The 115,343-nt window shown below is 69.4% G+C and carries 94 protein-coding genes and 1 pseudogene (2 of these 95 only partly in view); 42 read left to right on the top strand and 53 right to left on the bottom strand.

Annotated elements, in window-relative coordinates; translation table 11 throughout:
- Both sufB and ABNF93_RS05965 read right to left on the bottom strand, forming a co-directional pair.
- On the bottom strand, window positions 1–459 hold the 5' portion of the coding sequence (gene sufB / locus ABNF93_RS05970; RefSeq protein ID WP_349326563.1) for a Fe-S cluster assembly protein SufB. It extends 954 nt beyond the left edge of the window; the window shows 459 of its 1,413 coding nt (coding positions 1–459); it begins with the start codon at window positions 457–459; its stop codon lies off the left edge, out of view.
- Window positions 456–1,154, bottom strand: a complete 699-nt coding sequence (locus ABNF93_RS05965) for a helix-turn-helix transcriptional regulator (RefSeq protein WP_349326648.1) — start codon at window positions 1,152–1,154, stop codon at window positions 456–458. Before ABNF93_RS05965 ends, sufB begins: the two co-directional genes overlap by 4 nt.
- Before the next feature lie 258 nt (window positions 1,155–1,412).
- Between ABNF93_RS05965 and ABNF93_RS05960 the strand changes: the two genes are divergently transcribed.
- The 4 genes from ABNF93_RS05960 (at window position 1,413) to ABNF93_RS05945 (ending at window position 6,560) form a co-directional block, all read left to right on the top strand.
- The gene (locus ABNF93_RS05960) at window positions 1,413–3,557 is read left to right on the top strand and encodes an endo-1,4-beta-xylanase (RefSeq protein WP_349326562.1); all 2,145 of its coding nucleotides are present in this window, start codon (window positions 1,413–1,415) and stop codon (window positions 3,555–3,557) included.
- Window positions 3,558–3,588: 31 nt separating this feature from the next.
- The gene (locus ABNF93_RS05955; RefSeq protein ID WP_349326560.1) at window positions 3,589–4,524 is read left to right on the top strand and encodes an ABC transporter ATP-binding protein; all 936 of its coding nucleotides are present in this window, start codon (window positions 3,589–3,591) and stop codon (window positions 4,522–4,524) included.
- Complete coding sequence (locus tag ABNF93_RS05950; RefSeq protein WP_349326558.1) at window positions 4,521–5,351, top strand: ABC transporter permease; 831 nt, start codon at window positions 4,521–4,523, stop codon at window positions 5,349–5,351. Before ABNF93_RS05955 ends, ABNF93_RS05950 begins: the two co-directional genes overlap by 4 nt.
- A 276-nt stretch (window positions 5,352–5,627) precedes the next feature.
- Window positions 5,628–6,560: a COX15/CtaA family protein gene (locus tag ABNF93_RS05945; RefSeq protein WP_349326557.1), complete on the top strand. Its 933-nt coding sequence runs from the start codon at window positions 5,628–5,630 to the stop codon at window positions 6,558–6,560.
- Window positions 6,561–6,601: 41 nt separating this feature from the next.
- Here the strand turns inward: ABNF93_RS05945 and ABNF93_RS05940 are convergent, their stop codons facing one another.
- A complete protein-coding gene (locus ABNF93_RS05940; protein WP_349326555.1) occupies window positions 6,602–7,183 on the bottom strand; it encodes a LysR substrate-binding domain-containing protein in 582 nt (193 codons plus the stop codon).
- A gap of 194 nt (window positions 7,184–7,377) precedes the next feature.
- A pseudogene (locus ABNF93_RS05935) lies at window positions 7,378–7,506 on the bottom strand (helix-turn-helix domain-containing protein); the annotation flags it as partial.
- A gap of 84 nt (window positions 7,507–7,590) precedes the next feature.
- Between ABNF93_RS05935 and ABNF93_RS05930 the strand changes: the two are divergent.
- Entirely contained in the window at window positions 7,591–8,547 is a 957-nt protein-coding gene (locus ABNF93_RS05930; protein ID WP_349326554.1) for a threonine ammonia-lyase, read from the top strand.
- On the opposite strand, the gene ABNF93_RS05925 is transcribed toward ABNF93_RS05930, so the two are convergent.
- On the bottom strand, window positions 8,524–10,197 hold the full coding sequence (locus tag ABNF93_RS05925; RefSeq protein ID WP_349326553.1) for a DEAD/DEAH box helicase: 1,674 nt from the start codon (window positions 10,195–10,197) through the stop codon (window positions 8,524–8,526). The two genes, ABNF93_RS05930 and ABNF93_RS05925, sit on opposite strands and share 24 nt — an antisense overlap.
- Before the next feature lie 267 nt (window positions 10,198–10,464).
- Between ABNF93_RS05925 and ABNF93_RS05920 the strand changes: the two genes are divergently transcribed.
- Together ABNF93_RS05920 and ABNF93_RS05915 are read left to right on the top strand one after the other, a co-directional pair.
- Window positions 10,465–11,976, top strand: a complete 1,512-nt coding sequence (locus ABNF93_RS05920) for an MFS transporter (protein ID WP_349326552.1) — start codon at window positions 10,465–10,467, stop codon at window positions 11,974–11,976.
- A 162-nt stretch (window positions 11,977–12,138) separates the two neighbouring features.
- Entirely contained in the window at window positions 12,139–13,188 is a 1,050-nt protein-coding gene (locus ABNF93_RS05915; protein ID WP_349326550.1) for an aldo/keto reductase, read from the top strand.
- A gap of 262 nt (window positions 13,189–13,450) precedes the next feature.
- Here ABNF93_RS05915 and ABNF93_RS05910 read toward each other — a convergent pair whose 3' ends face one another.
- Window positions 13,451–14,203 (bottom strand): tyrosine-protein phosphatase, encoded by a 753-nt coding sequence (locus ABNF93_RS05910; protein WP_349326549.1) that lies wholly within the window; start codon window positions 14,201–14,203, stop codon window positions 13,451–13,453.
- Window positions 14,204–14,219: 16 nt separating this feature from the next.
- The gene (locus ABNF93_RS05905) at window positions 14,220–15,158 is read right to left on the bottom strand and encodes a heme o synthase (protein ID WP_502877546.1); all 939 of its coding nucleotides are present in this window, start codon (window positions 15,156–15,158) and stop codon (window positions 14,220–14,222) included.
- Between the two features lie 287 nt (window positions 15,159–15,445).
- On the opposite strand from ABNF93_RS05905, the gene tkt reads away from it, so the two are divergent.
- The 6 genes from tkt to pgl all read left to right on the top strand — a co-directional run bounded on the left by tkt (window position 15,446) and on the right by pgl (window position 23,788).
- Window positions 15,446–17,551 (top strand): transketolase, encoded by a 2,106-nt coding sequence (gene tkt, locus ABNF93_RS05900; protein WP_349326548.1) that lies wholly within the window; start codon window positions 15,446–15,448, stop codon window positions 17,549–17,551.
- Between the two features lie 71 nt (window positions 17,552–17,622).
- Entirely contained in the window at window positions 17,623–18,729 is a 1,107-nt protein-coding gene (gene tal, locus ABNF93_RS05895; RefSeq protein WP_349326547.1) for a transaldolase, read from the top strand.
- On the top strand, window positions 18,726–20,339 hold the full coding sequence (locus ABNF93_RS05890; RefSeq protein ID WP_349326546.1) for a phosphoglucose isomerase-related protein: 1,614 nt from the start codon (window positions 18,726–18,728) through the stop codon (window positions 20,337–20,339). Before tal ends, ABNF93_RS05890 begins: the two co-directional genes overlap by 4 nt.
- A 55-nt stretch (window positions 20,340–20,394) precedes the next feature.
- On the top strand, window positions 20,395–21,951 hold the full coding sequence (gene zwf, locus ABNF93_RS05885) for a glucose-6-phosphate dehydrogenase (RefSeq protein WP_349326545.1): 1,557 nt from the start codon (window positions 20,395–20,397) through the stop codon (window positions 21,949–21,951).
- A 98-nt stretch (window positions 21,952–22,049) separates the two neighbouring features.
- Window positions 22,050–23,012 (top strand): glucose-6-phosphate dehydrogenase assembly protein OpcA, encoded by a 963-nt coding sequence (locus ABNF93_RS05880; protein WP_349326543.1) that lies wholly within the window; start codon window positions 22,050–22,052, stop codon window positions 23,010–23,012.
- Window positions 23,009–23,788 carry a 6-phosphogluconolactonase gene (gene pgl / locus ABNF93_RS05875; protein ID WP_349326542.1) on the top strand — a complete coding sequence of 260 codons (780 nt, stop codon included), beginning with the start codon at window positions 23,009–23,011 and terminating at the stop codon, window positions 23,786–23,788. The genes ABNF93_RS05880 and pgl overlap by 4 nt, the downstream gene beginning before the upstream one ends.
- 68 nt (window positions 23,789–23,856) lie before the next feature.
- Here pgl and ABNF93_RS05870 read toward each other — a convergent pair whose 3' ends face one another.
- Window positions 23,857–25,233: an MFS transporter gene (locus tag ABNF93_RS05870; protein ID WP_349326540.1), complete on the bottom strand. Its 1,377-nt coding sequence runs from the start codon at window positions 25,231–25,233 to the stop codon at window positions 23,857–23,859.
- Between the two features lie 175 nt (window positions 25,234–25,408).
- On the opposite strand from ABNF93_RS05870, the gene ABNF93_RS05865 reads away from it, so the two are divergent.
- On the top strand, window positions 25,409–26,152 hold the full coding sequence (locus tag ABNF93_RS05865) for a glucosamine-6-phosphate deaminase (RefSeq protein ID WP_349326538.1): 744 nt from the start codon (window positions 25,409–25,411) through the stop codon (window positions 26,150–26,152).
- Entirely contained in the window at window positions 26,139–27,344 is a 1,206-nt protein-coding gene (locus tag ABNF93_RS05860; RefSeq protein WP_349326536.1) for an N-acetylglucosamine-6-phosphate deacetylase, read from the top strand. The genes ABNF93_RS05865 and ABNF93_RS05860 overlap by 14 nt, the downstream gene beginning before the upstream one ends.
- 245 nt (window positions 27,345–27,589) lie before the next feature.
- Here ABNF93_RS05860 and ABNF93_RS05855 read toward each other — a convergent pair whose 3' ends face one another.
- Both ABNF93_RS05855 and ABNF93_RS05850 read right to left on the bottom strand, forming a co-directional pair.
- A complete protein-coding gene (locus ABNF93_RS05855; protein WP_349326534.1) occupies window positions 27,590–27,727 on the bottom strand; it encodes a hypothetical protein in 138 nt (45 codons plus the stop codon).
- Window positions 27,728–27,792: 65 nt separating this feature from the next.
- Complete coding sequence (locus ABNF93_RS05850; RefSeq protein ID WP_349326532.1) at window positions 27,793–29,415, bottom strand: GxGYxYP domain-containing protein; 1,623 nt, start codon at window positions 29,413–29,415, stop codon at window positions 27,793–27,795.
- 173 nt (window positions 29,416–29,588) lie between these two features.
- Here ABNF93_RS05850 and ABNF93_RS05845 point away from each other — a divergent pair, with 173 nt between their 5' ends.
- On the top strand, window positions 29,589–30,809 hold the full coding sequence (locus ABNF93_RS05845) for a GntR family transcriptional regulator (protein ID WP_349326530.1): 1,221 nt from the start codon (window positions 29,589–29,591) through the stop codon (window positions 30,807–30,809).
- Between the two features lie 42 nt (window positions 30,810–30,851).
- Here ABNF93_RS05845 and ABNF93_RS05840 read toward each other — a convergent pair whose 3' ends face one another.
- Window positions 30,852–31,223, bottom strand: coding sequence for a GntR family transcriptional regulator (locus ABNF93_RS05840; RefSeq protein ID WP_349326528.1), 372 nt, complete (start codon window positions 31,221–31,223; stop codon window positions 30,852–30,854).
- A gap of 392 nt (window positions 31,224–31,615) precedes the next feature.
- Here ABNF93_RS05840 and ABNF93_RS05835 point away from each other — a divergent pair, with 392 nt between their 5' ends.
- Window positions 31,616–32,356, top strand: a complete 741-nt coding sequence (locus tag ABNF93_RS05835; protein ID WP_349326526.1) for a formylglycine-generating enzyme family protein — start codon at window positions 31,616–31,618, stop codon at window positions 32,354–32,356.
- Window positions 32,357–32,470: 114 nt separating this feature from the next.
- On the opposite strand, the gene ABNF93_RS05830 is transcribed toward ABNF93_RS05835, so the two are convergent.
- From ABNF93_RS05830 to nadA, 4 genes are all read right to left on the bottom strand, one after another.
- Entirely contained in the window at window positions 32,471–33,802 is a 1,332-nt protein-coding gene (locus tag ABNF93_RS05830; RefSeq protein ID WP_349326524.1) for a dicarboxylate/amino acid:cation symporter, read from the bottom strand.
- A gap of 420 nt (window positions 33,803–34,222) precedes the next feature.
- Window positions 34,223–35,182 carry a carboxylating nicotinate-nucleotide diphosphorylase gene (gene nadC / locus ABNF93_RS05825; RefSeq protein ID WP_349326522.1) on the bottom strand — a complete coding sequence of 320 codons (960 nt, stop codon included), beginning with the start codon at window positions 35,180–35,182 and terminating at the stop codon, window positions 34,223–34,225.
- Window positions 35,179–36,777, bottom strand: a complete 1,599-nt coding sequence (locus tag ABNF93_RS05820; RefSeq protein ID WP_349326520.1) for an L-aspartate oxidase — start codon at window positions 36,775–36,777, stop codon at window positions 35,179–35,181. Before ABNF93_RS05820 ends, nadC begins: the two co-directional genes overlap by 4 nt.
- A 26-nt stretch (window positions 36,778–36,803) precedes the next feature.
- Complete coding sequence (gene nadA, locus ABNF93_RS05815) at window positions 36,804–37,805, bottom strand: quinolinate synthase NadA (RefSeq protein WP_349326646.1); 1,002 nt, start codon at window positions 37,803–37,805, stop codon at window positions 36,804–36,806.
- A gap of 156 nt (window positions 37,806–37,961) precedes the next feature.
- On the opposite strand from nadA, the gene ABNF93_RS05810 reads away from it, so the two are divergent.
- On the top strand, window positions 37,962–38,657 hold the full coding sequence (locus tag ABNF93_RS05810) for an NUDIX hydrolase (protein ID WP_349326519.1): 696 nt from the start codon (window positions 37,962–37,964) through the stop codon (window positions 38,655–38,657).
- A 27-nt stretch (window positions 38,658–38,684) separates the two neighbouring features.
- Here the strand turns inward: ABNF93_RS05810 and ABNF93_RS05805 are convergent, their stop codons facing one another.
- On the bottom strand, window positions 38,685–39,977 hold the full coding sequence (locus ABNF93_RS05805) for an alpha/beta fold hydrolase (protein ID WP_349326517.1): 1,293 nt from the start codon (window positions 39,975–39,977) through the stop codon (window positions 38,685–38,687).
- Between the two features lie 26 nt (window positions 39,978–40,003).
- On the bottom strand, window positions 40,004–40,492 hold the full coding sequence (locus tag ABNF93_RS05800) for a DinB family protein (protein WP_349326515.1): 489 nt from the start codon (window positions 40,490–40,492) through the stop codon (window positions 40,004–40,006).
- A 196-nt stretch (window positions 40,493–40,688) separates the two neighbouring features.
- On the opposite strand from ABNF93_RS05800, the gene ABNF93_RS05795 reads away from it, so the two are divergent.
- Entirely contained in the window at window positions 40,689–41,483 is a 795-nt protein-coding gene (locus tag ABNF93_RS05795) for an alpha/beta fold hydrolase (protein ID WP_349326514.1), read from the top strand.
- A 74-nt stretch (window positions 41,484–41,557) separates the two neighbouring features.
- Here ABNF93_RS05795 and ABNF93_RS05790 read toward each other — a convergent pair whose 3' ends face one another.
- On the bottom strand, window positions 41,558–42,109 hold the full coding sequence (locus ABNF93_RS05790; RefSeq protein WP_349326512.1) for a hypothetical protein: 552 nt from the start codon (window positions 42,107–42,109) through the stop codon (window positions 41,558–41,560).
- 77 nt (window positions 42,110–42,186) lie between these two features.
- Window positions 42,187–43,461: a hypothetical protein gene (locus ABNF93_RS05785; RefSeq protein ID WP_349326510.1), complete on the bottom strand. Its 1,275-nt coding sequence runs from the start codon at window positions 43,459–43,461 to the stop codon at window positions 42,187–42,189.
- A gap of 174 nt (window positions 43,462–43,635) precedes the next feature.
- On the opposite strand from ABNF93_RS05785, the gene ABNF93_RS05780 reads away from it, so the two are divergent.
- The 4 genes from ABNF93_RS05780 (at window position 43,636) to ABNF93_RS05765 (ending at window position 46,476) form a co-directional block, all read left to right on the top strand.
- On the top strand, window positions 43,636–44,085 hold the full coding sequence (locus ABNF93_RS05780) for a hypothetical protein (protein ID WP_349326509.1): 450 nt from the start codon (window positions 43,636–43,638) through the stop codon (window positions 44,083–44,085).
- 161 nt (window positions 44,086–44,246) lie between these two features.
- Entirely contained in the window at window positions 44,247–44,864 is a 618-nt protein-coding gene (locus tag ABNF93_RS05775; RefSeq protein ID WP_349326507.1) for an excalibur calcium-binding domain-containing protein, read from the top strand.
- Between the two features lie 52 nt (window positions 44,865–44,916).
- Complete coding sequence (locus tag ABNF93_RS05770) at window positions 44,917–45,873, top strand: phosphotransferase family protein (protein ID WP_349326506.1); 957 nt, start codon at window positions 44,917–44,919, stop codon at window positions 45,871–45,873.
- A gap of 84 nt (window positions 45,874–45,957) precedes the next feature.
- Entirely contained in the window at window positions 45,958–46,476 is a 519-nt protein-coding gene (locus ABNF93_RS05765; RefSeq protein ID WP_349326504.1) for a pyridoxamine 5'-phosphate oxidase family protein, read from the top strand.
- A gap of 10 nt (window positions 46,477–46,486) precedes the next feature.
- Here ABNF93_RS05765 and ABNF93_RS05760 read toward each other — a convergent pair whose 3' ends face one another.
- The 3 genes from ABNF93_RS05760 to ABNF93_RS05750 form a co-directional block, all read right to left on the bottom strand.
- Complete coding sequence (locus tag ABNF93_RS05760; protein WP_349326503.1) at window positions 46,487–47,518, bottom strand: DNA polymerase IV; 1,032 nt, start codon at window positions 47,516–47,518, stop codon at window positions 46,487–46,489.
- Between the two features lie 43 nt (window positions 47,519–47,561).
- On the bottom strand, window positions 47,562–48,848 hold the full coding sequence (locus tag ABNF93_RS05755; protein ID WP_349326502.1) for a multidrug effflux MFS transporter: 1,287 nt from the start codon (window positions 48,846–48,848) through the stop codon (window positions 47,562–47,564).
- A 396-nt stretch (window positions 48,849–49,244) separates the two neighbouring features.
- A complete protein-coding gene (locus tag ABNF93_RS05750) occupies window positions 49,245–49,919 on the bottom strand; it encodes an NAD(P)H-binding protein (protein ID WP_349326500.1) in 675 nt (224 codons plus the stop codon).
- 158 nt (window positions 49,920–50,077) lie between these two features.
- On the opposite strand from ABNF93_RS05750, the gene ABNF93_RS05745 reads away from it, so the two are divergent.
- Window positions 50,078–50,566, top strand: coding sequence for a DUF6319 family protein (locus ABNF93_RS05745; protein WP_349326498.1), 489 nt, complete (start codon window positions 50,078–50,080; stop codon window positions 50,564–50,566).
- Between the two features lie 90 nt (window positions 50,567–50,656).
- On the opposite strand, the gene ABNF93_RS05740 is transcribed toward ABNF93_RS05745, so the two are convergent.
- The 5 genes from ABNF93_RS05740 to ABNF93_RS05720 all read right to left on the bottom strand — a co-directional run bounded on the left by ABNF93_RS05740 (window position 50,657) and on the right by ABNF93_RS05720 (window position 59,401).
- Window positions 50,657–53,311 carry a polynucleotide kinase-phosphatase gene (locus ABNF93_RS05740; protein ID WP_349326496.1) on the bottom strand — a complete coding sequence of 885 codons (2,655 nt, stop codon included), beginning with the start codon at window positions 53,309–53,311 and terminating at the stop codon, window positions 50,657–50,659.
- Window positions 53,308–54,828 carry a 3' terminal RNA ribose 2'-O-methyltransferase Hen1 gene (locus tag ABNF93_RS05735; protein WP_349326494.1) on the bottom strand — a complete coding sequence of 507 codons (1,521 nt, stop codon included), beginning with the start codon at window positions 54,826–54,828 and terminating at the stop codon, window positions 53,308–53,310. The genes ABNF93_RS05740 and ABNF93_RS05735 overlap by 4 nt, the downstream gene beginning before the upstream one ends.
- Window positions 54,829–54,990: 162 nt before the next feature.
- Window positions 54,991–57,882 carry a vitamin B12-dependent ribonucleotide reductase gene (locus tag ABNF93_RS05730; RefSeq protein WP_349326493.1) on the bottom strand — a complete coding sequence of 964 codons (2,892 nt, stop codon included), beginning with the start codon at window positions 57,880–57,882 and terminating at the stop codon, window positions 54,991–54,993.
- 129 nt (window positions 57,883–58,011) lie between these two features.
- Window positions 58,012–58,506, bottom strand: coding sequence for a transcriptional regulator NrdR (nrdR, locus tag ABNF93_RS05725; protein ID WP_349326492.1), 495 nt, complete (start codon window positions 58,504–58,506; stop codon window positions 58,012–58,014).
- A 346-nt stretch (window positions 58,507–58,852) separates the two neighbouring features.
- Window positions 58,853–59,401, bottom strand: a complete 549-nt coding sequence (locus tag ABNF93_RS05720; protein WP_349326490.1) for a LysM peptidoglycan-binding domain-containing protein — start codon at window positions 59,399–59,401, stop codon at window positions 58,853–58,855.
- Window positions 59,402–59,767: 366 nt separating this feature from the next.
- On the opposite strand from ABNF93_RS05720, the gene lexA reads away from it, so the two are divergent.
- Window positions 59,768–60,505 (top strand): transcriptional repressor LexA, encoded by a 738-nt coding sequence (gene lexA / locus ABNF93_RS05715; protein ID WP_349326488.1) that lies wholly within the window; start codon window positions 59,768–59,770, stop codon window positions 60,503–60,505.
- Window positions 60,506–60,548: 43 nt separating this feature from the next.
- Complete coding sequence (locus ABNF93_RS05710) at window positions 60,549–61,403, top strand: hypothetical protein (RefSeq protein WP_349326486.1); 855 nt, start codon at window positions 60,549–60,551, stop codon at window positions 61,401–61,403.
- Here ABNF93_RS05710 and ABNF93_RS05705 read toward each other — a convergent pair whose 3' ends face one another.
- The gene (locus ABNF93_RS05705) at window positions 61,404–63,680 is read right to left on the bottom strand and encodes an ATP-dependent DNA helicase (RefSeq protein WP_349326485.1); all 2,277 of its coding nucleotides are present in this window, start codon (window positions 63,678–63,680) and stop codon (window positions 61,404–61,406) included. It abuts the gene before it with no gap.
- A 61-nt stretch (window positions 63,681–63,741) separates the two neighbouring features.
- Here ABNF93_RS05705 and ABNF93_RS05700 point away from each other — a divergent pair, with 61 nt between their 5' ends.
- A complete protein-coding gene (locus ABNF93_RS05700; protein WP_349326484.1) occupies window positions 63,742–65,589 on the top strand; it encodes a S9 family peptidase in 1,848 nt (615 codons plus the stop codon).
- 330 nt (window positions 65,590–65,919) lie between these two features.
- Window positions 65,920–66,564, top strand: coding sequence for a rhomboid family intramembrane serine protease (locus ABNF93_RS05695; RefSeq protein ID WP_349326483.1), 645 nt, complete (start codon window positions 65,920–65,922; stop codon window positions 66,562–66,564).
- Between the two features lie 102 nt (window positions 66,565–66,666).
- Here ABNF93_RS05695 and hflX read toward each other — a convergent pair whose 3' ends face one another.
- Window positions 66,667–68,061, bottom strand: coding sequence for a GTPase HflX (gene hflX, locus ABNF93_RS05690; RefSeq protein ID WP_349326645.1), 1,395 nt, complete (start codon window positions 68,059–68,061; stop codon window positions 66,667–66,669).
- A 450-nt stretch (window positions 68,062–68,511) separates the two neighbouring features.
- Between hflX and ABNF93_RS05685 the strand changes: the two genes are divergently transcribed.
- Window positions 68,512–69,834, top strand: a complete 1,323-nt coding sequence (locus ABNF93_RS05685) for an enolase C-terminal domain-like protein (RefSeq protein WP_349326482.1) — start codon at window positions 68,512–68,514, stop codon at window positions 69,832–69,834.
- A gap of 22 nt (window positions 69,835–69,856) precedes the next feature.
- On the opposite strand, the gene ABNF93_RS05680 is transcribed toward ABNF93_RS05685, so the two are convergent.
- The 10 genes from ABNF93_RS05680 to ABNF93_RS05635 form a co-directional block, all read right to left on the bottom strand.
- Window positions 69,857–70,030 carry a hypothetical protein gene (locus ABNF93_RS05680; RefSeq protein ID WP_349326481.1) on the bottom strand — a complete coding sequence of 58 codons (174 nt, stop codon included), beginning with the start codon at window positions 70,028–70,030 and terminating at the stop codon, window positions 69,857–69,859.
- A 176-nt stretch (window positions 70,031–70,206) separates the two neighbouring features.
- Entirely contained in the window at window positions 70,207–71,109 is a 903-nt protein-coding gene (gene dapF / locus ABNF93_RS05675) for a diaminopimelate epimerase (RefSeq protein ID WP_349326480.1), read from the bottom strand.
- A 114-nt stretch (window positions 71,110–71,223) separates the two neighbouring features.
- Window positions 71,224–73,092, bottom strand: coding sequence for a gamma-glutamyltransferase (gene ggt, locus ABNF93_RS05670; protein ID WP_349326479.1), 1,869 nt, complete (start codon window positions 73,090–73,092; stop codon window positions 71,224–71,226).
- Window positions 73,093–73,244: 152 nt separating this feature from the next.
- Entirely contained in the window at window positions 73,245–74,180 is a 936-nt protein-coding gene (miaA, locus tag ABNF93_RS05665) for a tRNA (adenosine(37)-N6)-dimethylallyltransferase MiaA (RefSeq protein WP_349326478.1), read from the bottom strand.
- Between the two features lie 406 nt (window positions 74,181–74,586).
- Entirely contained in the window at window positions 74,587–75,153 is a 567-nt protein-coding gene (locus ABNF93_RS05660) for a G protein-coupled receptor family protein (RefSeq protein WP_349326477.1), read from the bottom strand.
- 106 nt (window positions 75,154–75,259) lie between these two features.
- The gene (locus ABNF93_RS05655; protein WP_349326476.1) at window positions 75,260–76,516 is read right to left on the bottom strand and encodes an alpha-hydroxy acid oxidase; all 1,257 of its coding nucleotides are present in this window, start codon (window positions 76,514–76,516) and stop codon (window positions 75,260–75,262) included.
- Complete coding sequence (locus tag ABNF93_RS05650) at window positions 76,516–77,418, bottom strand: GntR family transcriptional regulator (protein WP_349326474.1); 903 nt, start codon at window positions 77,416–77,418, stop codon at window positions 76,516–76,518. The genes ABNF93_RS05655 and ABNF93_RS05650 overlap by 1 nt, the downstream gene beginning before the upstream one ends.
- A gap of 22 nt (window positions 77,419–77,440) precedes the next feature.
- Window positions 77,441–80,494 carry an alpha-mannosidase gene (locus ABNF93_RS05645; RefSeq protein ID WP_349326472.1) on the bottom strand — a complete coding sequence of 1,018 codons (3,054 nt, stop codon included), beginning with the start codon at window positions 80,492–80,494 and terminating at the stop codon, window positions 77,441–77,443.
- 110 nt (window positions 80,495–80,604) lie between these two features.
- Entirely contained in the window at window positions 80,605–81,627 is a 1,023-nt protein-coding gene (locus ABNF93_RS05640) for a LacI family DNA-binding transcriptional regulator (RefSeq protein WP_349326471.1), read from the bottom strand.
- A 34-nt stretch (window positions 81,628–81,661) separates the two neighbouring features.
- Entirely contained in the window at window positions 81,662–82,861 is a 1,200-nt protein-coding gene (locus tag ABNF93_RS05635; RefSeq protein WP_349326469.1) for a glycosyltransferase family 4 protein, read from the bottom strand.
- 386 nt (window positions 82,862–83,247) lie between these two features.
- Between ABNF93_RS05635 and ABNF93_RS05630 the strand changes: the two genes are divergently transcribed.
- From ABNF93_RS05630 to ABNF93_RS05615, 4 genes are all read left to right on the top strand, one after another.
- Window positions 83,248–84,093 carry a PIG-L deacetylase family protein gene (locus ABNF93_RS05630; protein WP_349326467.1) on the top strand — a complete coding sequence of 282 codons (846 nt, stop codon included), beginning with the start codon at window positions 83,248–83,250 and terminating at the stop codon, window positions 84,091–84,093.
- 53 nt (window positions 84,094–84,146) lie between these two features.
- A complete protein-coding gene (locus ABNF93_RS05625; protein ID WP_349326466.1) occupies window positions 84,147–85,175 on the top strand; it encodes a lysylphosphatidylglycerol synthase transmembrane domain-containing protein in 1,029 nt (342 codons plus the stop codon).
- Between the two features lie 137 nt (window positions 85,176–85,312).
- Window positions 85,313–86,557 carry a Gfo/Idh/MocA family protein gene (locus ABNF93_RS05620; RefSeq protein ID WP_349326464.1) on the top strand — a complete coding sequence of 415 codons (1,245 nt, stop codon included), beginning with the start codon at window positions 85,313–85,315 and terminating at the stop codon, window positions 86,555–86,557.
- 2 nt (window positions 86,558–86,559) lie between these two features.
- Complete coding sequence (locus ABNF93_RS05615; protein WP_349326462.1) at window positions 86,560–88,623, top strand: hypothetical protein; 2,064 nt, start codon at window positions 86,560–86,562, stop codon at window positions 88,621–88,623.
- 97 nt (window positions 88,624–88,720) lie between these two features.
- Here ABNF93_RS05615 and miaB read toward each other — a convergent pair whose 3' ends face one another.
- Window positions 88,721–90,193: a tRNA (N6-isopentenyl adenosine(37)-C2)-methylthiotransferase MiaB gene (gene miaB, locus ABNF93_RS05610; RefSeq protein ID WP_502877545.1), complete on the bottom strand. Its 1,473-nt coding sequence runs from the start codon at window positions 90,191–90,193 to the stop codon at window positions 88,721–88,723.
- A gap of 344 nt (window positions 90,194–90,537) precedes the next feature.
- Between miaB and ABNF93_RS05605 the strand changes: the two genes are divergently transcribed.
- From ABNF93_RS05605 to ABNF93_RS05580, 6 genes are all read left to right on the top strand, one after another.
- A complete protein-coding gene (locus ABNF93_RS05605; RefSeq protein WP_502877544.1) occupies window positions 90,538–91,299 on the top strand; it encodes an amino acid ABC transporter ATP-binding protein in 762 nt (253 codons plus the stop codon).
- Between the two features lie 106 nt (window positions 91,300–91,405).
- Entirely contained in the window at window positions 91,406–92,278 is an 873-nt protein-coding gene (locus ABNF93_RS05600) for a glutamate ABC transporter substrate-binding protein (RefSeq protein ID WP_349326460.1), read from the top strand.
- A gap of 78 nt (window positions 92,279–92,356) precedes the next feature.
- Window positions 92,357–93,022 (top strand): amino acid ABC transporter permease, encoded by a 666-nt coding sequence (locus ABNF93_RS05595; protein ID WP_349326459.1) that lies wholly within the window; start codon window positions 92,357–92,359, stop codon window positions 93,020–93,022.
- Window positions 93,019–93,879: an amino acid ABC transporter permease gene (locus ABNF93_RS05590; RefSeq protein WP_349326457.1), complete on the top strand. Its 861-nt coding sequence runs from the start codon at window positions 93,019–93,021 to the stop codon at window positions 93,877–93,879. The genes ABNF93_RS05595 and ABNF93_RS05590 overlap by 4 nt, the downstream gene beginning before the upstream one ends.
- A gap of 211 nt (window positions 93,880–94,090) precedes the next feature.
- Entirely contained in the window at window positions 94,091–95,341 is a 1,251-nt protein-coding gene (locus tag ABNF93_RS05585) for a glycoside hydrolase family 76 protein (protein WP_349326455.1), read from the top strand.
- A 90-nt stretch (window positions 95,342–95,431) separates the two neighbouring features.
- Complete coding sequence (locus ABNF93_RS05580; protein WP_349326454.1) at window positions 95,432–95,647, top strand: SAM-dependent methyltransferase; 216 nt, start codon at window positions 95,432–95,434, stop codon at window positions 95,645–95,647.
- 120 nt (window positions 95,648–95,767) lie between these two features.
- On the opposite strand, the gene ABNF93_RS05575 is transcribed toward ABNF93_RS05580, so the two are convergent.
- The 5 genes from ABNF93_RS05575 to ABNF93_RS05555 form a co-directional block, all read right to left on the bottom strand.
- Window positions 95,768–96,190: a VOC family protein gene (locus ABNF93_RS05575; protein ID WP_349326452.1), complete on the bottom strand. Its 423-nt coding sequence runs from the start codon at window positions 96,188–96,190 to the stop codon at window positions 95,768–95,770.
- A 179-nt stretch (window positions 96,191–96,369) separates the two neighbouring features.
- Window positions 96,370–97,557 carry a GNAT family N-acetyltransferase gene (locus ABNF93_RS05570; protein WP_349326450.1) on the bottom strand — a complete coding sequence of 396 codons (1,188 nt, stop codon included), beginning with the start codon at window positions 97,555–97,557 and terminating at the stop codon, window positions 96,370–96,372.
- 107 nt (window positions 97,558–97,664) lie between these two features.
- Window positions 97,665–98,288 (bottom strand): regulatory protein RecX, encoded by a 624-nt coding sequence (locus ABNF93_RS05565; RefSeq protein ID WP_349326449.1) that lies wholly within the window; start codon window positions 98,286–98,288, stop codon window positions 97,665–97,667.
- Window positions 98,269–99,300: a recombinase RecA gene (gene recA / locus ABNF93_RS05560; RefSeq protein WP_349326448.1), complete on the bottom strand. Its 1,032-nt coding sequence runs from the start codon at window positions 99,298–99,300 to the stop codon at window positions 98,269–98,271. The genes ABNF93_RS05565 and recA overlap by 20 nt, the downstream gene beginning before the upstream one ends.
- Window positions 99,301–99,580: 280 nt before the next feature.
- Window positions 99,581–99,775: a DUF3046 domain-containing protein gene (locus ABNF93_RS05555; RefSeq protein ID WP_349326446.1), complete on the bottom strand. Its 195-nt coding sequence runs from the start codon at window positions 99,773–99,775 to the stop codon at window positions 99,581–99,583.
- Window positions 99,776–99,989: 214 nt separating this feature from the next.
- Here ABNF93_RS05555 and thiI point away from each other — a divergent pair, with 214 nt between their 5' ends.
- Window positions 99,990–101,249: a tRNA uracil 4-sulfurtransferase ThiI gene (gene thiI / locus ABNF93_RS05550; protein ID WP_349326444.1), complete on the top strand. Its 1,260-nt coding sequence runs from the start codon at window positions 99,990–99,992 to the stop codon at window positions 101,247–101,249.
- Between the two features lie 151 nt (window positions 101,250–101,400).
- Here thiI and ABNF93_RS05545 read toward each other — a convergent pair whose 3' ends face one another.
- The 8 genes from ABNF93_RS05545 to ABNF93_RS05510 form a co-directional block, all read right to left on the bottom strand.
- Entirely contained in the window at window positions 101,401–102,201 is an 801-nt protein-coding gene (locus ABNF93_RS05545; RefSeq protein ID WP_349326442.1) for an ABC transporter permease, read from the bottom strand.
- An 18-nt stretch (window positions 102,202–102,219) separates the two neighbouring features.
- A complete protein-coding gene (locus tag ABNF93_RS05540; protein ID WP_349326440.1) occupies window positions 102,220–103,023 on the bottom strand; it encodes an ABC transporter permease in 804 nt (267 codons plus the stop codon).
- Between the two features lie 12 nt (window positions 103,024–103,035).
- Entirely contained in the window at window positions 103,036–103,959 is a 924-nt protein-coding gene (locus ABNF93_RS05535) for an ABC transporter ATP-binding protein (RefSeq protein WP_349326439.1), read from the bottom strand.
- Between the two features lie 225 nt (window positions 103,960–104,184).
- Window positions 104,185–106,227: a glycosyltransferase gene (locus tag ABNF93_RS05530; RefSeq protein WP_349326438.1), complete on the bottom strand. Its 2,043-nt coding sequence runs from the start codon at window positions 106,225–106,227 to the stop codon at window positions 104,185–104,187.
- Between the two features lie 187 nt (window positions 106,228–106,414).
- Window positions 106,415–108,562 (bottom strand): CDP-glycerol glycerophosphotransferase family protein, encoded by a 2,148-nt coding sequence (locus tag ABNF93_RS05525; RefSeq protein ID WP_349326437.1) that lies wholly within the window; start codon window positions 108,560–108,562, stop codon window positions 106,415–106,417.
- A gap of 91 nt (window positions 108,563–108,653) precedes the next feature.
- Window positions 108,654–110,603, bottom strand: a complete 1,950-nt coding sequence (locus ABNF93_RS05520; RefSeq protein ID WP_349326436.1) for a hypothetical protein — start codon at window positions 110,601–110,603, stop codon at window positions 108,654–108,656.
- Window positions 110,604–110,622: 19 nt separating this feature from the next.
- Window positions 110,623–112,188: an SDR family NAD(P)-dependent oxidoreductase gene (locus ABNF93_RS05515; RefSeq protein ID WP_349326435.1), complete on the bottom strand. Its 1,566-nt coding sequence runs from the start codon at window positions 112,186–112,188 to the stop codon at window positions 110,623–110,625.
- Between the two features lie 118 nt (window positions 112,189–112,306).
- A complete protein-coding gene (locus tag ABNF93_RS05510; RefSeq protein WP_349326434.1) occupies window positions 112,307–113,341 on the bottom strand; it encodes a class I SAM-dependent methyltransferase in 1,035 nt (344 codons plus the stop codon).
- Window positions 113,342–113,558: 217 nt separating this feature from the next.
- On the opposite strand from ABNF93_RS05510, the gene ABNF93_RS05505 reads away from it, so the two are divergent.
- Both ABNF93_RS05505 and ABNF93_RS05500 read left to right on the top strand, forming a co-directional pair.
- Complete coding sequence (locus ABNF93_RS05505; protein ID WP_349326432.1) at window positions 113,559–114,149, top strand: dTDP-4-dehydrorhamnose 3,5-epimerase family protein; 591 nt, start codon at window positions 113,559–113,561, stop codon at window positions 114,147–114,149.
- Window positions 114,150–114,291: 142 nt separating this feature from the next.
- On the top strand, window positions 114,292–115,343 hold the 5' end (the start) of the coding sequence (locus tag ABNF93_RS05500) for a glycosyltransferase family 2 protein (protein ID WP_349326431.1). 1,183 nt of this gene lie beyond the right edge of the window; only the first 1,052 of its 2,235 coding nucleotides appear in the window; the start codon lies at window positions 114,292–114,294; the stop codon falls past the right edge of the window.

The raw sequence follows: 115,343 nt of genomic DNA, 5'->3' as shown, positions 1-115,343 counted from the left end.
CGTGTCGGTGTCGAGGAAGATGACGCCCTGCTCCTCGAGGTCCTCACGGATCTTGTGGTAGACGACCTCCGACTCGTACTGCGCCGCGACGCCCGCGATCAAACGCTGCTTCTCGGCCTCGGGGATGCCGAGCTTGTCGTAGGTGTTCTTGATCTCCGCCGGCAGGTCGTCCCAGGTCGCGGCCTGCTTCTCGGTGGAGCGTACGAAGTACTTGATGTTCTCGAAGTCGATCGTCGACAGGTCGGCGCCCCACGTGGGCATCGGCTTGCGGTAGAAGAACTTCAGACCCCGCAGCCGCATGTCGAGCATCCACTCGGGCTCGTTCTTGAGCGCAGAGATCTCGCGGACGACGGCCTCGGACAGGCCCCGTTTGGCCGTGGCACCCGCGACGTCGGAGTCGGCCCAGCCGTACTTGTAGCGGCCCAGACCCTCGAGTTCTGGATGCGCGGTCGTGGTCATGAAGAATTCCTCCCAGTCCGGTCGAGCCGGGTCGTGGGTTGGCTTCGGTCCTGCTCCGTCCGGGGTTCTGCGGCCCGGAGTTCGTGCGTGCGGTGTTCCTGCGGTTGGTGGGGCACGTGCGTCGTGCACACGCCGTCACCGTGGGCGATGGTCGCGAGGCGCTGAACGTGTCGCCCGAGGAGCCGGGAGAACGCTTCGGTCTCGGCCTCGCACAGTTGTGGGAACTGCTCGGCCACGTGGGCGACCGGGCAGTGGTGCTGGCACAGCTGCTCGCCCAGCCGGGCCGGCTCGACCGAGGCAGCGTACCCATCCTCGGACAGCGCCTCGGCCAGCGCGGATGTTCCCTCCGCGCCCGGCGAGGACGCCGCGACGGAGCGGTACCGCTCCTCCAGCCGGCCGACCATGCGGCGCGCGAACTCCTCGACGGCGTGCTCCCCGCCGGTCTCCCTGATGTAGCGGAGCGCGCTCACCGCGAGATCGTCGTACGCCTGGTAGAACGCACCACGGCCCGCGTCGGTCAACGCGAACACCTTCGCCGGCCGGCCACGCCCCCGGTGTCCGTAGACGCGCTGCTGCCGCCCCACGACGACACCCTCGGCCAGCATGGCGTCGAGATGGCGCCGGATGGCCGCCGGTGTGACGCCGAGCCGCTCGGCGAGGGCGGCGGCCGTCTGTGGCCCGGACTCGAGGATCACCCGCGCGACACGTTCCCGGGTCGACCCGTGCTGGTGGGCCGATTCGGGCGTGACGTCCCGCTGCGTGTCTGTGGGCGTGGAATGCCCACCGGACACACCATGTCCCGCTGCCGCGGGAGCCGCGACAGGCGGCCGGGCGTTTTTCACAACTTCATTGTGCTGTTATTCGGCGGCGCCGGCTAGTGAGGCGCACCTAAGTCGCCGGCGTGGGTCGCATGCGGGCAGGTGCGACCTTCGTCACATCCGTTCCCTTCTGTCGTGGCATCGAACCGCCAGGAAACGTACGCGTGTCGGCCGGAGGCGACCGTCGGACGATGGTGGAGGCTGGTCCGCGTGTGGGCTCCGATGCGTACGTCCGGGCGGTGGGCGCTCCTCGGCGCCGTCGCGGTCTTGTGCGCCAGTGCTCTCGTCCCCCTCGCCCCGCCGGTACGCGCCGGAGCCGCAGCGCCGCAGACAGGCACGGCAGGCACGGCAGGCACGGCGCCACAGGCTGACATGTCAGCCGCCCCCCGCGACGTGCTCGGCCCCGATCCACTTCGCGCCCTCGCCGACTCCGCGAGGACCGGCGACATCCGTCGGCCCCGGATCGTTCCCGTCCGACCGGGCACGATCCCCGACGGACCGGGACTGAAGCGGGCACTCCAGCTCACCGTCGCCTCACCGCCCACCAGCCCGTACGCCGACGGCGAACGGGAGATCCGGATGGCGGCCCGCACCGCCATACCGTTGCGGGACGGCCACGCCGTCGTGGTGCGGTTCTGGGGCCGGTCGCTGCGGCAGGCCGACGCCCACGCCCGGTTCAACGTCGAGCAGGCCGGCGGCGACCACCGCAAGTCGGTGTCGGTCGCGCTCGAGTTCGGACCTGAGTGGCGGGAGTACGAGTACCCCTTCCGGGTCGCGGGCAGCTACCCGGCGGGTGGTGCCCAGGCGTCGTTCTGGCTGGGTCACGGGCCGCAGACGCTGCAGATCGCGGGCTTCTCGCTCCGCGACCTCGGCCCGGGCGACCCGCCGGGGTTCCCGTCCTCGACCTACGAGGGGCGGGGCGAGGACGCCACCTGGCGCGCAGAGGCACGGGCCCGCATCGACGCCTACCGCAAGGGCAACCTCGAGGTCCGCGTGCGCGACGCGGCCGGCCGGCCGGTACGCGGGGCCGAGGTGGAGGTGGCCATGCGTGCGCATGCGTTCAGGTTCGGTACGGCCGTCGACGCCGCAACCCTCGGCTCCCACGCCCAGTACCAACAGGTGCTGCGGTCCACGTTCAACCACGGCACGCTTGGCAACGACCTCAAATGGTCGGCGTGGGAGAACACCCGACATCGCCGGCAGGCCACCCTGCCCGCCCTCGACTGGATGCGTACGGCGGGAATGACCACCACCGGGCACGCCCTGCTGTGGCCGGGCTGGCGGCGGATGCCCGAGGACGTCCGGAAGCTGAGGGACCGACCGGCGCTCCTGCGGGAACGGGTCAACAGGCACATCGGCGACGAGGTGGGCGCCCTGCGCGGCACGATCGACGTCTGGGATGTCGTGAACGAGCCGTACGCCATGCACGACCTGCAGGACGTCCTCGGACCGGACGAGGTGGCGTCGTGGTTCCGGCTGGCTGACCGGGCCGACCCCTCCGCGCGGCTGTTCGTCAACGACTACGACATTCTGGACGACCACGGCTGGAACCGCCGCCACCAGGACTATCTCTTCACGCTCGTCGAGAAGCTTCGGGACGAGGACGCACCCGTCGAGGGCGTCGGATTCCAGGCCCACTTCGCCACACCACAGCTGACCCCACCCGCCGATCTCGTCCCCATCCTCGACCGGTACGCCCGCCTCGGCGTTCCACTGGAGGTCAGCGAGTTCGACGTGACGACCACCGACGAGGCACTCCAGGCGGACTACACCCGCGACTTCCTCACCGTGGCGTTCAGCCATCCGGCCGTCACCCGGATCACCACGTGGGGGTTCTGGGAGCCGATCCACTGGAGTCCGTCGGCGGCGATGTACCGGGCAGACTTCACGCCCAAGCCGAACGCGGCCGCGTGGCGGAACCTCATCTACCACGACTGGTGGACCCGGGCTGGCGGTCGTACGAACGGCGGTGGCGCGTACACGACCCGGGGCTTTCTCGGCGACTACGACGTCAGCGTCAAGGTCGGCCAGGCGGTCGAGCGCCGCCGGGTGTCGATGCCGAACCGGGCCGGGACGTTGGTGACCGTCCTGGTCGACCCGCCGGCGACGTCGCCTCCAGACACCCGTGAGACCTCCGGTGGCGGCTGGTGGCCGTGGCCCGACGTCAGGTCGGCCGGGAGCGTCCGGGCAGCCCTCCTGCTCGCACCGGCGGTCGCCTTGGCCGTGGCGGTCGCGGCCATGGCGTACGCCCGGAAGCACGGCAGGAGGCGGGTCACGTGACGCGAGGGGACCGCCTCTTAGACTCGCCTTCGTGGGTGAGCTCGTCGTCGAGGTCGAGGACCTCGTGGTGCGGTACGGGCGGGGAAGCGGCGCCGTCACCGCTGTCGACGGGCTGAGCCTCACGGTCGGCCAGGCCACCGTGACGGCGATTCTCGGGCCCAACGGCGCCGGCAAGACGACGACGATCGAGACCTGCGAGGGCTACCGGAGACCGAGCGGCGGACGGGTTCGCGTGCTCGGCCTCGATCCGGTGCGCGACCGGCGACAGCTTGTGCCCCGGCTCGGCGTCATGCTCCAGGACGGCGGCGCCTGGTCCGGCGTACGCGCCGTGGAGATGCTGCGGCATATCGCCCGTTTGCACGCCCATCCGCTCGATGTGGACATGCTGGTACGCCGGCTCGACCTGGGCTCCTGCGGCGCCACCACCTACCGCCGGCTCTCCGGCGGCGAACGCCAACGCCTCGCCCTCGCGATGGCGATCGTCGGGCGGCCGGAACTCGTGTTCCTCGACGAACCCACGGCGGGCCTCGACCCGCTGGCCAGGCGTACGACCTGGGAGCTCATCGAGGACCTCCGCACCGACGGGGTGGCGGTGGTGTTGACCACCCACCACATGGACGAGGCCGAACGACTTGCCGACCAGGTCCACGTCATCGACCACGGAACCGTGATCGCGTCCGGGTCCCCTGCCGAGCTCACCTCGCGGGGAGCGGCGAACACGCTGCGGTTCCGCGGTCCCGCAGGGCTCGACGTGCGCTCGCTGCGCGCGGCACTGCCCGAAGGCTGCGAGGTACGCGAACCCCTGCCCGGTAGCTACGTGATCCAGGGGACGGTCGACCCGCACCTGCTGGCGACGGTGACGGCGTGGTGTGCCTCCAACGGCGTACTCCCTGACGACCTCGCCGTCGAGCGGCACAGCCTCGAGGACGTGTTCCTCGAGCTCACCGGGCGGGAGCTGCACCGGTGACCCCGCGGTCCGCGGCGTCGGAGCCCGGGACGTCGGCGGCGGGACGGACGTTCGCGCCCGCGCCGGGCCGCGCGCCCTGGCCCCGGATGGTCCTCGCGCAGGGCCTGATGGAGGCGCGCCTGCTGCTCCGCAACGGCGAACAACTGGTGCTCGCGCTCGTCATTCCGCTGCTGCTGCTGGTGATCGGCGCGCTCGCGCCCGGGCTCGACCTCGGATCGGCGGCCGGCGGCGCGCGACGGATCGACCTCCTGGTGCCCGGCGTGATCGCGCTCGCCGTCATGTCGACGGCCTTCACCAGCGTGGCCATCGCGACCGCGTTCGAACGCAGGTACGGCGTCCTCAAGCGGCTCGGCACGTCACCGCTGTCACGGACCGGGCTGCTGGCCGGCAAGCTGCTGGCGGTCGTCCTGGTCGAGATGCTGCAACTCGTCCTGGTGGTGGGCGCCGGCTGGTTGCTGGGTTGGCGACCCGGCGTGGGTGTAGGCGGTGCCGCGGCGGCGTTGGTGCTGCTGGTGGTGGGGACCTGCGCGTTTTCCTCGCTCGGCCTGTTGATGGCGGGGACCGTCCGTGCGGAGGCGACCCTCGCGGCGGCCAACCTCGTCTACATCCTCCTGCTCGTGGGTGGAGCGACCCTGGTGCCTGTGGAGGCGTACCCCGTGCTCCTGCAGCCGGTGATCGGCTGGCTGCCATCTGGGGCGCTCGCGGAGGGACTGCGTCATGCGTTCTCCAGTCCCTCCTGGGGCGGTGTGGGCGGGTTCGTGGGCGTCCTCCTCGGCTGGGCAGTCCTGGGCGGGATCGCCACGGCCCGCACCTTCCGCTGGGAGTAGTCGCCCGCCCTCTCGTCACGACTTCCATCGGGGCGCGCACCCCCATGCTCCTTGGCGTGGCCGCACTCCCATTTCCCCTTGGCGTGGCGCCCTCCCACTTCTCCTTGGCGCGTGGCGCCCTCCCCTGATCATGAAGACTTTTCGGCGTATACACGACTTTCGTTCAGGCCACTATCATGATCACGGGAAGAACGGGTTGGTGTGGAGGTGGACCCCCGCAGGGGCGCCGGACACCCGAGGGGGGCGCGGGTGGCGGTGGTACCTACGCTTTACCGCGTGTCACTCCCCCGCCCCACCGCGGCACTGATGCGCAGGCTCGCCGTGGCCGCCCTCGTCGCCAATGTCGGGATCGTCGTCACCGGTGGCGCGGTCCGGCTCACCGGGTCCGGCCTCGGCTGCCCGACCTGGCCGCGGTGCAGCGCGGAGTCGCTCACCGCCCATCCCGAGCTGGGTATTCACGGCACGATCGAGTTCGGCAACCGGCTGCTCACCTTCGCGGTCGCGATCGCCGTCGGCCTGGCGTGGCTCGCCGCCCTGCGCCTCCGGCCGCGCCGGCCCGACCTCGTACGGCTGTCCACCGTTCTCCTGCTCGGCGTGCCCTTCCAGGCCGTGATGGGCGGCGTCACCGTCCTCACCGAGCTCAATCCGTGGGTCGTGTCCGCGCACTTCATGGTGTCGCCGGCCCTCATCGCGGTCGCCGTGGTGCTCGTCCGACGTACCCGGGAGGGTGGCGGCGCTCCCGTGCCGACCGTCCCGTCCGCCGTCCGCCGGCTGGCGCAGGTGGCGCTCGCGGCCACGTTCGCCGTGATGTACGCGGGCACCGTCGTCACCGGGAGCGGCCCCCACGCCGGTGACGATCGCGCTCCGCGCAACGGTCTCGACTCCGCGATGCTCAGCCAACTCCACGCCGATCTGGTGTTCCTACTCGTCGGACTCACTGTCGGCCTCCTGCTGGCCCTCCACGCGACCGGCGCACCCGCGCGGGCCCGCCGGGCGGCCACGTGGCTGCTAGCCGTCGAGCTGGCCCAGGGAGGGGTGGGCTTCGTGCAGTACGCCACCGACCTGCCGGTCGTGCTCGTTGGCCTCCACCTGCTCGGCGCGGCGGTGACCGTGGCGATGGCGGCCTGGGTGGTCGTCGGTACGCAGGAACGCGCCGACGACCCAACGGGTTCGGCGGACGAGGACCAGGCCCGGCTCGCGACCGTCTGAGGGCTTCCGCCGCTCGAGGCCGGCTGACCCTGACGCTTCGCTCAGAACGCCGGGGCGAAATCCCGGCATACCTCCTGGAGCGCGGAGACCAGCGCGGCCGCCGCGGGTGGGTCGGGTGGATGCCCGTACGTCGCGGCGGCGACATGGCGCACCGAGCCGTGCAACCGATCGATCCGTACGCCTGGATGCCGGGATGCGGTGAGCGCCAGGGCTGGGAGGGTCGTCACTCCCACGCCCGCGGCCACGAGGGCCTGCACAGCAACGTAGTCGTCGGTCGTGTAGGCGATCCGCGGGGCGAACCCGGCCTCGCCGCAGCGCCGCACGAGGTCGGCACGGCAGCGTTCGCACCCCGCGACCCACGACTCGTCGGCGAAGGTGGCGACGTCGGTCCGCGGGCCGTCGCTGCGGCTGCCCTTCCTGGTGACGACGTAGATGGCCTCGTCGAGCAGGTGCGCCAGCCGGAGGTCGCTGTCGCTGCCCTCGTCGGGATCGTCGCCGTGCCGGAACACCAGAGCCACGTCGACCTCGCCGGACCGCAGCATCGCGAGACCTTCCGGTGGCTCCGCCTCGGCCAGGGAGAGCTCGACGCCCGGTGCCACTTCCTCGAGCCGACGTACCGCCACGGGGACCACGGTGCCGAGGGCCGAGGGAAACGCGGCCAGCCGAACCCGCCCCCGCCGCAACCCACATGCGCGGCCAGCTCCGCCTCCGCCGCGTCGAGCCGCCCCAGGATCTCCTCCGCCCGGGCCGCGAGCATCCGGCCGGCTTCGGTGAGCCGGATCCCGCGTCCGGCCCGCTGCACCAGGCGGGCGCCGGTCTCCGCCTCCAACCGGGCAAGGTGATGACTCACCGAGGGTTGGGCGTAGTGCAGCTCACGCGCCGCGGCGGTGACCGAGCCGTGCTTGGCGACCGCGGCGAGGACCCGGAGCCGGGCGACGTCGAGCATGCAGTGCATCGTATCGATGCGATCTATGGAACATCGAGACAAGTGGCATTGGACGAATACGAAACGGTGCCGGAGCCTGGAGCCATGCGCCTACCTTGCTTCACCGACGTCCTCCGCGCCGGTCAGACGCTCCGGCCGCACCTGCCGCCCACACCGGCCTGGTCCTATCCCGCCCTGGACGCGGCGTGCGGGGCTCATGTGGTGGTCAAGCACGAGAACGTCCAGCCCACCGGTGCGTTCAAGGTCCGCGGCGGGCTGACACTGCTCGCCACCATGCCGGCCGCCGAGCGCGACCGTGGTGTGGTGACCTACTCGACCGGCAACCATGCCCAGTCGATCGCCTACGCGGCCCGGGAGTTCCGCGCGCCCTGCACGGTCGTCATGCCCGAAGGGGCGAACGAGTCCAAGCACCGAGCGGTCGAGGCGTTGGGCGCCACCGTAGTGCTGCGTGGCACGACGCTCGAGGAGTCCGCGACCGCCGCCACGCTGCTCGCCAGCCGGTGTGGTGCTCGGTTCGTCAGCCCTGCCGACGAACCCGCGCTGATCGCCGGCGTCGGTACGGCCTACCTCGAACTGCTCACGGCGGCACCTGATCTCGACGTCATCGTCGTACCGGTGGGAGGTGGGAGCAACGCCGCCGCGGCCAGCCTGGTGGTGCGTACCCTCGCGCCGCACATCGAGGTGATCGGAGTCCAGTCCGACGCCGCGCCGGCCGCGCACGACTCCTGGCATGCGGGGCACCTGGTCGAGCGCCCCAACCGTACGGAGGTCGAAGGGCTGTCGACCGGCCGCGGCTTCGCGCTGACGCAGCAACTGATGCGGGACGGTCTCGCCGGCTTCGTCCTCGTCAGCGACAACGACATCCGTGCCGCCCAGCGGTTGTTACTCAGCCACGCCCACACCCTCGCCGAGGGTGCGGGCGCGGCCGGGCTGGCGGTCGTTCTGGGCGATCCGCCGAGGTTCGCCGGGCGTCAGGTCGGCATCGCGTGTACCGGCGCGAACGCCTCGCTCGACCAGCTACGAAGCCTGCTGGCCGCGTGAGACCTGGCCCTTGGGGCGTCCGCGGCGAAAACCGTCCGCGGTCTGGTGGTCGTGCGGACGCCAGGAGTTCTTGGATGAGCTCCGCCGGTTGCCGCTCGGGCGCCCCCGCCCGTTGGTGGGGCGACCGCTGCGGGCTGGCCGGCCGGAGGCGGTCGCCTGCGGTCGTACGACGATCGGCGTGCCGGAGGTGGCGACGTCACGCACCGCGGTGTGACCGGGCTCGACGTCGACTGCCGTCGCACTCACCTTGGCCTGCTTGTGCATCCGGTCGACCTCACGCCGCTGGTCGTGGTGGACGAGCGACACGACCGTCCCGGTGGCACCGGCCCGCGCCGTCCGCCCTGAGCGGTGGAGGTAGTCCTTGTGGTCGGCCGACGGGTCGAAGTGCACCACGAGGTCCACGTCGTCGACGTGGATGCCCCGGGCTGCGACGTCGGTCGCGATGAGCACCCTGGGCGAGCCCGCCGAGAACCCGGCCAACGCCTTGCGCCTGGCACCCTGCTTGAGGTTGCCGTGGATGGCGACGGACTCGACGCCGGACTGGCGCAACTGGCGGACCAGGCGGTCGGCGCCATGCTTGGTGCGTACGAAGAAGAGCGAACGCCCGGGTCGGGACGCGATCTCGGCCGCGACCTCGACCTTGTCCTCTGGGCGCAGGGTGAAGACCCGGTGCTCCACCGACTCGATCGGTGCGGCTGCCGCGGCGACGGCATGGAATGCCGGGTCACTGAGGTACCGGCCGACCAACCGGCTCACGCCGCGGTCGAGGGTCGCCGAGAACAGCATCCGCTGCCCGCCGGCCGGCGTCAGGTCGAGGATGCGGGTCACCGCCGGGAGGAATCCGAGGTCGGCCATGTAGTCGGCCTCGTCCAGAACGCTGATCCTGACGTCGCTGAGACGGCATTCGCCCTGCTCGATCAGGTCGATGAGACGACCCGGCGTGGCGACCACGATGTCGACACCATCACGGAGGGCGAAGACCTGACGGCGCATCGAGGAACCGCCGTAGACCGTCGTCAGCTCGATGCCGAGCCGCCGGCCCAACGGCGCGAGTGCGTCCGCGACCTGCTGGGCCAGCTCACGGGTGGGGACGAGGACGAGTCCGCGAGGGTTGCCGGGCGTCCGCTCCCGCACTGTTTCGGCGAGCGCGGCGAGCATCGGCAGCCCGAACGCCAGTGTCTTGCCCGAGCCGGTCTGCGCCCGGCCGAGCACATCTCGTCCTGCGAGCGCGTCGGGCAGGGTCCTCGCCTGGATCGGGAAGGGCCGGCGGATGCCGCGGCGGCTGAGCGCTTCGGCCAGTCGCTCGGGCAGGTCGGTGTCGGAGAAGCTCTCCGGGAGATCGGCCGGCTCGACCTGCGCGGCCGCGTCGAGGGCGGCGTCGAGCTCCCGCTCACGGGCCCGATCGGCGTCGGCCGGGCGAGGCTGGGTCGCGGGTCGTGCGGACTGACGTCGGGCGAACCGGCCACGGTCGTTGGACCTTCCGCCACGGCGCTCACCAGACGACTGGTTGCCATACGTACGACGACCGCCCTGGGAACCGGAGTTCGCGGAGCGGGCGGAGTTCGGGTTGTCGCGGCGCTGGCCCTTGCCGGACCGCGAGGACGAGCTGGTTCGGGCACGGGGCGTGGACGTGTTAGGGCTTTGTGGCATGAAGAAGGAATGCTCCGTCGTGTTGGACAAGCGGCCGCGACTTCCGGTCGAAGGCTCGCACGACATCCGGCGACTGAGGCACCGGACCGAACGGAACACTCGGAAAGCGACCACGCGGGCGGCTCGCCCGCAGGAGAGACGGCGGAGGCCGTCGGGTGGAAGTGTACCCGGACCAGGACTCGTTCAGTCGATCCGGTCCGTCCTCCCGCTTTCGCCGCCGTCGATCGCGCACGATGGTGGGGCCAGGAACGATCCCGGGGGACGCCGATGAACCAGCCATCGCAGGGACCGAACGCCCCTGCCGCGCGGCTGTCCTTGCCGCTCGACTCCAGCCGCGGCCGGTGGGTGATCGTGGGGACCGTGCTCGGCTCGGGTATCGCGTTCCTCGACAGCACAGTGGTCACGATCGCCCTTCCGGCGATCAGCCGGGACCTTGGCGGCGGACTCGTGGTCCAGCAGTGGGTCGTCGACGGCTATCTCCTCACGCTCAGTGCGTTGCTCCTCCTCGGTGGGGTCCTGGGCGACCGTTACGGCCGGCGGAAGGTGTTCACGCTGGGTCTTGTGGCGTTCACCATCGCCTCGTTGGCCTGCGGTCTCGCTCCGACCGGTCCGGTCCTCGTGGCCGCGCGCCTGGTCCAGGGCGTCGGCGGCGCACTCCTGGTTCCGGGAAGCCTCTCCCTCATCGACGCCAGCATCCGGGGAGAGGACCGGGGGGCCGCGGTCGGGCTCTGGGCCGGGCTGACCGGCGTCTCGTCGGCCATCGGTCCCTTCCTCGGCGGGTGGCTGGTCGACGCCGCGTCGTGGCGGTGGGTGTTCCTCCTGAGCCTGCCGTTCACGGCAGCGGCACTCTGGGTGACGCTGCGTCACGTACCGGAGAGCCGGGATCCCGCAGCCCCGCGCCGGCTCGACGTCCTCGGCGCCGCCTGCATCACCCTAGGGCTCGGCGGCGTGACGTACGCCTTCATCGAGGTTCCAGCCCGCGGCTGGGAGCCGGTCAGCGTGGTGGCGGCGGTGCTCGGCGTCGTCGGACTCGTCGCGTTCCCGCTGGTGGAGACCTGGCAGCGCGATCCGCTGCTGAGGCTCGACATCTTCCGTTCGTCGCAGTTCACCGGAGCCAACCTCACGACGTTCGCGGTCTACGCCGCACTCAGCGGCGCGCTCTTCCTGCTCGCCCTACAACTGCAGCAGTCGCTGGGCTACACGGCACTCGCGGCGGGCGTCGCCACGCTCCCGATCACGGTGCTCATGCTCCTGTTGTCCTCGCGGATGGGCGCCCTCGCCCAACGCGTCGGGCCGAGGGTGCCGATGACGCTGGGGCCGATCGTGGCCGGCGCCGGGCTGGCGTTGATGGCGCGGATAGTGCCGGGCAGCTCGTACTGGACCCACGCCCTCCCCGCGATCGTCGTCTTCGGCCTCGGTCTGGCGATCACGGTCGCGCCGCTGACCTCCACCGTGCTGGCATCGGTCTCGGATGAGCGGGCCGGTGCCGCCTCTGGCGTCAACAACGCTGTGGCCCGGACGGCCGGCCTGCTCGCGGTCGCGGTCCTCCCCCCGGTCGCTGGCGTCAGCGCGGGGACCGACAGCCCACTGGGCCCCGGTTTCGGGCGCGCCATGCTCATCAGCGCCGTGCTGTGTGGGGTGGGTGGGTTGGTGGCATTCGCGACGGTACGCAGGGGCCAGCCGGTACACGTGAACCCGTTGCCAGGCGTTCACCATGCCTGCCAGGCTCCGTGCACCAGCCAGCAGCCGCTCGAGGACACCCGAGGGACCAGGTCGTAGGCCATCCGCACCTTGCCCGTGCGTCATCCGTACCTCGCCTGCCGTCCGTCCGCACCCCCGGTCCTGGGCGACCGGTGTGGGAAAGCGCCTTCCGAAGCGCGTGCCGGTTCGGGCATCATCGTCGGCGTACTCCCCCTGCGCCACGCCTGCCGAGAGGACCGCATGGACCACCTGACTCCCCGCCCTGATCTCTACGACGTCCCCTTCATGGCCGAGGAGTACCACGGGATGCCGTACCGTCTCGTCGGCGCCTCGGGCCTACGGGCATCGATGATCGGGCTCGGCACCTGGAAGTTCGGCTACCCGGACACCGGCGACGCCGCGCGGGTCGACGAACGCGCGGCCTTCCCGATCTTCGACCGGGCCATCGAGCTCGGCGTGACCTTCTGGGACACCGCCAACCGCTACAACGCAGGCTCCGGCAACTCCGAACGCCTGATCGGACGGTGGTTCCGCGCCAACCCCGACCAGCGACGCAACGTCGTTCTCGCGACCAAGATCCACGGCGGCATGGACGGCGCGACACCCAACCACAGCGGGCTGTCCCGCGGCAACATCCTCGACGCTCTCCACGCGTCGCTCGCGCGACTGCAGCTGGACCATGTAGACGTGCTCTACTTCCACCGCCCCGATGACACGGTGCCGGTCGAGGAGAGTCTCGAGGCCGTCGAGGACGTCGTACGCCAGGGCCTCGTCCGGTATTTCGCCGTGTCGAACTTCAGTCGTGACCAGCTCGCGACGTACCTCGACGTGGCGTCGGGTCTGTCGCGGCGGTGCCGACCGGTCGCCGTGCAGAACCAGTACGACCCGCTCGGCCGGGAGACGGAGCCACACCGCGGCGTGCTCGACTTCTGTGCGGCGAACGGCGTCGCCTACATCCCGTACAGCCCGCTCGCCGGCGGGCTGTTGACGAGCCGCTACCTCGACCCCGCCCGGGCGGGTGCCGGTGACCGGCTGCACGACGAGGGCAAGCTCGCCGCGGTCGCGACGCCGGAACGGCTGGCATCGGTACGCAAGCTGGTGAAGCTGGCGGAGTCCTGGGACATCGAAGTGAACCAGCTGGCTCTCGCGTACCTCCTGACGCTGCCCGGCATGGGACCGCAGATTCCCAGCAGTTCGACGCTCGCCCAGCTCGAGTCCAACGCGGGAGCCGGCGCGATCACCCTGACCACCGAGCAACTCGGCGAAATCGAGTCCGCCCTGTCCGGCTGATCACCTCGGCGAGAGCCGCAAATGACCACGCTGGGTAGGCCCGCCGACGGTGGTGAATGACCACGCTGGGTAGGCCCGCCGACGGTGGTGAATGACCACGCTGGGCATGCCTGTGGTAGCCGGGACATGCATCCATGCCTTTCCGGGGACCACTGGCATGCTCAGCGTGGTCATTTGCAGGCACCAGGCATGCTCAGCGTGGTCATTCACCGTCAGCTTCGTCGGGGCCAAGAGGTGTCCAGCCCGCACCCGCCGGACTGGCTCAGGCGCGCAGACGATCCCGTAGCGCGCCCACCTGCGCGGTGCTCATGCCGCCGGCTTCGAGATAGCCCGGGACTCCGCCATAGCGCTGGTCCAGGTGACCGAGGACCTTCAGCATGTTCGACGGCGGCGTGGGCTGGAGACGGCGGTAGGCCTCGCGCAACTCCTGGTCCTCGACCGCCGCGAGGAAAGCCGCGCTTTCCTCGACCAGTTGCGCCTCGGTCAGTGCGTAGTCGGCCGCGATCGTCTCCTCGTCGACGCCGGCCACGTGCAGAGCCATCGCGACCACGACACCGGTCCGGTCCTTGCCGCCTGCGCAGTGCACGACGACCGCTCCGGGCGGGGCGTCGGCGATCGCCGCGACGGCGGCCGTGAAGAGCGTCGGCCGCAGGTCGAGCATCGTGAGGTAGATGTCGGCGAGGTCGAGCGCCTGGTGGTCCGGATCGGCTGGGTTCTGGACCTCGAGGTTGCGGTAGAGCGGGTCGGCCGCGAAGGGGCTGGGCGCCGCCTCGCACTCCCGGTTCCGTCGCAGGTCGATGATCCGGCTCACGCCGTAGGCATGGACGGCGGCGATTCCCTCCGGTGTGAGCTTGGAGTGGCTGTCGGTACGCACCAGCGCCCGCTCCCGGATCCGACCACCGTCGGTCGTGGGGAGCCCGCCGACGTCGCGGGCGTTGAGGCAGTTGGGCCAGTCGAGGTGGAGTGGCGAGTGCTGTGGTTCGTTCCGATCGGTGGGGGCTGCCGGCACAGTCATCGACGGTCGGACCTCCTCAGGTCAACAGCGGATCAAGGGCGACGGCGACGAACAGCAGCGCGAGATAGAGGTTGGACCAGTGGAAGAACCGCATGGGACGCAGGTCGAGCCCGCTGCGGCCGCGCGCCACCCGCCGGATCAGGGCGTACGCCTCCACCAGGACGACCAGGCCAAGCACCGAGGCGGCTACCGGGTAGAACCACCCGGTGGGGGCGATCGGCCACAGGGCGAGGGAGGCCGCGACGGTCGCGAGAGAGTACGCCATGACCTGCCAGGCGACGGCGCGTTCGGTCGCGACGACCGGCAGCATCGGCACACCGGCCGCGGCGTAGTCGTCGCGATAGCGCATCGCGAGCGTCCAGGTGTGCGGCGGCGTCCAGAAGAACACCACGAGGACCAGCGCCAACGGTGCCCAGTCGAGCGACCCCCGCACGGCGGTCCACCCGATGGCGACCGGGAAGCAGCCGGCGATGCCGCCCCACACGATGTTCTGGGGCGTACGCCGTTTGAGGATCAGGGTGTAGACGCAGATGTAGAACGCGTTGGCCGCCAGGGCGAGGACCGCCGACAGCCAGTTGACCGCCAGCCCGAGGACCAGGGTCGAGACGACACCCAGCGCGAGACCGAACCACAGCGCGTCGCGAGGGCTTACGGCGTGCCTGGGCAGCGGCCGGCGCCGGGTGCGGCGCATCCGCTCGTCGATGTCGCGGTCGAGGACGCAGTTGAGGGTGTTGGCGCTTCCGGCCGCGAGGATCCCGCCCGCCACCGTGACAAGCACCAGCCCGAGCGGTGGCACTCCCCCGGCGGCGAGGAACATCACCGGAATCGTGGTGACGAGCAGGAGCTCGATGATCCGCGGCTTGGTGAGGGCGACGTAGGCGCCGACGACGTCGCGCCACGTCGCCGGACCAACGCCAGCCGGTTCGGTCACCAGGGTGCCGGATTCGCTCGGCAAACGCCCGGTTTCGCCCAGCGAGGACCCTGCTTCGCCCAGCGAGGACTCGGAGCCGACAGCTGTCACGTACACCTCGGGAGCGAAACCAGCAACGCCGGCAACCGGGCCGGCCGGACAGAAAGCAGCCGTCAGTCTAGAAGCGGGAGGTCGCCCATCCGTGCACAGGGTGCGACCAGAGACCCGATGGTCATGCGGCGGCCACCGCTGCGGCACGGAGCATGGGTAGGCTCCGAATCGGTGATGTTCAACAGAGTTTTCCATCCGCGAGCAGGAGCCGATCGACGCACATGAGCGCCAACGACAGAAGTAACCGCCTCGAGTGGACCGATCTCGACCAGCGCGCCGTCGACACCGTTCGGGTGCTGGCCATGGACGCGGTCGAGACACCGGCAATGGGCCACCCTGGAACGGCCATGAGCCTCGCCCCCGCGGCGTACCTCCTGTACCAACGTCTGCTCCGCTACGACCCGGCCGACCCGGACTGGATGGGTCGTGACCGGTTTGTCCTGTCCTGTGGCCACTCGAGCCTCACGCTCTACGTCCAGCTCTTCTTCGCCGGCCTGCTCGACCTGGATGACCTGAAGCACCTCCGCCAGTGGGGCAGCCGCACCCCCGGCCACCCCGAGCACGGCCACACCGCGGGCGTCGAGACCACGACCGGCCCGCTCGGCCAGGGCCTCGCCAACGCGGTCGGGATGGCGATGGCGGCCCGCCGCGAGCGTGGCCTGCTCGACCCTGACGCCGCGCCGGGGGCCAGCCCGTTCGACCACCGGATCTTCGTGTTCGCAAGCGACGGCGACATCGAGGAGGGCATCACCCACGAGGCCAGCGCGATCGCCGGGCACCAGAAGCTCGGCAATCTGATCGCGCTCTACGACGCCAACCAGATCTCGATCGAGGACGACACCGACATCGCCTTGTCCGAGGACGTCGCCAAGCGGTACGAGGCCTACGGCTGGCACGTCCAGACGGTCGAGTGGCGCCGCGCCGATGGCTACGTCGAGGACGTCCAGGCGTTGTGGGACGCGTACCAGGAGGCGATCGCCGAGACCGCCCGACCGTCGCTCATCATCGTGAAGACGATCATCGCCTGGCCGGCACCCAACGCCCAGAACACCGGCAAGGCGCACGGTTCGGCCCTCGGGCCCACTGAAGTTGCCGCCACCAAGCGCGTTCTCGGTTTCGACCCCGACCGAAGCTTCCAGGTCGACGAGGAGGTGCTCGCCCACGTCCGCCAACTGCGCGAGCGCGGCGCGAAGGTGCACGAGGAATGGCAGGAGACCTTCCAGGCCTGGCGCGACGATCACCCCGACCAGGCCCTGCTGTTGGATCGGATGCGTTCGCGCCGGCTGCCCGAGGGTTGGTCCGACCGGATTCCGTCGTTCGAGCCGGGCAAGGACGTCGCGACCCGCAAGGCGTCCGGTGAGGTTCTGACCGCGCTGGCTCCGGTGTTGCCGGAGCTGTGGGGTGGCTCGGCGGACCTGGCCGGCTCCAACAACACCACGCCGGCTGGCGAGCCGTCGTTCATCCCGCCGGAATACTCCACGAAGGAGTTCACCGGTGACTGGTACGGCCGGGTCCTGCACTTCGGCGTCCGCGAGCACGCCATGGGCGCGGTCCTCAACGGCATCGCCCTGCACGGCGGCACCCGTCCGTACGGCGGCACCTTCCTCGTGTTCAGCGACTACATGCGCCCCGCCGTGCGCTTGGCCGCGCTGATGAAGCTGCCGGTGATCTACGTCTGGACCCACGACTCGATCGGCCTGGGTGAGGACGGTCCGACACACCAGCCGGTCGAGCATCTCGCGGCACTGCGCGGGATTCCCGGCCTCGAGGTCGTCCGCCCGGCCGACGCCAACGAGACGGCGGCCGCCTGGCAGCACGTCATGGCTCACTCCGACGCGCCCAAGGCACTCGCCCTCACCAGGCAGAACGTCCCGACGTTCGACCGTTCGGCAGGCACCGGGTTCGCACCGGCGAGCGAGGTGGCGCGGGGTGGCTACGTCCTCGTCGACGCTCCAGGAAACCAGGTGCCCGACGTCGTCCTGATCGCGACCGGCTCGGAGATCCAGCTGGCCGTCGCCGCCCGGGAGCAGCTCGAGGCCGAGGGCGTCGCGGCCCGGGTCGTGTCGATGCCGTGCGTCGAGTGGTTCGACGCGCAGGACCAGGCCTACCGCGACACCGTCATCCCGCCCGGCGTCAAGGCGCGGGTCTGTGTCGAGGCGGGCATCGCCCAGCCGTGGTACCGCTTCGCCGGCGACTCCGGCCGGATCGTCTCACTCGAACATTTCGGCGCCTCAGCGGATTACAAGACGTTGTTCACCGAGTTCGGACTGACAGGGGAAACGGTCGCGCAGGCGGCCCGCGAGAGCATCGCCGCCGCTCGCGGGTAGGGACGGGCCAGCCCGCCAGGGCTGTTGCGCCAACCTGCGCCGCCATCGCAGACGATGAGAAGGGGACCCAGATGAACGACCGACTCAAGGCCCTCGCCGACGAGGGCGTGGCGATCTGGATCGACGACGTGTCCCGGCAGCGACTCGGTTCGGGCAACCTCGCCGAGCTGGTTCGCGACAAGCACGTCGTCGGCGTGACGAGCAACCCGACCATCTTCGCGAAAGCGCTGTCCGACGCGAAGGTCTACTCCGACCAGACCCGGGACCTCGCCGTCCGCGGCGTCGACGTCGAGGAGGCCGTCCGCGCGATCACGACGTACGACATCCGTTGGGCCTGCGACGTCCTCCGTCCGGCGTACGACGCGAGCGGGGGCGTCGACGGCCGGGTGTCCATCGAGGTCGACCCCCGGCTGGCGCGCGAGACCGAGAAGACGATCGCCGAGGCGCGCGCGCTCTGGTGGCTCGTGGATCGGCCGAACCTCTTCATCAAGATCCCGGCGACGCGCGAAGGACTCCCGGCCATCACGACGGCGTTGGCCGAGGGCATCAGCGTCAACGTCACCCTGATCTTCGGCCTGCAGCGCTACCGCGAGGTGATGGAGGCGTTCCTCACCGGCATGGAGCAGGCAAAGGCGTCCGGCCATGAGCTGTCGAGCATTGGCAGCGTGGCGTCGTTCTTCGTCAGCCGGGTCGACACCGAGGTCGACAAGCGGCTGGACAAGATCGGATCGACCGAGGCCAGGGCTCTGCGCGGCAAGGCCGCGATCGCCAACGCCCGCCTCGCGTTCCAGGCGTACGAAGAGGTCTTCGAGGGTGCCCGTTGGCAGGCGCTGAAGTCCGCCGGTGCGCACCCGCAGCGGCCGCTGTGGGCGTCGACGTCGACGAAGGACCCGAGCCTGCCCGACACGATCTACGTCACCGAGCTGGTGACCCGCGGCGTCGTCAACACAATGCCCGAGGCGACGATCGAGGCGTACGCCGACCACGGCGAGACGCGCGGCGACACGGTGCTCGACACCTACGCCGAGTCCCGCAAGGTCATCGACGATCTCGAGGCGCTCGGCATCAGCTACGCCGACGTGGTGGGCGTCCTGGAGGACGAGGGCGTCGAGAAGTTCGCGGCCAGCTGGAAGGAACTGCTGGAGTCGGTGAGCAGGGAGCTGGGGGCCCACCGGTGACCGACGCCGTCCGGGTCGAGGTCGACCAGCCCACCTGTGGGGCGGTCCTGCGGGCACTCGTGGACGACGACGTCGCGCCGGCACTGGCCCGCGGCGACTCCCTGCTGTGGGGTACGGCGGCGCAGGAGGAGGCCTCGATCCGGCTGGGCTGGGTCGACTCCCCGCGCACGTCGCGGCCACTGCTCGCCGAGATCGACGCCCTGTCCGCAGAGCTGCGCCAGGAAGGACTCGACCACATCGCCCTTGCCGGAATGGGCGGCTCGTCGCTGGCGCCCGAGGTGATCACGGCGACCGCCGGCGTCGCGCTGACGGTCCTCGACTCCACCGACCCCGCCGTCGTCCGACGGGCGCTCGCGGACCGGCTCGACCGGACCGTGCTGGTCGTGTCCAGCAAGTCCGGCTCCACCGTCGAGACCGACAGTCAGCGCCGCGCCTACCTCCGGGCGTTCGCCGATGGGGGTATCGACGGCCCGAGCCGGATCGTCGTCGTCACCGACCCGGGCTCTCCGCTCGCCGAGCTGGCCGAGAGCGAGGGCTACCGCAAGGTGTTCCTCGCCGACCCCAAGGTGGGCGGGCGCTACTCCGCGTTGACCGCGTTCGGTCTGGTGCCGGCCGGACTGGCGGGAGCCGACGTCGCCGAGCTTCTCGACGAGGCGGAGGCGATCCTTCCCGCGCTCGCCGAGTCCACCCCGGACAACCCCGCCCTGACGTTGGCCGCCGCCCTCGCCGCGGCTCACGAGCAGGGCCTCGAGAAGGTCGTGCTGGGCGACGGTGCCACGCCCATCAGGGGCTTCCCCGCCTGGGTCGAACAGCTCGTCGCCGAGTCCACCGGCAAGGACGGGCGAGGGTTGCTGCCCGTCGACGTCGGACGCACGTCGGCCACGACACCCGGCTGGAACGGTGCCGGTGCCGGCACCAGGATCTCCATCGGCACGCCTGAACACCAGGTCCCTGGCCAGGTCCTCACCAGCGGACCCCTCGGCGCGATGTTCCAGCTCTGGGAGGCCGCCGTCGCGATCGCCGGCCGGGTCATCGGGATCAACCCCTTCGACCAGCCGAACGTCGAGGAGGCGAAGAAGCAGGCGCGGGCGCTGCTCGATGCGCCAGAGGCCGGAGACGGGATGCCGCTCGCCTGGACCGAGGGAGCGGTCGAGGTCTACGGCGACCCCTCGACGCTGCGCGGCGAGCAGTCGCTCGCCGCGCTCCTCGCGTCCCTGCACCTTCTCGTCCCAGAGACGGGTTATCTCGCGCTGCAGGCCTACCTCGACCGCGACGGCGAGGCCGATGCGGCTGAGCTCCGCCCTCTTGTCGCGGCCACGAGCGGCGTCCAGACGACGTTCGGATGGGGCCCACGGTTCCTGCACTCGACCGGGCAGTACCACAAGGGCGGGCACCGCAACGGCGGCTTCGTCCAGATCACCGGTGAGGTGGCCGAGGACCTCGCCGTACCGGACCGTCCGTACACCTTCGGCCAGCTCCAGCGGGCCCAGGCCGCGGGCGACGCCCGGGTGCTGATCGCCACCAGACAACCCGTCGTACGCCTGCATCTCACCGATCGTCGAGCTGGCCTTGCCCAGCTCATCGCCGCCGTCAAGACGGTGCGCCCATGACCGAACGACGTGCGGTCGTCACGAGGGCACAGCGCCGACCAAGGAGAGGTCGTCCATGACCGATGAGGCCGTGCTGGTGAAGAACCGCCCCGCACCCTCCAACCCGCTCCGCGATCCGCAGGACCGCCGGCTCCCCCGCATCGCCGGTCCGTGCGGCCTCATCATCTTCGGGGTCACCGGCGATCTGGCGCGTACCAAGCTCATGCCGGCCGTCTACGACCTCGCCAACCGCGGGCTCCTTCCGCCCGGCTTCGCGTTGGTCGGCTTCGCCCGCCGCGAGTGGGCCAACGAGGACTTTGAAAAGGTCGTCCACGACGCGGTGAAGGAACACGCGCGCACGCCGTTCCGCGAGGAGGTCTGGAAGCAGCTGCGGGAGGGCTGCCGGTTCGTTCAGGGCGAGCTCGGTGACGACCCGTCGTTCGAACGCCTGCGCACCACGATCGACGAGCTCGACCGCGAGCGCGGCACCAACGGCAACCACGCCTTCTATCTCTCGGTGCCGCCGAAGCTGTTTCCCGTGACCGTACGCCAGCTCAAGGAACACGGCCTGGCCGACCAGGGGACGGAGCACTGGCGCCGGGTCGTGGTCGAGAAGCCGTTCGGTCACAACCTGGAGAGCGCCCGCGAGCTCAACCAGATCGTGTCGGAGGTCTTCCCGCCCGAGGCCGTCTTCAGGATCGACCACTACCTCGGCAAGGAGACGGTCCAGAACATCTTCGCGCTGCGGTTCGCCAACCAGATGTTCGAACCGGTGTGGAACGCCAACTACGTCGACCATGTGCAGATCACCATGGCCGAGGACATCGGTATCGGCGGGCGCGCCGGCTACTACGACGGCATCGGCGCGGCCCGCGACGTGATCCAGAACCACCTGCTGCAGCTGCTCGCGCTCAACGCGATGGAGGAGCCGGTCAGCTTCGACGCCCGGGCGTTGCGGATCGAGAAGCAGAAGGTCCTCGCGTCCGTGCAGCTGCCGCGTCGGCTCGATCTGCACACGGCGCACGGACAGTACGCCGACGGGTGGGCCGGTGGCAGGAAGGTCGGCGCCTACCTCGACGAGGAGGGCATCCCGAAGGACTCCCGCACCGAGACCTACGCCGCGATCAAGCTGGAGGTCGACACGCGGCGCTGGGCCGGGGTGCCGTTCTACCTACGTACCGGCAAACGCCTACCGAAGCGGGTCACCGAGGTCGCGGTGGTGTTCAAGCGGGCACCGCACCTGCCGTTCGCGGCGACAGCGACCGAGGAGCTCGGCCACAACACGCTCGTGATGCGGATCCAACCTGACGAGGGCATCACCATCCGGTTCGGCTCGAAGGTGCCTGGAACGCAGCTGGAGATCCGCGACGTGACGATGGACTTCGCCTACGGCGGTGCGTTCACCGAGTCCTCGCCGGAGGCGTACGAACGGCTGATCCTCGACGTGCTTCTCGGCGATCCGCCGCTGTTTCCCCAGCACGAGGAGGTCGAGCTGTCCTGGCAGATCCTCGACCCGATCGTCGACTTCTGGGCCGAACACGCCAAGCTCGAGCAGTACCCGTCCGGCACCTGGGGGCCGTCCAGCGCTGACGAGATGCTCGCCCGGGACGGCCGCACCTGGAGACGACCGTGAGCGACGTGCGCGAGGCTTTTTCAGCCACCCGTACGACAACCACACCCGTACGACAAGGGGATCCGGGTGCCGATCGTGCGGAGTGAAGGAGCAGCGCTGTGATCATCGATCTTTCCGACACGAGTGCGAGCGAGATCGCGTCGGCCCTGGTCAAGGCGCGTCGCAATGCCGGGAGCCCGGCGATGGGCATGGTGCTCACGCTCATCGTGGTGGCCGACGAGAGCGGACACTACGACGCGCTGAAGGCCGCGATGCTGGCGGCGAAGGAGCATCCGTCCCGCATCATCGGCGTGATCCCGCGCAACGGCGAAGGCCCGGCGAGACTCGACGCCGAGGTGCGGGTGGGCGGCGAGAGCGGTCCGGGTGAGAGCCTGCTGCTCCGCCTCTACGGAGAGCTCTCCCAGCACCCGGACTCGGTGGCGATGCCGTTGCTGCTGCCCGAGTCGCCGGTCGTCACGTGGTGGCCCGGGAGGGCGCCCGCGATCCCCTCAGCCGATCCGCTCGGCCAGCTGGCCCGTCGCCGGGTCACCGATGCGGCGGCCGCCGAACGACCGATCGAGGCGCTGCACGAACACTGCCGGGGCTACGCGCCGGGTGACACGGACCTGGCGTGGACGCGTACGACCCCGTGGCGGGCCCTGCTGGCCGCGGCACTGGACCAGAAGCACGCCAGGGTCGTCGGCGCGACCATCGAGGCCGAACGGTCCAACGCCAGCGCCGACCTGATAGCCGCCTGGCTGGCCCTGCGGCTGCGGATCCCGACGTCGGTGACGACGAGCGAGGGCCCCGGCATCACGGCGGCCCGTCTCCACACCGACGACGGCGACATCGCCATCACCCGAGGCGACGGTCTGTTGGCGCGGTACTCGATTCCCGATCAGCCCGAACGCCACGTCGCACTGAAACGCCGCGAGACCTCCGAACTGCTCGCGGAGGAACTGCGCCGGCTGGATCCGGACGACGTCTATGCGCTGACGGTCGAGGAACTGCTGCGCATGCGGGCCCACGACATCGATCCGCGCAAGTCCACGCGCGAGGCGGAGGTCCAGGGTTCGCGATGAGTACCCCCGAGATCGTCGTCCATGCCACCAAGGACCTGCTCGCCGAAGCCATCGCGGCCCGGCTCGTCACCGCGCTGGTCGACGTCCAGGCGAGCCGGACCAGGGCGTCGGTCGTCCTCACCGGCGGTGGGATCGGGACCGGCAGCCTTGCCGCCCTCGCCAACTCGCCGGCCCGCGACGCGATCGACTGGCGACGGCTGGACGTGTGGTGGGGCGACGAACGCTACCTGCCCACCGGCGATCCCGAACGCAACGAGACCGGCGCCCGTGCGGCACTCCTCGACCACGTGCCGGTGGATCCGGCCCGGATCCACCCCATGCCGTCCGCGGACGAGCATGACGCCGCCAGGGTCGAGGCGGCCGCGGAGCGCTATGCGTCCGAGCTGGCCGCCGCGGTGCGTCCCGAGGACCACGGCCCGGTTCCGGCGTTCGACATCTGCATGCTCGGGGTCGGGCCGGACGGTCATGTGGCGTCGCTGTTCCCCGAACGTCCCGCCGTCTACGACGAACGTCCGGTGGTCGGGGTCCACGGAGCGCCGAAGCCGCCGCCCACAAGGATCTCCCTGACCTTCCCGGCGCTCAACGCCGCGCGCGAGGTGTGGTTCCTGGTCTCGGGAGCGGAGAAGGCGGGGGCTGTACGCCTGGCTCTGTCCGGGGCGGGTCCCGTACAGATCCCGGCGGCCGGCGTACGCGGTCGGCAGCGCACGCTGTGGCTGCTCGACCGGGCCGCCGCCAAGGAGCTGCCGGCCGACCTGCACCGCCCGACGACTCCCTGACCCCGACCGGCGGGCGACGAGCGGTACCCGGCGGCCGATCCGGCGGCGTCCCGCCGAGACCGGAAACGTCAGGTGCACACGGGCACGGGCTCGACCGGGGGGACCGCTTCGTTCCTGGGCTCGTCGTCCGTTCCGGCGGATCCGTCCTCGTCGTCTCCGCGGTCGTCGAGCGGGTGCGCGAGTTCGTCCTTCGGCATCTTCGCCAGCACGATCGCCAGCACCGCGATCACGGCGGGGATCAGGCCGGCGGCGAGGAACGTCGTACCCGACCCGACCGCGGCGCTCACCGGCCCGGCCGCCGCCATCGACAACGGCATGAACACCAGCGAGACGAAGAAGTCGAGGCTCGAGACCCGGCCCAGCATGTGCGGGGGCACCCGACGCTGCAACAGGGTTCCCCAGATCACCATCGGCGCGGAGAAGCAGATCCCGACGACGAACACCGCGACCGCGATCTGCGCGACGTGGGTGGCGAAGCCGACGAAGACGAGGGGCGCGCAACCGAGGCCCCAGAACAGGTTCATGACCGTGAGGTATCGCCGTGGCATCCGGAACGAGGCCATCGCCATCGACCCGACCGCGCCACCGATTCCGAACGCCGCCATCACGATCGCGTGGTCGCCGGGTCCGCCGCCGGCCCGGTCCTTGATCACGAACGGTACAAGGACGTCGATCGGCCCCATGATCAGCAGGATCAGTACCGACGCGAACAGCAACGTCGCCAACAGCCATGGCGTACGCACCATGTAGACGAAGCCGTCCCTGAGGTCGGTCACGGCGGATCGCACGGGATGCTCAGGGCCTGCCGGACGCTCCTGCCGGAGTGGCACCGGGCGCATCGCCAGCAGCAGGGCGACGCCGGCCGCCTCGCACACGCAGACCACCACCAGGGCCGCGCCCGGGGACCAGGCCGCGATCACCGCACTCGCCACGGCCGGACCGGCCGCCTGCATGATCATCGGGCGCAGCATGCCCTCGACACCGTTCGCGGCCATCAGGTCCCGGCCGGGAAGGATCGACGGCAGCAGCGCGGAGTACGCGGGATAGGTGAACCCACTGCCGAGCCCGATCGCCAGTGCCACGAGCACCAGGTGCCACACCTCGAGCCAGCTTGCGACGGCCAGTGCCGCCACCACGCCGACCGCGAGGGTGCGTACGACGGCGACGGCACGCAGGATCCGGAGCTGCGGGATGCGGTCGGCCATGACCCCGCCGAGCAGAGCGGTGGCGAGCATTCCGCCGGCAGAGGCGGCCGACACCATCGACACGGCGCCAGGCCCACCACCCAGCGCGATGACCTGCCACACGAGCGCGATCAACCATCCGCCGGCACCGAACAGCGACAGCGTGACCGACGCGGCCAACAGCCGGTACTGCCCGAACCGGAACGGCCGCAACGGTCCGCGCAACCAGCCCGGGCTGGTCGCACTCGTCGAGTCGTTCATGGCCCTTCCCCTCCACCGATGGTCGTGTCGTCGCCCGCTGCTGAGTCTGACCGGCGGTACCCCTGCAAATCATCGCCGATGTCCGATCACGTCCGACTCCCTGCCACACCAGAACATCTCGATGTGGCCTCTGCTATTGGTAGGTGTCGGGCATTTCGCACCGAGAGGACCCACTGTGACCGAACCGATCGTCCGCGTGTTCCCAGACCGCGCCAGCCTCGGGCATGCGGCGGCCAGCGACATCGCGGCGGAGATCCGCGAACGGCTCGGCCTCCAGGACGCCGTACGCATGATCTTCGCGGCCGCACCCAGCCAGCAGGAGACCCTCGACGCACTCACCGCCGAGGCGGGAATCGACTGGGAACGCGTGACGGCGTTCCAGATGGATGACTATCTCGGGCTTCCCGACGAGGCACCACAACGGTTCGGTCAGTGGCTGCGGGCAGCGATCTTCGACAGGTTGCCGTTCAAGGACGTGCACCTGATGCGGACCGACGGGGATGCCGAGCTCCGGGCGGCGGAATATGCCACACTGCTCGACGAGGCGCCGATCGACATCTGCTGTCTCGGCATCGGCGTCAACGGCCACATCGCGTTCAACGACCCGCCGGTGGCCGACTTCGCCGATCCATTGGCCGTGAAGGTGGTCGAGCTCGATTCCACCTGCCGCCAGCAACAGGTGGACGACGGCTGCTTCCCCACCTTCGACGACGTACCCACGAGGGCTCTGACCCTGACCGTGCCGCGCCTGCTCGACGTGGGGCGGATGTTCTGCATGGTTCCCGGGCCGGCGAAGGCGCCCGCGGTTCGCGACGCGTTGCAGGGTCCGATCGCGGAGTCGTGTCCGGCCAGTGCCTTGCGTACCCACCACGGCTGCACCGTCTATCTCGACCAGGACTCCGCCCATGACCTCGACTGAGCCTTTGCCCGGTTCTCCCGGCGTGACCGAGTTGGCCGGCCGCGACCCCGCTACCGGCCTGTTGACGGTCGTACGCATCGAGGACGGCCTCATCGCGAAGGTGACCAGGAGTCCGGCGGGCTCAGCGGGCTCAGCGGAGGACGCGGAGGTATGGATAGCGCCCGGATTCGTCGACCTGCAGGTCAACGGGTTCGGCGGATTCGACGCCAATGCCGCCGAGGACGATGCCGGGCCGGAGGTGGTGGTCGGTCTCGTCCACGCGCTGTTCGCGGTCGGCGTCACGACCGTCGTTCCCACCATCGTGACGGCGGCCGAGTCCCACATCATCGCGTGCCTGCGCCGGATCGTCCGGGCCCGGGAGCGCGACCCGTTGGTGCGGCACGCGATCCCCTTCGTCCATGTGGAGGGGCCGCACCTGTCCGGCGAGGACGGGCCACGCGGGGTGCATCCGGCCGCGCACGTACGCCCGCCCGACGTGGCGGAGTTCGCGCGCTGGCAGGCGGCCTGCGACGGGCTGGTGGGAATGGTGACGCTGTCGCCGCACTTCGCTGGGAGTCCTGCCTACATCTCAGATCTCGTCACCCGCGGGATCCGCGTCTCCGTAGGCCACACGCACGCCGAACCCGAGCAGATCAGGGCGGCGGCGGAGGCGGGTGCGTCGTTGTCGACGCATCTCGGCAACGGCGCCCATGCGGTCCTGGCCCGGCATCCCAACTACGTGTGGGCGCAGCTCGCCGATGACCGCCTGGCCGCGGGCTTCATCGCCGACGGCCATCATCTGCCGGCGGACACACTCATCGCGATGCTGCGGGCCAAGGGACTGTCGCGGTCGTTCCTCGTGTCGGACGCCACGACACTCGCGGGATCGCCGCCCGGCACCTACCGCACGCCGGTCGGTGGCGAGGTGGAGCTGTCCGCCGAGGGGCGGTTGTCGCATGTGGGTACGCCGTACCTTGCCGGTGCCGCGCGTTCGATCGGCGACGGCGTGGCACACGTGGCGGGGCTGGGGCCGTTCTCGCTCGGCGAGGCGGTGGCGCTGGCGACGACGACGCCAGGTGCCATCGCGGGCGGCCGCGGGACTCTCGACATCGGCGCGCCGGCGGACCTGGTCCGGTTCCGTCGGAGCGCCGGCAAGGCGGAGTTGACAGTGGAGGACGTCGTGGTCGCTGGCACTCCGCGCCCCCGAGTCTGAATGGAATTGCTCTCGAACCTGAATGGAATTGCCCTCGAGCCTGAATCGATTGCGGAGAAATGGTTGACCCTGACCCGTTTCGGTATGCCACTTCTCCGCATTGAACGCGTCGGACCGCATCTCCCGTGCGGTCCGAGCGCTCAGACTTCTCCGACGTGGGCGGTCGATCGACTGCCGTTGAGCAACTTCGCCACGCTGGTCGGTCCGGTGCTTTTGCAGGGAGAGTCGGGACCGGGTTGGCAGCCTCACGAGGGAAACGCCTCGACGTTGTTGATCCGGTGCTCGAGCCTGCTGCGGGCGCGGCACTGTTGGCCTTGCGGCGAGCTGGCGTAGACACAACCGAGTTGGTGGTCAGGCGACTCGCGGCGGGTCCGAAGTGACATCTGACCGCCGACCCACACAGACATCGGGTCGGCGGTCAGATGCCGAAGCACGGCCGTCGTACGGGTCAGTCCATCGGGGGAAGTCCGAGCGCCTCACGCGCGAGGTCGAGGAAGTGGTCGCCGCGGACCACCGTGTAGTCATCGCTCAGTGAGTTGGCCACTTCCGCCAGGTCCGCGGGATTCATGCTCCACGCGATCGGAGCGATTGACACGAACAACGGTGACGTGCCGTCCCAGTCCGCGGCCGACTCGGCGATGGCGTTCTTGGTCTGCTCGACGCTGTTGACGAGATATCCGGTCGCCTGCGGCACGCCCGCGACGACCTGCATCTCGGTGTGGTCGGTGTGGTGGATGAACCAACCCCTGGGCCGTACGTCCGTGGCGAACTGGTGAGCCTTCTCGTCGCTGAGGTCCACGTCCTCGTGGTCGACCCGGTTGAGGATCTGGATCGAGTCCATGCCGGTGCGCTTCATGTACGCACCCGTCGTCGCTGTGTAGGTGGAGAAGGTGGCGTCCGGCCACGCGGTCGGGTAGATGTAGCCCGCGCCAGAGGGTCCAGCGACGAGGTAGTCGTTCTCGGTCGCGGTCTGCTGGTAGTGGGCCAGGATCGCCGGTGCGCCATCGGCGAGCAGCGGGTTGGTGGTCCAGTTGATCGGAACACTGCCGCGCGCGTCGTTCTCCCACAGGTTGCGCATGTGGTGCTGGTTGTAGGCAAAGTTGTCGCCCTCGCCCAGGGTGAACGTCACATAGATCCGGTTCTCCAGCCGCGGAGTGGGCGGTGACTGCTGCTGGTCACTGACCGGCGGCCGGGCACCCGCGAACACCGTGCCGTTCGCAAACCAGTCCGCGGGGACGACGTAGGCGGCGTGCTGGGACACCAGCTCAGTGCCGGCGAACTCGCCGGCGATGTCGGACGCAAACCACCCCATGTACGGCGTGTACGGGTCAACCGCGGACAGCATGTCCTCCAGTAGCGCGCGTTCCTCGGCTGCGTTGACTTCAAGCCAGAACACCATCGCGCGGTTGGCGACGGCGTAGTCCCGGAAAAATCCGAGGTGGACCTCCGGATTGAGAGCTACCACCATCCGGTGGGTGGTCTTGTCCCACAACTCCTCGAACTGCCATCTGTAGGCGTCGAGGCCGCTGTCGAAGCGATCGCGCAGGTCGACCAGTGTGGTCAGTCGGTAGGGAGCCTCGGAAAGCCGGGCCGCGAGTTGCGGACTGACGGCCAGCGCGTCGTGGATTCCCGCCAGTGTGGTGGCGACGTTGACTGTGTCGGGGATGCTGGGATCCCAGACCACCATTCCCTTGGCTTCCGTCTGATACTTCGACAACATCTCCCAGCGGTCCTGCTCGTCCCACGGCAGGCCGAGGTCCTCCAGCCAGGTGTATGCACCCTCTTCCTCGGTGTGGAGCAGGTAGAGGCGTGGCCGGGAGCGATTGACCAGACCCTGAAGCGTGGTGAACATGACCTTCTCGTCGTTGGGGACCGGCGAGAGAAGGTTGACGACATCGAGGTGGCGGGGCCGCGCGAAGTGCGGAAGAGCCTGACCTTCCGGCCACGAGATACCCGACGTCGGCGGGGCCGCGTTCGCAGGGGAGGCAGAACCCAGGACGGACAGCCCGATCGGCAGAGTCGAGGCGAGCAGGAACCGGCGACGCGAGACGTTCGACGGGGTTCGGTCCATGGCGGGGTCTCCCTACAGGGCTCAGGACGGTGGGCGATGGCGGTAAAGGTACTGCGAGGATTGCATGTGTCAATGTGGTAGCAGCGTCCCTAAGCAACGGCCTCTGGACGCATTTGACGGGAGGGTTAACCTGAGCAGTCGCGGTCGGATGAGAATGAACCAGTGGGTGTGCGATGAGCGTGGACAACAAGACGGACAGGGCTCCGCTCTACGAGCAGGTGCGGCGCGCGCTGCGTGCCGCGATCGAGCAGAGTGGCCACGCCCCCGGAACACCGTTCGTCACCGAGCGCGAGGTATGCCGCCGGTTCGGCGTGAGTTCGACAACCGCCGTCCGTGCCCTCAACGAGCTTGTTGCCGAGGGGGTCCTCGTCCGCCGTCAGGGAGTCGGAACGTTCATCGCCGAACGGCCTGCTGAGAAGGCAAATGCCGAGGCGCCGACGCCCGCCGGAGCGCACCGCAAGCCCACCGTGGCGTGCATCCTGCAGAACCACAGCTCCTACATCAGTCAGCTTCTGATGGGTCTGGAAACCACCTGCACCGAGCACGGCTACCGCTTGTTCCTCACGCACTGCAACGACCGTCCCGAGCGGGAGCGGACGGCACTTCAGGAGGCACTCAACGCGAACGTCAGCGGCATCGTGCTCTACCCGGCCGAAGGCGGTGCCAACGCCGACGCACTGGCCGAGGTACGCCGGCGCGGCGTTCCTCTGGTCATGATCGACCGGTACCGGCCGGACCTTGCCGCGGACGCAGTCGTCGCAGACAACGTCGCGGTCGGCTACGAGGTGACGCAGGAACTGATCCGCATGGGGCACCGACGCATCGCCACTCTGTGGAGCGAGACCGAATGCACCAGCGTGCGCGACCGGTTGACAGGGCACCTGCAGGCGCTGCGGAACAACGACATCCCCATCCACCCCGAACTCACGGTGCTCCGCAGATACGTCGGGCTGACCGAGCCCGGACAGTCCGGGACGCTCGAGACGCTGCTTGCAGACCCCGATCCTCCGAGCGTCCTTCTCTGCGCGAACGGCTTTACCCTCGCGCACGCCGTCGCCGACCTTGCGGCCATGGGCGTCGACGTACCAGGACAGGTCGACCTGGCCGGCATGGATGACGCCGGCCCGTTCGACATCCTTCCGCTGACCGTGGTCGCCGCGTCCCTTCCCGCCACGGACATCGGCCGTGAGGCGGCACTCTTGCTTCATCACCGCGTCACCAGCGGCGAGCCGTACAAGGGTGTCAAGCACCTCGTCCTTCCGATCAAGATCCGAACGAGGCACGCGGATTCCAGGCACCTTGGTGTGGTGCCGGCTACCTCGACTCCCGAGCCCGACGCGGTACCCCAGCCCGCCGGCACTTCTCTGCGCGACACCGAGCCCGTGCGACATTGACGGGGCGACCGACCAAGATCAACAGAGGTTCAGGAACAGGCTCTAAGCAGGGCGGATGACCACCTGGTCCGCCGGGAACGTTTCGGTCGTTCCGTCCTTGCGACTGACCACCACCTGCGGCATGCCGCCAGCCAGGCTCACGGACGCCTCGTCGCCCCGTCGCAGCCTCACCATTTTGGGCTCACCGCGATCCCGAACAAAATGCCCGGTCCCCAGCTCGGACTCGATTAACCCTTCGAACCTCAACGCGGCAAGAGTCTTCCTGATGGTCGGGCGCGACACGTCGTATGTCTGGGACAAATCAGACTCGGATGGCAGGCGGTCACCCGGCGCGAGATCGCCCGACGAGATCCGCTTCCTGAGAAGGTCGGCCAGCTGAACGTGTAGTGGCACATGGCTGCGTCGGTCCAACACACCCTCGACGGTAGGTAATCCGGGTAGCCGGGGTACTTATGTTTACCGGGAACCCCGGTTTACAGTCGAGATTCCGGCGCGGCGGCTGGTCGACCGGACCCGGCCCCCATTCCCGCCGGTCCCGGCCGCCGCGTCCTACCACAGCGACGTACCGACATGTGGTCGCGTCGAGCGAAGGCCAAGCGGGTCAACGGGTGGCGTCGAACCAGAGGGGAGGAGACGGCGTGCGATGGAAGGTCCTGACGTTCCTGGCGTTCGCCCTCGTCGGCTGCCTCCTGGCGATGGCGGTCCCGCGCTGACCGTCGGCTCAGCCTCGACTCAGGCCATGGTCGGAGGAAGGCTCGGTCGGTGGACCGATGCCTGCCGTCGGTCACCACTGCGAGTCTTCCCGCATGACAACGCGCTCGACGGATCCCCTGTACGCCGACTGGGTGGTGGTGCCCGGTGGCTTCCTTCACCGAGGTACGCCGACGGAGGAGGTGGCAGCTGTCTTCGACCGACACCGTGACCTTCAGGTCGATGTCGAATGGTTCCGCAAGGAGGCGCCCCGGACCGACGTGTACGTCCCCACGTTCCGCATCGCCCGAACGGCCGTCACCCACGCACAGTGGTCGCACTTCACCGCCGACACGGGTCGCAGATCGCCCACAGGCGAGCCAGACCATCCGGTCACCGGTGTCCCGTGGGCCGAAGCTACTGCGTACTGCGCCTGGCTCGGTCACCAACTCGACCGGCCCGTCCGGCTGCCCACCGAGAACGAGTGGGAACGCGCGGCCCGAGGCGACGACACGCGGGAGTACCCCTGGGGTGACGAGTTCGACCCACGCTTGGCGAACCTGCGGGAGCATGGAGCGGGTGGCCCCCTGCCGGTGGGATCCTTCCCAGCGGGAGCAAGCCCGTTCGGGGTCCTCGACCTGGCCGGGAACTGCGACGAGTGGACCTCGACCGAATATGCACGCTATCCGGGAGCGCCTGCGGGCGTCCCCGTCACCGACACCTATGCGACCGATCCTCATGTCACCCGTGGCGGTGCGTGGTTCCACTGCCGAGACCTCGCCCGGTGCGCTCGCCGGCATGGCGCGTACGACCCAGATCTCGTCGGCATCGGCTTCCGCCTGGCGAGCTCCGTCTGAGACCAGCCATGCGACCCTGCCACGGCAGTAGTTTCGACCGCCACGGACCTGTCCGAAGATGCCGCCCACGGTGGGCGTCTGATCCGTCGGACAGGTCCGCGACACTCAAGCTCGCTAGGCCGTTGCGGTGACCGGACTGGCGGCTGGCTCAGGCTCAGGCTCCGGCGCCAGTGCAGACCGCGGGCCGTTGTAGACCTGCAGGTCGAGCAGACCCTCCCGCTTCGCCACGATGGTCGGCACCAGCGCCTGGCCCGCGACGTTGGTGGCGGTACGCATCATGTCCAGAATCGGGTCGATGGCGATGAGCAGACCCACTCCCTCGAGTGGGAGCCCGAGGGTCGAGAGCGTCAGCGTCAGCATGACGATCGCACCGGTGAGCCCCGCCGTCGCCGCCGAACCGACGACCGAGACGAACGCGATCAGCAGATACTCTGTCAAGCCAAGGTTGACACCGAAGATCTGCGCCACCGTGATCGCCGCCAGCGCTGGATAGATGGCCGCGCAGCCGTCCATCTTCGTGGTGGCACCGAAGGGCACGGCGAATGAGGCGTACTCCTGTGGCACACCGAGGTTCCGCGTCACGACGCGCTGGGTCAGTGGCATGGTGCCCACCGACGACCGGGACACGAACGCCAACTCGATCGCCGGCCACGCGCCGGAGAAGAACTTCAACGGACTCAGGCCGTGCAGGCGGGCGAGGATGCTGTAGACACCGAAGAGGACGAGTGCGCATCCGACATACACGTCGACGGTGAAGGTCGCGAGCGGGCCCAGGAGGCCCCAACCGTACGTCGCGACCGCCTTGCCGATCAGGCCGAGCGTCCCGATCGGCGCTAGCCGGATGATCCACCAGAGCACCTTCTGCACAAGGGCAAGCGCTGAACGGTTGAACGCCAGGAACGGTTCGGCCTTCTCCCCCGCCGCCAGCGCCGCTGCTCCGACGACCGCCGCCACCACGACGATCTGCAGGACGTTGAACGACAGGGCCGTCGTCACCGAGACCACGCCATCCGCTTGCTCCGTTGAGGTTTCGGCGGACACGCCGAGCACGTTGGCGGGAATGATGCCGGTGAGGAAGTCGAGCCAGGACCCGCTGGTTCCGTCATAGGCCTCCGCGTTGTCCTGCGAGAGCGACGTGTTGAGGCCCGGGTTGGTGAGCAGACCGAGGACAAGCCCGATCGTCACGGCGAGGAGCGAGGTGATCATGAACCAGAGCAGGGTCTGGCCCGCGAGTCGTGCCGCACCGGTCACCTGGCGCAGGCTGGCGATGCTCACGACGATAGCGGTGAAGATCAACGGGGGTACGGCGACCCGCAGCAGCTGGACGAAGATGCTGCCGATCTGGGTGAGGGTCTCGGCGAGCCAGCTCAGCTCGAGGCCGCGGGCGAGCAGGCCGAGGATGATGCCGAGGGTCAGACCCGCGAGGATCTGGACCCAGAACGGCAAGCGGGGTTGACGAGTCTGCCGCGCTGACGCGGCGGAGGTAGCCGACACGATTTTCCTCCCGTACGAAGGCGTACGACGGTGGTCTTGTGGCGAAAGGGATCAGAGCTGGAGACCGTCATCTTTGTCAGGTCCGGCTCCGGCGAAGGCGCACCGGCCAATCGGCGCAGCGCTCAGGTGTCTCGAATCGGCAGGGCGCCCGCGTCCTGGAAATCAAGGGAGCTCAGGCGTCTGCGGACCGCCCCAGATCTGCGGCGTTCGACTTACTGACAGGCGGAGCTGGCCTGTAGCCGAAGGTCGACGTACAGGCGTACCCAGAGCAGGATGCGAACGTTCATCGCCTTCTCGAACATCCCTTGTGGATCCACTTATTCCGGCGGAGCTGTCTCACTCCGGACAGCACATCCGTGGGGAACCGTCGGGTCAGCGCAGGTCGAGGCCGAGGTCCAGCGCGGGAGCGGAATGGGTCAGCGCCCCGACGGCGAGAAAGTCGACACCGGTCCCGGCATAGGCGCGCGCCTCGTCGAGCACGAGCCCGCCCGAAGCCTCCAACCGCGTCCCAGGTGCCGACGCACGAGTGCGCCGGACCGCCTCCGCGCACTGCTCGACCGTGAAATTGTCCAGCAGGACGAACTCCGCCGCGGCTGCCAACGCCTCGTCCAACTCCGAAAGCGAACCCACCTCGACCTCGCACGGAAGATCGGGCACCTCTGCACGCACCGCAGCGAGCGCCGCGGCCACACTGCCGGCAGCTACGACATGGTTGTCCTTGATGAGGACCGCGTCCCCCAGCCCCAACCGGTGGTTGGCCCCGCCACCGCAACGGACGGCGTACTTCTCCAACATCCGCAGCCCGGGCAAGGTTTTCCGCGTGTCGCGGATCGTGCATCCGGTACCCGCGACCGCAGCGACCCACGCGGCCGACGTGGTGGCGACACCGGACAGGTGGCAGACCAGGTTGAGCGCAGTGCGTTCGGCGGTGAGGAGGCCCCGTACCGGCGCGCGCACCACCAGCGCCGGTTGGTGTGGCGCGAGCACCGCACCGTCGGCCTCGCGCGCCAGCACCTCCACCTCCCCCGGCATCAGCAGGTCGAACACCACCAGCGCCACCGCGCCGCCGGCAAGGACGCCTTGACACCGGGGCGTCATCTCTGCCCGGACGAGCACCTGCTCGGGTGTCGTCGCCACCGTCGTCGCGTCCGGGCCGTACCGGAGGTCCTCTGTCAAGCCGGTCTTGACGACCCTCAGGACGTCATCGGCGTCGAGCCCGGACTCGGCCAGCGCAGCGGCCACGCCCGGCGAAAGCGTGTCCAGCGAACGCTCCGCCCAGGCCCCCACCCGGACCTCCGCCGACCCGTCCGTCACCACTGTGCCCCGCGTCATGCCACACCATCCAATGCCAATGTCCTGGCCGGGACGAGCTGACCCTCAGCGTCGAGGCGTACAGCCAGACTGACCCGCCAACGTTCGTCGTCAGTGTCGGTGAAGTCGTGGCGCACGTGGCAACCACGCGACTCGTGGCGCTCCTGCGCGGCGACGATGACCGCGCGCGCCGCCAGGGCGAGGGCGGCGTCCTCGACCCCTTCACGCGTATCCACCAGAGTCGTCGTACCGGTCGCGTCGAGCGCCTCTTCCGCCACCGCCAGCCCGCAGGCGTCCCGCCCGATCGCGACGTGTCGGCTCATGACCCGCTGCAGGGTGGAACGCCGGGCGACCGAAAGCACCGGCAACGGCTCCTCGACCATCTGGTCCACGTCCGCGAGTGCGCCCGTCGCCAGGTCGGACACCGCCGCCCGGGCGGCGCGGGTGCCCACGACCAAACCCTCCAGCAGGCTGTTGGAGGCCAGCCGGTTGGCGCCGTGCAGGCCGGTGCGCGCGACCTCGCCAGCGGCGTAGAGACCGGTCACCTCGGTGCGCCCGTCGATCGTCGTCGCGACGCCACCGCACCCGAAGTGCGCCGCCGGGGCGACCGGGATCGGCTCCACGGACGGGTCGATCGACGCCGCCGTGCAGGCGGCGTAGACCGTCGGGAACCGCGCTCGGAACGCCGCCGCCGAGAGGTGCGTGGCGTCGAGATACACGTGGTCGTCCACACCGCCCGGCGCCTCCGCGAGCCGCCGGATGATCGCCGCCGACACGACGTCTCGTGGTGCCAGGTCACCCAACGGATGGACGCCCGCCATCACCGCCGCGCCGGACGCGTCCACCAGGACCGCACCCTCGCCGCGGACCGCCTCCGTCACCAGTGGCCGCCGGCCGGTCGAACCCCGCCCGGTGTAGAGCACCGTCGGATGGAACTGCACGAACTCCATGTCCGCCACGGACGCACCCGCCCGCAACGCCAACGCGATCCCGTCGGCGGTCGCGACGTCGGGGTTCGTCGTCGACTGGTACAGCTGGCCGAGCCCGCCGGTGGCGAGCAGGACAGCGGGTGCGCGCACGACGCCCGCCACACCGTCGGCGCCGAGCAGGAGTACACCGGCCGCCGCCCCTTCGGGAGTACGCAGGACCTGGACGGCGACCTGGCTCTCGAGCACTGTCAACGCGCGCTTGCGTACACCGGTCAGCAGGGCCCGCTGCACTTCGGCTCCGGTCGCGTCACCACCGGCATGGACCACGCGGTAGGCGGTGTGGCCGCCCTCCCGGGTGCGTGCGAGCAGTCCCGACGCGGCGTCGACGTCGAACGCCGCGCCGTACCGCCGCAACGACGCCACGGCCGCCGGACCGTCCCCGATGATGGCCGCGACCGCGTCGGCGTCGCACAGACCCACACCGGCCCGCAGCGTGTCGTCCACGTGCCGGTCGACAGTGTCGCCCTCGTCGTGCTCGTCGGCGCGGACGACGGCGACCCCGCCCTGCGCCCAGCGGGTGTTTCCCTCGTGGGCGTACGTCTTGGTGACCACGAGAGTTCGCAGACCGAGTCGGGACGCCTCGAGTGCGGCGGTGAGCCCGGCCACGCCGGAACCGATCACCACCACGTCGGCGGATGCTTCCCAGCGGCTCCTCATTCGCCGCCGCCGGGTTGGCCGATCTCCACCATCCGCTGCACGGCGCCGCGGGCACGCTCGGCCAGGACCGGATCGACGTGGACCTCGTCGACGCCGTCGCGCAGCGAACGCAGCAACGCGGCCGGGGTGATCATCTTCATGTATTTGCAGGACGCGCGGTCGTTGACCGCCTGGAAGTCCGTACCCGGTGCGGCCTTGCGGAGTTGGTGCAGCATGCCGATCTCGGTGGCGACCAGCACGGATCGCGACCGGGTCTCGCGGGCCGCGTCGAGCATCCCACCGGTGGACAGGATCTTCACCCGGTCGGGCGGCACCGCACCCTCGCCCGCGAGGTAGAGCGCGGAGGTCGCGCAACCACACTCGGGGTGGATGAACAGCTCGGCGTCAGGGTGCGCGGCCGCCCGCTCGGTGAGTTCCGAGCCGTTGATGCCCGCGTGGACGTGACACTCGCCCGCCCAGACGTGGAGGTTCTCCCGCCCGGTCTCACGCTTGACGTGAGCGCCCAGGAACATGTCAGGCAGGAACAGCACCTCGCGGTCGGCGGGGATCGACGCGACGACCTCGACCGCGTTGGACGACGTGCAGCAGATGTCGGTCTCCGCCTTCACCTCCGCGGTCGTGTTGACGTACGACACGACGACGGCGCCTGGGTGCTCGGCCTTCCACGACCGCAACTGGTCGGCGGTGATCGAGTCGGCCAGGGAGCACCCGGCCCGCGCGTCCGGGATCAGGACGGTCTTGTCCGGACTCAGGATCTTCGCGGTCTCGGCCATGAAGTGGACGCCACAGAAGACGATGGTCGACGCGTCACTGGCGGCGGCGATGCGGCTCAACGCGAGCGAGTCACCGGTGTGGTCGGCAATGTCCTGGATCGCAGGAACCTGGTAGTTGTGCGCCAGGAGGACGGCGTCGCGCTCGGTGGCGAGCCGGCGTACCTCCTCCTGCCATGCCTGGTCCGGCTCCACTCCGTCGTAGGCGCCGGTCCCGCTCTCTGACATGTCGCTCTCAGATGATTCGGTGTCCGAGCGGGGCTCCGCTGAGGTGACAGCGGTCATGGGCCCTCCCTGCACTTCTCCTCTGGGGCTTTCCCTTTGGGGCTTTCGACTTCCGGTTTTCGCCTTTGAATCGAAAACTTCTAGAGATACTATCACCGCGTGAACAAACTGGGGCATGAGGTGCTTGCGGCAGTGCTCCAGGTCCGGTCCCGGTCACCCGACCAGCTGTCCCTCGAGGTGCTGCTGTGGCAGCGGGCGCGCGAGCCGCAGGCCGGTCGATGGTCGCTTCCGGGCGGACGGCTCCAGGCCGACGAGGACATCGAGAGATCCGTACGCCGGCAGCTGGCCGAAAAGGTCGATGTGCGGCAACTGTCCCATGTCGAACAGCTCGCGACGTTCAGCGCACCCGACCGGGTACCCGGCCCTCGCGTCATCGCCACCGCGTTCCTCGGCCTCGTCGCGAGCGACAACGACCCGGAGCTTCCTGACGACACACAGTGGCATCGAGTCGATGCGCTCCCCCGCACGGCGTTCGACCACGAGGCGATCATCCTCCGCGCGCGCGACCGACTCCGCTCCAAGCTCTCCTACACCAACCTGGGATTCGCCTTGGCGCCGCCGACGTTCACCATCTCCGAGCTGCGCGAGCTCTACTCCGCCGCCCTCGGACACCGGGTCTCCGCGACCAACCTGCAGCGGGTCCTCTCCCGACGTGGGCAGCTCACGACGACCGGCGAAACGGCCTCGCCCGGACCGTCGGGCGGGCGGCCGGCGGCGTTGTTCCGCTTCACCTGCCGCGACATCCAGGTGACCGATCCGGTCGCCGTGCTGCGTCCACCGAGCGGGCGCCGGTAGCTGCCACCGGACCAGGAGCCTGCCGGCTCAGGGCGTTTCCTTTGCCAGCGCGAACAGGTGGTCGAGAACCTTGCCCGTACGCAGCCCGTCGTGTTCGTAGCTGTTGGTGATCCACGGTGTCACGCGTCCTACGGAGGCGGCGGTCGCGAGGGAGAACTCCCGGGCGACGTAGAGGTCGTCGAAGTAGACCGCGGCGAAGACCGGTACGTCGTTGGCGCCGAGCCGGTCGACGTCGTAGAGCGCCGGCCAGTCGTCCTTGTCCGCCAGCACGTGCGCGACCTCGCGTAGCGGCACGAGCGCGGGGTCCTCGTCGAACAGGAACGGGTAGATCATCTCGCCGGTGAACAGGAACGGCGTGTCGGGATCGAGGGCGAACTCCGGCCGCAGTGCATAGACCCGTTCGGCAGACCACGCCGACGCCGCACGCTGGGTGTAGCACGCTTCGTGCAGGACGGCGTACAACGGACCGGAGGCGAAGCTCGCTCCCTGCCCGACGGCCGCCAGGAACGTGTCGGAGAGGTCAGGTCCCGCCACCCCGTCGACCCACGCCTCCTCGAGCAGGTAGTGCAACGCGTCGAAGTCGTTCCGCATACCCAGGCGCATGCCGACACCCTGGAAGCGGCGCGGGCTCAGCCGCTCGCCGGTCGGCAGGCGTACGTCGTGGTCGCGGATATGGTCGACGATGCGGGCGCACAGGTCGCGGTCGTCTGGGTGGCGGGCGAAGTACGCGGTGTTCTTCTCGACCGCGCGCGAGTAGGTGACCTGGTAGATCTCGTCCGGCGTCGCCGAAAGCGGCGGAAGCCCACCGGTGACGAAGACCTCGCGCAACCCCTCCGGTGCGTACGACAGATAGGACAGCGCGCAGAAGCCACCGAAGCTCTGACCGAGGGCCGTCCACGGTTCGTCACCCTGGAGCGCACGGCGCAGGAGTTCGGCGTCGCGGACGATCGCATCAGCGCGGAAATGGCTGAGGTAGTCCGCCTGGTCCGCCGGCGTCCCCCGCCGCGGCAGAGTCTGCCGGTTGGCCGGCGTGGACAGTCCAGTTCCGCGCTGGTCCAGCAACACGACGCGGTAGTCCTTCAACGCCCGCTCGAGCCACCCCGCACGGCTGACCGGGCGCGGCCCCTTCCCACCCGGACCGCCCTGGAGGAACACGAGACGCGGAAGCGACTCGGCATTGGGCTGAGTGGTGTCGACGACTTCGCGCGCATAGACCTGGATCTGTTCCCCGCCGGGGCGGTCGTGGTCGAGCGGCACGTCGATCACGTACTCCGTGCACTCGAGGCCGCGCTGGCGATAGGACCGCGTCGTCGTATTCATGTCATCTCCCTCGCTGAGGTCGCCGTTCACCAGAACTTGGTGCCGTCGAGCATCTCCCGGGTCGAGTCCGCGTGCCCACAGTGGTGGGCCGTCTCCTCGATGAGATGGAGAAGCACCCACCGGAGGTCGAGGCCGGGTATGGGTTCCCGACCACCGAGGCATGGAGCGTCGAGACTCGGTGCGCCACGGACGGTCGCGTCGGTGCGGATGGCCCGCTCCTCGTACGCAGCGACAACCTCCGCCAGCGTGTGGTCTGCCGTCGGCACGAACTCCTCCTCCGACCGGGACACCTCCTGGCAGAGATAGCGACCGTCGATCCAGCGCCACTCGACATGGGTGAGGTGGTTGAGCACACCTGTGACGGGGATGAGCTTGCCGGCGGGCGTCCAGCGCGCTTGTTCCTCCGTCAATCCCTCGGCGGTCTTGAGCACCTTGGCACGCTCCCCGCGCAAGAACCCGAGCAGCACCTCGCGCTCGCCGGAGCGGGGATCAGGGTCAAGGGTCAGGTTGCTCATCGGCGGCCTCCCGGTTCTCGGCTCAGGCCACGGCCTCTCCCGGCGAGTGTCGCCGGGCGGCGTGTCCTGCGCTCCGGTTATATCTCCCGACTCCCCCAGCGCTCTACCGGCCCGCGCGCCTGCCGGCGACGTGCGTACGGAAAAGATCCGCTCCGCGTGTCGTCAACAGGCGGTCCCGTCCGCTTTGATGTCCGACATGACTCTTCGGTGGGAGCCACTGGGTCCGGCGCGCGGCCGGGTGGTGCTCCTGCACGGCGAGATGTCACACGCGGCGACCTGGTGGCGGATCGGACCGGCGCTCGCCGGGCTCGGCTGGGACGTCACCGCGCTCGACCTCCCCGGCCACGGCAAGCGACCACTCGTCAACCGGCCGTTGCACATGCCGGCCATCGTCCAGGGAACCTCCGAACGGTTCCCCGGCAAGGTCGACGTCCTCGTCGGCCACGGGCTCGGCGCCATCGTCGCGCTCGTGCTGGCCAGCCGGTACGTCGATCTCACCGAGGCGCTGGTGCTGGAGGAGCCGCCGGGCGCCCGGACCGAGGACCGCGAAGCGTTGGCCGACTCGATCGCCACGGACTCCGCGCTCGTCCACTCCGGCCGCGACCAGCTCATGCGGCGGCTGCGCCTCGCCAACCCACGCTGGTCCCCCGAAGACGTCGAACACGCCGTCGCCGGCATGGCCGCGGCCGATGTTCCTGCGATCCTCGCCGGGTTTCGCGCACCCCGCCCGTGGGACCTGCCGACGTTGGTCGCGACTCTGCGCGCCCAGGCACTCGTGTTGGCCGCACCGGACGAACCCGACCCGCTCGGCAGTGGTCGGCTGAGCGCGCTGCGCGGTATCGATCGGCTCGCCGTCGAACGCGCCCTCCCCACCGAACGCTTCACGGTCCTGCCAGGCGGCCATCACCTTCACCGCGATGTGCCCGACCTGTGGGTCAAGACGTTCAGGGAGTTCGTCGACACCGTGCACCCGCTCCGTGACACGCCCTGAGCCGCAATCTTGAAGCGCCGCAGGCTTTCTGGTCGGTATCTTGCTCACCTCGGGCGAGCTGGCGGCGCTCGTTGCTAGTACAGCGAGGTCGACAGGTCACTGACGATCGCTTCGACCGTTTCCTTGGGCGTCTGACCACTCGAGTCGAGCCAGAGACCTCGACGAGGCGTTTCCTGGAGGGCGCGTTGCATCGAGGCGACCGCCGCTTCGAGAGTCATGCCAGGCTTCTGCCAGTCTCGGTAGGAGTTCTTGCCCCTTCCGATCTCGCGCTCCACGATGGCGTCGACCGAAGGGTTGAGGACGACCAGGTGACGCTCGGCGTTCCTGATCGAGTCCATCCACCTGTGCACGTCGGCACCCAGGATGATGTCGGTGTAGACGAAGTCGAACCCCGACTCGACGTAGTGCTGTGCGACGAGCGCCGCCGCGTCGTACCGCAGCCCCACCTGGCGGACTGCTTCAGGGTGCCGCGCTGGTGTCATGTCCACGTTGCCCGCGACGACCATCCGATAGAAGACGTCGCCGTCGAACGCGGCCGCGAGTGGCCCGAGGCCGGCAGCGAGCAATGGCCCGATCGTCGTCTTTCCCGCCGCCTGCATCCCGGTCACCATCACGACTTTTCCCACGGTGACGAGCCTGCCACACACCAGGTGCCCGATCGTGAGCGTGGTTTGGGCGCTGACCTCGTGACCAACCCAGCGTGTCAGCTCACCGCGCTGTGTGCCCGGGCGCGCAGCGCCGTGAGCGCCGCCGGCCTGCCCACCTCACTCAAGCTCCTCTCCAGGCCGCCAACCCGACCATCGGCGAAGCCGAGCGCGACTGCGCGACGGAACCATCCGACAACGACCTCATAGGCCGCGCCCTCGGGTATCAACCGGCCGTGCCGATCGCGGAACTCGGGCGCGACCGCCTCGTGGGCGAGCGCGCTGAGGTCGTCGAGCGTGCACGATCCACGGAGCATGACCGCGCACGCGATCTCGCCCACCCGGATCTCGAAGGGGGTCGTGCCGAGCCACGCGACCGCCGACACCTCCCAGAACCGTCCCGGTGCTTCCCGTAGTGCCCGGCACCGGGCGGACGGTCGGAGCTGGTCGCGACGCTTGGTGAGCAGCCGGTGTTCACGCAGGAGTTCGTGCAGTTCGAGCAGCGGCGCCAGGTCGGCCTCCCTCGTCGCCCGGAACGGCGGCGGGCTCCATCCGAAACGCTCGTCGGCGGCCTTGACGATCGACGGCGGCAGATAGCCGCGTTGGGTGAGGCGTACGCCTTGTCCGATCTGGTCCAGGAGCCACACCAGAGGTGCCGGCTCCCCCTCGGGCACCGGCAGCGGTTCCCGTAGGAGTGGCTCGATCTCCCCAAGGATCACGCAGCGGGCCGGTGTGCCCGTCGTGCTCCACCGCTCACGGCGAAAGCCGTGGATCACATCGACGGGACGCTGCGCGTCGAACAACCGGGTCGGCGTGGTGAGCCACCGGTCGGTCAGGGCCTGCTGCCGCTGGCGCCAACCGGCCGTTCCCGGAACATAGTCGCCGGCCACCACGGCAGCCTCGAGGACACGCCTCAGCTCGTCGTGGGCGTGCGTCTCCGGTCCGTTGTGCCTGGATCCCCACACGAGCAGATCGGTGTCGGGCGGCATGGTGCCGGTCTTTACATACGCCGCCTCGGCCGCGCGGGCACCGTCATCGCCCGAGCGGGCATGGGCGGCGAGGATCTCCCGGGTCTCATCCGATCGGGCCAGGACGGCGAGCGTCGGTCGCCCAGCCAGATCGAGGACCTGCGCAGTCGCCTCGGCCACCTGCGGCCACTGGGCGGGGGAAACCGTCCACCTGGTGGGGAGGTCGAGCCAGAGCAGCCGTTGGACCTCTGCCTGCCCAAGCTCACTGAACTCCATCGCGTCGCCGACCAGCCACTCGACCACCAGGCGGGCATGGCCCGCCAGCTCCGCTGGCACGCGCGCCAAAAGCAAGTCGTGCCGACCCATGACCTGAGTGCGCTCCCTTCTCGTCCGGATGACGTACGACGCTCACCAAGGATCACACAGAGCCCCATGGACCCGTCCAATCCCGGTACGCCGCGACGTGATCGGTCGTCACGACAAGGCCCGGTTGTGGAAAAAGCTCACCAAGCCGACCGGAAAAGGCGCACCATCAAAGACATGCGAACTCAACGGGGGGAGTTGCGCGACCCGGCCGCCGCGCTCGCGGGCATCGCCCGGCGTCACCGGCTTCGCGCCGGCATGGTCATCATCGGTCTCGTCGAACTTCCCGACACGATCCAACATCTCCTCGACACGGCCGTGCTCGCCCTGACAGACAGAACCACGGACGAGATCCGACACTGCGCGGCGGCCGTCCGCGACACGGCCGAGCAACTGTTCGGCCCGCGGGTCAGTGTCGGCCCGCCAAGGCATTCGTTCCTGACGGTGATCGTCCGGAGCGGGCCGCTCGAGATCACCGCCGCCGACCGCCGATGGCTCGAGGGATGGCGTCAGTCCGGGCACGACGTACCAGCCTTCGACGGTCAGGTGATCCTGCTCACCGAGCAGGGGTGGCGCACCGCTGACGACAGGCAGCGTGGCTATCACCCGACCCTCGCCGTCGGCTGACCACGAGCGGCGCAGGCGTCGACGCTCGCCTCGTACGGCCGCGGACCGCCGTTGGATCACACACTGCGCGGCTGACCGGACTTGCCACGATGTGAGCAAGGGCCTGCGGAGAGGAACCGTGACGCCTAAGATCACCACGGTCCTCGTCCGGGGAGACAGCCATGGCCGATCGCTACAACCCGCCACCGAACTGGCCACGCCCACCCGCTGACTGGACCCCTCCACCCGGCTGGAAACCCGACCCGTCCTGGGGTCCTCCGCCGTACGGATGGCAGCTGTGGATCGACGACTCCCCGCCCCGCGCCACGTTCGGCCGACGACCGCTCGGCGTCGCCCTCGGGTTCGTCGTGGGCGTCACCATCCTGCTGGCATACGTCTTCGTCTTCTCCGCACCCGGCGAGACGAGCGTCGTCACTCTCGATCCGGATGACCAGCCGGCTCGGCGCACGCCGAAGGCTGACCGCGACGCCGATCGTGGTCCCGTGCCCACCGCGCGCCAGGCGCCGGCGCCCTACTCCGCCGAGCCGCACCCTCCTGCGACCTCACCGAAGGAGCCACACCGGGACTCCTCGGCGGGCCTGTCGACGCCCTCGGAACCGTCCGATTCCGGAAACGACTCGCGCCACGACCGGTCCCGGAACTGGCCACACCACGTCGACCCGTGGTTCGTGAACTGCCGGCGGGCCAGGGAGAGCGGCTACGGGCCGTACTACTTCGGCAGGGACATCGAGTACTTCTGGTACCACGACCGGGACCGCGACGGCCTGGCGTGCGAGTGACGGCGTAGCCCGAGCGTGAGCCCTGCAAGGAAAACCCACTGCGGGTGTACGCATGAAACTGGCAGGATCGGCCGGCGTGATGGGCGCTCCCCCGCCGCCGGACTTCTCCCGCGGTGACTACGGCGATCGACTGGGCGACGTCGGGTTCTGGGCGCCGTACGTACGGGAGGTACTCCGCCGCCACGGCCATGCGGACGGTGATCTGCAGGCCGGTTTCGTCGGTACCTATCCGACGTTTCTCGCCGGACCGGTCGTGGTGAAGCTGTTCGGCTGGTTCCGAACCTGGCGCGCCGACCACGACGCCGAGCTGGCCGTGCAGCAACTCCTCAGGGGGCACCCGAACATCCCCGCTCCGGCGCTGGTCGCCCACGGCCAGCTCTACGACCACGCCGACCCCTGGCCGTACCTCGTCACCACCCGGCTCGCCGGCATCGCCTGGCGCGACCTTCGCCCGTCGGCCGTCACCGGAACCAAGCTGGCCGGGACGGTCGGCGAGATCATCCGGCAGGTTCACGACCTGCGGGTACCCGAGGCGGCTGGTCTCCAACGGGACTGGCTCGGCGACCACCGGCCCGGCACCGCCGAGCGGCAGCGCGCATGGGGCACGCTCCCGGAGCACCTGATCGACCAGATCCCCGACTTTCTCTCTGCACCGTCGCCCCACCGCCGGCTGGTCCACGCCGACCTGACCGAGGACCACCTCTTCGTCGACGGCGGCCAACTGGTCGGCATCATCGACTGGGGCGACGCCTTCGTCACCGACCCCTACTACGAACTGCCAGCCCTCCACCTCGGTGCGTTCGGAGGCGACAAGAGACTCCTCGGCGCCTTCCTGGCGGGCTACGGGTGGCCGGTCGACGACGCCTTCTGCCGCCGGGCCATGAGTATGGCGCTCATGCACCGGTTCGACGTGCTCCCCGGCGTGAGGGACATCGCACGAGGGCGCGACGTCGCGACGCTCGACGACCTCGCCGTCCTCCTGTGGGACGTCAGCGCGGACCCTGGGTAGGACCCAGGGGGCGCCCGGACCGATGAGTTTCCGGCTCTGGACGCGTCTACGTCACAGGACGTACCCACGAGGAACGGAGAAACGATGGCCGCCAAGGCGCCGACGACCGACCTGGATGCGAGATTCAGCAGCGAGGATGCGACGCCGACCGGGTGGGCGGAGGCATGCGGGCAGTTGGAGACGGCGGGCGTGTACTGGCTGACGACGGTACGCCCGGACGGACGCCCCCACGTCACGCCCCTGATCGGGCTCTGGTTGGACGACGCGTTGTACTTTTGCACCGGCTCGGAGGAACGCAAGGCGAAGAACCTCGCCAGCAACCCGCACTGCATCCTCACGACCGGCCGCAACGACCTCGACGAGGGCTGCGACATCGTGGTGGAAGGCGACGCCCGTACTGTCGAGGACAAGGCTCTGCTGGACCGGATCGCCACCGGCTACGAGTCGAAGTACCGGCACCACTTCACCGCGCCGGACGGAACGTTCCACGGCCTCGCCGACGCGATCCGGCGCGGCGACGCGCTCATCTACGAAGTGGCGCCCTCGAAGGCCTTCGGGTTCGCCAAGGGTCGGCCGTTCAGCCAGACCCGCTGGCGCTTCTGAGGGTTCCCCTTCACCTGGTCTCGAACTCGGCCCGTACGCCGAGCAGCCGGACCGCCCTGCCCGGTTCGAACTTCGCCAACGCGGCGAGCGCCCCCGCCTCGATGTCGGCGGCGTCACTCGTCGGCGCCGCCAGGGTGACGCTTCGCGTGTGGGTCTGGAACGGTGCCCATCGGACCTTGACGGCGACCCGCGCGGCCGGTCGGCCCTCGGCGACCACGTCGTCGGCGACCCGGTGCGCGAGCGTCACGACCTCCGTGCGTACGGCCGCCCAGTCGGTGAGGTTGGTCTGGAACGTCGTCTCCCGGCTTCGCGACCGCGGGACGTACGGCGTGCCGACGACGGGTGACCTGTCCTCGCCCCGGGCGATCCGGCGGTACCACGGGCCCATGGTCGGCCCGAGCCGCTCCGCCAGCACGGCCGCGTCCGTCCCGGCGAGCTCGGCGACGGTGTGGGCACCGAGGTCGGCGAGCTTGCGGGCCGTCTTCCGGCCGATCCCCCACAGGGCGTCCGTCGGGCGTTCGGCCATGACCTGCCACCAGTTGGCCTCGGTGAGCCGGAAGACGCCGGCGGGCTTGGCGAAACCCGTCGCCAGCTTGGCGCGCAGCTTGTTGTCGCCGATACCGACCGAGCACGCGAGCTGGGTGTTCGTGCGTACGGCGTCGGCGATCTCGGCGGCCATCGCCTCCGGGTCAGGAGTGTGCACCTCGAGGAACGCCTCGTCCCAGCCCATGACCTCGACGACGGCCGGGAACTCCCGCAGGGTGTCCATGACCTTCTCCGACGCCGCGTCATAGGCCGGCGGGTCCGACGGGAGGAACACCGCGTCGGGGCACCTTCGCGCCGCCGTACGCAACGGGATGCCCGACTGGACGCCGAACTCGCGGGCTTCGTACGACGCCGTAGCCACCACGCCGCGCTGGGTCGGGTCACCGGCCCCGCCGACGACGACCGGCCGCCCGGCGAGCTCCGGCCGGCGGAGCACCTCGACCGCCGCGATGAACTGGTCGAGGTCGACGTGAAGAACCCACCGTGGCGCCACCACGCCTGTCAGTCTGCCCGATCCGGCCGGGCACCGAGGCCGGCCGTCAGCGAAGGGCTGGTTCGGCCGCCTCGACCGGGCTCCTGGATCTCCGGTGCCGCGCGCCGCGCCTCGGCTCTCCCGGAGCCAGCAGCGTCGCCATCACGCTCATGCCGGCCACACCGGTCACCATGACCACGGCCATGGGTACGGCGCTGCCCGTACCGGCCAGGCCGATGACCGGGCCGGCGATGCCTCCCACCACGAACTGGGTCATTCCGACAAGTGCCGCTGCGGTCCCCGCCGACTCGGGATGGCGGTTCAGCGCGAGGGCACCGGAGTTCGGCAGGACCAGACCCAGGCTCGTCATCACGACCAGCAGGGGTGCGGCCAGGCCGATGATCCCGAACGCCCCTGTCGCCGTCGTGAACAGCATCGCGATCGCCCCGGCCGCGGTGATCGGCAGGACGGTACGCAGGATCACGAACGGCGGCACCCTGAGGACGAGCCGTGCGTTCAGCTGGCTCGCGCAGACCAACCCGACCCCGTTGAGGCCGAAGAGCAGGCCGAACGTCTGCGGTGAGACACCGTAGACCTCCTGGTAGGCGAAGGAGGACCCGGAGACATAGCCGAAGATCGCGAGGAACCCGAACGCCGAGATCGCGCCATATCCCAGGTAGCGCCGGTCGGACGAGACCCGTCGGTAACCGCGCAGGGTGCCGAGGATGCCGCCGCGCTGGCGGCGTTCGCTCGGGAGCGTCTCGCTGACGAACGCCACCACGACGAAGGTCATGATCCCGCCGAAGCCGGCGAGTGCCCAGAACAGCCCGCGCCACCCGGTGAGACCGAGGATCTGGCCGCCGAAGGTGGGCGCGAGTACGGGCGCGACGCCGATGACGAGCATCAGCCGGCTGAGGACCCTGGCGATCATCGGACCTTCCACCAGGTCGCGGACGAGCGCCTGTGCGAGGACCATGCCCGCCGACCCGGCGAAGCCCTGCAGGAACCGGCCGGCCAGGAGGACCTCGATCGTGGGAGCAAGTGCGCACAGCACGGAGGCGGCCGTGAAGCCGATCATGCCCGCGATGAGCGGGCGCCTGCGCCCCACGGCGTCAGACAGTGGTCCGAGGAACGCCTGGCCCGAGGCGAGACCGACCAGGCAGGCGGTCAGGGTGAGCTGGACCATCGCCTCGCTGGTGTGCAGCGCACGGGTCAGCTCCGGAAAAGCCGGGAGGTACAGGTCGATCGACAGCGGCCCGATCGCCGTGATCGAGCCGAGGAGGAGAACCAACAACGGCATCCGGGCAGGTCTTTCTCGCAGCGTTGGGTCGACAGCGCCGACGGTGGTGCGCACAGGTGGTCTCCGAAGCTCTGGCATCGCGCGCACGGATGGTCGCGACGGATGCCTGACATATGTGTGCCGTGGTACGGCAAGGGCGTGACGATGGTGCTGGAACGGGAGGCAACGCCGCCCGAGGTCGTCTCAGAAGGAGGAAAGGTGGGCGACACTGCCCACAAAGCTTCAGCTCTTCTCTTACTCCGGCCATTCCGCTTTGTCGAAGTGACTCAGGTCACTTTGGACACGGTCGTTCCGGACCCAGCTCACTCTGGACGGCTCGAGGTCGCACTCTTCAGCCTGTCGGCGCTTCCGGTTAACCTGCCCGCAACGCCATCGTTCTTCGCGATCCGGCTTCTCGCAACAGCCACGCGACTCGAGCCGCGCGGGGCGCGGTGCCTGCCGATCGCGCTGTCAAGGCAGGCTTGTCACCGCGGACACGGCATCCGGGATGGGCGTGTCGCCGCTGGTGAGCTCGAGGACCAGACCCGCGGTCGCGGGCGCCTCCAGCAACGCCATCAGGACGGCGGACACGTCCTCGCGAGGAACCTGGCCGCGTTCCACGTGTGGGGCGAGGCGTACCCGCCCGGTGCCGGGTGCGTCCGTGAGCCCGCCCGGACGCAGGATCGTCCAGTCGAGGTCGCGCGTCCGCAGGTCCTCCTCCGCGGCGAGTTTCGCCTTCAGGTAGGCGACGAACACCTCGTCCATCTCCGGCGGCGCCGCACCGTCGCGGACCTGCTCCACTCCCATGGACGACACCTGGAGGATTCGTCGTACGCCGGCTTGTTCGGCGGCCTCGGCCAGGAGCACCGCGGCGGCCCTGTCCACCGTGTCCTTGCGGGCGGCGCCACTACCAGGGCCGGCACCGGCCGCGAAGACGGCGGCGTCGGCACCGGCAAGCACGTCACTCACCGCTTCGACGGTCGCCTGCTCCAGGTCGAGCACGATCGGAGCAACACCGTGCGCGCGAAGGTCCGGTCCGTGCTCAGGATTGCGGACGATGCCGATGAGTTCGTCACCGCGATCAGCGAGCATCCGGCCCAGGCGCAAGCCGACCTTGCCATGGGCCCCAGCAATGACCACGCGCACAGTTGTTCCCCATTCCCCCACGCCTGCGTTCCCGGTTCTCCAGACAGCCCACAGTTTCACCGCGACACGCAAGAGGATCTTGTCGAACACACGTTCTACCCACTGCTACAGTGAGCGCCGCACCCGACAAACCCATGGCAGGACATCAAGGAGCGCTGATGGTGGATGTGACCAAGCAGGACGAAGCCGCGGCGGTGGCGGCTGCGGAGACCGCGGACGATCGAGGCGACAGCTCGCTCGACGTCGCGTCCAGCCCCGGTTCCGCTAGTGGCGGGAGCGACGCGGCTCCGGCGGCAGATGCGTCCGACGCTGCCGATCCGGCGGGGGCGCGACCCAGGCGTGGGAGGCCTCGCAAGGGCGCTGGAGCGAAGCCGCAGGGTGTCGAGCTCGTCCTCACCGTGACCGGAACCGCGGAAGCCACCGACTGGCAGGCCGAGGTCACCCATGGCGGCAAGCGGGTGGTGAAGGCTTTGCCGGTGCCGGCAACGGCGGTCGCCGCCGCCGCCAAGGACCTCCACCCCGACATCGCCGAGGCGATCGAGTCGGTGCTGAGCGCGGCCCGGGACCGGCAACGTTCCCGGGTCGAGCAGTTGCAGGCGGAGCTGGAAGCAGCCCAGCGCGCTCTCGCCGATCTCCAGGCTGACTAGGACCTCCGACGTGGTCGGACCCGGGCCGGACTGAAGCGCCGACCCGGGCGACCGTCATCCGTGCGCCGCCCGCACCGCAGGCGGTGAGTTTCAGAGTCGCGGATCCACCGGCTCGGACTCCAGCGCCAGGACGGCGAACACACACTCGTGTATCCGCCACAGCGGCTCCCCGTGCGCGAGCCGGTCGAGCGCCTCGAGCCCGAGCGCATACTCCCGCGCGGCCAGCGAACGCTTGTGGTTGAGGCCGCGCTGGCGAAGCCGCTCGAGATTGACCGGCTCGGTGTAGTCGGGGCCGTAGATCAGGCGAAGGTAGTCCCGGCCACGGACCTTGAGCCCCGGCTGCACCAGACCCCGCCGACCACGGACGAGGTTCGCCGCCGGCTTGACGACCATGCCCTCGCCTCCAGCGGAGGTGAGGTCGTCCCACCATGCTGCGGCCGCCGCGGCCGCCGCCGGATCCGTGACGTCGACGAACGTACGCCTGGTGGCGGTGAACAGCGCGCCATCCGCCGCCACCAGCCGATCGGCGATGTCGAGATGCCACGCGTGGGCCTTGTCGTGATGGCTCGCACCCTCGCTGGCCAGAAGCTGGAACGGCGCCAGGCGCACCCCGGTCAGGTCCTCGGTGGCCCAGCAGTAGTGCCGGTAGGCCGTCGTGAAGACCTCGGCGTTGGCCTGCCTGGACTTCGTACGTTCCAGCAGCGGCGTCACCTCGAGTCCGGACGTTGCGGCCTGCTCCAGAACCGAGACAGCCGCTGGCAGGGCAGTTCGAGCCGCGGCGCCCACGGACGCGTACTGATGGCACAGCAGGTCCTCGGCCTTGGCGCTCCATGGCAGGAGCTCTGCGTCGAGCAGCAACCAGGATGTCGCCAGTTCGTCGAACAGACCGGCGGACTCAGCGGCCTGACCGAGTCGCTCGATGAGCCGCTCGGTCACGTCAGAACCGAAGAAGGGCCGCCCGGTTCGCGTCCAGACCGCACCGCTCGCGTCACCCGGCGCGCCGAAGCGGTCCCGCGCCGCCGCGAGGTTGCGGCAGACCAGCGCGACGGCCCGCGAACCCATGTGCTTCTCCTCGCACACCACCGCACCGACCCCCTCCGCGCGGTAGGCGTCGAAGGCCTGGTCGGGGTGCTCCAACAGATCGCTTCTCGTCAACGTGGCGACAGGGCTCATCGTCGGCGGAAGGTAGAGCAGCCATCGCGGATCCACGGCGAAGCGGCTCATCACTTCCAACGCCGCGGCGGCGTTCTCCTCCCGCACACTGACCCGCCCGTGATGCTGGGTCTCCACCACCCGCCGACCGGCGACGTCGGTGATGTCGAGGACGTCAGGTTCGCGACGGGCCGCCTGCCTCGGCCCACCGGCAACGGCCTGAAGCTGTGGGTTCCTCGGAACGTCAGCGCCCGGTGCCGGTGATGCGGGCGGGAATGGATTCGCCGACTCGTAGTAGACCCTCGCGGCGGGTACTGACACGACCTCCCGCTCGGGATAGCGGAGTGCTGTGAGTCGGCCGCCGAAGACACAGCCGGTGTCAAGACACATCGTGTTGTTGATCCACTCGGGTGTCGGCACGGGCGTGTGGCCGTAGAGCACCATGGCCTGGCCGCGGTAGTCATCCGCCCACGGGTACCGCACGGGCAGACCGAACTCGTCGGTCTCTCCGGTGGTCTGTCCATACAGGCAGAACGCACGGACACGGCGCGACGCGCGTCCCTGCAGGCGTTCGGACAGTCCCGCATGCGACACGACGAGGGCGCCGCCGTCCAACACGTAGTGCGAGATGAGCCCGTCGAGGAACCGCACCACGTCGGCGCGGAACTCCTCGGACTCCCCAGCCAACTGGTCCATCGACTCGGCCAGCCCATGAGAGACCCGCACGTTCTGCCCGCGCATCGCTCGCAGCAGCTTGCTCTCGTGGTTTCCGGGAACGCAGAACGCCGAACCGTCGGCCACCATGCCCATGACGAGGCGGAGGACACCAGGTGTGTCCGGGCCGCGGTCAACCAGGTCGCCGACGAACACCGCACGCCGTCCGTCGGGATGCCGCGCGTTCACCGGCCGCCCGTGTGCGTCGCGTGCCGCCTCGTAGCCGAGGGCAACGAGCAGGTCCTCCAACTCCGCGCGGCAGCCGTGCACGTCGCCGATGACGTCGAACGGGCCGGCCTCGTGGCGAAGGTCGTTGTACAACCGGGTCCGGCTGATCGTGACCGCGTCGACGTCCGCTTCGGAGGTGAGGCGGTGGACCGTGCGGAAACCTTCGCGCTTGAGGTTCCGAAGCCCGCGCCGCAACTGGCCGCTCTGGCGCCGGACGACGTTCGCACCGAACGTCCGATCGGCCCGCCCGGCGTTGCGAGCGATGCACACGCGCTCGGGAAGGTCGAGCACGATCGCCACCGGGACGACGTCGTGCTCGCGAGCCAGGCCGACCAGGGACCTGCGGGCGTCGGGCTGCACGTTGGTCGCATCGACGGCGGTGAGCCGCCCGGCCGCGAGGCGTTTGCCGGCGATGTAGTGGAGCACGTCGAAGGCGTCCTTCGTTGCCGACTGATCGTTCTCGTCGTCGGCGACCAGGCCGCGACAGAAGTCGCTGGACAGCACTTCCGTCGATGCGAAGTGGGTCCGGGCGAAGGTCGACTTTCCCGACCCGCTCGCTCCCACCAGCACCACCAGGCTCAACGTGGGAACCTCCAGCAGGTGGTCGGACGTAGCGGAGCGCGCGGCTTCGTTGGTCGATGTCGAGGTCATGGGCGCGCGCCTCCGCGATCGGACTCGCCGGAGATCTGGCGGGTGAAAACGGCCAGCTGCGTCGGCGGTCCCACCTCGGGATCGTCGGCACCGACCGGGAGCAGCCGCACGGTGTAGCCGAACCGGCCGGCCGCCTGTTCGGCCCAGGCGGCGAACTCCTCGCGCGTCCACTCGAACCGGTGGTCGCGATGGCGGAAGACTCCCGCGGGCAGGCTTTCGTACCGCACATTGTGTTCCGCGTTCGGCGTCGTCACGATCACTGTCGCGGGTGCCGCATGACCCAGGACACTGCGTTCGAGGGCGGCGAGGCGGGGCGGATCCACGTGCTCCACCACCTCCATCAACACCGCCGCGTCCAGACCCGTCAACCGGTCGTCGCGGTAGGTCAACGAGGACTGGAAGAGCGTCAGGCGCTCGCGCTTCACTTCTGGCATCTGCTCCAGGCGGAGCTTCCTCGCGGCGACCTCCAGGGCTCGCGCGGACACGTCGGTCGCCAGGACATCGGTGAACAACGGATCGGCCAGCATGGCCGCGACCAGCGCACCCTCACCGCAGCCAAGGTCCCCCACCCGCTTGGCACCCACGTCCCGCAGGACGGCAAGGACGGCGGCGCGCCGCTGCTCGGACAGCGGAACCAGTCGATCCAGCTCCCCGGCGGCTGTGTCAGCGCCGTCAGCGCCGTCGGCGCGGTCGGCGCCGTCGGCGCGGTCGGCGCGGTCGGCGCCGGCGGCGCCAGTGGACGAGGGGACGGCGTTGTCGAGCTCCGCCGGCTCCACGTCGTCGACCTCCGCCAGGTGGGCCAGCGCACTGTGGGTGAGGCCCGCCTGATGGGCGAGATACCGGTGAGTGATCAAGGCCTTGTACGGATGGGTCGCTAGCCACCCGGAGCCCGCCCGGACGAGCTTCTCCACCTCGTCCGCACCCACCCAGTAGTGCTTGTCGTCATCCAGCACGGGCAGCAGGACGTAGAAGGCGTTGAGCGCGTCGGCCAGCCGCAGACTGCCGACGAGTCGAAGATCGACGTACCGCGAGACCCCCCAGTCCGGAATCGCCTCGTCGAGCATGATCCGGTCCGCCTGCACCTGCCAGCCCAACGGCGCGAAGAGCCGCTCGGCGAGATCCGGGTCTCCACGGCACGGCAGGACAGGTATCCGTACCTCGAGCGGGAGCGCCGTCGCCGCGAGCTCAGGCCGGGCGTCGCATCGCCCGGACAAAGCGGTACGAAAGACCTTGCCAAGCGAGACGGCCAGCATGCTGGAGGCGACGTACGGCCGGTCGTTGACGTACTGGCCCAGCGCGAAACCGTCCCTGAAACGGCTCTGCCTGCCACGCACAAGCCCGATCGGATCCACCTCCAGCAGGAGCGCCACCGTGCACCGGGCAGCGCTCGCCGCGGGGTAGAACACGTGGGCCGTGCCACCGGCGACGGCGAACTCCTGCGCCCGCCCCGGGTGCTTGTGGAGCAGATAGCCCAGATCGGTGGCGGGTTCGGCAGTGGTCGTCAGAGTCAGGAGCACGAGGTGCAATCCTGCCGGACCTGGCCATCGTTGTCGCACCGGTTTGGCCAGAGCTCGGCATCGGCCGCCCCGCCGCCAGCGTTGGACGGAAAACCAGAACCCGGACAGCCCGGGCGAACGAGCCTCTCGACTCACCGCCCGGGCCGCCCGGGTTCACTCCGATCAGCTGCAGCCGCTGGTGCTGCCACATCCCTCGCAGACGAAGCAGCTCCCTGCCGGACGCATCTTCGTTCCGCAGGTAAAGCAGAGCGGCGCGTCGGCCGTCCGTCCCTGGATCGCCTCGAGGAGTTCGGTCGACGTGTGTGCCTCCCGAGGGGCCGGCTTGGCCTGCGCCTGTGCGACCCGGGACCCTTCCGGCCCGGCGTCGTCGTCCGAACCGCTCCCCTCCTGGGTGAGCGAGGCCGCATCGCCGATGTCGCTGGCATCGTCAGGTTCCGGGATCGGTTCGTACGAACCCGTCTCGAGCTGACGCTGCCGTTCCTCGGCCGAGTAGATGCCGAGGGCCGCACGCTTCTCGAACGACAGGTAGTCGAGAGCCAGCCGCCGGAAGATGTAGTCCATGATCGACTGCGCCATGCGGACGTCGGCGTCATCGGTCATGCCTGCCGGGTCGAACCGCAGGTTGGTGAACTTCTGGACGAAGGTCTCCAGCGGAACGCCGTACTGCAAGGCGATCGACACCGCGATGGAGAAGGCGTCCATGACACCCGCGAGCGTGGACCCCTGCTTGCCGAGCTTGAGGAAGACCTCGCCCAACCCGTCGTCGGGGTAGGAGCCGGCCGTCATGTAACCCTCGGCACCGCCCACGGTGAACGATGTCGTGCGCGACGGCCGAGACTTGGGCAGGCGCCGGCGCGTCGGACGGTACTCGACCACGACCTCCTTCTCCGCTTCGGCGGTGCCTGCCCTGGACCCCTCTGACGCGGGCTTCTTCTTCGCCCGCGCATCGGAGAGCGGCTGACCGACCTTGCAGTTGTCGCGGTAGATCGCGAGTGCCTTGAGGCCGAGCTTCCAACCCTGGAAGTAGATCTCCTCCACCTCTTCGACCGTCGCCGTCTCGGGCATGTTCACGGTCTTGCTGATGGCGCCACTGACGAACGGTTGCACCGCCGCCATCATCTTCACGTGGCCCATCGGCTTGATCGCCCGAGTGCCCATGGCGCAGTCGAACACTTCGTAGTGTTCCGGCCTGAGCCCTGGTGCATCGATGACGTGGCCGTGCTCGGAGATGTACTCGACGATCGCCTCGACCTGCTCCTGCTGGTAGCCGAGCTTGTCGAGCGCGCGCGGGATCGTGTTGTTGACGATCTGCATCGACCCGCCGCCGACCAGCTTCTTGAACTTCACGAGCGCCAGGTCAGGCTCGACGCCGGTCGTGTCGCAGTCCATCGCCAGACCGATCGTGCCGGTCGGTGCGATCACGCTGGCCTGGGAGTTGCGGTAGCCGTTCTTCTGGCCGATCTTCAACGCGCCGTCCCAGGCCGCGCCTGCCGCCTTGAGAACCTCGCGGTCCATCGCCCCGATCGAGCGTACGGCGTCGTTGGCAGCGGCGTGCTTGCGCATGACCCGCTTGTGCGGCTCGGCGTTGCGTGCGTAGCCGTCGTACGGACCGACGATCCCCGCCAGCTCGGCGGACCGCTTGTAGGCGGTGCCCGTCATCAGCGAGGTGATCGCCGCCGCGAGCGCCCGGCCGCCTTCGGAGTCATAGCCGTGCCCGGTGGCCATCAGCAGGGCGCCGAGGTTGGCGTAGCCGATGCCGAGCTGGCGGTAGGCCCGCGTCGTGTCACCGATCGCCTGGGTGGGGAAGTCGGCGAAGCAGATCGAGATGTCCATCGCGGTGATGACGAGCTCGACCGCCTTGACGAAGGTGTCGGTCTCGAAGCGCCCGTCATCGGTCAGGAACTTCAGCAGGTTGAGCGAGGCGAGGTTGCACGAGGAGTTGTCCAGGTGAAGGTATTCCGAGCACGGGTTGGACGCCGTGATCCGACCGGTCTCGGGGCAGGTGTGCCAGTCGTTGATCGTGTCGTCGTACTGCAGGCCGGGGTCGGCACAACCCCATGCCGCGTCGGAGATCTTGCGGAAGAGCCCCCTGGCGTCGACCTTCTCCAGAACGTCCCCGGTGATCCGGGCCCGCAGGCCGAACGGCGCGCCGTCCTCGACCGCACGCATGAACTCGTCGGAGACCCGCACGGAGTTGTTGGCGTTCTGGTACTGCACCGAGTGGATGTCGGCTCCGCCGAGGTCCATGTCGAAGCCGGCGTCACGAAGCGCGCGGATCTTGTCCTCCTCGCGCGCCTTCGTCTCGATGAACTCCTCCACGTCGGGGTGGTCGACGTCGAGGATCACCATCTTCGCCGCGCGCCGGGTCGCCCCGCCGGACTTGATGGTCCCGGCCGAGGCGTCCGCACCGCGCATGAACGACACCGGCCCGGACGCCGTGCCGCCGGAGGAGAGCAGTTCGCGGCTGGCACGGATGCGGGAGAGGTTCACACCCGAGCCGGAGCCGCCCTTGAAGATCAGGCCCTCTTCCTTGTACCAGTTGAGGATCGAGTCCATCGAGTCGTCGACCGCCAGGATGAAGCAGGCGCTCACCTGCTGCGGCGACGGCGTGCCGACGTTGAACCAGACGGGGCTGTTGAAGCTGAAGTACTGGTGCAGCAGCATCCAGGTGAGCTCATGGTCGAAGATCTCGGCGTCTGCCGGAGTCGCGAAGTATCCGTGCTCCTCGCCTGCCTGTCGGTAGGTCTTGACCACCCGGTCGATGAGCTGTTTCAGGCTCTGTTCCCGCTGCGGGGTGTCGACGGCACCCCGAAAGTACTTCGTGGTGACGATCGTCGAGGCGTTCACCGACCAGAAGTCGGGAAACTCCACGCCCTTCTGGCTGAAGACGGTCTCGCCGGTCTTCCAGTTCTGCTGTACGACGTCACGGCGCTCCCAGGTCACCTCGTCGTAGGGGTGCGAACCGGGCTTCGTGAAGACCCTCGAGATCTTCAGCCCCTTATTCGTACGTCCCCTCGCCCCCCCGCGGGTTGAGCCGCTCACCGTCTCCGTCATGCTGCCTCTCCTTGGTTCCTTCTGGTGTGTTGGTGTTCCTGGTCCGGACGCTTCCCCTCGCCTGCCCAGGAACGGGTCTGTGGCGAGCCGTTCTCCACCTGGTCCCGTTCGGCCGTCGTGGCCCTGCTCCTAGGGGTGGGCGGATTCCCGCTCGGGTGTGGGTTCGGGAACCGTCTCGGCCCGCTCGGCGCGCAGAAGCGCGATCTCGGTCTCGAAGTCGGACAGGCTCCCGAAGCTCCGGTAGACACTTGCGAACCGCATGTAGGCGACCTCGTCGAGTTCCCGCAGCGGACCGAGGATCGCGAGCCCGACTTCGTGCGACGGAACTTCGGCCGAACCGCTAGCCCGGATCTCGTCCTCGACGCGCTGTGCGAGGAGCGCGAGGGCATCTTCGTCGACGGGCCGTCCCTTGCACGCCTTGCGCACACCGGCCGCGACCTTGTCCCGACTGAACGGCTCGGTCACTCCGCAGCGCTTCACCACGGCGAGGGTGACCTGTTCGACGGTCGTGAAGCGACGCTCGCACTCAGGGCACTGGCGACGGCGCCGGATCGCGGTGCCGTCGTCGGTCGTACGACTGTCGACGACGCGACTGTCGAGGTGTCGACAGAAAGGGCAGTGCATGACGCGCGCTCCTCGGGGTCCAGGCGGCGGTGATCAGATGATCGGGCCCTGCCGTCAAGATCTGCCCGACATGTCCTGGTTCGGGGCCCAGATCGCGCTTCTCCTGGGGATGAGACTGTGGATTCCCTGGGGAGAACCTGTGGGCTTCGAATCACAACCTGTGGACGACTTACAGCTCTGTAACTACCATATCTAGGGGTACCGTACGTCGGTCGCCAGACCCATGCAAGCTTCGACGCGCCGGCGACACTCCTCTCCCCGCGTCGCTGCAGGTCAGGTGGCGCAAGGCGGGACAGAACCCGCGATAGTCGGGCGTGTCGCCGGCCAGACCTTCGGGGCGGCGATGTCAGCCACCGGAACGAACTGGGACCACGAGTGACTGGCCCATCTCCAGGTCACCGGCACTCGTCAGGCCATTGAGCCGGGAGATCTCCTCGACCGTGGCCCGGATGTCGGCATCAGGATCCACTCGTGCGGCGATCTCCCACAGCGTCTGCCCTGGCGCCACCGTCACCGTCCTGGTCCGGACCGACTGACCACCGTCAGAGCCCGCGTCGGCGGCCGACGCGCCCTGCAACAGGACAACCGAGCCGAGGACGCCGAGCGCGAGGAAGACCAGCGTCATCACCAGAACGGCGACCCGGCCCCGCCGGGTCAGGGTGACCGGCGCCTGCACGGGCTCACCCGCCACCAGCCCTCGATGACACGCCCGCACCAACCGCGGCCGTGGACCGCGCCGGGCTCGCGCCGGAGTGCGCTCGGCGGCGGCCCTGCGGGGGACCGCCTCGAGCCGTCCACTGCCCGACAGTGCCTCCGGGAGGTGGGGCGCGCCCGCCCGAGAGGTCCGCCGGGAACGGAACTCGTCGATGTGCACGACTGGCGCACTGCTGCTCATGTGCCGACCTCCTACGGCGAGGGAACGAACCTCGACCTTGCTCGACGTCGAACGACTGTTCGATCGAACGTCTGGACGATTTTCTACACCACCCCACCGACAGCCCGCCAGACCGCAGGGTCGAAAATAGGTTCGAGGCCACAGGTTCTCCCATAAGAGAGGACCAGCCCCGCCCACGTCGGCCAGGCAGACCCCCCATCGGCCGGGTGGGCGCGACCGGCGTCCTGCACGGTCCGCGACACGCTCGCGACACGCCGTCGAACAGATGTTTGAAAGTGGATGGCGGAGGCCCTACGCTCCTCGATGTGGGCACCCGGCGGGAACCCGGGAGCCCTTCCTGGAAACCCTCGGAAGGAGAACACCGCTATGCCCAAGCGGAAGAAGTCCGATCGCGACTCCTCCACCGCGGCCGTGCGCGAACTGCCCGACGGGCCGCCGGACGCCACCGGCCTCACGCCCAGGCAGCGCCGAATCCTGGAAGTCATCCGCGAGTCGGTCGAAAACCGGGGATATCCACCTGCCATGCGCGAGATCGGCGAGCTCGTCGGTCTGACCTCGTCCTCATCGGTCGCCCACCAGCTCCGCGTCCTCGAGACCAAGGGGTTCATCCGGCGCGACCCCAACCGACCCCGCGCGCTCGAGGTCTTGTTCCCCGACACGCACCGCCGGGCCGTCTCGAGTGCCCGGATGACGACGTACGACGAGACCGACAGCGGTGACGCTCATCCCACGCCGGCGTTCGTGCCCGTGGTAGGCCGGATCGCCGCCGGTGGACCGATCCTCGCCGAGCAGGCTGTCGAGGAGATCATGCCGCTCCCCCGTCAGCTGGTGGGCGAAGGTGAGCTGTTCCTGCTCAAGGTCAAGGGAGACTCGATGGTCGAGGCGGCCATCTGCGACGGCGACTGGGTGGTGGTTCGCCAGCAACCCACGGCCGAGCTGGGCGAGATCGTGTCGGCGATGATCGACGGTGAGGCCACCGTCAAGACCTACAGCCGGCGCGGCAAGCAGGTCTGGCTGCTGCCGCACAACCCGGCCTATGAGCCGATTCCTGGAGACGACGCCGTGATCCTCGGTAAGGTCGTCGCGGTCCTGCGGCGCGTCTGACCTGTCAGGGTGCCGCGCACACCACCTGACGACCGGGAGCAGCATGACAAACTCCACGACGGGGACCGACGCGACGTCAGGAGCTGACCGCGCGCGGTCCGCTGTCCCGCACGATCCACCGCCGGCGAAGGAGCCGTTGGCCCCGAACGACGGCAAGAGTCTGGTCGTGGAGGTCGAAGGGATGCGATGGGCACGCATCCCCCTCCAGACTGAACTCTTCGCCCGCGGCGACGACGTGCCGACCCGCGTGACGGCCTACGTCCGCGATGCCGCGCGCCATGTCGCGGAGAGTCCCCACTTCAGCGGGGTCTTCGAGGGACCGTGGTACGTCGTGGTGAGCGAGAAGATCGTGGCGATCTCGCAGGGACGGTCCTACTTCACCTGGGAGATCGACCCGGGACCCGCGGCCAGGGTCCTCTCCCGGCTGGTCCAGCGCACGCCGCACGGCATCGGACTCGGCAGCCCTTGGACGATGCAGCTGGCGATCAACGAGGCGGGCCTTCCCAGGATCCTGGCAGCGGCAGCAGCCAGTGTCGTCGGCAAGGCCGTCCGCCAGCGCGGATGGTTCTACGTCGTGGCCGGGCACCGGGTCAACGCGATCGACGGCCCGACGTCCTATTCGGCGTTCCCGTCCAATGTCTCGGCGAAGCTTCCGCCCAAGGACCCTGGCAAGGTGGCCACGGCCATCACCGACGCCGTGACTGCCCAGCTCCCCGAGGACATCGCCGGGACGCTGGCGGGCACCGTCGTCATCGACTCCAACGACCTCGGCCGTGACGTATTGGGACACGACACCGATCGCCGCCCCGGCTTCTTCTGCGAACTGTTCCGGGACAACCCGTTCGGTCAGGGCCGCCAACAGACCCCGATCGCGATCTGCGTACGCATGCCGGACTGATCAGGCGTCGCGGGCGGCGCGCAAACGCTGCAGCGCTCCGACGGCGACGTCGCGGTCGGGCGTGAACCACATCGGTGGCAGTGACGCCCGCAGGAAGCCGCCGTAGCGGGCCGTGACCAGCCGGGGATCGAGCACGGCGACCACCCCGCGGTCGGACGAACGCCGGATCAGCCGGCCGACGCCTTGGGCGAGCAGCAGTGCGGCATGGGTCGCCGCCACCGCCATGAAGCCGTTGCCGCCGGCCTCGTCGACGGCGCGCTGCCTGGCCGAGGCGAGCGGGTCGTCGGGACGCGGGAACGGAATGCGGTCGATGACCACGAGCTGGCAGGTGTCGCCCGGCACGTCCAGTCCCTGCCAGAGCGACAAGGTGCCGAACAACGACGTCCGCGGCTCGTCCACGAACCGGCGATGCAGCTCCGCCAGCTGCCCCTCGCCCTGGCAGAGCACCTCGAGGCCGAGGCGTTCCCGAACCGCTGCCGCGGCGTCCTGCGCGGCGCGGCGGGACGAGAAGAGGCCGAGTGTCCCGCCGCCCGAGGCCTCCATGAGCTGTGCCAGCTCCTGCAACGTGCGCTCCGAGATGCCACCACGCCCCGGCGGCGGCAATCGTCGAGCGACATAGAGGATCGCCTGCCGGCCGTAGTCGAACGGCGAACCGACATCGAGCGCACGCCACGGCAAGGGTTCCACGACGTCCGTGCCCGCCGCCGCGGCCGGGTCGGTGGAAGCGCCGCCGGGTTCTGCGTTCGCACCGCCTGTGTGACGGCCAGCCGCACGTCCTGACCGGTCTCCGTCTGGGCGGTCACCTTCTGGGCGGTCACCTTCTGGGCGGTCACCTTCTGGGCGGTCACCTTCTGGGCGGTCACCTTCTGGGCGGTCACCATCCGGCCCGTCACCTGTTGGCTGGTCGCCTACCGGTTCGTGGCCTTCCGGCGGATCAGGGAGGCGGTCGACCGGTCGCAGGCCCACCGACCGAGCCGCCGCGTCGAAGTCGCCGCCCAGCTTCAACGTCGCCGAGGTGAGGATGCACGTCCGCTCGGCCATCAGGTGCACCCGCAGCAGGCCCGACACGGACAGCGGCGCCACACACAGTTCAGGCCCTCCACGTTCGCGTTCGGCCACCCACACGACGTCGTGGGGCGACATCGCCGCGATCCGATCGGCGATGTCACGGACCTGTTCGACGTAGGCCCGCGCCTGGCGGCGTCCCGACTCCTTCTCGGCATCGCCCCCCGGGTCCTTCTTCTCCCCAGGGAACGCCGACCAGGCCGCACGTGCACTGTCACGGACAAGCGCGACCGCCGCGGCGAGCTCGCCACCCAGGGACTCCACCCGACCGAGCGCCGCAGAGGCGAGGGCGGTGCGCAGGGTCTCGCCCGCGTCCTCCAACGGATCGGCTTCGCCGCCGTCGCAGAAGGACCGGGCCCGGCGCGCCGCGCGCTGCACCATGCCGGGCGCCAGCTCCGCCGACGCCGTGCTCGTGACCCTGGCGGCCAGCTCGTGCGCCTCGTCGACGATCGCGACGTCGTAGTCGGGCAACACGGGGACGTTCTCCAGGGCGTCGATCGCCAGCAGTGCGTGGTTGGTGACGATCACGTCGGCGGCCAGCGCACGCTCCCGGGCTCGCTCGGCGAAGCACTCGTCGCCATAGGGGCAGCGCTGTGCGCCCAGGCATTCCCGCGACGACACGGCCACCTGCGCCCAGGCGCGGTCCTGGTGGGTCGGCGCCGCGTCGCGGTCGCCGTTGCCGCCGGTCTGTGCCTCGTTCTTCGCCCAGTTCCGCAACGTCAGGACCTGCCGGCCGAGCGGCCCCGTGTCGACTCTCTCGACCAGGGCTCCCTGCTCGTCGGGTACGCCGTCACGAACCCGGTGCAGACAGGCGTAGTTGTGCCGTCCCTTCAAAATGGCGTACGACGGTCGCCGGCCGAGCCGCTTCTCGATCGCATCCACGAGCTGGGGAAGGTCACGGCCGACCAGCTGCGCCTGCAGCGCCAGCGTGGCCGTCGCCACCACGACCGGGCGTCGCTCGCCCCCACCCGGATGCAGGAACGCCGGAACGAGATAGGCGAGGGACTTCCCCGTACCCGTTCCGGCCTGCACGACCAGGTGTTCACCACGCTCCATCGCGCGCGTCACGGCCTCAGCCATGACCACCTGTCCGGGCCGCTCGGTGCCGGCGAGCGCGGTCACAGCGTCCTGGAGCAGCTCACGCACGCGGGGATCCGGCCGGTCCGACGTCGATGGCGGGGCGTCGCGGGAATCCCGCGCTGGTTCGGCCATCCCGCGAGGTTATACCGCCCGGGTTCCCCGCCGGCGGCCCCTCATGTGGTGGGATTTGCCCATGACCTACGACGCCGTACCGCTGATCCCCCGCGCGGTCCTGTTCGGCAATCCGACGTACGCCACCCCCACCGTCTCCCCCGACGGCACCCGGCTGGGCTACCTCGCTCCTGACGAGGGCGTGCTCAACGTCTGGGTCGGCCCGGTCGACGAACCGGACCAGGCGATGCCGGTGACACGTGATCGCGGCCGCGGTATCCGGGTCTTCGGCTTCTGCCACGACGACCGGACGTTGTACTACCTGCAGGACGAGGGCGGCGACGAGAACTGGCGCCTGCACCTGCTCGACCTGGAGTCCGGCGCCGAGCGGTGTGTGACGCCGTACGACAACGTGCAGGTGCGGGTCCTCGGCCACAACCGCTGGCACCCGACCACGATGCTGCTCGCCATCAACAGGGACAGGCCTGAACTCCATGACGTCTACCGCCTGGACCTCACCAATGGCGAACTGGAGAAGATCCGGGACAATCCCGGCTACGTCGGCTGGCTCGCCGACACCGATCTCACCATCCAGGGTGCGGCCTCGGTGACCGAGGACGGCGGTGTGGTGTTCTTCCTCGCCGACGAGGATGGCGAGTTCCATTCCTGGCTGGAGGTTCCGGCCGACGACGCCAACACCACCAGCCCGGTCGGGTTCTCCCGCGACGGCACCACGCTTTACCTCGTCTCCTCTCTCGGCGCCAACGCGGCCCGGCTGGTGAGCGTCGACCTCGCGACGGGCAAGGAGACTGAGCTCGCCGCCGATTCCGCGTACGACGTGGACGGCGTGGAGTTCGACCCGGAGACCCGCGTGCCGCAGGCCGTGATCTTCGACAAGGATCGCAAGTCCTGGACGTTTCTGGACGAGGCGTACGGCCAGGCCGTCGAACAACTCCGGAGCTCCCTCGGCATCGACGGCGAGCTCGGCATCAACCGCACCGAACGCGACGACCGGCTCTGGATGGTGTCGGTCATGCCGTCCGACGGCCCGGTCCGCTTCTACCTGTACGACCGGTCGACGGGCGGGCTCCGGTTCCTGTTCGCGCACAAGCCGGACCTCGGCGGGTACGCCCTCGCGCCCATGGAGCCGTTCGCCTTCACCGCGCGCGACGGCCTTGAGATCCACGGCTACGTGACGTTCCCGCCCGACGTCGAACGCGAGCACCTTCCCGCGGTGCTCAACGTCCACGGCGGTCCATGGGCGCGTGACGCCTGGGGCTACAACGCCGAAGCGCAGTGGCTCGCCAACCGCGGCTACGCATGTGTGCAGGTCAACTTCCGCGGGTCGACGGGCTACGGCAAGGCGTTCGGGAACGCCGCCGACAAGCAGTGGGGCCGCACGATGCACACCGACCTGCTCGACGCCATCGAACACCTCGGCGGGCAGGGGTTCATCGACCCGGACCGGATCGGGATCATGGGCGGTTCCTACGGCGGGTATGCCGCACTGGCGGGTGCCGCCTTCACACCCGACGTGTTCCGCTGTGCGGTCGACATGTGCGGCCCGTCCAACCTCCTGACTTTGCTGGCCGCGGTCCCGCCGTACTGGAAGCCGATGGTCGCGATGATGTACGCCAAGGTCGGCGACCCCGAGACCGAGAAGGACATGCTCTGGGAACGCTCCCCCCTGTCCCGGGTCGAGGACATCTCGATCCCGGTCCTGGTGGCGCAGGGTGCGAACGACCCGCGGGTCAAACAGGCCGAAGCGGAGCAGATCGTGGAGGCCCTGAAGAGCAAGGGCGTTCCGCACGAATACCTTCTCTTCCCGGACGAAGGGCACGGCCTGGCCCGGCCGGAGAACCGCGAGGTCTACTACGCGGCGGCCGAGCGGTTCCTGGCCGAGCACCTGGGCGGGCGTTCGGAGGGCTGAGCCAGCCTCCCAGCGCGTGGTCCCGGTTGCGGACCCACTACGCCACTCCGGCCGCCAGACCGCCATCCGGCCGCCCGTGTGACGGCCCACCACGCGACACCGCCTGCCCGGCCGCCATCTGCCCGACCGCCATCTGTCCGCCCGCGCGACGCCCACCACGTGCCCCCGGCTGCCTGTCCGCCCGCGCGACGCCCGCCACGTGCCCCCGGCAGCCTGTCCGCCGTGCCACCAGGCGCGAGGCCGGGGTTCCGAAGCGGATGGACTTGAAAACCCGGTAAGAAACTGATCGCACAAGCGGCGCGACTTGCCCGGATCGGGCATGGTGGATGCATGTCGTCTGCGTACTCGCCGCTGCCGGACCGGCGCGGTGCCGGCAACCGCTTCGGTGATCCCGGCGTCGCCGGTCTCAAGATTTTGGTCCTGTTGGTCGGGTTGATGTGGGCGAGCGAGTTCCTCGACACGTTCCTCGGCGGGGCGCTCGACGGTTTCGGCATCCAGGCGCGTGACTCCGACGGCCTGATCGGCATCGCCGCCGCGCCGTTCCTCCACGCGGGCTTCGGCCACCTGATCTCCAACACGATCCCGCTGCTCATGCTCGGCGCGATCATCGCCGCGAGCGGCGCGGCCCATCTGCTGGGCGTGACCGTCGTCGTGGCGCTGGTGAGCGGGATCGGCACGTGGCTGACGTCGCCGCCCGGCTCGATCACGGTCGGCGCCAGCGGGATCGTGTTCGGCTATGCCACCTACCTCATCGTGCGGGGTATCTTCAACCGCAGCCTGGGCCAGCTCCTGATCGGCATCCTGGTGGTCGTCTTCTGGGGCGGTGCGCTCCTCAGCGGGCTCCTACCCCAGGCCGGGATCTCCTGGCAGGGACACTTCTTCGGCGCCGTCGGCGGCCTCATCAGTGCGTGGTTGCTCGGCGGTTCTCCACGGCGTACCACGTCTCCCCGCTCCACCAGCTGGGGCGCGTCCTAGCCACGTGACGGGGCGGTAGGCATGCACCGCCCGTCGTCTCCACCGCAGCACGTCACCCGCGTCGTTCCTGCATGGGCGGGCGCGGCCGATCGGCGACAACCCTCACCCGGCGGCGAAGCCGGTCAGGGCGGCCGCGAGGCCTGGGTTGACCCGGGCGCGCAGCCTGGTGCCTTCGGGGGTGTGCTCGATCTCGAGTACCTCGCCGTGCTCATGGACCTTCGCCACGATGTCGCCGCGTGCGTAGGGAACGAGCGCACTGACCTCGACCTCTGGGCGCGGGAGTTCGGTCCCAATCGCTTCCAGCAGTTCGGCGATGCCGTGTCCGGTCCGCGCGGAGACAATGACCGATCGCGGGACCAGCGTCTGCAGCCTGGCCAGCTCCACCGGGTCGGCGAGGTCGGCCTTGTTGATCGCGACGATCTCCGGCACGTCGCCGGCGCCCGCCTCGGCCAGCACCTCACGGACGGTGCTGATCTGGCCTTCGGGGTCGGCATGCGAGCCGTCGACGACGTGGACCACGAGGTCGGCGTCGGCGACCTCCTCCAACGTCGACCGGAACGCCTCGACCAACTCGTGCGGAAGATGGCGTACGAAACCCACGGTGTCGGTCAGTGTGAAGAGCTTGCCGTCGGGACTGCTGGCCCGCCGCGTCGTCGGGTCGAGGGTGGCGAACAACGCGTCCTCGACGAGTACGCCTGCTCCGGTGAGCCGGTTGAGCAGAGAGGACTTGCCGGCGTTGGTGTAGCCGGCGATGGCGACGGAGGGCACTTCGTTGCGGCGGCGGCGCAGGCGCTTCGTCCCGCGGCTGGTCTTCATCGCCACGATCTCCCGGCGTAGCTTGGCCATCCGGGTACGGATCCGGCGCCGGTCGATCTCGAGCTTGGTCTCACCAGGTCCACGCAGGCCGACACCGCCGGTGGCACCGCCGGCGCGGCCGCCGGCCTGCCGGGACAGCTGCCCACCCCAACCACGCAGCCGGGGAAGGAAGTAAGACAGCTGGGCCAGCTCGACCTGGGCCTTGCCCTCCTTGCTCTTGGCGTGTTGGGCGAAGATGTCGAGGATCAACGCGGTGCGGTCGATGACCTTCACCTTGATGCGTTCTTCCAGGTTGCGCAGCTGGGCAGGGCTCAGCTCGCCGTCGCAGATCACCGTGTCGGCACCGGTCATCATCACGTCGGACCGGACGTCGTCGACCTTGCCGCGGCCGATGTAGGTGGCCTGGTCGGGCCGGCTTCGCCGCTGGATCAGCCCTTCGAGGACCTCCGCGCCCGCCGTCTCGGCGAGCAGCTTGAGTTCGCGGAGGGAGTTTTCCGCGTCTTCGACGCTGCCGTCTGTCCAGACGCCGACGAGGACGACGCGTTCGAGCTGGAGGCGCCGATACTCCACCTCGGTGATGTCGGTGAGCTCGGTCGAGAAGCCTGCTACCCGGCGGAGCGCCTGACGGTCCTCGAGATCGAGTTCACCGGTGGCGGGATCTGCCTCGGCGCGATCGTCCATGCCCGGTACCTCCCGCACAGCCATGATCGGATCGAGGTCGATTCGACTCTCGGTTGGCCTCTCCGGGGCATCGCCCTGTCGCGCCAGCTCGGCCTGGGTGTTCGTGTGTGGTCGTAGAGTCATCCTGCTCCAGTCAACGCTACGGAGGCGCCGTAGCTTCCTCCATCGTGGCACGCGGGCCGTTTCCGTGCACCCGCATATCGTCCGAGTGAGCACCGACATCCAAGTGAGCACCGACATCCAAGTGAGCACCGACATCGGCTCCGACGCCACGCTTGCACCGACATGCCCTGGACGCCGGAACCGGTATGACCGATACCTGTCCGTTCGGCGTGGACCGGTAGGCACCGCCCGATCCGCTTCGTACAGTCCCTCACGCCACCAGCCCTCTCCCCTCTGCCCACGCCACATGCGGCAACACAGCTTGGCAACGGCCGGAAGGATCACCCAGTGAGTTCGCCCTCTGAGCAGTCCCAACCCCTCGCCGCTCCGCCCTGGCAGTCGTCGGACAGCGGCGTACGGATCACCGGCGTACGGACGATCCTCACCGCACCGGAGCGGATCACCCTGGTGGTCGTGAAGATCGAGACGTCCGAACCCGGGCTCTACGGCCTCGGCTGCGCGACGTTCACGCAACGTGCACGGGCAGTCGCCACAGCGATCGAGGACTACCTCGCTCCCCAGCTGATCGGGCGTGACCCGGCCGATATCACCGATATCGCGTCGTCACTCCTGGTGAGTTCGTACTGGCGCCTGGGGCCGGTCCTCAACAACGCGCTCTCTGGTGTCGACATGGCGCTGTGGGACCTGAAGGGCAAGCAGGCCGGCCTACCGGTGTGGCAGCTGCTCGGCGGACGCTGCCGCACGGCCGTGCCCGTCTACGCCCACGCCTCCGGACGCGACGCCGCCGAGGTCGAGGACAACGTGCGCGCGTACGTCGAGGACGGCTACCGGTACGTCCGCTGCCAGGTCGCGATCCCAGGTGCGCTGACGTACGGAGCTCCGTCCGCGGCGTCGACGGGTGCCGGCGATGAGCGTGGCGGCTCACCCCAAGCCGACCTCAGGGTGCGACCCAGCCTCACACCGAACGCGTGGGAACCCCACGCTTACCTGCGGGTGGTGCCCGCACTCTTCGCCCACCTGCGCGAGCAGCTGGGACCGTCGGTGCACCTCCTGCACGACGTGCACGAACGACTGCACCCCACCCAGGCCGTACGCCTGGCAAAAGAGCTCGAGCCGTTCCGCCTGTTCTTCCTCGAGGACCTTCTCGCGCCGGAGGACCTCGGCTGGCTCCCGACAGTGCGCGCGCAGACCGCGACGCCGCTGGCGATCGGGGAGCTGTTCACGAACCCGGCGGAGTACGTCCCCCTTGTGCGCGACCGGTTGATCGACTTCGTCCGGTGCCACATCTCCGCGATCGGTGGGCTCACGCCGGCCTGGCGGCTCGCGTCGGCCGCCGAGCTCTTCGGCATTCGTACGGCCTGGCACGGTCCGGGCGACGTCTCACCGGTCGGGCATGCGGCCAACCTGGCGCTCGACCTGGCCGCGCCGAACTTCGGCATCCAGGAGCAGCACGTCTTCAACGAGGCGGCGGCCGAGGTCTTCCCCGGCTGTCCCGAGGTGCGAGACGGGCACCTGTGGCCCAGTGACACACCAGGGTTCGGTGTCGATCTCGACGAGAAGCTGGCGGCGAAGTATCCGCCGGTGGATCCGTTGGTGAACGACGCCTGGACCCGTACCCGGCTGCCGGACGGCACCGTTCAGCGTCCATGAACCGGCTGCGCGGCAAGGCGGTTCAGCGTTCGTGGTAGCCGATCGAACGCAGCAACACCGCCGTGCGGATCACGGCGGACCTGCGGGCGAGGCGGGACGCGGCCCGGGAACGGACGTGACGCAGGACGATCCGCCGGCGTTGCTCACGCAGCGCACCGGCATCGTCCTCGGTGGCCTGCTGCGGAATCATCGCCATGCTCACGGACATTAGCTGTGACGACCGACAAAAGTCCTCGGCCGAAGGGCCCGTCTCTTCTAGGCCGGAAGACGGAGACGCTGGTCAGGGATTCTCCTGACGAGGGACGCCGTACCACGGAGGAGAGTCCATGAGCAGGGAGGAGAGCAAGGACGCCGGTCGTCCGAGGCGTTGAGCTAGACGTCGACCTCACCGCGCGCGACGAGGACTGCGGGTCCGGTGAGCTCCACGTGCCCATCGGAATGCAGACCGACCGCGAGTGTGCCACCAGGTACGTCGACGCGATACGTCGCGGGCGGATCCACCCCGTCGACTCGTGCCGTCGTCACCGCCACCGCACACGCGCCGGTACCGCACGACCGCGTCTCCCCGACGCCTCGCTCATGCACCCGCATCGCCAGGTGTCGGGCGCCCCGGCGTAGGGCGAACTCGAGGTTCACGCCCTTCGGGAACACCTCCGACGGACTCCACGTCGGCGGGTCGAGCAGCGGGCCGGGATCCGCCAGGTCGTCGACGAACGCCACCCCGTGGGGGTTCCCCATGTCGACCGCCGTCGCCGACCACGTGTGACCGGCGGCCGAGACCTCCAGGCCGTCCGAGGCTGGGAACCGGGCGATGCCCATGTCCACCGTGAGCTGGCCGTCGCCCTCGACCCGGATCCGCTTCAGTCCCGCCCGGGTCGCGACAGGCAGTTCGGTGCCGGGGTCGGCGAGCCCCTCCGCGTACAGGAAAGCCGCGAACACCCGTGCACCGTTGCCGCACATCTCGCCGGTCGAGCCGTCGGCATTGCGGAAGTCCATGAACCACTCGGCCACCTCGGCGTAGGCCCGGCCGTCGTCGATCGCGTCCGTGCGTACGGCACGGAGGACCCCGTCGGCGCCCACACCCCTGCGGCGTTCGCACATCGCCCGCACGGCCGCGGCGTCCAGGTCACGGTAGGTCGTACCGTCCGGGTCGCGGAGCAGCAGGAAGTCGTTCTCGGTGCCGTGGCCCTTGACCCACCGCACAGTCCGCGTCACCTTGTCGCTCGCTTCCGTTCCGCCTGAGGTGTCCCAGTACATGCCGAAGGACCCTGTCATGCCGAAGGACCCTGTCGTGCTCGGCGGCCCGTGTTGCTCGACGGTCCGGCTCGCTGGGGTCCTTCGTACGAACCTATTGCATCAGGAGGCGCCTCGTACGCCGCCGTGCGGTCCTCAGCGGTCCGGGCCGGGTCTGACGACCATGGCCGATCCGCCTCCTCGCCTGGTGGGTTCGGCGACTGCCTGGACGAACCCGTGCCGGCCGAACTCCAGCGCCGTCTCCGCGCCGATCTCCGGGATCTCGGCGAACTTGTGCCCCTTTGCCACAAGTGCCTCGCCTTCCGGTGAGGCGAGGAATGCGGGTTCGGCCTGGGATGCGGTGTTGCGTGACGATACGCGCGGAGCCGCCACGGCATCCGGCAGGTTCATGCCGAGATCGAGCCGGTTGACAAGGGTCTGCAGGACGGTCGTGATGATCGTCGCTCCGCCCGGGCTACCGAGCGCGAGGAGGGGTCGGCCGTCGTCGAGCACGATCGTCGGCGACATCGACGAACGCGGTCGCTTGCCGGGCCCCGGCAGGTTCGGGTCGGGCGCATCGCCCTGGGTGGGTGCGAAGTTGAAGTCGGTCAGCTCGTTGTTGAGCAGGAAACCCCGGTCGGGCACCACGATGCCGCTCCCGCCTGTCGCCTCGATGGTGAGCGTGTAGGCGACGACGTTGCCCCACCGGTCGGAGACGGTCAGGTGCGTGGTGGACAAGCCTTCGCGCTGCCCGCCGGTTGGGCCGGGCGCCTCTTCGCCGCAGCCCGCGTACTGCCCGTCCGGGACGCCGGGGGCGACGGGCTTCTCCAGCACCGCGTCGGGATCGATCTGGCAGGCACGTTCCTCGGCGAAGCCCTGGGACAGCAGTTCGTCGAGCGGGACATCCACCTGGTCGGCATCGCCCACGTAGCGGTTGCGGTCGGCGAAGGCCAGCGCGCTCGCCTCGACGTACGCGTGCAGTGCCGCGGTCCTGTCGTCGGCCGAAAGGTCCTGGCTCTCGAGGATGTTGAGCGCCTCCCCCACGGTCGAGCCACCGGACGACGGCGGGCCCATGCCGTAGACGTCGAGGCCGGCGTAGTCCACGTGCGTCGGCGCGCGCAGCGGTGCGTCGTAGGCCGCGAGGTCCGCAGCGGTCATCGCGCCCGGCCTGACAACGCGATCGGTGTCGGGGGCGACCGGCGGCTGCTGGACGGTACGCGCGATCTCGGCACCGAGCGGGCCGTCGTAGAGGGCACCGACGCCCTGCTTGGCGAGCAACGCATAGGTGCGCGCCAGATCCGGGTTGCTGAAGCGGGATCCAGCAGCGGGCGGCGCGCCGCCCGGAAGGTACAGCTCACTGGTCGAGGTGAAGTCGTCGAAGATGTCGGAGTTCTCGGCGACCTGGGAGCGGAACGTCTCGTCGACGACGAAGCCCTCCGCGGCCACCTTTGTCGCGGGAGCGAGCGCCTGGGGCAGGGACCAGGTACCCCACTCGTCGAGCGCACGCTGCCAGGTGGCAGGAGTGCCCGGGACGCCGACGGACAGGCCGCTGACCCGCGCCTGCTCGAACGGCAACGGCCCGCCGGCCTCGGGGTCGATGAACAACTCCTCCGTCGCCGCCGCCGGTGCCGTCTCCCGGCCGTCGATCGTGCGGACCTCGCCGGAGCGGGCGTCGTAGTAGACGAAGAAGCCGCCGCCACCGATGCCTGCGGAGAACGGTTCGGTGACACCGAGCGTCGCGGCCGCCGCGACCGCCGCGTCGACGGCGTTGCCGCCCCTGCGGAGCACTCCGAGACCCGCGCGGGTGGCGTCGAGGTCGACCGTGGACACCGCCCCTCCATAGCCTTCGGCGACCGGCACCTTCCCGGCGGGCACATGTCCGGCGGGCGCTTCGGCAAGGGACGTCGTGGTGCCGGGCGGGCTCGCGGCGCGGACGTACGCCTGTGCGGGTGGGACGACAAGCGCGGCTGCCAGCACCGCCGCGGTGGCACTGGCGACGGAAGCGACGGCGAGTCGGCGCATCATGGTGCTCCCTTCCTCGTCCCGATCGACGCTATACGCGAACCCTGTCGAAGAGAACCACCACGCCGGGGCGAAATGATCACGCCTGCGTGATCATTCCCAACCCTGCACGGCGAATTTGCCACGTGTTGTTGGTATTGACCACGCAAACGTGATCATTCTTGCCGCGGCAGCTGGTCGGCCGACACCGCAGCGAGGGCCCGCTCGACCAGGCCGGGGGTGTCGTAGGGCAGCCAGCCGATCCGGGTGTCTCGCCGGAACCATGAGTCCTGGCGGCGTGCGAAGCGTCGGGTGGCCCGTACGGTCGCTTCCTTCGCCTCGTCCTCGCCGCATTCACCTGCGAGGTAGGCCAGCACCTGCGCATAGCCCAGCGCCCGGCTCGCCGTCACGCCCTTCCGCAGGCCCGCGGCATCCAGCCGGCGTACCTCGTCGACGATGCCCGCGTCCCACATCCGGTCGACGCGGAGCCGGATCCGTTCGTCGAGCACCGGACGAGGAACGTCAAGGCCGACTTGACAGACTTGGTCGAATGCGTACGCATGCGTGGGAAGCGACGCGGTGAACGGCCTCCCGGTGATGTCGATGACCTCCAGGGCACGAACCACCCGCCGCCCGTTCGACGGCAGGATCCGGGCCGCGGCCTCCGGATCGACCTCCGCGAGGCGTGCGTGCAGGCGTACGGATCCGACGGCGGACAGTTCCGCCTCCAGTCGTCGGCGTACGACCGGATCAGTGCCGGGGAACTCGAACCTGTCGAGCACCGCCCGGACGTACAACGCCGACCCGCCGACCACGATGGGGAGGACGCGGCGTGCCTGGCAGTCGCGGATCGCCGCTCGGGCGCGGTCCTGGAACTCCGCCACCGTCGACGTCTCGTGGATGTCCAGGACGTCGATCAGGTGATGGTGGACACCTCGCCGCTCGGCGACCGCGAGCTTCGCGGTACCGATGTCCATGCCCCGGTAGAGCTGCATCGAGTCGGCGTTGACGACCTCGCCGCCGAGCCGGAGCGCCAGTTCGACCGCGAGGTCGGACTTCCCGGCCGCGGTCGGACCGACGACGGCGAGTACGTCGAGTCGAGCGGAACGCAACGGCCGCCACCTTTCACCGGATCGTGACCCTGCCTGGCGTGTGGACCACCGGCCGACGGGTACGAGACTGCCGGCACACGGCCTCGGCGCCCATCCTGCCGCGACCACCTCGTGGCGCGAACGCGAGCATCACCGAAGTGCGGCGTGCCCCGCCCGGTCCCCGCTACTCCGTGCCCCGGCCGATCGTGGGAGTGAACGCCTCGACCCGGCCGGATTCGGGCCCCCGGAGATCGTTCGATGCTCGCCCGTCCCCAGCCGGGCGAGCGCGCCGCGAGGCACAGCCACCGAGCGCGCACGTCAGGATCTCCGGGGGCCTGCCTCTGCCCTGACGGGGCGGTTGGCCGACGGGGACATTCGTACCTGCTCGACGTGGCGTCACCACGCGCTCAGCGGGGTCAGAAACGCCTCACGATATGCCACGTCGCTTGAGGATGTCCTCGATGTCTTCCATGCCTTCGAGCGGGTCGGAGGACTTGTCCCCCTGGCCCGCGGCCTCGTCCCGGGCCCCCTTGTCGGCGGTCGACTTCTCCTCGGACGTCTTCCTGGCCTTCTTCTCGGCTGGTTTCCCTTTCGTCCCGGACGCCGCGGCACCGACCGCGCCGGTCCCTGGAGTGACACCGCGTTCCAGCTGCGCAGCGCCCGCGCCCTCGCCCGCCGGAACCTCACGGCCGGCCTTCCGCCGCCGCAGCGCGCCGGCGACGGGGAGCGCGATCGCGGCGAAGCCGAAGAGGGCCACGCCGGCCCAGACGAACGGGCTGAAGACGAAGCCGGAGACCCACTTGCCGACCGCCGCGCCGATGGTCCACAACAGCCGCACCATGCCGGTCAGGTAGACCGCCATCGGCAGGACCGCCCAGCCGAGCAGCCGGAGACCGGAGGCCAGCCCACGCCGGCGGAACGCGAAGAACGCCGCCACGACCCCGACAGCCGAGAGCGCGGCGCAGATCGGAAACCACGTGGCGTTGTCGTACATAATGCGCACCCTCCTCGCGTGGTGTGCTGGCTTCTGTCCATCCTGCCCTGCCCACCGAGCGGATGCACGGGCCATGACCCGGATCCGCCCCTGACGGCGACCCCGCTCAGAAGGGCACGGCGGGCAACGTGACGTGGGAGCGGTTCAGCTCGCTGACGTCGGCGACGCCGAGCAGCTGCATCGTCCGGCGTATCTCCGTGCCGAGGATGTCGGCCGCCCGCTGGACGCCCCGCTCACCGCCGGCCATCAGCCCGTAGAGGTACGCCCGACCGACGAGCGCGGCCTTCGCGCCCAGTGCGAGGCAGGCCACGATGTCGGCACCGCTCATGATGCCGGTGTCGACGAGCACCTCCGCCCGGTCGCCGACGGCGTCGACCACCTGCGGCAGCAGCTCCAACGGCACGGGTGCCCGGTCGAGCTGTCGGCCGCCGTGGTTGGAGACCACCACCCCGTCGACGCCGAGGTCGACGACCTTGCGCGCGTCGTCGACGTTCTGGATTCCCTTCACCACAAGGGATCCCGGCCACGACTCCCGCATCCACGCCAGGTCTTCGAACGTCACCGTCGGGTCGAACATCGTGTTGATCAGCTCGGCCACCGTGCCCGGCCAGTCCGACAGCGACGCGAACGTCAGCGGCTTCGTGGTCAGCAGGTTGAACCACCACGCCGGGTGGGTCGCCATGTCGATGAGCGTCTTCGGCGTGAGGGTGGGCGGGATGGTCATGCCGTTGCGTACGTCCCTCAGCCTGGCGCCCGCGACGGGCACGTCGACGGTGAGCACCAGCGCCGTGTAGCCGGCCTCGCGGGCGCGGTCGACGAGGTCCTTGCCGGCTGCCCGGTCGGTCCAGATGTAGAGCTGGAACCACTTGTCGGCGCCCGGAGCCGCGGCGGCGACATCCTCGATGGACGTGGTGCCGACCGTGGAGAGGCCGTACGGGATGCCGACGCGTTCGGCGACCCGGGCGACCGCCGACTCCCCCTCGTGCTGCATCATCCGGGTGAAGCCGGTGGGCGCGAACGCGAACGGGTACGCCGACGGGCGCCCGAGGATCGTCGTCGCCGTCTCCACCTTCGACACGTCACGCAGGATGCTGGGGTTGAACTGCAGCCGGCGGAACAACGACCGCGCCCGGCGCAGGCTCACCTCGCCCTCGGCGGCGCCGTCGGTGTAGTCGAACGCCGCCCGAGGTGTCCGCCGCCGCGCGGCCTCCCGCAGGTCGGCGATCGTGAGGGCGCGCCGGAGCCGGCGCTCGGTCGCGTCCAGCTCGACTCGGCGGGTACGCAGGAGCGGCCGCAGCTCGGACCAGCGCGGGAGTTGGCGACGGATGGCGGGCCGTTCGGGCAGTTTCGACAGCTCTGGCATCAAGCAGTTCTCCCTTCAAGGGCAGGGTCGTGGAGCGCCCGCAGCAGACCCTGCCGACCGACCTCGAGGTCGTCGGCGAGCGCGGCCTGCGCGGCCTCGACACCGTCGGCGAGGCGCCGGAGCAGGTCTCGGTGCAGCGTCGCGAGCCGTCCCGGCGCGAACTCGGGACGAAGGAACGCCAGCACGAACTGCAGTTCGTCCTCACACGCGGAGTAGGCGGCCAGGAGGCGGGAGTTTCCGGCTGCGGCCACGATCGCGTGGTGGACCGCTCGGTGTGCCGCGGTGACGTCGTGCCACGCGGCGTGAGTGCTTCCCGGCCGGTCGATGCGTTCGAGCTCGAGGACGGCACCTTCGACGGGGCGGAGATCCTGTCCGCGGTCGAGGGCGAGGCGGAGACTACCCAGTTCGACGACGGAACGGTAGGCGTAGAGCTCGTCGATCCGGTCCCGGGTGAGTGTGGGGACGAACGCACCTCGGTGCCGTTCGTGGACCAGCAACCCCGCGGTGACCAGGCTGCGCAGGGCGGCCCGCACGGTGTAGCGACCTACGCCGAACCTCTCCGCCAGGTGTTCTTCGGACAGGTGCGAGCCCGGGGGACGTATGCCGTCGAGGAGTTCTGTGCGGAGGGTCTCCGCCACTTCATCGGCGGCGGCCCTGCTTCCGTCACCCATGTCGCGGATTGTGTCACAACCGTGGGGCCTGGTGAGGGATCTGTCCGGGTACAGCCAGCCGATCGACCCGTGGCTGCCGGACCTGCTGTCGTCGCCGGTGGACCTGTCGTAGCCGGTGACCTGTCGTAGCCGGTGACCTGTCAGGGGTATCTCGTCGTAGAAGGCGAGATACCCCTGACAGGTGCGCGCTGTCGGCAGGTTGGACGAACCGCGGCCGCCTTCCTTGGCCATGGCGTTGTGCCGAACACCGCTGCTACGACGCGCGGGCCAGCCTGAGCGTCAGGATCTGGAACGGGCGCAGCGCCACCTCGACTCCGCCGTCGGCCAGGTCGCGCTCGGCCAGGGGGCGTTCGAGCAGGTCGGTCTCCTGCGCCGAATCGATCCCGAACGACGTGGTGAGCCGCGCCGCCGCCCGACCGCCGTGCGCTTCGTACAGGCGGACGACGACATCGCCGGACTGGTCGTCGGCCAGCTTGACCGCCTCCACGACGACCGCGGGGTTGTCGACCGTGACCAGTGGAGCAACGCCGTCAGACCCGGCAACGGTGCGCGAGGGCAGGTTGATCCGGTAGCCCTCCTCCACCGCCTCGGCGATGCCGGCGCCCGGCACCAGGGCGTACGACAGTCGGTGCATACCCTGGTCGGTCACCGGGTCGGGGATCCGCGGCGCCCGCAGCAGCGAGAGGCGTACGGTCGTCGTCGTACCACCGTCGGGACGGACGTCGCGGGTCACGTCGTGGCCGTACGTCGAGTCGTTGACGATCGCGTGCCCGTATCCCGGCTCCCCCACGTGGATCCACCGGTGGGCGCAGATCTCGAACTTCGCCGTCTCCCACGAGGTGTTCGTGTGCGTCGCCCGGAAAAGGTGCCCGAACTGCGTCTCCGAGGCGGACTGCTCGGCCCGGACGTCGAGCGGGAACGACGCCTTGAGGAACTTCTCCTTCTCGTGCCAGTCGATCTCGTTGTCAACATCGACTTGACAGGCACCCGCACGGACCCGGATCCGCTGCACGACCCGCGAGGAGCCGAACGACCGGGTGACCGCGACCACGGCCTCCTCCGGCGTGGCGCTCTCGACCTCCACCGAGTCCGCGTCGACCAGATCGACGACCTTGTTGCGGTAGAACGGGTCGACGTCCCAGGCGTCCCAGAGGTTCGGGGTGTCGACGTGGAGCTGGAGCAGGTTGCCGGCTGCGCCAGGTGCGAGGGCCTCCCGCTGCGACTCGATCTCGTAGACCGACCTCAGCAGGCCGCGCTCGTCGACGGTGACGCGCACCAGGCCGTTGTCGAGCACGATGCCCGGACCCTCGTCGTTCACCGTCACGTCCGGTGCGTGCGAACGCCCGCGCACCGAAGCGCCCATGGCCGGCACCCCGTCGCGGTCGTGCGGCGCGGCGTTGAAGACGACGTCGGCCGAACCCTCGCCGGCCAACGCCTGCTGGGCGCGCGCGATGATCGCCTCCAGCTCGACCGCGAGCCGCGCGTAGGTCTCCTCCGCCTCACGGTGGACCCAGCGGATCGAGCTGCCCGGCAGGATGTCGTGGAACTGGTTGAGCAGGACGGCCTTCCAGATCCGGTCCAGATCGGCGTACGGATACTCGAGCCGGCCCGCCACCGCGGCCGCCGCGGACCACAGCTCGGCTTCCCGCAGGAGGTGCTCGCTGCGCCGGTTGCCCTGCTTGGTCTTCGCCTGCGACGTGTAGGTGGCGCGGTGCAGCTCGAGGTAGAGCTCGCCCACCCAGACGGGCGCGTTGGCGTATTCCTCGTGCGCCTTCTCGAAGAACCGCGCCGGGTGCTCGACCGTCACCTTGGGCGAGGACTCGAGGTCGGCGAGGCGCTCCGCCCGGCCCAGCATCTCCCGGGTCGGCCCGCCACCGCCGTCACCGTGACCGAACGGCAGCAGCGACCACGTGCCGCTACCCTTGTCCTGGTAGTTGCGCTGTGCATGCGCCAGCTCGCGTCCGGTGAGTTGACCGTTGTAGGTGTCGGCCGGCGGGAAGTGCGTGAAGACCCGGGTCCCGTCGATGCCCTCCCACCAGAACGTGTGGTGCGGGAACTTGTTCGTCTGGTTCCAGGAGATCTTCTGGGTGAGGAACCACTTGTGGCCCGAGAGCTTCACCAGCTGCGGCAGGCCCGCGGAGTAGCCGAACGAGTCGGGCAGCCAGACGACCTCGGTCTCGATGCCGTACTCGTCGAGGAAGAACCGCTTGCCGTGGACGAACTGCCGGGCCATCGCCTCGCCACCGGGCATGTTCGTGTCGGACTCGACCCACATGCCGCCGATCGGGATGACGTGGCCGCTCTCGACAGCGGCCTTGAGACGCGACCACACCTGCGGGTGGTGGTCCTTCATCCAGGCGTGCTGCTGAGCCTGGGAGAACGCGAACCGGAAGTCGTCGTGGTCCGCGGCCAGCGTCGTGACGTTGGAGACCGTGCGCGCGACCTTCCGGACCGTCTCGCGCAGCGGCCAGAGCCAGGCGGAGTCGATGTGGGCGTGGCCGACGGCCGAGATCTGGTGGGCACTGGCGTACGCCGGCTTGGCGAGAACGCCGGCCAGCTGCGCGCGGGCGGCCGCGGCGGACCCCGGGATGTCGTCGTAGTCGAGCGCGTCGAGCGCCCGCTCGAGCGCCCGGAGGATCTCCGAGCGGCGCGGCAGGTCGGCGGGCAGCTCGGCGCGGAGCTCGTTCAGGACGTCGATGTCGAGCAGGAGATTCCACACGTCCGCGTGGAAGACGGCGAGGTCCGCCCGGCGGATCTCATACATCGGCTCGGTCCCGGCGGTCTCCTTGTCTCCGAGGTTCGTCGGTGAGAAGTCCGGCCAGCCGATGACCGTGGGGTTTGCGGCCGCCTCGACGTAGACCTGGAAGGCGGCACCACCCTTCGCGTACGCCTGGTCCGAGCCCGAGGCGCCACCCGAGGCCAGACCTGCGAGCGGGACGTAGATGTTGTCGGGGTTGAGGCCCTTGATCGGCTCGCCGTCAGGTGTGTAGGCGAGCCCTTCCGCCGAGAAGCCCGGCCCGCCACCGAAGCCGAGGTCGACGACCGCCTCGACCCGCTGGCGGTCCCACTCCTGCGGGACGCGGCCGGTGAGCCGGAACCAGCTGGTGCCCCAGGGCGGACCCCAGGACTCGCCGAGGGCGGCCGGCTTGTAGTCGGCACCGAGGGCGTCGCTCACCGGTACCGGTTCGCCTGGTGCGTGCCAGACCTCGATGTCGAGCGGAACAGTCGCGCCGTGGAGAGCCGGGCGCAGGCGCTGCCTGAGGGCGCGTTCCAGCCGGGCCTCGACCAGGCGGTGGTCGTCGTGCATGGGTCCTCCGGGGAGTTTTCGTCAGACAGCTACCGTGCCAGGTGGGTGCGTAAGGCGTCACGCGTGGGTGGCCGAACAACCCACCTGATGGGCCGGTTCATGGGCTCGGTTCAGCCGAGGGTGCTCTCCCGTGGCGTGAGCTTGTACGGCGCGAAGATCTCCTGCGGGCCATCGCCATCGGCCAGCCCGGGACCGCCGGTCACCATCTGCCGCTTGAGCAGATCGACGGCGAGGCGCGCGATCTCCTGCTTGTTCGGTGAGATCGTCGACAGGGTGGGCACGGAGTAGCGGCCGTCCTCGATGTCGTCGAACCCGATCACAGCGATGTCACCCGGCACCTTGACCCCCTGCTCCGCGAGGGTACGCAGCGCACCGAGAGCCATCAGGTCGTTGAAGCAGAAGACGCCGTCGGGTCGGTGTGGGAGCCCCAGCAGCCAGGTCATCGCCGCCGCTCCGTCGCGGCGGTGATACCGCAGGGTGGTCGTCACGAGCTCCTCGTCGTAGGGCAGCCCGGCGTCGGCGAGCGCCTCACGGTAGCCGCGCAGCCGCAGCCGGGCCGTCTCGCCGGCGGGTACCCGTTGGGCGCCGATCGCGGCGATCCGCCGGCACCCGCGTTCGATCAGATGGTTGGTCGCATCCCGGGCGGCGGCGATGTTGTCGATCACCACGTGATCGGCCGGACCATGGTGGACGCGTTCGCCCAGCAACACCATGGGTGTCGAGTCGGTGCGCGCTGCGAGGTCCTCGGCCGTCAGGGCGAGCGGGCTCAGGATGAGACCGTCGATGAGCTGGTCGCGAAGGCCACCGATCACCTTGCGTTCCCGCTCGTGCACGCCCTCGGTCTGGTCGACGAGGACCGTCCACCCGTGCAGGTCCGCCTCGGTCACGAGGTGCCGGGCAAGCTCGGCGAAGTACGGAATGTCCAACTCCGGGACGGCGAGCGCGATGATCCCGGTCCTGCCCTGGCGAAGGCTCCGGGCAGAGAGGTTCGGCCGGTAGTTGAGCGTAGCGATGGCGCGTTCGACCCGGTCCCGGGTCTCGGGACGTACGTGTACGTAGCCATTGACGACGTTCGAGACGGTTTTGGGGGATACGCCGGCGAGCTTCGCGACATCCCGCAGCGTCGTCGGCATCGCCGCCACTCTCCTTCGTCGAGAGCCCCCAGCCCTACCTCACCGGCGCCACCGGCGCCCGCGCCATGGCCTGAGCGTAACGCTCGTCGAAGTCGGCGAGCACCACCGGCCAGGTGCAGTGCACGGGGACGCTCGCGAGGTTGTGCGCGGCGAGTGCGGCGCGGAGTGCTCGGTCGCTGGCCAGCCTTGCCACGGCGGCCGAGAGCTCGCCCGGTGAGCGGCCCAGCAGGCCCTCCTTCTCCCCAACGACGAACGACGACACCCCGCTGTCGGCGTACGCGACCACCGGAACGCCCGCCAGTCGGGCCTCCAGCGCCGCGAGGCCGAACGACTCGCGCCGGGCCGGTGCCACGAACAGGTCCGCGTCCTCCAGGACCGTACGCACCTGCGTACGGTCCAGGCGCCCGGTGAGGGTCACCCACGGCTCCATCCGATGTCGCCGGAGGTACCACCGCATCCACGGCAGTGCGGGACCGTCACCCACGATCGTGGCCCGGAGCGGGGACGTGCCGGCAGTGTCCCGACCGACGTCCTGCGCGACGTCCTGCCCGACGTCCTGCCCGACGGCGAGGACGTCCCGAGCGTCACGCAGGATCCGCAGCAGTGTCAACGGCTGCTTGCGGGGTGCGAGCCGGCCGACCGCGACCACGTGCACGGGACCGTGGGGCTCGACCCCGCCACCCGGCGCTGCGAGACGCCAGTGGCCGATGGTGATGCCGTTGGCCACGACGTGGACGGGGACGCGCTCCCCGACGACCCGGCGGATGGGCTCTGCAGCGGCTCCGCTCACCGCCGTACACACTCCGCGCCAGCGCGTCCAGCCGACCATCGCGTCGAGGAAGCGATAGACCGTGGCAGTGCCGGCGTCCCACATGCTGTGCACGGTCACCACGGTGGGGATGCCGGCCAACGTAGCCTCCCGGACGCCTGACCAGGCGAACGGCGACACAGCGCCGACGTGCACGTGGACGACATCTGGCCGCAGTTCCCGGTAGAGCCGCGCCAGGTGGTGTCCCATCCGCGGATGGACCGGAAGGTCCCACGGGAGCCGCGCGACCACGCGATGCACGGGCACCGCAGCGGCGACACGGCCGTCCGTCCGGTCGGGAGTCGCGGTGATGATCTCGACGTCGTGGCCCGCGCCACGCTGCATCCGGGTGAGTTCAGCGACCTGGGTCTCGATGCCACCCAGCCGGGGTAGAAAGCAGTCGCTGACATGAACAATTTTCACCATGCACCCTCCCCACGCGCCGAGTCCGGTGGAATTCCACCCGCAATTCGACTCTGCGTTTCCTCGACGCCTGTCCTGTCGTATTTCGGCGTGTCTATTAGCGTGGGATCGGGCCGACGCAATACCAATACGCGCGACACATCTCTTCTACTTCCGTGGCCGTCGGCCAGGTGGCAGAGGATTTGTGCGTCAGGACTATTGCATCGCCCCCAGCATTCCCCTTCACGCCTGCGTCCATACCTATCAAGGCGCCGTCGCGGTTCACCATTGGAGGAATCCCCGAGATGTCCCTGACGCGAAGGTTCGAAGAATCTCTGGTCCTCAGTGGTGTCCCGGAGATCTCCCCGAGAATGCGCGGATTCTGATTGCCGACATGTCAGGCTGGGCGGGTGAGTCGTACGTGTGTCTTCTTTCACGCCCATCCAGACGACGAGGCGCTGTTCACCGGCGGAACGATGGCGCGCCTCTCCTGCGAAGGGCACCGGGTGGTCCTTGTCGTCGCCACGGCCGGAGGCAATGGCCTTTCCGCCACGCGTCCAGGGAGCGAGAACCTCGACCAGGTGCGGCTGCGCGAACTGGCGGCCTCGGCGAAGGCACTCGGCTGTGCTCGCGTCGAGGTTCTCGGCTACGCCGACAGCGGACTCGACGGCACCGCCGTTCCGGGGCCGGGCCAGGTGGCCTTCTGCAGAAGCGATGTCGACGAGGCCGCCCACCGGTTGGCCGATCTGCTGCGGACCGAACGCGCCGACCTGCTGACCGTCTACGACCCCGCCGGCGGCTACGGCCACCCGGACCACGTGCACGTCCACCGCGTCGGCGTCCGTGCGGCCGAGCTCGCCGGCACGCCGACAGTGCTCGAGGCCACGGTCGACCGTGAGCTGCTGCTGCGGGCGCTCCGGCTGGTGGGTCGCGTCTATCGGTTTCCGCCCGGCTTCGACGTCGAACGCTTCGCCCACCTCTTCGCGTCGCGGACGGAGATCACCCATCGCATCGACGTACGCAGGTACGCCGCGGCCAAGCGGGCAAGCCTTGCCGCGCACGCGAGCCAGGCGACCGGGGGCGACTCCATCCGTACGCTCGCCGCCCTGAGGCGACTGCCCGGTCCGCTGTTCCGCCTCGTGCTGGGAACGGAGTGGTACGTACGCAGGGACGTGGCATCCGGTTCGGCGTTCACGCACCCGTTGGACCAGGTGCCGACCCCGAGCGCGGCACCCCCGGGGCTGAGCGCCCGATGACGTTCCCTTCCGCCGCGACGCCCCAGCCCCGGCGAGGAACGGCCCCGCTACGCATGGCCCTGTCCGCCCTCTCGCTGCTGGTCGCGGTCGGTCTCGTCGTCTGCCTTCCGTACTTCGTCGACGTGGGGTGGAGCGACATCGGCGCGCAGTTCGCCGCGCTCGACCCGGTGGTCGTCGCCGGACTCGTCGTCTTGTGGCTGGCGGGACTCTGGGCGTACACCTTCGTGCTCACGGCGTCCCTGCCCGGCCTCAGCCGCCCGCAGGCGATGACGTTGAACGCCGCCGGAAGCGCGGTCAGCAACCTGATGCCGTTCGGCGGTGCCGCGGGTGTGGCGTTGACGTTCGCGCTCGCCCGCTCGTGGGGCTTCCGGACGAACCCGATCGCGGTGAGCACGGTGACGAGCGGCCTGTGGAACGTGCTCGCGAGGTTCCTGTTGCCCGCGCTCGGCCTGGTGGCCCTGCTCGGCACCGGCAGGGTTCCCGACGCGCGGGTCGCCGTGCCTGCGTTGGTGGCGGCCCTCGCCCTGATCGGTCTCGTGGCTGCCACCGTCACGGCCCTGCGGTGGGACCGGGCCGCGCGGGTCACCGGACGCACCGCCGACCGCGCCCTGCGGCTCCTTCCCCACCGAATCCGACCACGCCGCTCCCTGCCGAGTGTGTCGCTCGCCCGGCTGCGGACGACGACCGCCGGACTGCTGCGCACCGCCTGGCCGGCGATGACCGCCGGCATGCTCGCCTACCTCGTCCTCCAGGCGGGTCTGTTCTGCGCCTGCCTCGCGGCGACCGGTGCGTACGTCGGACTCGGCGAGGCGGTGGCGGCGTTCGCGCTGGGGCGGTTGCTCACCACCGTCGTGGTGACGCCGGGCGGGTTCGGCATCAGCGAAGCCGGTACCGCGGCCGCCATGGTGTCGCTGGGTGGTCCGGCCGGACCGGTAGCTGCGGCGGTCCTGCTGTTCTCGACGTTCACCTACATTCTCGAGATCCCCCTCGGTGCTCTCTTCTGGAGCCTGCGGGGACTCGTCGCCCAGCGGCCGAGGGTGGCCGGTACCAGGGACAACGCTCGACCCGTCCGCGCCGGTTGACCTAGGATCGCGACGGTCCGGCCGCTGGTCAGGCCCATGCCGACCTCGCCGCCGGTGTCCGATCACGGGGCACCTCGCCCGGGTTCTCGCGGTGTCGGGCGATGCGGACGCTTCCTCTTGGGCGAGGAGAAATGCTCATGCGACTCCCCCGCGTCGGCCTGGTGGGCGTCAACGGATACGGGCGCACCCACCTGCGGGCCGCCGCCCAGCTCCATCTCGACCGGCGCCTCGACTTCGTGGCCTACGCCGACATCGCCCCAGGTGCCGCCGAGGCCGTCGCCGAGTCCTGCTCGCACCACCCGATGGGCTATCCGTCGCTCGCCGCGATGCTGGCTGGTGAGCCGCTCGACATCGCGATCCTCGCGACGCCCATTCCGCTGCACGCGGAGATGATCGAGCAGACGTTCGCCGCGGGAGTCTCCGTCCTGGTCGAGAAGCCACCGGTGGTGACCATCCAGGACCTCGACCGGCTGGTCGAGGTGCAGCGCGGCCGTGACGTCCTGTGTCAGGTGGGCTTCCAGACCGCGCGGGCCCCCGTGACCGACGCCCTTGGCGACCTCGCGCGCACCGGCGCGCTCGGCGAGATCGAACTGGTCGCGATGATCGGCCGGTGGCAACGTTCCGACGCCTATTACGCGCGGACCGGCTGGGCGGGGCGGCTCACGCATCAGGGGCGTTACGTCCTTGACGGCACGCTGACCAATCCGTTCGCCCACGGCCTGATGAACGCCCTCATGGTCGCCGGGCGGGCTGCTGGGCGCGCGGCGGGAGATACCGCCGTCCCCGCGACCGTACGCGCCGAGCTCTACCGCTGCCGCGACATCGAGGGTGACGACACGGCAAGCGTCCGGATCACCACGACCGACGGCCACACCATCATCGCCGTCACGACTTTGTGCGCCGAAGAGCAGACCGATCCGCGGATCGTCGTCAGGGGAACCTCAGCCACCGCCACGGCGTGGTACACGACCGGGAGGCTCACGATCGACCCGCCCATGGCCGCAGGCCTGCCGGCCGACGTTCCGGGTGACCTGCCAGCACTTCATGGTCCCGTCGACCGTTCACACCTGCTCGTCGACCTCGCCGAGGTGGTGGGTGGGCGCGACCGGGAAATCCTGTGCCCGCTTAGAATGTGCCGCGGATTCGTTCTCGCCCTGTCCGGGATCTTTGAATCCGCCGGCAGACCCAGACCCGTCTCGCCACCCGCAGTCACCGCCCGTTTCGAGGAAGGTGCGCGATGGGTCGCCCTGGACGGTGTCGACGCCCTGGTCGAACGTTGTGCGCGCGACGGCCTGCTCTTCTCCGAAACCGGTGCCGACTGGGCCGCACCCACCCGAGAGTTCCCGCTCGCCGACTACACACACTTTGACCTTTTCTCATGATGATGGATCGCTACACGATCGTGGCCCGCCACGCCGTGCACCGAACCTCCGCCGACCCGCTCGAACCTCTTTCCGTCGGCAACGGCGAGTTCGCGTTCACCGTGGATGTCACCGGACTGCAGAGCCTGCCCGACTTCCACGCGGACGGAATTCGCCTGGGAACCCAAGCGCAGTGGGCCTGGCACACCGCGCCCAACCCGCAGGGTTTCGCGTTGGCGGACTCGTACGAGGACTACGAGACGCCCGAGGGGCGCACGGTCACCTACGCCACCACGGGTGCCGACTACTCCGACCCGACGGTCACCCATCGGGCGAAGGAGGCGCGGCAGTGGCTTCGGCAGAACCCGCATCGGATCGACCTCGGCCGGATCGGGTTCGTCCGGGCCGACGGCCGTGGGCTGCGGGTGTCGGAGCTGGCGGCGATCAGTCAACGCCTCGACCTGTGGCGCGGCCGGATCGAGAGCCGGTTCCTCCTCGACGGGACGCTGGTCGAGGTGGCGACGACCTGCGACCCGGAGCTCGACCTGATCGCCGTGCGCATCGAGTCGGCGCTCCTCGCCCGGGGCGATCTCGCTGTCGCCGTACGTTTTCCGTACGCCCAGGGCGACTGGAGCGAGCCGTGCGACTGGAACTCCGCCGCGCTGCACCACACGGAGGTCTCGGTCCGCGGCCGCCACGCCCACATCCGCAGGGTCCTCGACAGGGACGTCCACCATGTCGGGCTCACCTGGTCCTGCGGTGCGCACCTGAAGCAGACCGGGCCGCACGAGCTCGTCCTGAGGACCGACGGGATCGGCGCGCTGGACTTCACGGCGGGCTTCTCCCCCACTCCGTTTGCCGGGACACCGCAGACCGTGCAGGAGACTCTGACGGCGGCCGAGCTGTTCTGGGCGGAGTTCTGGGCGACCGGCGGCGTCGTCGACTTCGGCGACAGCACCGACCCGCGCGCGGAGGAGCTCGAGCGGCGGGTCGTGCTCTCGCAGTACCTCACCGCCATCCACTGCGCCGGCTCGACACCGCCGCAGGAGACCGGACTCGTCCAGAACAGCTGGCGCGGGAAGTTCCACCTCGAGATGCACTGGTGGCACGCGGCCCACTTCGCACTGTGGGGCCGCACGTCGCTGCTCGAACGCAGCATCGGATGGTACGAAAGGATCCTCCCCGTCGCGCAGGAGTACGCCAGGGTGCAGGGTTACGCGGGTGCCCGATGGCCCAAGCAGGTGGGCCCGGAAGGACGCGAGAGCCCCAGCGACATCGGAGCCGTCCTCATCTGGCAGCAGCCGCACCCGATCTATTTCGCCGAGCTCCTGTGGCGGGCGCGGCCCACCCGGCGGACCCTGGAACGTCTCGCACCACTCGTGTTCGAGTCCGCGACATTCATGGCGTCGTACGCGAGTTGGGATCCGCGACGGGAACAGTTCGACCTCGGGCCTCCGCTCGCGTCGGCGCAGGAACGCGCGTTTCGTGCCCGGCGGGAGGCGCGCAACCCGGCGTTCGAGCTGAGCTACTGGGCCTGGGGGCTGCGGACCGCGCAGGCCTGGCGCGAGCGTCTCGGCCTGCCGCGGATCTCGCTCTGGGACTCGATCGCACGTGGGCTCGCGCCCCTGCCGGTGCGGGACGGGATCTACGTCGAGCTGGAGCATCCGGTGACGCTGCCCGAGGGGCACCCGGCGATGGTCGGGGCGCTGGGGTTCGTTCCCGACACCGGCCTCGTCGACCACGCACGGATGCGCGCCACGTTGCGCCACGTGCTGGACCGCTGGGAGTGGGACGAGACGTGGGGGTGGGACTTTCCCCTCCTCGCCATGACGGCGTGCCGGGTCGGGGAACCGTCGCTGGCGGTCGACGCGTTACTCCTTGACGTGCCGAAGAACCGCTATCTCGGCAACGGTCACAACTTCCAGCGGCCGAGGACGCTGCCGCTCTATCTACCCGGCAACGGCGGACTGCTCTACGCCGTCGCGATGATGGCGGGCGGCTGGGACGGTGCGCCGGAAGGACCCGCGCCCGGGTTCCCCACCGACCAATGGCGCATCCGTTCCGAAGGCTTCTCCCCCGCCCCCTGACCCGTGATCATGATCGTGATCATGAAGGTTGCGGGCCTATGGACGACTTTCCTTCATGTTCGTGGGCACGCGCGCCCCTGCTCCGGCGCGAAAGGGGTCAGGCGCGAAGGAACGGCATGCCGAGCAGGACCGGCTCTGGGCGCCCGGTGGCCTCGCTGGCCGCGGCGGGCGTTTCGCCGGAACCACCCGAACCCTTCCTGCTTGCTGCCCAGAGGTCACCAGCCCGCGTCCTGCGTACGCCGAGAACCGGTCCGTCGGCCACCAGGTGATGCGGCGCGGCGTAGGTCACCGCCACACGGACAAGGTCACCGGGCCGGATCGTGCCCTGGGCGTCATCGGCCACCGCACCTACGGGCACCGCACCGTCGGGTGTGAAGTGGACCAGGCGGTTGTCGGGCGCGCGGCCGCTGAGCCGCCTGGTCGCGGCGTCCTTGCGGCCCTCCCCTTCGGCGACGAGGACCTCGACCTCCCGGCCGACGAGCGCGCGGTTCTCCGCCCAGGCAGTTTCCTCGACCAACTCCACCAGCCGTTCGTACCGCTCCTGCACAACGGCTTTCGGCACCTGGCCGTCCATGTCGGCGGCGGGTGTGCCCGGCCGCTTGGAGTACTGGAACGTGAACGCGCCCGCGAACCTCGCCTCGCGCACCACGTGCAGGGTCTGCGCGAAGTCCTCCTCGGTCTCGCCCGGGAAACCCACGATGATGTCCGTCGTGATCGCGGCGTCCGGCATGGCCTCGCGGACCTTCCGCACGATGTCGAGATAGCGCGCCTGCCGGTACGAACGCCGCATCGACTTCAGCACCGAGTCCGAGCCCGACTGCAGCGGCATGTGCAGTTGGTGCATGACGTTCGGCGTCTCTGCCATCGCGGCGATGACGTCGTCGGTGAAGTCGCGCGGGTGAGGCGAGGTGAACCGCACCCGCTCCAGCCCGGAGATCCCGCCGCACGAGCGCAGCAGCTTCCCGAACGCGAACCTGTCACCGAACTCCACGCCGTAGGCGTTGACGTTCTGCCCGAGCAGCGTCACCTCGAGCACACCTTCGTCCACCAGGGCTTGCACCTCGGCCAGCACGTCACCGGGGCGGCGGTCCTTCTCGCGCCCCCGCAACGCCGGCACGATGCAGAACGTGCAGGTGTTGTTGCACCCGACGCTGATTGCGACCCAGGCGGCATACGGCGACTCCCGGCGCGATGGCAGCGTCGACGGGAACGTCTCGAGGTAGTCCTTGATCTCGACCTGCGCCTCGCCGAGCACCCGCGCGCGTTCGAGCAGGACCGGCAGCGAGCCGATGTTGTGCGTACCGAAAACGACGTCGACCCACGGCGCGCGGCGGACGATCTCGCCCTTGTCCTTCTGCGCGAGACAACCCCCGACCGCGATCTGCATCCCTGCGCGCTCCGCCTTGGTGGGCGCGAGGTGGCCGAGGTTGCCGTAGAGCTTGTTGTCGGCGTTCTCGCGTACGGCACAGGTGTTGAGCACGATGACGTCGGCGGTGTCACCGGCGGGAGCGCGGACGTAGCCCGCGTCCTCCAACAGGCCGGAAAGCCGCTCGGAGTCGTGGACGTTCATCTGGCAGCCGAACGTACGGACCTCATACGTACGGCCGCCCGCGACGGCTCCGGCGGCGTGACCGGTGTCGAGAACGTCGGGAAGCGAGGATTCGGTGCGTTGCGTCATGACCGTCCCAGGGTACGGCTCCGGTCCGGGCCGGCCGCAGGAGGCAGGTGCCCGACAAGGCGACCACGCGCACCACCTTGCCGTCACGATCGGCAGATGGGTTATCACGATGAGTGACCGGCGACGCGGCCTGCCGACGATCTGTAATGCAGTCGGGTTACGGTCCGCCCCGCTGTGTCGCGCACCGGAGCGCGGACAGGGTACCTTGCCCTGTCATGACTGACACGAGCGAAGAGATGCCCGCCGCCCAGGCGGCGAACGGGCGTCCGTTGGTCGTCCTCGACAACGTGCAGAAGTATTTCGGAGAGCTGCACGTGCTCCGCGACATCAACCTTTCCGTCCATGCCGGCGAGGTCGTCGTGGTGATCGGACCGTCCGGCTCGGGCAAGTCCACGCTCTGTCGCGCCATCAACCGGTTGGAGCCGATCGACTCGGGCGAGATCCGCCTCGATGGTCAACTGTTGCCGGGCGAAGGCAAGGCCCTCGCCCAACTGCGGGCCGATGTCGGGATGGTCTTCCAGTCGTTCAACCTCTTCCAGCACAAGACCGTGCTGCAGAACGTCACCCTCGGACCGATCAAGGTACGCAAGAAGTCCAAGGCAGAGGCCGAGGAGAAGGCCACCCAACTCCTCGAACGGGTCGGCGTCGCCAACCAGGCGGACAAATACCCCGCCCAGCTCTCCGGCGGGCAGCAGCAGCGGGTCGCGATCGCCCGCGCGCTGGCCATGGAGCCCAAGGTCATCCTCTTCGACGAGCCCACCTCGGCGCTCGACCCCGAGATGATCAAGGAAGTGCTCGACGTCATGGTCGATCTCGCCCACGGCGGCATGACCATGGTCGTCGTGACCCACGAGATGGGATTCGCCCGCAGCGCCGCCGACCGGGTGGCGTTCATGGCCGACGGCCAGATCGTCGAGGAACGTACGCCTGAGGAGTTCTTCACGAACCCGCGTTCTGATCGCGCGAAGGACTTCCTCTCCAAGATCCTGCAGCACTGAAGACCCTGCTGCACACCGAACCTTCGCCTCACGCGGGGCCCTGCAAGGCGAAGCCGACCAAGGCCCGAGGCCGAACGAGTACGAAAGACACCGAGAAGGGGACGTCATGCGAATGAGTAAGTTGCGGTTGCTGGGGGTGGGCGCCGTTGCCGCGCTGGTCCTCAGCGCCTGTGGTGGGGGAACCGGCGTCGACGTCGAGGTCGCCGACAACCCCGAGTTCGCCTCCGGTACGACGATGGCGAAGCTGGCGGACGCCGGCAAGATCACGATCGGCGTCAAGATGGACCAGCCCGGCATCGGTTACAAGGAGCCGGGCGCCGACGCGCCGACCGGGTTCGACATCGAGATGGGCAAGGTCATCGCCGCCAAGCTCGGTGTCGCGCCCGAGGACATCACCTGGAAGGAGACGGTCTCGGACAACCGGGAGCCCTTCCTCCAGAACGGCACCGTCGACATCGTCCTCGCGTCGTACTCCATCAACGACGAGCGCCGCCAGGTCGTGGGTCAGTACGGCCCGTACTACATCACCGGCCAGCAGCTCCTGGTTCGTGAGGAGGACAAGGACCGGATCACCGGGCCACAGCAGCTCGCCGACGTCAAGACCTGCTCCGTGACGGGGTCGACGTCGCTTGACAAGGTGGCGGACGACTACGGCGCGAGCCCCGTGCCGTTCGACACGTACTCCGACTGCGTGAACCAGCTGCTCAATGGTTCGGTCGACGCCGTGACGACCGACGGCGCCATCCTGCTGGGCTACGCCGCGCAGAAGCCCGACGAGCTCGAGGTCGTCGGCAAGGCGTTCAGCGAGGAGCGGTACGGCATCGGCTACACGCACGGTGACACGGAGATGTGCAAGTTCCTCGACGAGACCATCCAGGGAGCCGTCGAGGACGGCACCTGGGCGGAGGCGTTCGAGGCGACACTCGGCGAGTCGGGTGTGAAGACCCCCACTCCGCCGAAGCCTGACGCCTGCGAGTAGGACAACCCGGTCGGTGCCCGGCGTGACGACGCGCCGGGCACCGACACGTTCGCGCGACGAAGGTGAGGAAGAGCTGCCGTGTATCTGTCCGAGCTGGGATCCCGCCTGATCGACGGATTCTGGTTAACCCTTCAGCTCCTCGGGTGTTCCCTGGTCATCGCGACCGTGCTGGGAACCCTGCTCGCTGCCATGCGGGTCTCACCGATCGCACCGCTGCGCGCCTTCGGCACCAGCTACGTCAACGTCTTTCGCAACACCCCGCTCGTCGTGCTGTTCATCATCGCCGTCGTGGGACTCCCGGCACTCGGACTGCTGAGAGACGACTTCCTCTGGGGGAACGCGTTCTTCTGGCGCGCGGTGACAGCACTCTCCCTCTACACGGCCGCGTTTGTCTGCGAGGTCGTGCGGTCGGGCATCAACACGGTCCAGTCCGGTCAGGCCGAGGCGGCCCGCTCGCTCGGCATGACGTTCGGCCAGACGCTCGGCCTCGTCATCCTGCCGCAGGCGTTCCGGGCCGTCATCCCACCGTTGGCGAGCGTCTACATCGCCCTGACGAAGAACACCTCGGTCGCCGCGGCGTTCGGCGTCACAGAGGCGACTTACCGGCTGAGTGACCTGATCGAGGACTTCCCCGGTTCGCTGGTCTACAACTTCATCGGCATCGCGGGCGGCTACATCGCGATCGTCCTGGTGATCTCGGGGATCGCGGCGATTCTCGAGCGGCGTGTGGCGGTGGCGCGATGAGTGCGGTGCTGTTCGACGTACCCGGCCCCAAGGCTCTGGCCCGACAGCGCATCTACACCGCCGTCGGCACCCTCGCCATGGCCGCGGTCCTCGCGTGGGCGCTGTGGAAGTTGTGGGACACCGAGCAGATCACCCCGGACAAGTGGGCGGCGTTCACCAAGCCCCTCATCATCGGTGCGCTCGCCGAAGGTCTCGTCACCACGCTCAGCGCGGCCGCCGTCGCCATCGTGCTCGCTGTTGTCTTCGGCGCGGTCTTCGCCGCTGGCCGACTCTCCGACCACGCATGGCTCCGCGTGCCGAGTGTGGCGATCGTGGAGTTCTTCCGAGCGGTCCCGCTCCTTCTGCTCATCCTGTTCATCTTCTTCGGGTTCGGTAACATCTTCGGTCCCTTCTGGGCCCTCGTCATCGGACTGATGCTCTACAACGGGTCCGTCCTCGCCGAGATCTTCCGGGCCGGCATCCTGGCCGTGCCGCGCGGGCAGAGCGAGGCGGGTTACGCGATCGGGTTGCGCAAGTCGCAGGTCATGGCGCTCGTCCTGGCTCCGCAGGCGGTTCGGTCGATGCTGCCCGCGATCATCAGCCAGTGCGTGGTCGCCTTGAAGGACACCGCGCTCGGCTTCGCGATCGGCGCACCTGGCATCGTCCGCGTGGGCGAGCAGATCTACGTCTCGCCGCTCTACAACAACCCGCTGACGGTCGGGATCGTGCTCGCCGCCATCTTCATCGTCATCAACTACGGCCTCGGCCGGCTTGCCCAGTGGCTCGAGTCACGGATGCGCCGCCAGGGTCGCCGGGTCGTCCCTGTCGCTGCCGTCCCAGGTGCCGGTCCTGATGCTGGAGCTTCCCGCGGCGACTGACGAGACGATGTCGAGCGTTGGATGAGGGGACCCCTGCGCCAATAGGTTCGTGTCAGGGGTCCCCCTGTCACACGTCAACTGGTCCACCACGACGTGACCGACGACGTGGCGTGGGGGCCGGGTACGGTCACGACGCTCGACGATGCGGGCGGAAGCGAGCACGCTGAGCCGACCCCTCGCGTCACCGTCGCTCCGAAAGGCTCACGCGACCATGCCCCGCCTCGCATTCGTGCCTCGCCAGCTCGGAGTTCTCCTCACTGCCGGCGCCCTCCTGGCCACGACGCTCACCGCCGCCGCTGCGGGTCCTGCGGGCGCGGCACCCGCCACGACACCGTCGACGTCCGCGGAAGGCGCCGGGACCAGCCAGGCGGAGTGGGCGCGCCGGGCCACAGCCTCCTACGACGCGCTCCAGGATTACCTCTACCTGGGCGACGGACAGCATCACCTCTACCAGGAGAAGTACCCGCGCGAGGACACCGACAACGCCTTCTCCTACCTCTGGCCGGTCCGGGAGGCCACGGCCGCCACGATCGACCTGACCGTCGTTCCGGGGTCGGGACGGACGTACGACGATGACGTGCGGGACAGGTTCTCGGCCCTGCAGGCGTACTGGAACACCGACCGCGAGCCGCCCGGCTACGCCTCCTACGTCGTGCCACCGCTCGGCGGCGGGGGCGACCTGTTCTACGACGACAACGCGATCGTCGGGCTGGAGTTCGTACGGCATTACCGGCTGACCCACAAGGCGTCCGCACGGCAGCGGGCCGAGCAGGTCTTCGAGGTACTCACCCAGGGATGGGACACCGACGCCTCGCATCCCTGCCCTGGCGGGATGTTCTGGGTCGACGCGTCGTGGACCTCCATCCGGGCGGCCAACGTCACCGGGCTCGCGACCGAGCTGGCAGCCCACCTCTACGAGATCACCGGAAAGCGGAGCTATCTCGACTGGGCGGACCGACTGTATACGTGGAACCGCACCTGTCTGCGATCGCCAGAAGGCCTGTACTGGAACGACATCGGCCTCGACGGCACGGTCAACCCCACGCTCTGGATCTACAACTCGGGCGCGATGATCGGTGCGGGAACGCTGCTCTACCGCGCCACCGGAGACCGGGACTACCTCGAGAGCGCCGAAGCCGACGCGACGGCCGCACTCGATCACTGGACGGCTGAGAACCGCTACTTCGACCAGCCGGCAATCTTCAACTCGATCTTCTTCAAGAACCTCCTCCTGCTCGACTCGGCCGCGCACGATCCGCGTTACCGGGCAGTCGTGGAGACCTACGCCGAGCACACGTGGGCCAGCAACCGCGACCCCGCCCTGGGGCTGTTCCGCTTCCCGCCGTCGGGCGGCGGCCCGTACGACCCGTCGTACCGGCCGGAAACACTGGAACAGTCCGCTGTCATCCAGACCTTCGCCCTGCTGGCCTGGAAGTCCCGCGACTACCGCTTCGCCGCGTGAAGCGGGGGAAGCGACGCGAGCGACGCGAGGTCCTGAACGGACCTGACAGCGGAGCTGGCGTCAACGGCGTGCGAGAAGGCGGCGGAGGATATGGCGAACGAACGGCAGTACAGGTTCCGGTCTCGCGTCATCGCCACGCGAGGTGTCCGGGAGTACCGGCAGACCATCCCGAGCGTGGTCAGACCCGCGGACTCGGTCCTCGAGATCGGCTGCGAGTGGGGCACCACGACGGCGTTACTTGCCCAGCACACGCGGAAGGTCATCGGGACCGACATCTCATCGGTCTGCCTTGACCACTGGACCTGATCTGCCCTGGTGAATTCGTACGCGGGTCTCTTTCAGCCGCGCACGATCGTCGTCAACAGCGGAGCGTTGAAGAACTTCGCCGAGCGGTGCGTCGCCTGGTCGTGACCGGCGCGCTGGCGGTCACTGAACGCAGAACTCGTTGCCCTCGGGATCGGCCATCACATAGTGATATTCGGGCCACGGGCCCCATGTCGCGTCCTGCTTGTGGATCACTGTGGCGCCGAGAGCGACGATCCGCTTCATCTCGGCGTCGACCTCCTGCGGCTCCGCCCGGCGGCCTTCCGCGCTGTTGATGTCGAGGTGGACGCGGTTCTTCGCCTGCTTTCCTTCCGGCACTCGCTGGAAAAGGAACCGCGGCCCCACACCGGCGGGATCTTCGGCGAGTCCGCGGCCAGCCAGGTTTTCGTCGGTGAGGCCGGCGGCTAGCAACATCTGCCTCATGTCCTCGGGAAAGTCCCGCTTCTCATAGCCCAGAACCGCAGCCCAGAACGTCGACATCCGGTCGGGGTCTGCGCAGTCGAACGTGACGTTGCCGATCTTCACGGGAGCTCCTCACTCGCGGCCCGCGGTCGCGGCCCGCGGTCGTGGCCCGCGGTCGTGGCCCGCGGTTGTGGCCTGCGGTCGTGACCTGACCATAGGACAGGTCACGGACAGAATGAGACCGCAATTCGCGAGTGGCTGCGAACGCCCGCCCGTCAGGCTCTTCCTTTCCGAAGGAAGGCTCAGAAGAAGTCGCGCATCCACGGAGTACGCCCGGCGAACGCCCGGTCAAGCGCGCGGAGATCGGCCTCGGTCGCCCCGGCCACCAGACCGACCCTGCTGAGCCGGCGCGGGTTGGCCCAGCCGGTGTAGAGCGACGCGAGCTGGCCGACGCCCAGCTTGACCTCCCCTCGCCCGCCGGGTTCGAGGATCGCCTGGCCGTCCTTGACCCTCAGGACGTGGGCGCCAGAGTTCCACGGCGCTGTGTCATCGGTGAGGGCAAGGTGGACCTCGACGTCGACCGAGTCGTCATATCCGCGTGCGGCGATCGCTCCCGGCGCATCCACCAACCGGGACATCCAGCACCACCCCCACCCAGCCGGTCGCAGGTCACGTTCACCCACCAACATGGACAGGGCGAACGAATGGGGCGCGATCAACTCGGCGACCTCGGCAACGGGATGGAACGCGCCCAGTAGGCGTAGGAGCGTGAGCTCCGCGTCGAGATCGACGGCGACCAACTGGCGGATGGTCAAGGTGAAGAAGCCACGATCGTCCGCCGCGTCGCCGCGCTCGACGATGACCAGCCCGACGAGACCGCCGTCGCGTTCGGCGACGTAGGCGTCCTGATCGACCGGCTTGCCCCCGAGGAGACGTCGGGCCGCGAAGTCCGGCCCGTGCCACAGGTTGCCGGGCTCGTCCCGCGACACTTCCTCGTGGAGTTCGCGGAGCGCCGGCAGATCTCGCTCCTCGACGCGGCGCGTCGAAGTCGGGCGCGCGGGCCTCGGTAGCGCGATCAGAGCACGGAGATCCAGCTTGTGCTCGGGGTAGCTTCCCGCGACCTCCCAGCCGTGCCGGCGGTAGAGCGTGTGGTTCATCGGAAAGAGTGTCGAGAGCACCTCGCCGCGTTCGCGCATCTGCCCGAGCGCTCTGCGGATGAGGGCGCTCGCCACACCCCTCCCCCGGTACGCCGGATCGACGGCCACACCGCCGACGCCCCCCATCGGGACCCGACGCCCGCCGAACCACTGCCCGAGCTCCCAGACCGACAGCCTGCCGACGATCTCGCCGCCGTCGGTGGCAACGAGCCGGCGGTCGAGCGGGACTCCCGCGCGGTCCGCTTCCTCGTCGTACGCAGAAGACCGGGCCGCGAAGCCCAGCTGGCCGACCCGGTGCATCGGTTCACGGTCGCCGTCGAGAGCTGTCCTCACCTCTATTGCCATAACCCGGAACGCTAACGGGGCCGGATGCGCCGAGGCGACCGGGTTGTCCGGAGAGCCAGCGGTCCGCCCGGCTGACCTGGGACGGCATGATCCACTCAACCGCCGGCACTGCCGGGCGACTCAGCGGGATCGTCCATCGTGTCGACGGCCATGGCGAACTGCTCGACGGCCGCGCGTTCCTCCTCGTCGGCATCATCGGCCAGGGCCTCGCGGACGACGCGGAGAGCCACGCCAGGCGAGTAGCCCTTGCGAGCGAGCATCCCCACCAGCCGCCGAACCCGGGTCTGGCCGTCGAGACCTCGCGTCGCCACCAAGCGCCGGCTCACCAGCGCTCGTGCCGTCGCGAGCTCTGTCTCCGGGGACAGCTGGTCGACGGCCTCACCGACCTCGGCGTCACCCACCCCCCGCCGCCGGAGCTCGTGCGCGAGGGCCCGCCGCGCCAACCCACGGCCGGTGTGGCGCGATTCGACCCAGGCGCGGGCGAACGCGGCATCGTCGATGAGGCCGACCTCAGAGAACCGGCCCAACACCTTCTCGATCACATCGTCGGGGACGCCTCGCCGCTCGAGTGCCCGTGCAAGTTCGGCGCGTGACCTCGGCTGAACGGTGAGCTGCCGGAGAACGATGGCACGGGCAACCTTCTCGGGATCCGCATTCGCCCCCTCACCCGCACCATCGCCACGCAACAGCTTCTTCGCCCTAGAAGTCCTCTGGCTCATCGGCAGGAGCGTCGACCTGCGGACCGATGCCGAGCTTTTCCTTGATCTTCTTCTCCAGCTCTTCGGCGAGGTCCGGGTTGTCCTTGAGGAACTTGCGGGCGTTTTCCTTGCCCTGCCCGAGCTGATCGCCCTCGTAGGTGTACCAGGCACCGGCCTTGCGGACGAGACCGTTCTCCACCCCGAGGTCGATCAGGCTTCCCTCACGGCTCACGCCCTCACCGAACAGGATGTCGAACTCCGCCTGCCGGAACGGCGGGGCCATCTTGTTCTTCACCACCTTGACCCGGACCCGGTTGCCCACGGCCTCCTGAGAGTCCTTCAGCGTTTCGATTCGGCGGACGTCCAGGCGCACCGAGGCGTAGAACTTCAACGCCTTCCCGCCCGTCGTCGTTTCGGGAGACCCGAACATCACGCCGACCTTCTCGCGGAGCTGGTTGATGAAGATCACCGTGGTCCTGGAGGAGTTGATCGCACCGGTGAGCTTGCGGAGCGCCTGGCTCATCAGCCGGGCCTGCAGGCCGACGTGACTGTCGCCCATCTCGCCGTCGATCTCTGCCCGCGGCACAAGTGCCGCCACCGAGTCGACGACCACGATGTCGAGCGCGCCGGAGCGGATCAGCATGTCGGCGATCTCGAGCGCCTGCTCGCCGCTGTCGGGCTGGGACACCAGGAGCGCGTCGGTGTCGACACCCAGCTTCTTGGCGTATTCCGGATCGAGCGCGTGCTCGGCGTCGATGAAGCCGGCGACACCTCCGCCACGTTGGGCGTTCGCCACCGCGTGCAGCGCGATGGTCGTCTTACCGCTGCTCTCCGGTCCGTAGATCTCCACCACGCGCCCGCGCGGGAGTCCACCGATGCCGAGGGCGACGTCGAGCGCGATCGCGCCGGACGGGATCACCTCGACCGGGGCGCGTCCCTCCTGTCCGAGGCGCATCACCGCCCCCTTGCCAAACTGCCGCTCGATCTGGGCTATCGCCGTATCGAGGGCCTTCTCGCGGTCTTGACCTGCCATGCTCGCCATCCCGGTCGGGTCGGGGGCTCGCCGGGAACCCCGGGTCTTTTTCTGCGCCCTGTCCTTGGGTGCACTGTCTCTGTGCGCTCTGTCTGCCACGACCACGACGTTAGAGGTAGCCACCGACATCGATCATGGTGGCCGACACACCTGTGGACGATGCAGCCGTTTCGAGCGTTGTGGACAAAACCCGCCACCTTGCCGGCGGGACCTCCGTACCACACTACGACTCTATGGCGAACACGTGTTCGAAGGCCAGCGACACGCCGGGGACGCGCGCTCAGCGTTCGGACGGCGGCAGCTCGAGTGCGCGCCAGACAGCGCGCCAGACGTCCTTGGCGTCCCACCCGGCGTCCAACGCCTGTTGGACGGTACGCTCACCCAGGTCGGCGAGGACGTGATCACGCGCCCAGGTACGCGCATAGGTGTCACCCAGATGCTGGTCCATCCTTCGCCAGAACTCCGTCAGCCGCACCCACCCAGTATCCGACATGGGCACGAAACACCCATCCGGGCGTACCACCACGGCGAGACCGGCACCCCGGACTGGCGTACGAATGTCCGCAGGCGGACCATGGAGCGGGTCCACGGACACGGAGCCGCGCGGCGGGCAGCGGCCGTATCGACGGGCCAGGACAGGCGTGAACGCCGGCGGCCGAGTAGTCCGCCGGCCACCCGAGGAGGACCTCATGCAGTCGTGTGTGCTGCTCAAGTACGGCGAGCTGGCACTGAAGGGTCGCAACCGCTGGCGGTTCGAGGAGACCCTGCTGCGCAACCTCGACAACACCCTCGCCGATCTCGGCGACATCTCGGTTCGGCGGCGCTACGGCGTCCTCGTCGTCAAGGGCGCTCCCCTACCGGTCCTCGTCGAACGTACGCAGGCCGTCCTGGGACTCGCCCTCGTCCATCCCGCGGTCATGGTCAAGCCGTCACTCACCGCCATCGAACGCGGCGCTCTGGACCTGCTTCGTCCGTACGCACGAGACAACCGCGACGGCCACGGGTCTGCCACCCGCGCCACCAACGCCGCGACAGTCGGCATTACCAGCGGCACCAACCACGGCCCGGCAACGTTCGCGATCCGTCCGCGGCGGCGCTGGAAGGGGTTCGAGATGCGCTCGCACGCGATCGCGGTCCGCCTCGGCGACCGCGTGCGAGCCGAACTCGGGCTTGAGGTCGACCTGCGGAACCCCGACGTCGAACTCGGCATCGAGATCGACCGGCACGAGGTCCTGCTCTACACCGAGAAACTGCCAGGTCAGGGCGGCCTACCAGTCGGCGTCAACGGGCGGGCACTGACCCTGCTGTCCGGCGGCTTTGACTCGCCGGTGGCCGGCTACCGCACGATGCGGCGCGGACTCGCGACCGACTATGTGCACTTTTCCGGCATGCCGTTCACCGGTCCCGAGTCGGTCTACAAGGCGTACGCCCTGGCGGCCCGTCTCGACCGCTACCGCGGTGGCGGCTCGCGGCTGTGGGTGGTGTCGTTCGGCAACGCCCAGCGCTCGCTCGCCACGGCGGGCGCCGGCAAGCTGCAGGTCCTGGCACAGCGCCGCCTGATGGTGCGCGTGGCGTCCCGACTCGGCGCGAAGGTGGGCGCTCAGGCGATCGTCACCGGCGACTCGCTGGGGCAGGTGTCCAGTCAGACGCTGCCCAACCTGGTGGCGGTGGAGGCGGCCGCGGAACTGCCGTTGCTGCGTCCGCTGCTCGGCTGGGACAAGACCGAGATCGTCGCCGAGGCCGAGCGGATCGGCACGGCGGAGATCTCGAAGATGCCCGACGAGGACTGCTGCACGTTGTTCGCGTCGCCGCTCGCGGAGACCAAGGCCCAGGTGAGTGCGCTCGAGAAGATCGAACGCCGCCTCGACCTCGAACCACTGGTCGACGAACTGATCTCCGCCGCGACACTGCACGAGTTCGCCGTCAAGGCCGATCACGCCGCCGCCTGACGCGAGGTCGGAACGCTCAGCGAGAAACCGCCGCCGGCCCATGATCATGAAGGAATCTCGGCACGTGTGCCCACTTTTCCTTCATGACCACGAACATGATCACCCCGGTCCACGTCGGGGAGCGCCGCAGTGAAGGAGACCCTTCGCGGGGTCACTTCAGCAGGACCTGCCCGATCCGCCGCGACGCGAGCCACAACCCGGCGACGGCCATCGCCACCAGATAGCCGACACTCACCAACAGGTCCCACGACAGTGACCCCAGCGTGAGGCTCCGCAACAGCACCACTCCGTGGTACAGCGGCGTGAGCTGGACCAGGAACTGCCCGACCGGTGGATAGGCCGAGAGCGGGAAGAACGTCGCGGACAACAAGAACATCGGCAGGATCGCGAGGCTGACGAACTCGAAGTCCTGCCAGCTACGCATGTACGTCGTCCCCGCCATGCCGACCGAGGCGAAGGCGAACCCCACCAGAATCGCGGCCGGCAGTGCCAGCACCGCCCACCACGAGGCGAGCAGTCCCATGACGAGCATGGTCACGATGAAGGCCGCGGCGTAGAGCCCGCCGCGGATGAGGGCCCAGATCACCTCACCTGCCGCGACATCCCATGGTCGTATCGGGGTCGCGAGCACGGCGTCGTACAGCTTCGAGTACTTCAGCTTGAAGAACAGGTTGTACGTCGTGTCGGCGATCGCACCGTTCATCGCACTCGAGGCCAGCATGGCCGGAGCGATGAACGCCGGATAGCTCACCAACCGCCCGTCCACCACGAACCCGTCGACCAGCTGCGAGATCCCGACTCCGATCGCCAGCAGGTAGAACAGCGGCTCGAAGAAACCCGACACCAGCACCAGCCAGTCGTGCCGGTAGACCATGAGGTTGCGTTCGACCAGCAACCACGCCCGCCCGCGCGGCGGGGGTAGCGGGACCATCCGCAGGACCAGATCGGCCATGGGCACACGCACCTCCACCTACGTGACGAGCCGGCGCCGGAACCCCCGCGCCGCCCACCACACGCCCACGCCGATCCACAGGCACAGGTAGCTGACATTGCCGGCCACCCACCACCAGGTGGGCTCGCCCAGGGTGAACATCCGGGCCAGGTGGACGCCGTGCCACAGCGGTGTGGCGTAAGCGACCGGCTGGGCGGCCACCGGCAGCTGGCTGACCGGGAAGAACGCGCCGGAGAACAAGAACATCGGCAGGATGGCGAACCGGAAGTACATCGAGAAGATCGTGTCGCGGTCGGTCGTCACAGCCATCGCGAACGTCGGCGCCGCGACCGCGAGCCCGGTGAGCAGCCCCGCCACGACGGCCAGAACTCCCCACGGCGAGGCAACGGCGCCGAACGCGGTGATCACCGCGAGGTAGACGACGCAGGTGGTGAGCACCCGGAACGCGACGAAGAGCAGGTGCCCAACCAGCACGTCCGCGACGCCCAACGGCGTCGCCAGCATGGCGAAGTAGGTCTTGAACCACTTCCAGCCACCCATCACGGGGTACGACGACTCGAACGACGCGGTTTGCATCGCCGTGGCCGCGAGCAGGCCGGGCGCGATGAACTGCAGGTACGTCTGGCCACCCAGCGCCGACCTTCCCTCACCCGCATCGACGTACGCACCGAGGCCAAGGCCCATCGCGGCGAGGAAGAGCGACGGTACGAGGAAGCTCGAGATGATCGTGCCGCGCCAGGTGCGCTTGTACGACACCATCCAGTACTCGTACGCACGCAGGGCTCTGTCCCACCGGGCCGACCGCGTTCGGGCTGTCACCATGCGAGGTCCCGGTCAGTCGACGAGCGTACGGCCGGTGAGGCGGAGAAAGACGTCTTCGAGGGTGCTCCGGCGGACCAGAAGGCCCTGCGGTGCCAGGCCGCGCTTGTTCACGGCGTTGGCGGCGGCGTCCCCGTCGTAGGTGTACAGGAGTACACGGTCGGGCAGGACCTCGATCCGGTCGGCGAGGTCGGCGACCTTCTCGGCCGCACTCTCCTGCCCGCCGACCCCGAACCGCAACTCGACCACCTCCCGGGTCGAGTGGGCGCGGATCAGGTCGCCCGGCGAACCCTCGGCGACGATCCGGCCCTTGTCCATGACGACCAGCCGGTCACAGAGCTGCTCGGCCTCGTCCATGTAGTGGGTGGTGAGAACCAGCGTGACCCCGCGCTGCTTCAGCTGGAACAACCGGTCCCACACGAGATGCCGTGCCTGCGGGTCGAGCCCGGTCGTAGGCTCGTCGAGCAGCATGATGTCGGGATCGTTGACGAGGGCTCGGACGATGGTGAGTCGGCGCTTCATCCCACCCGACAGGTCCGCGACCTTGGCGCTCGCCTTCTCCGACAGCTGGGCGAAGTCCAGCAGCTCCGTTGCCTTGTCGGCACACGCCCGCCTGGACATGCCGAAGTAGCGGCCGTAGATCACGAGGTTCTCCCGGACCGTCAGCTCCTCGTCGAGCCAGTCGTCCTGAGGGCACACGCCGAGCCGGGCCCGGATGCGGGAACCGTCGACGACCGGATCCATGTCGAGGATGCGGAGGCTCCCGCCGGAGATCGGCGACACGCAGCCGATCATCCGCATCGTCGAGCTCTTGCCGGCACCGTTCGGCCCGAGGAAGCCGAAGACCTCACCAGCTGACACCTCGACGTCGATCCCGGCAACGGCGACGAACGAGTCGAAACGTTTGTACAGCCCCCGCGCCTCGATGAGCGATCCCACCGCGTCCCTCCCCGGACGTCGCGGCTGCCCGGCCCCTGCCTGCCCCGCCCGACCGGACGACCCTGCAACGACTGTAATCGCGGATCCGGCGGGTGCCAGTCGATGCGACACCGAGATCAACGCGGACGACGGCCAAGAATGATCAACGGTGGCGAATTCGGACAGTGCCGGACGCGTGTCCGAATTCGCCACCGTTGATCATCTTGGCCGGGCTGCTCGAGGAACCTAGTCGCCTGACCAACGGGACAGCTTGCGCGCGACCGTACGAGCCCTGTCCGCGGCCCCGGGCGGCAGGGCGGCGATGGCGCGGAACGCCTGCCGGTGCAGCCACGGCTCCGACGTGACCCGGGCGACGACCCGCCGCGGAATCGCCCGATACGCGATCCCTCTGACGCCGACGATCCGCCCGCCCTGCACGACCGCCGTGCCGATCGGGATCGCGGGCTGCCGTCCGGACGGGTCCGTACGCAGGGACAACGGGTGCCGGCCCGACGGCAGGGTGGTCACGTCATTGAACGCCAGGACCGCCTCCTGCGCCGGTTGGATCCGGCCAGGCAGAGTCCGGGACGACCCGGCCCTGCCGATCACGACCTCGACCTCGCGTGGACCGGTGCCGGGCGCCGCCTGCACGGGTACGGCGAGATGCAGCTGGGCACCGCGCGCCTGCAGCGGACCGATACCGCGCGCGGCGAGCTCGCCGGCGAGGCTCTGGTTGCGTTCGTCGATCTCCAGCGACAGCTGGCCGAGCGGGAGGGTACGGTGCGGGACGATGATGCGCGACGGGTTGCCGACGACGGCGGGGATCAGCGCGCCGTCCCATCGAGAGCCGCCGTCGATGGTGAGCCTGACCGCCCGTCCGAGGCCGAGTGACCGGATGGCGACCCACATGTCGTAACGGCCCGGCTCCAACGGCGCTCCACCGGCAAGGGTGCGGGGGTCGAACGTCGCCGTACCCGCCAGCACCACCTGGTAGCAGTCCTGGCGCCCCGCGCCGACCGGAACCAACGTGGCCCGCAGTGTCGTCGGCGCGAACCACCACAGGTTGGTGTCGCGGTGGAACACGCGTACTTCTGCGGTCGCGTCCGCGCACGGATCGCCGGCGTCCCAGGAGTCGATCGTGGACAGACCTGAGACCAACGACGGGTCGACCTCGAACCGCCCGCCCCGCTCCACGATGACCACCGGCGAGCCGTCAGCATGCAGGAGGCCGGCCCGCACGTCGGCGCACAGAGAGCTGTTCTCCCAGCGCAGGTCGTCGACGGTGGCGAAGCCCCGGACGTTCTCGCAGCGCCGGGCAAGCTCCATCAGGCCGTCGAGCCGGTCACGTTCGAGAAGCGCCGCGCGGAGCCGCATGATCGGCGGGAGGCCGGCCACGACCTCGCCACCCGCGAACCTTCCGTCGCTGCCGGCGAAACAGGCGAACGCGAGTTCACGGACGACCCGGAAGCCCTCGTTGCGGTAGCCGTCGGAGTACTGCAACAGCCGCGGCTCGCACAGCCTGCGCATCATCTCGATCCGGAAGAAGCGGCGCAGCAGTCGGTTGCGGAGCTCGCCTGGCTCCGTACCGGCCTTCACCGCGTCGATCACCTCGCGGAGATTGCCGTAGTAACCCCGCATCGACGACCGGGTGCTGCTGCTGTTCCCGCGGTCGTCACGACGGTTCCAGAAGTAGCAGGCGTAGTCGCCGACGATCGAGACGGTCTTGGCCCGAAGGTACGCCTGCACCATGAACAGCTGGTCTTCCAGCCGGCGCTTCCCTTCGGGGAACCGCAGGTCGTTGTCCTGCAGGAACGAACGACGGAACATCTTGTGCGGACTCACGCTCTCGATCAGCGGAGCGTCTTCGATCGTGCAGCGTTCGACGTTGCGGGCGAACACATGACTCGGAGCGGTCATCGTGCCGGCCACCTTGCCCAGCACGATGTCGCTGGAGTTGCGTGCTCCGATGGCGTACATCCGCTGGAGCGCCTCGGGCGCCATCTCGTCGTCCTGGTCGACGAACTGGACGTACTCGCCGCGTGCCTGGTCGACGCCGACGTTGCGAGGCTTGCCCGGCCAGCCGGAGTTTTCCTGGTGCAGGACTCTCACGTGCGGGTGTTCGGCCGCCAGCTTGTCGAGGCGGGCGGGCGAGGCATCGGTGGAGCCGTCGTCGACGAAGACGATCTCGTACTCCTCCGGCGTGAGGCTCTGGTCGAGCAACGAGTCAACACACCGGTCGAGATAGGGACCCGGGTTGTAAACGGGCACGACGACGCTGACCTTGATCATGAATCCCCCGCAAACCTGTGGTCCGCTCGACTCCTGCGCGTGAGCTTTGGCTTCCCGCTGGGTCCCCTACTCAAACCGGTCAGGGGGCACAGTCAGTGGCAACTGGGAACAAGGAGTTATCGAGCCGTTAAACGACCAAGTCCGAAGCGCGCGGAATGTCCCAGAAATGAAGGTCTGGCGGGGCAGGTCAGGTGTCGCGGGCGCTGGTGCTGCTGGTGGTGAGGTCGTCCGCCGCCGCGTCCCGGCCTGGCACCTCGGCAGCGTCGGACGGCTCGGCAGGGTCGGACAGCTCGGCAGGGTCGGACAGCTCGGCAGGGTCGGACGGCTCAGTCGGATCCTCGGTGTCCGTACCGCCCTCAGTGTCCGTACCGTCCTCGGCGACCATCTCCTCCGCGACGGGCTGAAGGACGGCGCCACGTCGTGGACCTGCCCCGTGTTCACCGGACCACTCCACATCGGCGGCGGCGATCAGCGCGTCGGCGGCGGTGTTCCATCGCTCCTGGGCGGGTGGCTCGTCGGGACCGAGCAGATAGGCCCGCGCCACGTCACGGTCCCGGGCGAGTGGGTCATCGGACAGGATCGTGTCGACGACCTCACCGATGTCGGCGCCCGGATTGAGCAGGTAGGCGGAGCTGGTGCTGGGGAAGGTCGCGCGGAACGTCTCCTCCGAAAGGCCCTTGGGGTTGGCGACGACGCACGGCTTGCCGGTGCTCAGGAAGTCGGACACGACGCTCGACACGTCCGCGATCATGAGATCGGTCTCGTTGTAACACTCGAAGAGGGTGGGCAGGCGGTCCGAGACGACGACCGGGCGTCCGGCGTAGGCCGCCCGGTAGATGGTGTGCCACTCCCCCTGCAGGCGCTCGGCCTCAGCCGGCGGAAGATCGGGATCGGCCAGCTGAGCGGCGATCATGTCCAGGCGGGACTGTTGGTCGGCGGCGACCGCGCCGTGGCGGTCGGCGGCGGCCTCGATCATGGCGCGGATCTCCCGATCGGCCCGCGCGGCCACCGGGTCACGGGTGCCGGTGAGCGGATGCGGCTTGTAGATCAGCCGGACGGGGACGCTCGACTCGAGCAGCCGCCGGACCAGCTCCGGGCCCATCACCGTCAGCGACGTCTGGAAGTGATCGTCGGTCCAGCCTTCCCAGGTGGGCAGGTAGAGCACGGTGAGCGGTCGGCCTGGGCCCGGCGTCGGCACGGGTCCGCTCCGGCGCTCCAGGACGTCGAGCTGGGGTCGGCCGACCTCCACGATGTCCTCGTCGCGTACGCCCACCTTGGCGCGCGCGTAGCGCTCCCTGCCGGCGGAGCCCGCGACCCAGATCTGGTCGTAGACCTTACTGAAGGGGTTGAAGCTCGCCACCTTGTCGCTGTCGCCGTGGCCGATGAAGACGTGCTTGATCCGCGGCTCGCGGAGGAAGTGGATGTTGTTGCCGACGTTGGAGACATAGAGCGCGATCCGCGCGTCGGGCAGGGCGAAGTTCATCAGGTCGACTCCGCGCGGGATGCCCACGATCGGGACAGTGGTGCGGCCGAGGTTGCGCACGGCGTGCCGCTGCCGGACCACCACGACGCACGGCTGCGGCATCCGCTCGAGGGTCTGCAGCCACATGTCGGCCTGGTAGAGCTCGTTCGCGGAGCCGCTGAAGTAGAGCACCACCTCAGGACCGTGGGCGTGCAGGGCGTCGCTCACGCCGTCGAGTAGCCGCTGGCTGTGAGGACGCCGGCCCAGCAGGACGAGCTGGCGCACCAGGAGAAGGCTCGCGACCGCGACCGTGCCGGTGTAGAAACCGACCATGAGTCCGAACGACCAGAAGGCGTTGGTGTAGACGCTCACCGCGCCCGCGATCATCGGAAGCAGGCCCAGAGCCATCAACCGCAGGGCAGCGTCGTCGGTGAGCAGCTTCGGTAGCTCAACCGGACGCAGGTCCTCCGCCATCTCGATGCCGCGCACTTCCACGGGAGGGAGGGTCCGGCGGCTGACCAGGGTCAGCAGTCCGAGATAGCCGATCCGGCAGACCGGGATGGCGAGTGCCACGACGGTGATCGCGAGAAGCTCGGCCCGGTTCATGTCGCGGTTGGCGTCGGTGATGGCCACCAGGAGCAGGAACAGGAAGATCTGGGCGAACGCCCGGTGGGAGATCCCGATCTGGGCCCGACGCAGGAGCAGGACCACCGGGCGGTACCGGCGTTCGACCAGCACGTCGACGGCCGACGCGACCAGCAGCACCAGCGCGAACAGCAGCGGCCGGGCCAGGACAGCAGTCACGACCAGGCCGGCATAGCTCGCGATCAGGGCAGCCAGTGCGGCGATCAGGGCCCCTCGTGGAGCGAGCACGTGCAACACGGTGGAATCGTCTCCCGGATGTCGTCGACGGCGGTGGAAGCCATGCCGGTGTCGTGGCGCGGACCCTACTCCGACCCTGGCGTCAGGTCAGGCATCGGTCCTTTGCCGTCACAGCCTGGCGCATGCGTTCGAGAGCCGGTGGTTCAGGGGGGCCGAGGATCTGCTCGCGCAACGCGGCACGCTCGTCGACGGCCGGATCGGCGCTGCCCCGCCCGGCGGCGAGCAGGCTGGCCAACCCGTGCCCGTCGGGGTCGACGAGGTAGCCCCCACGGCTCGAAGGGTAGCGCCCGACGAACTCCGCGCCAGAGAGGCCCGCAGGGTTGGTGACGGCGTAGGGGCGTCCGCTGGCCAGGAAGTCGGTGATGAGGCTCGAGACGTCGCTCAGGAGAACGTCGGCAGCGGCGAAGCATGCCTGGACGCTGAAGTGGGGACCCGGCGCCACCACGTGGCCACGGTGTACCGGCTCGGGGGTGCTTTCCGGTGCGTCCGCTGCGTACGGCAGGGCGGGCGTGTACGGCGCGAGCTGTTTGGCGGCCCACACATCGAGGGCCGCCAGCTGTTCGGCGCGGGAGGTGAGCACCGGCGAGCGGGCCACCTCCAGGTCGTCGCGTGCATGGGCGTACGCCTCCGCGGGAGCGACGGGCGCCGGCACCTCCTGCGCCCCCAGGAGGTCGAGGATCTCCCGATGGGCGCGTACGACGGCCGGGTCGCGGGTCCCAGCGAGCGGATGGGGCCGGTAGATGACGCGGACGTCGGGCTCGGCGAGGAGCAGCCGGACGAGAGTGACTCCGCACGAGCCGAGCGAGCTCTGGTGCGGCTCGTCGCCGTAGCCCTCCCAGGTCGGTGCGTAGACCACGGTCAGCTGCTCGGGCTGCACCTCCCGATGAGTGGTGACGAGGGCGTCGAGCTGCGGGCGTCCGATGTCGAGGACCCGGGAGTCGTCGATGTCCAGGCCGGCGGTGCGGAACCGTTCCCTGGCGCCGGGACCCGCCACCCAGATCTCGTCGTACGCCTTGAGGAACGGGTTGGTCGTCACCGCCTTGTCGCTGTCGCCGTGTCCGATGAAGACATGGCGGACCCCCTTGCGCCGCAACAGGTGCAGGTTGTTCGCGGAGTGGGCGACGTACATCGCCACGCGTAGCTGCGGTAGCGGCTGGCCCATCAGCACCGTTCCGTGCTCGATGCAGAGCACGGGTATCCGGGTGGGGCCGAGCGCCCGCAGGCTCTCCCGGTCACGGAGGATCAGCAGAGCCGGGACGTCCAGGCGCTCGAGGGTCTCCACCCACATCTCGAGTTGGTAGAGGGTCTGCGGAGCTCCGCCGAAGTAGAGCGCCACCTCCGGGGCAACCTTGTCCAGCGCCCGGTTGACCGCCGCCTCCAGCCGCGGTTTCGTCACCCGCCGCATGGCGAGCGCCGAAAACCCCAGGAGTCCGGCCGCCACCGCGACGAGGGTGACCGCCAGCACCACGCCGACGAGGAGCAGCGGGTACGCACCGGAAAGCAGGCCGAGCGCGGCTCCGGCCGCGAGCAGGACGTCGGGGCAGCCCAGCGACAGCGGAAGGTACTGCCCGACCACGGGGTGCGGAGCGCTCGGGATCTCGACCGGGGCGAGCGACAGCCCGCGGGTCACGACCGGCATCCTGCGCTGGCGGTGGACGAGCTCGGACAACGCCATGCCGGCCGCCCGCAGCGTCACCACTGCCAACACGCCCGCGACCGCCGTCACGAACCAGCCGGACGGCGAGTCGGACCGGGCCAGGAGGACGACCACGGACAACCCGTAGAGCAGGCCCCGCCACGGCGCGCCCGCGCCGACCCGACCGGCGGCCCAGGCGAGGAACGGTGCCCGCCACCCGACCGCGACCTCCAACGCCGTGACCAGCAGAGCGGCCGGAAGAAAGACGACCGGCAAGGGCACCAGGGCGGCCGCGACGAGGACCGCGTACGCGGCGGCGAGTCCGGCGGCCAGCCCGATGCCGGTCCGGTCGAGCCTCGGCGAGGGGACTCGTTCGGTGACCTGGATGGTCTGCACGGTTAGCCGACCGATCCAGTCATCCGCGGTAGTCGGCGGCGCCGAGGGTGTCGTCGCCCGCGGCCGCGTCTTCCACGTGGTCGAGGGCGTCGGTGATCGGCTGGGTCGGGTCGCTGTCGCCGTGCTCGCCCGGCGGCGTCGTGACCGGACCAGGTACGGGTTCGAGGCGTACGTCGACGACGTGGCCGGTCTGCTCGGACAGCAGGACGTCGAGGGAGGCGAGGCCCACGTCGCGGGCCGGGAGCAGCGTGCCCGGCGGCTCCTCGCCGAACGCCCGGGTGCGCATCGGCGTCTGGGTGCGTTCGGGATTGACGCAGTTGACCCGGATCCCGTCCGCTGCCCATTCGTCGGCGAGCGCCTGGGTGAGGTTGACGACCGCCGCCTTCGTCGAGGAGTACAGGCTGTAGCCCGCCCGCCCGCGGGTGTACGAGCTCGACGTGAAGAGCAGCAGGTGACCACTGGACTCGGCGAGGTAGCGGTGCGCCGCCCGGGCGACGTAGACCGGCCCGAGCAGGTTGACCTGCAGGCTGTCGGTGATGACGTCGTCGGGGCAGTCGGCGAGGGCGGCGGTGTGCAGGACCCCTGCCGTCACGGCCACGAAGTCGATCCGGCCCGTCTCCTCGTACGCCTTCTCCAACGCCGCCCGCACGTGTTCTGGCTCTTCGACATGGGTGCCGGTCGCGGACCTGCTGAAGCTGTAGACGGTGGCGCCGAGTTCCCTGGCCGCCTCACCGATCTCGGCACCGATGCCGTAGCTGCCGCCGAAGACGACGAGGGTCCGCCCTTGCAGGAGTGCGCTCGCCTGGTCGGTCGACAGGGCACTCGGCGGGGTGTGCGAACCCAGCCGGAACAGCTGGTCGGCGAGGAACACGTCGATCGGATACGTGACCTTCATGTTGCGTTCGGAGCCTTCGACGACCGTGATGGGGACGTCGGGGAGATAGCGCAGCACGACCGTGCAGTTGTCGGTGGGCGTGAACTGTGGATCCTTGGCCGCGAGTTCGTAGGCACGGCGGATGGTCGAGAGCCGGAACGCCTGTGGGGTCTGTCCGCGCTGCAACCGGTCACGCTTGGGGATGTCGGTGATGATGCCGTCGTCCACGACGATGATCGTGTCGGCCGACGGGATCGCCACGTCGACCGCGGCGAAGGTGTCGAGGGCCGTCACGCAGTCGGCGATGATGCGGTGGTCGAGCAGCGGGCGTACCGCGTCGTGGAACAGCATCTTGGCCTCGCCGTCCCCCGCGGCGGCGATCGCGAGCCGGCTCGTCTCGTCGCGACTCGAACCGCCGTCGAGGATCCGGGTGACCTTGCGGAATCCCGCGTTACGGACGATCTTCTCGGCGTCCTCGGTCCAGCCGGGCAGCATCAGTACGAAGATCTCGTCGACGTCGGGTGAGGTCTCGAACACCTCCAGCGTGTGTTCGAGCAGGGGCTTTCCGGCCACCTTGAGCAGCTGCTTGGGCAGCCGGAGGCCCACCCGCTCGCCGGAGCCGCCGGCCAGGACCACGGCGATGCTGCGCAGCGCGGACGCGGGTCTCTCGCTCCCGGCGCCGGGTGTCGGGTCGGGCCTCGTCTGGGGCACGGTTCTCGTCACTTCCCTTCGTCGGTGTGCGTGCGATCCCAGGGATGGTAGTTGCCCACCCTGTGGGCGCTGCCACCTGCCGGACGCCGGCTGTGCCCGGTTTGTCGCGCTCGTCCACTCACGAGGTGTTGGTCTGAACTGCGGGACGCTCGGCGATGACGGTCCAGGCCTTCGGGTTGTAGGAGTGCTCGGCACCATAGTCGGCCGCGAGGAATGTCGGTATATGTATCGCTCTGACTGTCGGAAACTTCACCTTCAGCAGTTCCTGGATCCTCCCCGCACTGAGCTCGTTCCAGTGGTAGGAGTCCTTCGGCCGGACGTTGTGGTCAGGCTTGTCGACCATGATGAAGAACGCGATGACGACGCCTTTCCGCGCGATCCGGATGGCCTCGTTCATCGCCTTGTGCATCGCGGGCAGCGAGAGGTGCTCGAAGATGTCGAAGGCGAGAACGTAGTCAACGCTGTCATCGGCATACGGCAAATCGAGGATGCTCCCGAGTTCGAACCGCACCGTTGCGCCGCGGACGGGGAAACGCTGGCGGGCGTTGCGGATGTTGTCCTCGTTGAGGTCGACGCCGGTGTAGTCGAGGAACCGCGCGATGCCGTAGGCGTCGAGGAAACGGTAGTCGTTGGCCGATCCGCAGGCGAACTCCAGGACCCGGAGGGTGTCTGCCTCCCGGCCGGCGAGCGCCTTCGACCATTTCCTTTCGTAGGTGCCCTCCCGGTCGGCGATGACCGCGCAGACCTTCTTGACGGCGGCCCGCTTCTCCGAATCGGTGTACTGGGACATCGCGACGCCGAGCTCCCCGGCGCGGCGCCGGAGGGCGGCATTGGCGTCCACGCAGAACTCGAGTTCCTCGCGCATCATCGGCTCGAACTCCGAGCCGAACAGCTCGGTGAGAAGGAAGTGCCGCGCGAGAATGCTCTGCGCGTTGATCCGCGGATTCTGATATCCGCTGACGAGATAGTCATCGAGTGTCTCGGCGGGGAGCTTCGCCCAGCTGCGCCTGAGTTTCGCCGCCTCTGTCTGCCAGCGTCCACCGGCCAGAATGTCCCTCACCTGACGCCGCAGCGTACGCAGGGCGGGACGGGCCCATCCGGGAACCCACCGCAACCAACGGGACCGCACAACCGCCTTGTCCGCAACGCCCATGCCGCACCCTTCAGTCGGGTGATCGCGGAGTTCCCCGAGACATCCGATGATCAGAAGATGCTGTGACGGCGCTCCCGTCTTGAGGAAAAACACGGAATCTTACTCGACCGGCGACCGGTTTGGGGAGATCCCTGACCCCACCGACGGCAGACGTCCGCCGTCGCAGGCCGTGACCGGAAAGGGCGGCGTCGCCAGCCGCTCGGTAGGGTCTAGGGCCATGAAGACGTTGAGCATCGAAGGAGCCTGGGTGACCGAACCGCCGGTCTTCCCCGACGACCGAGGCTCGTTCGTCGCGTGGTTCGCCTCCGACGAGTTCCAGCAGGCAGTCGGCCACCAGTTCGCGCTGCGGCAGGCCAACTGCTCAGTGTCACGACGCGGTGTCCTGCGTGGCATTCACTACGCCGACGTTCCTCCCGGCCAGGCGAAGTTCATCACCTGCGCCCGCGGCGCCCTCCTCGACGTGATCGTGGACCTGCGGGTCGGCTCGCCGACATTCGGGCGCTCGGAGTTCGTCCGGCTCGACGAACAGACCGGGCGAGCCGTCTACCTGTCCGAAGGGCTCGGCCACGGGTTCCTCGCCCTCACCGACGACACGACGGCGATCTACCTGTGTTCGGAGGGCTACGCGCCCGGCCGCGAGCACGGCGTGCACCCCCTCGACCCCGACCTCGCCCTCGCGTGGGCCGACGACATCGAGCCCGTGCTGTCGGAGAAGGACGCCGCCGCTCCGACCCTGGCGCAAGCCGAACTGCAGGGGGCACTCCCGTCGTACGCCGACTGCAAGGCATACCGTTCCTCGCTCACCTGACAGAGCGGGGTCGGCGTACGCGTGAGAAACATGTCTGGTGGGGTAAGGGAAGGATGATCACGGTCTTGACCGGCCCCACCCGGGTCCAGTCGATCCACGACGCCGGGAAGACGTGGTTCACGAGGCTGACGAAGGAGTTCCCATGACCGGGCTGGCATCAAAGCCCACCGACCGGTCACCGGCAGAGACGCCGGTGGAGTCGCCAGTAGAGACGCCGGATCCTGCAGACGTGAGCACGCAGGGATCCGGGGTGAAGGTCAGCGTCATCGTGCCGGTCTACAACCCAGGCCCCTATCTCGAGGACTGCATCAACTCGCTCCTGCGCCAGAGCCTGCCCTCGACCGAGTTCGAAGCGATCTTCGTCGACGACGGTTCGACCGACGACAGCCCTGCACGGCTCGACGCCCTTTCCGCCGCCCACCCCCACCTCCGGGTCATCCACCAGCAGAACTCCGGCTGGTCGGGCAAGCCGCGCAACGTCGGGATCGCCCACGCGCGGGGGGAGTACGTCTTCTTCGTCGACAACGACGACTGGCTGGGCGACGAGGCACTGGAACGTATGTACGCCTTCGCGAAGGAGAACGGCTCCGACGTCGTCGTGGGGAAGATGGCGGGCAAGGGACGCGGAGTTCCGCGGGAGCTGTTCCGCAAGACCTACCCCCACGCGACACTGTCCGACGCGCCGCTCATCGACAGCCTTACGCCACACAAGATGTTCCGCAAGGAGTTCCTCGACGAGCACGGTTTGCGCTTTCCCGAGGGGCGACGCCGGCTGGAGGACCACGTCTTCGTCACCGCCGCGTACTTCGCGGCGCGCACCGTGTCGGTGCTGAGCGACTACGTCTGCTACTACCACGTACGCCGTGACGACGCCTCCAACGCCGGTTTCCAGCGCCTCGAACACAAGGGATACTTCGCCAATCTCCGCGAGGCCCTCGACATCGTGGAGGCCAACACCGAACCAGGTCCGCTGCGCGACCGGCTCTACCGCCGGTGGTTCCGCCAGGAAATGCTCGAGCGACTCCGCGGCCGCCGCCTTCTGCACGCACCCGACGAGGACCGCAGGGCGCTCCTGGAGGAGGTCCGGCTGGTCTGCAGTGAAAGGTTCGGACCGGGCGTCGCCGCAGGCCTTCCCGCCGCACAGCGGATCATCGGCAGCCTCGCCATGGCCGGTCGTCTCGATGCCCTGGTCCA

The sequence above is a fragment of the Actinopolymorpha sp. B9G3 genome, assembly GCF_040120725.1.
Classification (GTDB): Bacteria; Actinomycetota; Actinomycetes; order Propionibacteriales; family Actinopolymorphaceae; genus Thermasporomyces.
This window is presented reverse-complemented; position numbering and strand designations above follow the sequence as displayed.

What these genes read in the sequence shown, in the direction of transcription:
- ABNF93_RS05780 (WP_349326509.1), top strand. Translation starts at nt 43,636, where the DNA reads ATGCGAACTCAACGGGGGGAGTTGCGCGACCCGGCCGCCGCGCTCGCG.
- ABNF93_RS05910 (WP_349326549.1), bottom strand. Translation starts at nt 14,203, where the DNA reads ATGACTGTGCCGGCAGCCCCCACCGATCGGAACGAACCACAGCACTCG.
- ABNF93_RS05580 (WP_349326454.1), top strand. Translation starts at nt 95,432, where the DNA reads ATGGCGAACGAACGGCAGTACAGGTTCCGGTCTCGCGTCATCGCCACG.
- ABNF93_RS05920 (WP_349326552.1), top strand. Translation starts at nt 10,465, where the DNA reads ATGAACCAGCCATCGCAGGGACCGAACGCCCCTGCCGCGCGGCTGTCC.
- ABNF93_RS05795 (WP_349326514.1), top strand. Translation starts at nt 40,689, where the DNA reads ATGACTCTTCGGTGGGAGCCACTGGGTCCGGCGCGCGGCCGGGTGGTG.
- ABNF93_RS05745 (WP_349326498.1), top strand. Translation starts at nt 50,078, where the DNA reads ATGGTGGATGTGACCAAGCAGGACGAAGCCGCGGCGGTGGCGGCTGCG.
- ABNF93_RS05655 (WP_349326476.1), bottom strand. Translation starts at nt 76,516, where the DNA reads ATGCCAGAGCTGTCGAAACTGCCCGAACGGCCCGCCATCCGTCGCCAA.
- ABNF93_RS05740 (WP_349326496.1), bottom strand. Translation starts at nt 53,311, where the DNA reads ATGACCTCGACATCGACCAACGAAGCCGCGCGCTCCGCTACGTCCGAC.
- recA (WP_349326448.1), bottom strand. Translation starts at nt 99,300, where the DNA reads ATGGCAGGTCAAGACCGCGAGAAGGCCCTCGATACGGCGATAGCCCAG.
- ABNF93_RS05710 (WP_349326486.1), top strand. Translation starts at nt 60,549, where the DNA reads ATGACAAACTCCACGACGGGGACCGACGCGACGTCAGGAGCTGACCGC.
- ABNF93_RS05620 (WP_349326464.1), top strand. Translation starts at nt 85,313, where the DNA reads ATGCGACTCCCCCGCGTCGGCCTGGTGGGCGTCAACGGATACGGGCGC.
- ABNF93_RS05835 (WP_349326526.1), top strand. Translation starts at nt 31,616, where the DNA reads ATGACAACGCGCTCGACGGATCCCCTGTACGCCGACTGGGTGGTGGTG.
- ABNF93_RS05730 (WP_349326493.1), bottom strand. Translation starts at nt 57,882, where the DNA reads ATGACGGAGACGGTGAGCGGCTCAACCCGCGGGGGGGCGAGGGGACGT.
- ABNF93_RS05615 (WP_349326462.1), top strand. Translation starts at nt 86,560, where the DNA reads ATGGATCGCTACACGATCGTGGCCCGCCACGCCGTGCACCGAACCTCC.
- ABNF93_RS05680 (WP_349326481.1), bottom strand. Translation starts at nt 70,030, where the DNA reads ATGGCGATGATTCCGCAGCAGGCCACCGAGGACGATGCCGGTGCGCTG.
- miaB (WP_502877545.1), bottom strand. Translation starts at nt 90,193, where the DNA reads ATGAACGTCCACGACTCCGAGCGGCTTTCCGGCCTGTTGGAGGACGCG.
- ABNF93_RS05530 (WP_349326438.1), bottom strand. Translation starts at nt 106,227, where the DNA reads ATGATCAAGGTCAGCGTCGTCGTGCCCGTTTACAACCCGGGTCCCTAT.
- lexA (WP_349326488.1), top strand. Translation starts at nt 59,768, where the DNA reads ATGCCCAAGCGGAAGAAGTCCGATCGCGACTCCTCCACCGCGGCCGTG.
- ABNF93_RS05930 (WP_349326554.1), top strand. Translation starts at nt 7,591, where the DNA reads ATGCGCCTACCTTGCTTCACCGACGTCCTCCGCGCCGGTCAGACGCTC.
- ABNF93_RS05660 (WP_349326477.1), bottom strand. Translation starts at nt 75,153, where the DNA reads ATGTACGACAACGCCACGTGGTTTCCGATCTGCGCCGCGCTCTCGGCT.
- ggt (WP_349326479.1), bottom strand. Translation starts at nt 73,092, where the DNA reads ATGATGCGCCGACTCGCCGTCGCTTCCGTCGCCAGTGCCACCGCGGCG.
- nadA (WP_349326646.1), bottom strand. Translation starts at nt 37,805, where the DNA reads ATGTCAGAGAGCGGGACCGGCGCCTACGACGGAGTGGAGCCGGACCAG.
- ABNF93_RS05600 (WP_349326460.1), top strand. Translation starts at nt 91,406, where the DNA reads ATGCGAATGAGTAAGTTGCGGTTGCTGGGGGTGGGCGCCGTTGCCGCG.
- ABNF93_RS05770 (WP_349326506.1), top strand. Translation starts at nt 44,917, where the DNA reads ATGAAACTGGCAGGATCGGCCGGCGTGATGGGCGCTCCCCCGCCGCCG.
- nrdR (WP_349326492.1), bottom strand. Translation starts at nt 58,506, where the DNA reads ATGCACTGCCCTTTCTGTCGACACCTCGACAGTCGCGTCGTCGACAGT.
- ABNF93_RS05605 (WP_502877544.1), top strand. Translation starts at nt 90,538, where the DNA reads ATGCCCGCCGCCCAGGCGGCGAACGGGCGTCCGTTGGTCGTCCTCGAC.
- dapF (WP_349326480.1), bottom strand. Translation starts at nt 71,109, where the DNA reads ATGACAGGGTCCTTCGGCATGTACTGGGACACCTCAGGCGGAACGGAA.
- ABNF93_RS05870 (WP_349326540.1), bottom strand. Translation starts at nt 25,233, where the DNA reads ATGAACGACTCGACGAGTGCGACCAGCCCGGGCTGGTTGCGCGGACCG.
- ABNF93_RS05695 (WP_349326483.1), top strand. Translation starts at nt 65,920, where the DNA reads ATGTCGTCTGCGTACTCGCCGCTGCCGGACCGGCGCGGTGCCGGCAAC.
- ABNF93_RS05765 (WP_349326504.1), top strand. Translation starts at nt 45,958, where the DNA reads ATGGCCGCCAAGGCGCCGACGACCGACCTGGATGCGAGATTCAGCAGC.
- ABNF93_RS05635 (WP_349326469.1), bottom strand. Translation starts at nt 82,861, where the DNA reads ATGGTGAAAATTGTTCATGTCAGCGACTGCTTTCTACCCCGGCTGGGT.
- ABNF93_RS05540 (WP_349326440.1), bottom strand. Translation starts at nt 103,023, where the DNA reads ATGGTGACAGCCCGAACGCGGTCGGCCCGGTGGGACAGAGCCCTGCGT.
- ABNF93_RS05510 (WP_349326434.1), bottom strand. Translation starts at nt 113,341, where the DNA reads ATGGGCGTTGCGGACAAGGCGGTTGTGCGGTCCCGTTGGTTGCGGTGG.
- ABNF93_RS05720 (WP_349326490.1), bottom strand. Translation starts at nt 59,401, where the DNA reads ATGAGCAGCAGTGCGCCAGTCGTGCACATCGACGAGTTCCGTTCCCGG.
- ABNF93_RS05845 (WP_349326530.1), top strand. Translation starts at nt 29,589, where the DNA reads ATGAGCGTGGACAACAAGACGGACAGGGCTCCGCTCTACGAGCAGGTG.
- nadC (WP_349326522.1), bottom strand. Translation starts at nt 35,182, where the DNA reads ATGACGCGGGGCACAGTGGTGACGGACGGGTCGGCGGAGGTCCGGGTG.
- tal (WP_349326547.1), top strand. Translation starts at nt 17,623, where the DNA reads ATGAACGACCGACTCAAGGCCCTCGCCGACGAGGGCGTGGCGATCTGG.
- ABNF93_RS05915 (WP_349326550.1), top strand. Translation starts at nt 12,139, where the DNA reads ATGGACCACCTGACTCCCCGCCCTGATCTCTACGACGTCCCCTTCATG.
- ABNF93_RS05775 (WP_349326507.1), top strand. Translation starts at nt 44,247, where the DNA reads ATGGCCGATCGCTACAACCCGCCACCGAACTGGCCACGCCCACCCGCT.
- ABNF93_RS05650 (WP_349326474.1), bottom strand. Translation starts at nt 77,418, where the DNA reads ATGGCCAAGGAAGGCGGCCGCGGTTCGTCCAACCTGCCGACAGCGCGC.
- zwf (WP_349326545.1), top strand. Translation starts at nt 20,395, where the DNA reads ATGACCGATGAGGCCGTGCTGGTGAAGAACCGCCCCGCACCCTCCAAC.
- ABNF93_RS05850 (WP_349326532.1), bottom strand. Translation starts at nt 29,415, where the DNA reads ATGGACCGAACCCCGTCGAACGTCTCGCGTCGCCGGTTCCTGCTCGCC.
- ABNF93_RS05545 (WP_349326442.1), bottom strand. Translation starts at nt 102,201, where the DNA reads ATGGCCGATCTGGTCCTGCGGATGGTCCCGCTACCCCCGCCGCGCGGG.
- ABNF93_RS05785 (WP_349326510.1), bottom strand. Translation starts at nt 43,461, where the DNA reads ATGGGTCGGCACGACTTGCTTTTGGCGCGCGTGCCAGCGGAGCTGGCG.
- ABNF93_RS05805 (WP_349326517.1), bottom strand. Translation starts at nt 39,977, where the DNA reads ATGAATACGACGACGCGGTCCTATCGCCAGCGCGGCCTCGAGTGCACG.
- ABNF93_RS05645 (WP_349326472.1), bottom strand. Translation starts at nt 80,494, where the DNA reads ATGCACGACGACCACCGCCTGGTCGAGGCCCGGCTGGAACGCGCCCTC.
- ABNF93_RS05505 (WP_349326432.1), top strand. Translation starts at nt 113,559, where the DNA reads ATGAAGACGTTGAGCATCGAAGGAGCCTGGGTGACCGAACCGCCGGTC.
- pgl (WP_349326542.1), top strand. Translation starts at nt 23,009, where the DNA reads ATGAGTACCCCCGAGATCGTCGTCCATGCCACCAAGGACCTGCTCGCC.
- ABNF93_RS05625 (WP_349326466.1), top strand. Translation starts at nt 84,147, where the DNA reads ATGGCCCTGTCCGCCCTCTCGCTGCTGGTCGCGGTCGGTCTCGTCGTC.
- ABNF93_RS05585 (WP_349326455.1), top strand. Translation starts at nt 94,091, where the DNA reads ATGCCCCGCCTCGCATTCGTGCCTCGCCAGCTCGGAGTTCTCCTCACT.
- ABNF93_RS05855 (WP_349326534.1), bottom strand. Translation starts at nt 27,727, where the DNA reads ATGTCACTTCGGACCCGCCGCGAGTCGCCTGACCACCAACTCGGTTGT.
- ABNF93_RS05860 (WP_349326536.1), top strand. Translation starts at nt 26,139, where the DNA reads ATGACCTCGACTGAGCCTTTGCCCGGTTCTCCCGGCGTGACCGAGTTG.
- ABNF93_RS05640 (WP_349326471.1), bottom strand. Translation starts at nt 81,627, where the DNA reads ATGCCGACGACGCTGCGGGATGTCGCGAAGCTCGCCGGCGTATCCCCC.
- ABNF93_RS05925 (WP_349326553.1), bottom strand. Translation starts at nt 10,197, where the DNA reads ATGCCACAAAGCCCTAACACGTCCACGCCCCGTGCCCGAACCAGCTCG.
- ABNF93_RS05705 (WP_349326485.1), bottom strand. Translation starts at nt 63,680, where the DNA reads ATGGCCGAACCAGCGCGGGATTCCCGCGACGCCCCGCCATCGACGTCG.
- ABNF93_RS05590 (WP_349326457.1), top strand. Translation starts at nt 93,019, where the DNA reads ATGAGTGCGGTGCTGTTCGACGTACCCGGCCCCAAGGCTCTGGCCCGA.
- ABNF93_RS05565 (WP_349326449.1), bottom strand. Translation starts at nt 98,288, where the DNA reads ATGAGCCAGAGGACTTCTAGGGCGAAGAAGCTGTTGCGTGGCGATGGT.
- ABNF93_RS05700 (WP_349326484.1), top strand. Translation starts at nt 63,742, where the DNA reads ATGACCTACGACGCCGTACCGCTGATCCCCCGCGCGGTCCTGTTCGGC.
- ABNF93_RS05800 (WP_349326515.1), bottom strand. Translation starts at nt 40,492, where the DNA reads ATGAGCAACCTGACCCTTGACCCTGATCCCCGCTCCGGCGAGCGCGAG.
- thiI (WP_349326444.1), top strand. Translation starts at nt 99,990, where the DNA reads ATGCAGTCGTGTGTGCTGCTCAAGTACGGCGAGCTGGCACTGAAGGGT.
- tkt (WP_349326548.1), top strand. Translation starts at nt 15,446, where the DNA reads ATGAGCGCCAACGACAGAAGTAACCGCCTCGAGTGGACCGATCTCGAC.
- hflX (WP_349326645.1), bottom strand. Translation starts at nt 68,061, where the DNA reads ATGGACGATCGCGCCGAGGCAGATCCCGCCACCGGTGAACTCGATCTC.